At 53.6% G+C, this 115343-nt stretch carries 112 protein-coding genes, 3 tRNA genes and 1 other RNA gene (1 of these 116 running past the window's edge); 88 read left to right on the top strand and 28 right to left on the bottom strand.

The window, feature by feature from the left end:
• The 4 genes from FEF65_RS10290 to FEF65_RS10275 all read left to right on the top strand — a co-directional run.
• On the top strand, positions 1-1976 hold the 3' portion of the coding sequence (locus FEF65_RS10290) for a DASS family sodium-coupled anion symporter (RefSeq protein WP_138239720.1). 664 nt of this gene lie to the left of the window's left edge; the window shows 1976 of its 2640 coding nt (coding positions 665-2640); its start codon lies beyond the left edge, outside the window; its stop codon occupies positions 1974-1976.
• A gap of 58 nt (positions 1977-2034) precedes the next feature.
• Entirely contained in the window at positions 2035-2943 is a 909-nt protein-coding gene (gene cysD, locus FEF65_RS10285; RefSeq protein ID WP_138239719.1) for a sulfate adenylyltransferase subunit CysD, read from the top strand.
• Positions 2943-4226 carry a sulfate adenylyltransferase subunit 1 gene (locus FEF65_RS10280; protein ID WP_138239718.1) on the top strand — a complete coding sequence of 428 codons (1284 nt, stop codon included), beginning with the start codon at positions 2943-2945 and terminating at the stop codon, positions 4224-4226. The genes cysD and FEF65_RS10280 overlap by 1 nt, the downstream gene beginning before the upstream one ends.
• A gap of 185 nt (positions 4227-4411) precedes the next feature.
• Entirely contained in the window at positions 4412-6568 is a 2157-nt protein-coding gene (locus FEF65_RS10275; protein ID WP_138239717.1) for a hypothetical protein, read from the top strand.
• 189 nt (positions 6569-6757) lie between these two features.
• Here the strand turns inward: FEF65_RS10275 and FEF65_RS10270 are convergent, their stop codons facing one another.
• The 6 genes from FEF65_RS10270 to FEF65_RS10245 form a co-directional block, all read right to left on the bottom strand.
• On the bottom strand, positions 6758-7696 hold the full coding sequence (locus FEF65_RS10270; RefSeq protein ID WP_138239716.1) for a bifunctional riboflavin kinase/FAD synthetase: 939 nt from the start codon (positions 7694-7696) through the stop codon (positions 6758-6760).
• A 63-nt stretch (positions 7697-7759) separates the two neighbouring features.
• Positions 7760-8395: an endonuclease III gene (gene nth / locus FEF65_RS10265; protein WP_138239756.1), complete on the bottom strand. Its 636-nt coding sequence runs from the start codon at positions 8393-8395 to the stop codon at positions 7760-7762.
• A gap of 16 nt (positions 8396-8411) precedes the next feature.
• Positions 8412-8900, bottom strand: coding sequence for a pilus assembly protein PilP (locus FEF65_RS10260; protein WP_138239715.1), 489 nt, complete (start codon positions 8898-8900; stop codon positions 8412-8414).
• Positions 8901-8989: 89 nt separating this feature from the next.
• Positions 8990-9442: a dUTP diphosphatase gene (gene dut / locus FEF65_RS10255; protein ID WP_138239714.1), complete on the bottom strand. Its 453-nt coding sequence runs from the start codon at positions 9440-9442 to the stop codon at positions 8990-8992.
• A 4-nt stretch (positions 9443-9446) separates the two neighbouring features.
• Positions 9447-10652: a bifunctional phosphopantothenoylcysteine decarboxylase/phosphopantothenate--cysteine ligase CoaBC gene (gene coaBC / locus FEF65_RS10250; RefSeq protein WP_238701340.1), complete on the bottom strand. Its 1206-nt coding sequence runs from the start codon at positions 10650-10652 to the stop codon at positions 9447-9449.
• A gap of 9 nt (positions 10653-10661) precedes the next feature.
• A complete protein-coding gene (locus FEF65_RS10245; RefSeq protein ID WP_138239713.1) occupies positions 10662-11144 on the bottom strand; it encodes a peroxiredoxin in 483 nt (160 codons plus the stop codon).
• A gap of 166 nt (positions 11145-11310) precedes the next feature.
• On the opposite strand from FEF65_RS10245, the gene ispH reads away from it, so the two are divergent.
• The 14 genes from ispH (at position 11311) to FEF65_RS10175 (ending at position 25250) form a co-directional block, all read left to right on the top strand.
• The gene (gene ispH / locus FEF65_RS10240) at positions 11311-12285 is read left to right on the top strand and encodes a 4-hydroxy-3-methylbut-2-enyl diphosphate reductase (RefSeq protein WP_138239712.1); all 975 of its coding nucleotides are present in this window, start codon (positions 11311-11313) and stop codon (positions 12283-12285) included.
• Positions 12286-12458: 173 nt separating this feature from the next.
• Positions 12459-13610 carry a prephenate dehydratase gene (gene pheA, locus FEF65_RS10235; protein WP_138239711.1) on the top strand — a complete coding sequence of 384 codons (1152 nt, stop codon included), beginning with the start codon at positions 12459-12461 and terminating at the stop codon, positions 13608-13610.
• Positions 13611-13620: 10 nt separating this feature from the next.
• Positions 13621-14733: a histidinol-phosphate transaminase gene (gene hisC / locus FEF65_RS10230; RefSeq protein WP_138239710.1), complete on the top strand. Its 1113-nt coding sequence runs from the start codon at positions 13621-13623 to the stop codon at positions 14731-14733.
• Positions 14733-15605, top strand: coding sequence for a prephenate dehydrogenase (locus FEF65_RS10225; protein ID WP_138239709.1), 873 nt, complete (start codon positions 14733-14735; stop codon positions 15603-15605). Before hisC ends, FEF65_RS10225 begins: the two co-directional genes overlap by 1 nt.
• Positions 15602-16951, top strand: a complete 1350-nt coding sequence (gene aroA, locus FEF65_RS10220; protein ID WP_138239708.1) for a 3-phosphoshikimate 1-carboxyvinyltransferase — start codon at positions 15602-15604, stop codon at positions 16949-16951. Before FEF65_RS10225 ends, aroA begins: the two co-directional genes overlap by 4 nt.
• Positions 16951-17649 (top strand): (d)CMP kinase, encoded by a 699-nt coding sequence (gene cmk / locus FEF65_RS10215; protein WP_138239707.1) that lies wholly within the window; start codon positions 16951-16953, stop codon positions 17647-17649. Before aroA ends, cmk begins: the two co-directional genes overlap by 1 nt.
• A 70-nt stretch (positions 17650-17719) precedes the next feature.
• Entirely contained in the window at positions 17720-19531 is a 1812-nt protein-coding gene (locus FEF65_RS10210; RefSeq protein ID WP_138239706.1) for a 30S ribosomal protein S1, read from the top strand.
• A 112-nt stretch (positions 19532-19643) separates the two neighbouring features.
• On the top strand, positions 19644-19928 hold the full coding sequence (locus tag FEF65_RS10205) for an integration host factor subunit beta (RefSeq protein ID WP_138239705.1): 285 nt from the start codon (positions 19644-19646) through the stop codon (positions 19926-19928).
• A gap of 7 nt (positions 19929-19935) precedes the next feature.
• Positions 19936-20268 (top strand): LapA family protein, encoded by a 333-nt coding sequence (locus FEF65_RS10200; RefSeq protein ID WP_138239704.1) that lies wholly within the window; start codon positions 19936-19938, stop codon positions 20266-20268.
• On the top strand, positions 20265-21404 hold the full coding sequence (locus tag FEF65_RS10195) for a tetratricopeptide repeat protein (RefSeq protein ID WP_138239703.1): 1140 nt from the start codon (positions 20265-20267) through the stop codon (positions 21402-21404). Before FEF65_RS10200 ends, FEF65_RS10195 begins: the two co-directional genes overlap by 4 nt.
• Positions 21404-22081, top strand: coding sequence for an orotidine-5'-phosphate decarboxylase (gene pyrF / locus FEF65_RS10190; protein WP_170304441.1), 678 nt, complete (start codon positions 21404-21406; stop codon positions 22079-22081). The genes FEF65_RS10195 and pyrF overlap by 1 nt, the downstream gene beginning before the upstream one ends.
• Positions 22082-22248: 167 nt before the next feature.
• Positions 22249-23109, top strand: coding sequence for a polyphosphate kinase 2 (gene ppk2, locus FEF65_RS10185; protein WP_138239753.1), 861 nt, complete (start codon positions 22249-22251; stop codon positions 23107-23109).
• A gap of 46 nt (positions 23110-23155) precedes the next feature.
• Positions 23156-24955, top strand: coding sequence for a Na/Pi cotransporter family protein (locus tag FEF65_RS10180; protein ID WP_138239702.1), 1800 nt, complete (start codon positions 23156-23158; stop codon positions 24953-24955).
• Between the two features lie 28 nt (positions 24956-24983).
• Positions 24984-25250 carry a hypothetical protein gene (locus tag FEF65_RS10175; RefSeq protein WP_138239701.1) on the top strand — a complete coding sequence of 89 codons (267 nt, stop codon included), beginning with the start codon at positions 24984-24986 and terminating at the stop codon, positions 25248-25250.
• A 1-nt stretch (position 25251) separates the two neighbouring features.
• Here FEF65_RS10175 and FEF65_RS10170 read toward each other — a convergent pair whose 3' ends face one another.
• The 5 genes from FEF65_RS10170 to FEF65_RS10150 all read right to left on the bottom strand — a co-directional run bounded on the left by FEF65_RS10170 (position 25252) and on the right by FEF65_RS10150 (position 35196).
• Positions 25252-28302, bottom strand: coding sequence for a PAS domain S-box protein (locus FEF65_RS10170; protein ID WP_161595227.1), 3051 nt, complete (start codon positions 28300-28302; stop codon positions 25252-25254).
• 91 nt (positions 28303-28393) lie between these two features.
• On the bottom strand, positions 28394-30808 hold the full coding sequence (locus FEF65_RS10165; protein WP_138239699.1) for a PAS domain-containing hybrid sensor histidine kinase/response regulator: 2415 nt from the start codon (positions 30806-30808) through the stop codon (positions 28394-28396).
• Complete coding sequence (locus FEF65_RS10160; protein ID WP_138239698.1) at positions 30801-31919, bottom strand: FIST signal transduction protein; 1119 nt, start codon at positions 31917-31919, stop codon at positions 30801-30803. The genes FEF65_RS10165 and FEF65_RS10160 overlap by 8 nt, the downstream gene beginning before the upstream one ends.
• Positions 31920-31996: 77 nt before the next feature.
• On the bottom strand, positions 31997-32800 hold the full coding sequence (locus tag FEF65_RS10155; protein ID WP_138239697.1) for a Stp1/IreP family PP2C-type Ser/Thr phosphatase: 804 nt from the start codon (positions 32798-32800) through the stop codon (positions 31997-31999).
• Positions 32797-35196 (bottom strand): CHASE2 domain-containing serine/threonine-protein kinase, encoded by a 2400-nt coding sequence (locus tag FEF65_RS10150; protein ID WP_138239696.1) that lies wholly within the window; start codon positions 35194-35196, stop codon positions 32797-32799. The genes FEF65_RS10155 and FEF65_RS10150 overlap by 4 nt, the downstream gene beginning before the upstream one ends.
• A gap of 327 nt (positions 35197-35523) precedes the next feature.
• Between FEF65_RS10150 and FEF65_RS10145 the strand changes: the two genes are divergently transcribed.
• The 5 genes from FEF65_RS10145 (at position 35524) to FEF65_RS10125 (ending at position 39175) form a co-directional block, all read left to right on the top strand.
• Positions 35524-35599 (top strand) — tRNA-Asn (locus tag FEF65_RS10145).
• Between the two features lie 112 nt (positions 35600-35711).
• Positions 35712-36905 (top strand): elongation factor P maturation arginine rhamnosyltransferase EarP, encoded by a 1194-nt coding sequence (earP, locus tag FEF65_RS10140; protein ID WP_138239695.1) that lies wholly within the window; start codon positions 35712-35714, stop codon positions 36903-36905.
• Positions 36906-36908: 3 nt separating this feature from the next.
• Positions 36909-37463 (top strand): elongation factor P, encoded by a 555-nt coding sequence (gene efp, locus FEF65_RS10135; protein WP_138239694.1) that lies wholly within the window; start codon positions 36909-36911, stop codon positions 37461-37463.
• A 264-nt stretch (positions 37464-37727) separates the two neighbouring features.
• A complete protein-coding gene (gene thiI / locus FEF65_RS10130) occupies positions 37728-38903 on the top strand; it encodes a tRNA uracil 4-sulfurtransferase ThiI (protein WP_138239693.1) in 1176 nt (391 codons plus the stop codon).
• Positions 38904-38914: 11 nt separating this feature from the next.
• Entirely contained in the window at positions 38915-39175 is a 261-nt protein-coding gene (locus FEF65_RS10125; protein ID WP_138239692.1) for a transporter suffix domain-containing protein, read from the top strand.
• A gap of 178 nt (positions 39176-39353) precedes the next feature.
• On the opposite strand, the gene FEF65_RS10115 is transcribed toward FEF65_RS10125, so the two are convergent.
• Both FEF65_RS10115 and FEF65_RS10110 read right to left on the bottom strand, forming a co-directional pair.
• Positions 39354-39578, bottom strand: a complete 225-nt coding sequence (locus FEF65_RS10115) for a hypothetical protein (RefSeq protein ID WP_138239690.1) — start codon at positions 39576-39578, stop codon at positions 39354-39356.
• Positions 39575-40318, bottom strand: a complete 744-nt coding sequence (locus FEF65_RS10110; RefSeq protein ID WP_138239689.1) for a creatininase family protein — start codon at positions 40316-40318, stop codon at positions 39575-39577. The genes FEF65_RS10115 and FEF65_RS10110 overlap by 4 nt, the downstream gene beginning before the upstream one ends.
• Before the next feature lie 86 nt (positions 40319-40404).
• On the opposite strand from FEF65_RS10110, the gene FEF65_RS10105 reads away from it, so the two are divergent.
• From FEF65_RS10105 to FEF65_RS10030, 16 genes are all read left to right on the top strand, one after another.
• Positions 40405-40920: a YehS family protein gene (locus tag FEF65_RS10105; protein ID WP_138239752.1), complete on the top strand. Its 516-nt coding sequence runs from the start codon at positions 40405-40407 to the stop codon at positions 40918-40920.
• Between the two features lie 131 nt (positions 40921-41051).
• Entirely contained in the window at positions 41052-42440 is a 1389-nt protein-coding gene (dbpA, locus tag FEF65_RS10100; RefSeq protein WP_138239751.1) for an ATP-dependent RNA helicase DbpA, read from the top strand.
• Positions 42441-42606: 166 nt separating this feature from the next.
• Positions 42607-42903: a co-chaperone GroES gene (gene groES, locus FEF65_RS10095; RefSeq protein WP_138239688.1), complete on the top strand. Its 297-nt coding sequence runs from the start codon at positions 42607-42609 to the stop codon at positions 42901-42903.
• A 143-nt stretch (positions 42904-43046) separates the two neighbouring features.
• On the top strand, positions 43047-44681 hold the full coding sequence (gene groL, locus FEF65_RS10090) for a chaperonin GroEL (protein ID WP_138239687.1): 1635 nt from the start codon (positions 43047-43049) through the stop codon (positions 44679-44681).
• A gap of 197 nt (positions 44682-44878) precedes the next feature.
• Positions 44879-46117: a tyrosine-type recombinase/integrase gene (locus FEF65_RS10085; protein WP_138239686.1), complete on the top strand. Its 1239-nt coding sequence runs from the start codon at positions 44879-44881 to the stop codon at positions 46115-46117.
• Positions 46114-46953: a hypothetical protein gene (locus FEF65_RS10080; RefSeq protein WP_138239685.1), complete on the top strand. Its 840-nt coding sequence runs from the start codon at positions 46114-46116 to the stop codon at positions 46951-46953. Before FEF65_RS10085 ends, FEF65_RS10080 begins: the two co-directional genes overlap by 4 nt.
• A gap of 93 nt (positions 46954-47046) precedes the next feature.
• Positions 47047-47253 (top strand): helix-turn-helix transcriptional regulator, encoded by a 207-nt coding sequence (locus FEF65_RS10075; protein ID WP_138239684.1) that lies wholly within the window; start codon positions 47047-47049, stop codon positions 47251-47253.
• Positions 47254-47590: 337 nt separating this feature from the next.
• Positions 47591-47716, top strand: coding sequence for a hypothetical protein (locus FEF65_RS13745; RefSeq protein WP_274595451.1), 126 nt, complete (start codon positions 47591-47593; stop codon positions 47714-47716).
• Between the two features lie 709 nt (positions 47717-48425).
• Positions 48426-48980, top strand: coding sequence for a hypothetical protein (locus FEF65_RS10065; RefSeq protein ID WP_138239683.1), 555 nt, complete (start codon positions 48426-48428; stop codon positions 48978-48980).
• Entirely contained in the window at positions 48940-49212 is a 273-nt protein-coding gene (locus FEF65_RS13805) for an HGGxSTG domain-containing protein (RefSeq protein WP_420813980.1), read from the top strand. The genes FEF65_RS10065 and FEF65_RS13805 overlap by 41 nt, the downstream gene beginning before the upstream one ends.
• A 99-nt stretch (positions 49213-49311) precedes the next feature.
• The gene (locus FEF65_RS10055; protein WP_138239682.1) at positions 49312-50766 is read left to right on the top strand and encodes a class I SAM-dependent DNA methyltransferase; all 1455 of its coding nucleotides are present in this window, start codon (positions 49312-49314) and stop codon (positions 50764-50766) included.
• Complete coding sequence (locus FEF65_RS10050; protein ID WP_138239681.1) at positions 50763-51959, top strand: restriction endonuclease subunit S; 1197 nt, start codon at positions 50763-50765, stop codon at positions 51957-51959. The genes FEF65_RS10055 and FEF65_RS10050 overlap by 4 nt, the downstream gene beginning before the upstream one ends.
• 7 nt (positions 51960-51966) lie before the next feature.
• Positions 51967-54357 (top strand): EcoAI/FtnUII family type I restriction enzme subunit R, encoded by a 2391-nt coding sequence (gene hsdR / locus FEF65_RS10045; RefSeq protein ID WP_138239680.1) that lies wholly within the window; start codon positions 51967-51969, stop codon positions 54355-54357.
• Positions 54350-55117, top strand: a complete 768-nt coding sequence (locus FEF65_RS10040) for a hypothetical protein (RefSeq protein ID WP_138239679.1) — start codon at positions 54350-54352, stop codon at positions 55115-55117. Before hsdR ends, FEF65_RS10040 begins: the two co-directional genes overlap by 8 nt.
• Before the next feature lie 192 nt (positions 55118-55309).
• Positions 55310-55939 (top strand): hypothetical protein, encoded by a 630-nt coding sequence (locus FEF65_RS10035; RefSeq protein ID WP_138239678.1) that lies wholly within the window; start codon positions 55310-55312, stop codon positions 55937-55939.
• On the top strand, positions 55929-56474 hold the full coding sequence (locus tag FEF65_RS10030; protein ID WP_138239677.1) for a hypothetical protein: 546 nt from the start codon (positions 55929-55931) through the stop codon (positions 56472-56474). The genes FEF65_RS10035 and FEF65_RS10030 overlap by 11 nt, the downstream gene beginning before the upstream one ends.
• A 155-nt stretch (positions 56475-56629) precedes the next feature.
• On the opposite strand, the gene FEF65_RS10025 is transcribed toward FEF65_RS10030, so the two are convergent.
• From FEF65_RS10025 to FEF65_RS10015, 3 genes are all read right to left on the bottom strand, one after another.
• Positions 56630-57208 carry a hypothetical protein gene (locus FEF65_RS10025; RefSeq protein WP_138239676.1) on the bottom strand — a complete coding sequence of 193 codons (579 nt, stop codon included), beginning with the start codon at positions 57206-57208 and terminating at the stop codon, positions 56630-56632.
• 140 nt (positions 57209-57348) lie between these two features.
• A complete protein-coding gene (locus tag FEF65_RS10020) occupies positions 57349-58221 on the bottom strand; it encodes a type II toxin-antitoxin system death-on-curing family toxin (protein WP_138239675.1) in 873 nt (290 codons plus the stop codon).
• A gap of 250 nt (positions 58222-58471) precedes the next feature.
• Entirely contained in the window at positions 58472-58951 is a 480-nt protein-coding gene (locus FEF65_RS10015; RefSeq protein ID WP_138239674.1) for a hypothetical protein, read from the bottom strand.
• Between the two features lie 386 nt (positions 58952-59337).
• Here FEF65_RS10015 and FEF65_RS10010 point away from each other — a divergent pair, with 386 nt between their 5' ends.
• Genes FEF65_RS10010 through FEF65_RS10000 form a run of 3 tightly spaced genes read left to right on the top strand, consistent with a single transcriptional unit; the run spans position 59338 to position 61832 of the window.
• Positions 59338-61101 carry a tetratricopeptide repeat-containing serine protease family protein gene (locus FEF65_RS10010; protein ID WP_138239673.1) on the top strand — a complete coding sequence of 588 codons (1764 nt, stop codon included), beginning with the start codon at positions 59338-59340 and terminating at the stop codon, positions 61099-61101.
• A 30-nt stretch (positions 61102-61131) separates the two neighbouring features.
• Positions 61132-61458, top strand: coding sequence for a hypothetical protein (locus tag FEF65_RS10005; RefSeq protein ID WP_138239672.1), 327 nt, complete (start codon positions 61132-61134; stop codon positions 61456-61458).
• Positions 61458-61832, top strand: coding sequence for a hypothetical protein (locus FEF65_RS10000; RefSeq protein ID WP_138239671.1), 375 nt, complete (start codon positions 61458-61460; stop codon positions 61830-61832). Before FEF65_RS10005 ends, FEF65_RS10000 begins: the two co-directional genes overlap by 1 nt.
• A gap of 499 nt (positions 61833-62331) precedes the next feature.
• On the opposite strand, the gene FEF65_RS09995 is transcribed toward FEF65_RS10000, so the two are convergent.
• A complete protein-coding gene (locus tag FEF65_RS09995; RefSeq protein WP_138239670.1) occupies positions 62332-62544 on the bottom strand; it encodes a hypothetical protein in 213 nt (70 codons plus the stop codon).
• A gap of 278 nt (positions 62545-62822) precedes the next feature.
• On the opposite strand from FEF65_RS09995, the gene FEF65_RS09990 reads away from it, so the two are divergent.
• Positions 62823-64733: a SurA N-terminal domain-containing protein gene (locus tag FEF65_RS09990; RefSeq protein ID WP_138239669.1), complete on the top strand. Its 1911-nt coding sequence runs from the start codon at positions 62823-62825 to the stop codon at positions 64731-64733.
• 106 nt (positions 64734-64839) lie between these two features.
• Here the strand turns inward: FEF65_RS09990 and FEF65_RS09985 are convergent, their stop codons facing one another.
• The gene (locus FEF65_RS09985) at positions 64840-66045 is read right to left on the bottom strand and encodes a 3-deoxy-D-manno-octulosonic acid transferase (protein ID WP_238701337.1); all 1206 of its coding nucleotides are present in this window, start codon (positions 66043-66045) and stop codon (positions 64840-64842) included.
• 181 nt (positions 66046-66226) lie between these two features.
• Here FEF65_RS09985 and FEF65_RS09980 point away from each other — a divergent pair, with 181 nt between their 5' ends.
• Entirely contained in the window at positions 66227-66697 is a 471-nt protein-coding gene (locus FEF65_RS09980) for a Crp/Fnr family transcriptional regulator (RefSeq protein WP_138239668.1), read from the top strand.
• A gap of 210 nt (positions 66698-66907) precedes the next feature.
• Complete coding sequence (locus tag FEF65_RS09975; RefSeq protein WP_138239667.1) at positions 66908-68296, top strand: cation:proton antiporter domain-containing protein; 1389 nt, start codon at positions 66908-66910, stop codon at positions 68294-68296.
• A gap of 116 nt (positions 68297-68412) precedes the next feature.
• Here the strand turns inward: FEF65_RS09975 and FEF65_RS09970 are convergent, their stop codons facing one another.
• From FEF65_RS09970 to efp (FEF65_RS09955), 4 genes are all read right to left on the bottom strand, one after another.
• Positions 68413-68676: a hypothetical protein gene (locus FEF65_RS09970; RefSeq protein ID WP_138239666.1), complete on the bottom strand. Its 264-nt coding sequence runs from the start codon at positions 68674-68676 to the stop codon at positions 68413-68415.
• Between the two features lie 384 nt (positions 68677-69060).
• Positions 69061-72141 (bottom strand): efflux RND transporter permease subunit, encoded by a 3081-nt coding sequence (locus FEF65_RS09965; protein WP_138239665.1) that lies wholly within the window; start codon positions 72139-72141, stop codon positions 69061-69063.
• A gap of 4 nt (positions 72142-72145) precedes the next feature.
• Complete coding sequence (locus tag FEF65_RS09960) at positions 72146-73612, bottom strand: TolC family protein (RefSeq protein ID WP_138239664.1); 1467 nt, start codon at positions 73610-73612, stop codon at positions 72146-72148.
• Positions 73613-74084: 472 nt separating this feature from the next.
• Positions 74085-74645, bottom strand: coding sequence for an elongation factor P (gene efp / locus FEF65_RS09955; protein ID WP_138239663.1), 561 nt, complete (start codon positions 74643-74645; stop codon positions 74085-74087).
• 799 nt (positions 74646-75444) lie between these two features.
• On the opposite strand from efp (FEF65_RS09955), the gene FEF65_RS09950 reads away from it, so the two are divergent.
• From FEF65_RS09950 to clpB, 11 genes are all read left to right on the top strand, one after another.
• Positions 75445-76269, top strand: coding sequence for a hypothetical protein (locus FEF65_RS09950; RefSeq protein WP_238701336.1), 825 nt, complete (start codon positions 75445-75447; stop codon positions 76267-76269).
• A gap of 231 nt (positions 76270-76500) precedes the next feature.
• On the top strand, positions 76501-79245 hold the full coding sequence (locus FEF65_RS09945; protein ID WP_138239662.1) for a PAS domain-containing sensor histidine kinase: 2745 nt from the start codon (positions 76501-76503) through the stop codon (positions 79243-79245).
• On the top strand, positions 79238-80458 hold the full coding sequence (locus FEF65_RS09940) for a response regulator (protein WP_161595226.1): 1221 nt from the start codon (positions 79238-79240) through the stop codon (positions 80456-80458). Before FEF65_RS09945 ends, FEF65_RS09940 begins: the two co-directional genes overlap by 8 nt.
• Positions 80449-81582 (top strand): HD domain-containing phosphohydrolase, encoded by a 1134-nt coding sequence (locus FEF65_RS09935; RefSeq protein ID WP_138239660.1) that lies wholly within the window; start codon positions 80449-80451, stop codon positions 81580-81582. The genes FEF65_RS09940 and FEF65_RS09935 overlap by 10 nt, the downstream gene beginning before the upstream one ends.
• Positions 81583-81643: 61 nt before the next feature.
• On the top strand, positions 81644-81952 hold the full coding sequence (locus FEF65_RS09930; RefSeq protein WP_138239659.1) for a YajD family HNH nuclease: 309 nt from the start codon (positions 81644-81646) through the stop codon (positions 81950-81952).
• 154 nt (positions 81953-82106) lie between these two features.
• The gene (gene dapA / locus FEF65_RS09925; RefSeq protein ID WP_138239658.1) at positions 82107-83003 is read left to right on the top strand and encodes a 4-hydroxy-tetrahydrodipicolinate synthase; all 897 of its coding nucleotides are present in this window, start codon (positions 82107-82109) and stop codon (positions 83001-83003) included.
• Positions 82993-84357, top strand: coding sequence for a sensor histidine kinase (locus FEF65_RS09920; protein ID WP_238701335.1), 1365 nt, complete (start codon positions 82993-82995; stop codon positions 84355-84357). The genes dapA and FEF65_RS09920 overlap by 11 nt, the downstream gene beginning before the upstream one ends.
• Positions 84354-85772, top strand: coding sequence for a sigma-54-dependent transcriptional regulator (locus tag FEF65_RS09915; protein ID WP_138239657.1), 1419 nt, complete (start codon positions 84354-84356; stop codon positions 85770-85772). Before FEF65_RS09920 ends, FEF65_RS09915 begins: the two co-directional genes overlap by 4 nt.
• Positions 85769-86161, top strand: coding sequence for a hypothetical protein (locus FEF65_RS09910; RefSeq protein ID WP_138239656.1), 393 nt, complete (start codon positions 85769-85771; stop codon positions 86159-86161). The genes FEF65_RS09915 and FEF65_RS09910 overlap by 4 nt, the downstream gene beginning before the upstream one ends.
• Before the next feature lie 110 nt (positions 86162-86271).
• Complete coding sequence (locus tag FEF65_RS09905; protein ID WP_138239655.1) at positions 86272-87894, top strand: hybrid sensor histidine kinase/response regulator; 1623 nt, start codon at positions 86272-86274, stop codon at positions 87892-87894.
• Between the two features lie 157 nt (positions 87895-88051).
• Complete coding sequence (clpB, locus tag FEF65_RS09900; protein ID WP_138239654.1) at positions 88052-90652, top strand: ATP-dependent chaperone ClpB; 2601 nt, start codon at positions 88052-88054, stop codon at positions 90650-90652.
• A gap of 63 nt (positions 90653-90715) precedes the next feature.
• Here clpB and FEF65_RS09895 read toward each other — a convergent pair whose 3' ends face one another.
• Both FEF65_RS09895 and FEF65_RS09890 read right to left on the bottom strand, forming a co-directional pair.
• Complete coding sequence (locus FEF65_RS09895; RefSeq protein WP_238701334.1) at positions 90716-91099, bottom strand: hypothetical protein; 384 nt, start codon at positions 91097-91099, stop codon at positions 90716-90718.
• Positions 91096-91518 carry a hypothetical protein gene (locus tag FEF65_RS09890; protein WP_138239652.1) on the bottom strand — a complete coding sequence of 141 codons (423 nt, stop codon included), beginning with the start codon at positions 91516-91518 and terminating at the stop codon, positions 91096-91098. The genes FEF65_RS09895 and FEF65_RS09890 overlap by 4 nt, the downstream gene beginning before the upstream one ends.
• 126 nt (positions 91519-91644) lie before the next feature.
• On the opposite strand from FEF65_RS09890, the gene FEF65_RS09885 reads away from it, so the two are divergent.
• Genes FEF65_RS09885 through FEF65_RS09870 form a run of 4 tightly spaced genes read left to right on the top strand, consistent with a single transcriptional unit; the run spans position 91645 to position 93719 of the window.
• A complete protein-coding gene (locus FEF65_RS09885; protein ID WP_138239651.1) occupies positions 91645-92247 on the top strand; it encodes a c-type cytochrome in 603 nt (200 codons plus the stop codon).
• The gene (locus tag FEF65_RS09880; RefSeq protein WP_138239650.1) at positions 92244-92756 is read left to right on the top strand and encodes a cbb3-type cytochrome c oxidase subunit I; all 513 of its coding nucleotides are present in this window, start codon (positions 92244-92246) and stop codon (positions 92754-92756) included. Before FEF65_RS09885 ends, FEF65_RS09880 begins: the two co-directional genes overlap by 4 nt.
• The gene (locus FEF65_RS09875; protein WP_238701333.1) at positions 92753-93253 is read left to right on the top strand and encodes a TlpA family protein disulfide reductase; all 501 of its coding nucleotides are present in this window, start codon (positions 92753-92755) and stop codon (positions 93251-93253) included. The genes FEF65_RS09880 and FEF65_RS09875 overlap by 4 nt, the downstream gene beginning before the upstream one ends.
• A gap of 1 nt (position 93254) precedes the next feature.
• Positions 93255-93719 (top strand): hypothetical protein, encoded by a 465-nt coding sequence (locus FEF65_RS09870; RefSeq protein WP_138239649.1) that lies wholly within the window; start codon positions 93255-93257, stop codon positions 93717-93719.
• Between the two features lie 196 nt (positions 93720-93915).
• Here FEF65_RS09870 and FEF65_RS09865 read toward each other — a convergent pair whose 3' ends face one another.
• Entirely contained in the window at positions 93916-94104 is a 189-nt protein-coding gene (locus FEF65_RS09865) for a hypothetical protein (protein ID WP_138239648.1), read from the bottom strand.
• Between the two features lie 166 nt (positions 94105-94270).
• On the opposite strand from FEF65_RS09865, the gene FEF65_RS09860 reads away from it, so the two are divergent.
• The 21 genes from FEF65_RS09860 (at position 94271) to FEF65_RS09765 (ending at position 109168) form a co-directional block, all read left to right on the top strand.
• Positions 94271-95338, top strand: coding sequence for a multicopper oxidase domain-containing protein (locus FEF65_RS09860; protein WP_138239647.1), 1068 nt, complete (start codon positions 94271-94273; stop codon positions 95336-95338).
• Between the two features lie 11 nt (positions 95339-95349).
• A complete protein-coding gene (locus FEF65_RS09855) occupies positions 95350-96084 on the top strand; it encodes a c-type cytochrome (protein ID WP_138239646.1) in 735 nt (244 codons plus the stop codon).
• Positions 96071-96448: a c-type cytochrome gene (locus FEF65_RS09850; protein WP_138239645.1), complete on the top strand. Its 378-nt coding sequence runs from the start codon at positions 96071-96073 to the stop codon at positions 96446-96448. The genes FEF65_RS09855 and FEF65_RS09850 overlap by 14 nt, the downstream gene beginning before the upstream one ends.
• A 202-nt stretch (positions 96449-96650) precedes the next feature.
• A complete protein-coding gene (locus tag FEF65_RS09845; protein ID WP_138239644.1) occupies positions 96651-96911 on the top strand; it encodes a hypothetical protein in 261 nt (86 codons plus the stop codon).
• Between the two features lie 142 nt (positions 96912-97053).
• Positions 97054-98460, top strand: a complete 1407-nt coding sequence (locus FEF65_RS09840) for a cbb3-type cytochrome c oxidase subunit I (RefSeq protein WP_138239643.1) — start codon at positions 97054-97056, stop codon at positions 98458-98460.
• A 67-nt stretch (positions 98461-98527) separates the two neighbouring features.
• Positions 98528-99463: a cbb3-type cytochrome c oxidase subunit II gene (locus FEF65_RS09835; protein ID WP_138239642.1), complete on the top strand. Its 936-nt coding sequence runs from the start codon at positions 98528-98530 to the stop codon at positions 99461-99463.
• A gap of 15 nt (positions 99464-99478) precedes the next feature.
• Positions 99479-100132, top strand: a complete 654-nt coding sequence (locus FEF65_RS09830) for a hypothetical protein (protein WP_138239641.1) — start codon at positions 99479-99481, stop codon at positions 100130-100132.
• A gap of 12 nt (positions 100133-100144) precedes the next feature.
• Positions 100145-100279: a hypothetical protein gene (locus FEF65_RS13740; RefSeq protein WP_274595096.1), complete on the top strand. Its 135-nt coding sequence runs from the start codon at positions 100145-100147 to the stop codon at positions 100277-100279.
• A gap of 117 nt (positions 100280-100396) precedes the next feature.
• Positions 100397-100714 carry a hypothetical protein gene (locus FEF65_RS09825; protein ID WP_238701331.1) on the top strand — a complete coding sequence of 106 codons (318 nt, stop codon included), beginning with the start codon at positions 100397-100399 and terminating at the stop codon, positions 100712-100714.
• A gap of 33 nt (positions 100715-100747) precedes the next feature.
• Positions 100748-101023 (top strand): hypothetical protein, encoded by a 276-nt coding sequence (locus tag FEF65_RS09820; protein ID WP_138239640.1) that lies wholly within the window; start codon positions 100748-100750, stop codon positions 101021-101023.
• Positions 101023-101517 (top strand): c-type cytochrome, encoded by a 495-nt coding sequence (locus FEF65_RS09815; protein WP_138239639.1) that lies wholly within the window; start codon positions 101023-101025, stop codon positions 101515-101517. The genes FEF65_RS09820 and FEF65_RS09815 overlap by 1 nt, the downstream gene beginning before the upstream one ends.
• On the top strand, positions 101517-102074 hold the full coding sequence (locus FEF65_RS09810; protein WP_138239638.1) for a hypothetical protein: 558 nt from the start codon (positions 101517-101519) through the stop codon (positions 102072-102074). Before FEF65_RS09815 ends, FEF65_RS09810 begins: the two co-directional genes overlap by 1 nt.
• A complete protein-coding gene (locus FEF65_RS09805; protein WP_138239637.1) occupies positions 102071-103111 on the top strand; it encodes a formylglycine-generating enzyme family protein in 1041 nt (346 codons plus the stop codon). Before FEF65_RS09810 ends, FEF65_RS09805 begins: the two co-directional genes overlap by 4 nt.
• A gap of 2 nt (positions 103112-103113) precedes the next feature.
• Positions 103114-103344: a hypothetical protein gene (locus tag FEF65_RS09800; RefSeq protein ID WP_138239636.1), complete on the top strand. Its 231-nt coding sequence runs from the start codon at positions 103114-103116 to the stop codon at positions 103342-103344.
• A complete protein-coding gene (locus FEF65_RS09795) occupies positions 103337-103702 on the top strand; it encodes a hypothetical protein (protein WP_202978264.1) in 366 nt (121 codons plus the stop codon). Before FEF65_RS09800 ends, FEF65_RS09795 begins: the two co-directional genes overlap by 8 nt.
• A 51-nt stretch (positions 103703-103753) precedes the next feature.
• The gene (locus FEF65_RS09790; RefSeq protein WP_138239635.1) at positions 103754-106363 is read left to right on the top strand and encodes a fused MFS/spermidine synthase; all 2610 of its coding nucleotides are present in this window, start codon (positions 103754-103756) and stop codon (positions 106361-106363) included.
• A gap of 9 nt (positions 106364-106372) precedes the next feature.
• The gene (locus tag FEF65_RS09785; protein ID WP_138239634.1) at positions 106373-107698 is read left to right on the top strand and encodes a 4Fe-4S binding protein; all 1326 of its coding nucleotides are present in this window, start codon (positions 106373-106375) and stop codon (positions 107696-107698) included.
• Position 107699: 1 nt separating this feature from the next.
• Positions 107700-108128: a hypothetical protein gene (locus FEF65_RS09780; RefSeq protein WP_138239633.1), complete on the top strand. Its 429-nt coding sequence runs from the start codon at positions 107700-107702 to the stop codon at positions 108126-108128.
• A complete protein-coding gene (locus FEF65_RS09775) occupies positions 108125-108424 on the top strand; it encodes a hypothetical protein (RefSeq protein ID WP_238701330.1) in 300 nt (99 codons plus the stop codon). The genes FEF65_RS09780 and FEF65_RS09775 overlap by 4 nt, the downstream gene beginning before the upstream one ends.
• A gap of 28 nt (positions 108425-108452) precedes the next feature.
• Positions 108453-108803 (top strand): hypothetical protein, encoded by a 351-nt coding sequence (locus FEF65_RS09770; RefSeq protein ID WP_238701329.1) that lies wholly within the window; start codon positions 108453-108455, stop codon positions 108801-108803.
• Positions 108803-109168: a c-type cytochrome gene (locus tag FEF65_RS09765; RefSeq protein ID WP_138239631.1), complete on the top strand. Its 366-nt coding sequence runs from the start codon at positions 108803-108805 to the stop codon at positions 109166-109168. The genes FEF65_RS09770 and FEF65_RS09765 overlap by 1 nt, the downstream gene beginning before the upstream one ends.
• Positions 109169-109199: 31 nt before the next feature.
• Here the strand turns inward: FEF65_RS09765 and FEF65_RS09760 are convergent, their stop codons facing one another.
• A complete protein-coding gene (locus FEF65_RS09760) occupies positions 109200-109721 on the bottom strand; it encodes a hydrolase (protein ID WP_138239630.1) in 522 nt (173 codons plus the stop codon).
• 16 nt (positions 109722-109737) lie between these two features.
• A complete protein-coding gene (locus tag FEF65_RS09755; protein WP_238701328.1) occupies positions 109738-110205 on the bottom strand; it encodes a cbb3-type cytochrome c oxidase subunit I in 468 nt (155 codons plus the stop codon).
• A gap of 271 nt (positions 110206-110476) precedes the next feature.
• Between FEF65_RS09755 and FEF65_RS09750 the strand changes: the two genes are divergently transcribed.
• Both FEF65_RS09750 and FEF65_RS09745 read left to right on the top strand, forming a co-directional pair.
• Positions 110477-110767: a hypothetical protein gene (locus FEF65_RS09750; RefSeq protein ID WP_238701327.1), complete on the top strand. Its 291-nt coding sequence runs from the start codon at positions 110477-110479 to the stop codon at positions 110765-110767.
• A gap of 258 nt (positions 110768-111025) precedes the next feature.
• Complete coding sequence (locus FEF65_RS09745) at positions 111026-111802, top strand: c-type cytochrome (RefSeq protein ID WP_138239627.1); 777 nt, start codon at positions 111026-111028, stop codon at positions 111800-111802.
• 269 nt (positions 111803-112071) lie between these two features.
• Here the strand turns inward: FEF65_RS09745 and gloB are convergent, their stop codons facing one another.
• On the bottom strand, positions 112072-112860 hold the full coding sequence (gloB, locus tag FEF65_RS09740) for a hydroxyacylglutathione hydrolase (protein WP_138239626.1): 789 nt from the start codon (positions 112858-112860) through the stop codon (positions 112072-112074).
• Between the two features lie 248 nt (positions 112861-113108).
• Here gloB and FEF65_RS09735 point away from each other — a divergent pair, with 248 nt between their 5' ends.
• The 5 genes from FEF65_RS09735 (at position 113109) to FEF65_RS09715 (ending at position 115326) form a co-directional block, all read left to right on the top strand.
• On the top strand, positions 113109-114080 hold the full coding sequence (locus FEF65_RS09735) for a cation diffusion facilitator family transporter (RefSeq protein ID WP_138239625.1): 972 nt from the start codon (positions 113109-113111) through the stop codon (positions 114078-114080).
• A gap of 66 nt (positions 114081-114146) precedes the next feature.
• The gene (locus FEF65_RS09730) at positions 114147-114794 is read left to right on the top strand and encodes a peroxiredoxin (protein ID WP_138239624.1); all 648 of its coding nucleotides are present in this window, start codon (positions 114147-114149) and stop codon (positions 114792-114794) included.
• Between the two features lie 149 nt (positions 114795-114943).
• Positions 114944-115033 (top strand) — tRNA-Ser (locus FEF65_RS09725).
• Between the two features lie 24 nt (positions 115034-115057).
• A tRNA-Ser gene (locus FEF65_RS09720) sits at positions 115058-115148 on the top strand.
• A 41-nt stretch (positions 115149-115189) separates the two neighbouring features.
• A non-coding RNA gene (locus tag FEF65_RS09715) (RtT sRNA) lies at positions 115190-115326 on the top strand.
• Positions 115327-115343 lie beyond the last annotated feature (17 nt).

Raw genomic sequence — 115343 nt, 5'->3', positions numbered from 1 at the left:
TGATCGATGAGCTCTATGATGCGGGCCTCGATATTTTTGTCTGCAACCTCGAGGTCGCTGATGAGATGCGATTTGCCGAGGTCTGTGCCGGCAAACATACGCATGGCGGGCAGGCACGTATCTGGGAGGCGCTGCACTATGCCCGCTCGGTGTTTCGTGCAGGTGCCGTCGTGAGCCATCTGATCGTCGGTCTTGAGTCGCTGGAGTCGACCCGGGCCGGGATGAAACAGTTGATCGAGGCCGGGGTGGTACCCTTGCTGGTTCCATTTCGTCCGCTGCCAGGTACGCCGCTTGGTGATCAGCCATTGCCCACGCTTGATGATGTCGAACAGGCGCTGTTGATTCAATCGGATCTGGTGATCTCCTCCTCTTTGCCTACCCACCGCTTGCGGGATATGGGACGGGTACTGACGCCGATGGAGAGTCGTGTACTGGATGGTGTCGAGCCGTCGCTGCAGCAACGATTTGTGATCTCGATGGCGGGAAGAAAGCTGGAAGGCTGGTTTGACAGCCTGCGCCGCCATGTATTGCATAACAGTAAAATGCAGGCAGAGGCCGGACGCAAAGAGAGACCCCTGCCTGCCTCTGCATTGCTGTTTCGCCAGACCGTTCCGTTTCTGCTGCTTGCTGTGATTGGGGCAGGGGCATACAGCCTGTTGCAATGGTCGCCTCCGGCCGCGCTTTCCGAGGCTGGCTGGCATGCACTGGTCGTATTCATGTTATGTCTTGTGCTGTGGGTCAGTCAGCTGTTACCGCTTTCGGTGACCTCGTTGCTGGGTATGGCATTGTTGCCTCTGGTCGGGGCACTGCCATCGGCGGATGTGTATGCGCTGTTCGGCAATAAGGCGGTATTTTTTATTCTCGGTGCCTTCATCCTGGCAGCAGGGATTATGAAGTCGGGGCTCTCCGAACATCTTGCCCTGGCGGTGTTTGAGCGTTGTGGGCAAAGCCCGCGAAAGCTGCTGTTAAGCATGTTGCTGTTGCCTGCGCTGATGTCCTGCTTTATGCCCGAGCATGCCGTGGCTGCGGTGCTGTTACCGATTGTCTGGAGTATTGTTCACGGGCTGGGGCTTAAGCCCGGCAACCGCTATGCCATGGCCATCTTTCTTGCCATGGCATGGGGAGCTGTGATTGGTGGCGTCATGACGCTGCTGGGTGGTGCGCGCGGCCCGTTGGCGATGGCCATTGTGGAAGAGATGACGGGGCGTGGATTTTCGTTTACGGACTGGACGGTTGCTGCAGCTCCGATTGTGATCGGTGTATTGCTTGCCGCAGCCATGTTGTTGCTGCGCTTTGCCCCCCATCATGAGGTGGATTTGCAGGGGGCCCTGCTGAGAATCGAGGAGCGGCAGCTCCAGCTTGGTCGCATGGATATGCAGGCGAAGGCGATGGCGGCCCTGATGCTGGCGACAGTCGGTGGCTGGATCTTTATGTCGGAGGGGGTGGGGCTTGCCACCATTGCCCTGATCTCGGTGGTGGCCATGTTTGCACTGCGTATCGTTGGCTGGAAGGAGATTCAGTCCCATATCGACTGGGGTATTGTGCTGATGTACGGCGGTGCGATTGCGATTGCCAAGTCACTGGAGAAAACCGGTGCCGCAGAGTGGGTGGCCACGGCATTCTGGCCTGACGGCCTGACCGGTATCGCCATGCTGGCACTGGTGGGCCTGTTTACCATGCTGTTAACCGAGGCAATCAGTAATTCGGCAGCCGTGGCGATCATGTTGCCGATTTCTCTGCCGCTGGGCGTCATGTCCGGTATGGATCCGACAACGGTTGCCCTGACGGTGGGGATTATGTCCGGCTTTGCCTTTATGCTGCCGATGGGGACACCGGCGAATGCGATGGCCTTTGCAACAGGGTATGTTGACCTGTTGAGAATGATCCGGCTGGGCAGTATGCTGGCTTTGACGGCGCTTACCCTGTTTGTTCTGGGGCTGGGTTTCTGGTGGCCTCTCATCGGACGGGGAGTATAACAAGTTGAATAACGATCAAGACAGATCAAGAAAAGCGATTGATATTGGAGACATAACCATGTCTAAACACAGACTGACACAGCTGAAGGCACTGGAGGCGGAATCAATTCATATTATCCGCGAAGTGGTGGCCGAGTTCCGTAATCCGGTGATGCTTTATTCCGTGGGCAAGGACTCAAGTGTGTTGTTGCACCTGGCACGCAAGGCATTTTATCCGGCACCGCTGCCATTTCCGCTTCTGCACGTGGATACCGGCTTTAAATTCAAGGAGATGTATGAGTTCCGCGACTGGTATGCCAAAGAGGTGGGCGCACGTCTGATTGTTCGCCGCAATGAGGAGGCGATTGCCAAAGGGATGAACCCGAAGGCGTTTGGTGTTGCCCGCTGCTGTGGTGCATTGAAAACCCAGGGGTTGCTCGATGCCCTGGAAGAGGGTGGCTACGATGCAGCTTTTGGTGGCGCACGCCGTGATGAGGAGCGTTCGCGTGCCAAGGAGCGTGTCTTTTCAATGCGTGATGAGTTCGGTCAGTGGGATCCGAAGAATCAGCGGCCGGAGTTGTGGAGTCTCTATAATGGCCGGATTCATGATGGTGAAAGTGTGCGTGTGTTCCCGATCTCCAACTGGACCGAGATGGATGTCTGGCTCTATATCCGTGAAGAGAATATTCCGATTGTACCGCTCTATTTCGCCAGGGAACGTATGATGGTGGAGCGCAAGGAGCTGCTGATTCCTTATTATGAAGAGATGAAGGATCAGCTGCTGGAAGGGGAGGTGCCCGTGCCGGTGATGAGTCGTTTCCGTACGCTTGGCTGTAGCCCCTGCACCGGTGCCGTGCGTTCGGAAGCCACGAATATGGATGAGATTGTGATAGAGGCTGCTGCCGCACGTCGCTCTGAACGTGAAACCCGCATTATCGATCACGGTTCCAACAGTATGGAAGACAAGAAGAAAGAGGGTTATTTCTGATGACTGAAGTGAATTTCAAACTGGCTGAAGAAGTCGAGCTGCTGCGTCTGGTAACGGTCGGCAGTGTGGATGATGGCAAGTCGACCCTGATTGGTCGTCTGCTGGTGGATACCAAGGGCGCTTTTGAAGACCAGCTGCTGGCTGTGCGCAAGCAGAAGGGGCAGGAAGGACAGGTTGCCTCGGCGGCTGAAATCGATCTCGCCATGCTGACCGACGGATTGTCGGCCGAGCGGGAGCAGGGCATTACCATCGATGTGGCTTACCGCTATTTTGCCACGCCGAAGCGCAAGTTTATTATGGCCGACTGTCCGGGGCATGAGCAGTACACCCGTAATATGGTCACCGGTGCATCGACCGCCAGTGCGGCGATTATTCTGATTGATGCCCGTAACGGTGTGATGCCACAGACCAAACGTCATACGCATATTCTTGGTCTGCTCGGTATTCCGCACCTGATTGTCGCTGTGAACAAGATGGACCTGGTCGGTTTTGACCAGGCTGTGTTCGAAAAGATTCGTCAGGATATGCAGGCTTACTGCGAGAAGCAGGGGGTGAAGGATCTGATCTGTATCCCGATGTCGGCGCTCGATGGCGATATGGTCGCCGTTCGTGGCGACCATCTGGGCTGGTATGAGGGCAAAACCCTGCTGGAGACACTGGAGACACTGTCAACGCTGGGTGGAATCGATGCACTGCCCTTCCGTTTGCCTGTACAGCTGGTGAATCGTCCACAGACGGCTGATCTGCCTGACTATCGTGGCTTTATGGGCACGATTGCCTCCGGAACAGTGCGGGTCGGCGACAGGATCGTGGCCGTACCGAGTGGCAACACTTCAACGGTGAAAGAGATTGTTACTTTTGATGGCAATCTGGAGGAGGCGTTTGCCCCCCAGAGTATTACGCTGACACTGAATGACGAGATCGATATTTCGCGTGGTGACATGATCACACATGTCGAACAGAAAGCCCGCGATGCAAAGGAAATTACGGCCAATGTCTGCTGGATCGGCAGTGAGCCACTGAGTGAGCGCAAGAAATACCTGATCAAGCATACAACCAATAGCGTCAAGGCAGTGGTCAACAGCATCGACTTCCGCCGCGATATCCATACGCTCGACAAGGATGCTGCGGATGAGCTGGCGATGAATGAGATTGGTCAGGTGACATTCAAGCTGCAGAAGCCGCTGCATTGTGATGCCTATGCCGACAACCGGGTGACCGGCAGCTTCATTCTGATCGATACGTTTACCAATAATACCGTGGGTGCGGGCATGATCATCTGACGATGTAAGTCGTTGTCAGATGATCATCCGCATGGAAAAGGAGATGCTCCGGGTCAAATCGGGGCATCTTTTTTTTACTGTCGCAATGATGAAAAGGTATGCTGAAAATATCCTTTTATTATTGACGAATGTGCTCCTCTCCTCTATAAAAAGAAAACTTGGGGGAAATCAGGAGGAGGTTCGAGATGAATATTCGGCAAAGGCTTTGGCCTAAACTGGCGCTTCTGGGCGTCGCGATGGTTGCAATCAGTGGATTGTCATCCTGTGGGGGCAGTGCCAGTGCACCTGCGCCCAATGCGGCGATAGCCGGTGCGGTGGTGGATGGCCGTGTAAGTGGTGCAACCCTGACCCTGTACAGCGATCAGGCCATGACGGTGCAGGTAGGCAGCGGTACAACCGATGCGGCGGGTGCATTCAATATTACGCTGACGGTCGCAACAGCTCCGGATCCGGTTTATATCAAGGCTGTGGGTGGAACGGATATTGATACCGGTATGCCGGCTCCGACCATGCTGTTCGTCGGTAATACGACCGGAGCGAATGCTCTTGCTACATTTAACATCACCCCTTTGACCAATGATGTGTTTACGCGAGTAGCCAATGGTTCTGCGCTGACGACGGCTCAGACCAATGCACAGGCTGCTTTCGGTCTGGCGGCCAATACGGGCGCAAATGGGCTGTATGAAGATCCTTCACTGGCCGGAAATGCGGGATTGCCGGCTGCCGTATTCAAGAAACTGACGGCCGGTACAGTGGGCGGGACGGTTGCCGCCGGTACCTACAAGATGTTTGCCATTATCGCATCCGAGTCTGATATCGGTGTGACCGCCATTGCCAATACTGCAGCGCTTACCGGCGGTGCCAACTTTGTCAGTGGCAATATTGTTGTTGCGGCGAACGGAGATATCACAGGCACAGCCGGTGCAAACTTTATTACGGGTAAAGTGGCAGGCTCCAGTGTCGTTCTCAATATCGTGGATAATGTGGGGGCACCGACCACTCTGACCCGGGTGGTTGGCAACCTGGGTTTGAATGGAAGTATGTCCGGTAACTTCTCCGATCTGACAGGTCTGCCGGGTGCACCGGTGATGAAGAAGGGATTGTTTGTGGGGTCTCTGATTCCTGCAGCAGGTATTAATGCGGCAGGACTGGCTACATTTGTATCCAACTTTTATACCCCCGGTGTGGGTACGGGAACGATGAATATTGTTGCCCGTGATATTTTTTCCGGTGCCGCTATTCCGCGTGTGAACTGGGGACAGGCGGATGTGACGGCAGTGAACGTGGGGGCTGGTACGGTCACCATGAGCAATATGACGATGAGGCAGGATGCAGGTAGTGTCGCAGGTGGCGTCAATGCCTTTACCTTTGCTGCGGGTACCTATGTATTCTCCGGAGCAGTTCCGACCAACCTTCTTGTCTTTGAATATACGATTGCCGGTGCCAAGCTGTATATCGCAACCTCGGTCGGCTTGCGGCGTGGCATCTACTTTGTTGTGCCGACCGTGCCTGGCACGATTCAGGCCATCGGCGAGTCCTATATGTCGAAGCAGAACAGTGTGGCGCCGAATCCATTTGCTCTTGGCATTACGGCTGATATCACGGTTGGCAGCATTCACGCCGGTATGCCGGGAGCGACACGGGCAGCTGCATTGACTCAGGGATTGACGCCGCAGGTTGCCGGACCGATGACGTTGCCGGGGGCTCTTACCGGCGGCACGATGGGTAACGGTTATCTGAATGCTCCGACAGAGCTGATGGTGTTTCAGGGTAGCATGCTGGCCATGAAGATGGATGCCAATAACAACTTCGCTGAAAACTCTCTTACGGGTGCGGTCGATGATCACTTGCGTCTGGTTGAGTTTTTTGAGTCCGGTGCCATGCAGGGTGAGGAAATTCAGGGTGGTACGATACCCGGACCGGTGACGCTCAGGGATTTCCCGTCCACCTTTGTCGGTTTTGTTCATGATCAGGCCAGTGCCGTCACACCGAGTTTTTCAGGGACGCTGAACTTCCTGGCAAGAACGGTCTATGCAAGCAACTATGCCAGCTTTGCAACCGCCTATACCACCGGAACGCTGACAATCACCGCACCGGCAGGGGCTGCCGGTACGGCTACCCTTGTGGCTACGCCGGCTGGGGGAGCAGTTGCTACCTCAACACTTACCGTCGATGTGCCGGCAGCCGGTGCGCCGGGTGTGTATCATATGTCCGGTGCACTGACCGGTGGTGGCTATATTGATATTACCTGGCCGATTGGCGGCACCAAGGCGCTGTATATGATCAGTAGCGCTGTGAATGGTGTGGTCAGTGAGGTTGGTGAGGCTTATATGACCCGCTAGCCGGGCATTTCACCGCTGTGATAAAGTTAAGGGCGCCTGTTGCAGGCGCCCTTATTTATGGTTCATCGCGCATTCGCGGGCAATATGGCCGAAGAAAGTTTTTGATTCCCGGTAAGTCTATAAGGGGAGTCAGGCGGCATCTGCAAATCTTTACCGGCACTGATTCCCGCACTTTCACGATGAACCTGTTTATTGTGCCTGTTCAGTTGAAAGAATCTCTCTGGCGGCGGCACAGTCTTTGGCAATTTGCTGGGCCAGATCGGCATGGCCGGTGAATCGCCGGTCTTCGCGGATACGGCGGACAAAGGAGATATTCAGCCACTGTCCGTACAGATCCGGAGCATCATCGAGCAGATGGGTCTCCAGCAGCAGGGTGCGGCCATTGAAGGTCGGGCGATAGCCCAGATAGGCGGCGCCAAGCCAGTTTCTTTCACCATTGCTGGCACGTACGGCATAGATGCCGACTGCCGGGTGTGCCAGGTCGGCCACATCGATATTGGCGGTCGGAAAATTCATCTGTCGCCCGCGTTTGTCTCCGTGCAGGACCTCGCCGGCAATGGCGTAATCGCGTCCGAGCAGTTGTCTGGCCAGGGCAAAGTCAGCGGCTTCCACGGCTGAGCGAATGCGTGATGATGAGACGACGGCGCCAAGCATTTCGAACGCAGCTGCTTCAGATACGGTGAAAGCGAGTTCATCGCCGAGTTTGCGCAGATCATCGACATGGCCCTGACGATCATGACCGAAAGCAAAGTCATAGCCGACATGGATATGGCGAAACCGGAATGTTTCGAACAGCCGGCGTGAGAACTTGTCCGCCGTCCATGCCGCCATTTCACGATCAAATGCCAGCAGTAAAACGGCATCTGCGCCTGCCTGCTCCAGATATTGCAGCCGTTCATGGACATGACAGAGGCGGCGGGGGGCCTCATCGGGAAACAGGACCGCGCGCGGGTGCGGTTCAAACGTGACGACAATCGTCGGTCCGCCCACAGCCAGTGCATGGCCTCGTGTTTCGGCCAGGACCTGTTCATGGCCCATGTGGACGCCATCAAAATTACCTACCGTGACGGCTCCGCCCTGCAGGTCGGCGAAATCGAGGGCTTCTTCCCATGAATGAATAATGCGCATCGGCACAGGCTACTGCTTATGAAACAGTGACGCACACAGAAAAACAGTCTGGCGGAACAGGGGTCAGGGGAGTGGCTTTTCCGGCCAGTGGCACTCGTCGGCCACAGGGCACTGATGGCATTTGGGTTTGCGAGCGGTACAGGTGTAACGGCCGTGCAGAATCAGCCAGTGATGGGCATGCTGCATGAACTCGGACGGAATGCGTTTGAGCAGTCCCAGCTCGACCTCGAGCGGTGTTTTGCCGGGAGCCAGCCCGGTGCGATTGCCGACGCGGAAAATATGGGTGTCGACCGCCATGGTCGGTTCGCCAAAGAGTACATTAAGTACGACATTCGCTGTTTTTCTGCCTACGCCTGGCAGGGCCTCCAGCTCCTTGCGGGTGCGGGGAACCATGCCATCATGTTTTTCGACCAGCATCCGGCATGCGCTGATCAGGTGGCGGGCCTTGCTGTTGTAGAGGCCGAGGGTTGCGATATAGGACTTTAATCGCTCCTCTCCAAGCTCAAGAATGGCCTGTGGCGTGTTGGCAACCGGATAGAGTCTGGCTGTGGCTTTGTTGACGCCGACGTCCGTGGACTGGGCCGAGAGCATGACGGCTGCCAGCAATTCAAAGTCGTTACTGTAGTGCAGCTCGGTTACCGGTTCGGGATCGGCGGCTTGCAGTTGTTCAAAAAAACGGCGGATTTCGGCGCCGGTCATGCGCTTCATGGGGGAGTTACTGATTGACTTCGTTCAGGGTCAGGGTGACCTGCCGGTCGATAATGTCACCGGCAGGGTTGAGTACCTGCTCGACGAGAAAAACCGTGTCATCGGTAATTTTCTCGATTCGGCCATTATGTTTACCGAGGTAATTACCCCTGTGCAGGGTATAGCCCTTGCTGGTGCTGTCCTCGATCATGGCAACCCGCTCGCCACCCATGCTGAAAATGGCAACCAGCCTGAGGCTTTCAAGGTCGAAATTTTCAAGCTCCTCGCGCTCATGATTGGAGAGGCGGAGCTGATTTTCTGCGACAACACTGCGGCCACTGCTGACCACGGTTGGCAGGTAGGAGGCAAAGGGGTCGCGCAGTGCCAGGAAATCAATATCGGGTGCAGTGACCATATGCTGCATGGCATCAGGCAGGGAGGTGTCCGGTTCGGCAGCAAAGACACTGGACGATGGTGTAAGTACCATGCAGAGAATCAATCCAGCCAGTCGTTTCATCGTACCTCCCGACGCCAATGGGCAAGCCACGCACCAGCAAACTACAGCAGAGTGGCCATGAAATGCAAAGCAATTTACAGGCCACAGGCCTACTGTATGCCGGAAGAACCGAAGCCGCCGCTGCCCCGGTTGGTATCGGAGAGGGCGCTGACGGTCTGAAATGCGGCGCGGGAAAAGGGGGCAATGACCATCTGGGCAATGCGATCTCCCCGGCAGACGGTAAAGGCCGCTGTGCCGTGATTGATCAGTATGACGCCAACTTCACCCCGGTAGTCAGCATCGATGGTGCCGGGGCTGTTAAGAACGGTGATGCCGTATTTCAGCGCCAGTCCTGATCGGGGGCGAATCTGTGCTTCATAATTTTCCGGCAAAGCCATGGCAAAGCCGGTCCTGATCAGCCGGTATTGCCCCGGCGCGATCACGATCTCTTCATCAATGGCGGCGCGAAGATCGGCGCCTGCTGCATGGTTGCTGGCGTAGAAAGGCAGCTCAATGCCTTCGCCATGCGCAAGGCGCATGATTTTAACCTCAGGTTGTTCCATCGTTTTATTCCTCAAGCTTCATGATCTGATGAATAATGGCGTCGGCAAAGGCCTGCTTGTTACTGCTGTGCAGTTCGGCCTCATGGTCCGGAGTGAGCCACCAGCCCCCTCCTGCATGACTGCCCATATTGCTGATGTCATTGGCAACAATGGCATCCACCCCCTTGGCAGCAAGCTTTTTGCGGCCATGTTCAATGTGCTTTTCCGCTTCTGCAGCGAAGGCGATCACCCTGCAGGGGCGATCATGCATATGGGCGACGGTGGCAATGATATCGGGGTTGGCAGTGAGCTCCACGACCATCTGCCCGGTGCTGCCACGTTTGATTTTTCCGCTCACTGGCCGGGTGAAACGGAAATCGCTTACGGCGGCGGTGCCGACAAATACCGTTGCACCTGCAGCCGCCTGCAGACAGGCGGCAAGCATGGCATCGGCCGACTCGACAGGAATTCGCTCTACGTCTGTGATGGTGGCAGGTGTCCCGGGTCCGGCTATCAGGGTTACGCGTGCTCCCATGATGGCGGCCTGGCTGGCCAGCAGCGCGCCAAGGGTACCACTGGCCCGGTTGGTCAGAATACGTACACCATCCCACGCTTCAGCGGTTGGGCCGGCATTGATGACCCAGCGTTGCCCGGCAAGTGCCGGCGGAGTCAGCAGCGGTAGCAGGGCGGCGAGTATATCTTCCGGTTCGCTCAGGCGGCCTGCCCCCTCCTCACCGCAGGCCAGGATGCCGGCCGCCGGGCCTGTGATATGCATTCCCCGCTCCCTGAGCAGGGCGGTGTTGTGGCGGGTGGCAGCGTTGCTCCACATCGAATGATTCATGGCCGGTGCAAGCAGTACCGGGGCCTCACTGACCAGCATGATGGTGCTTAGCAGATCATCGGCGATGCCGTGCGCTATTCTGGCCAGTACTCCTGCGGTTGCAGGAGCGATGATGATGGCATCAGCCCAGCGTGCAAGCTCGATATGTCCCATCGAGGCGTTATCGCCGACCAGGTCGAACAGGCGGGTATGCACGCTGTTGCCTGTCAGGGCTTCAAAGGTCAGCGGGGTGACAAACTCGCAGGCCGAACGGGTCATGACACAGCGGACCTCTGCCCCCTGTTTGACCAGCAGGCGGGCGAGCTCGGCCACCCGATAGACGGCAATACCGCCGCCAATGCCGAGCAGAATGCGCTTATTGCAGAGCATCAGCGGAATCGGTGTGGCCATGGTGTCGCCTCAGGACTGCAGCTCTTTGAGCGTGTTGAGTACTGTTTCGACGTGACCTTTGACCTGAACCTTGCGCCATGCTGCGGCAATATCGCCTTCGGGATTGATAATGAAGGTGGAGCGCTCTACGCCGAGATACTCCTTGCCGTAATTCATTTTCATTTGCATGACATCAAACGCCCGGCACAACTGTTCGTCCGGATCGGAGATAAGGGTGAAGTTGAGCGACTGGTTTTCACCGAAGCGGGCATGGGATGCAATCGAGTCGCGGGAGACGCCGACAATCGTGGCGCCTGCACCGCTGAAGTCCGGTCGGGCATCGCGGAATTCGCAGGACTCTGTGGTGCAGCCCGAGGTGCTGTCTTTCGGGTAAAAATAGAGGATGATCCACTGGCCGGCGAGATCGGCCAGCTTCAGGCGGCCTTCAGGCCAGGTGTCGAGTTCGATATCTGCCGGGGCGGCATCGCCCGGGTGAATGGTATAATCTGCCATGTGACCTCCAATGGATAATCAGCGCAGGCTATCACCGCAGCAGGCAAAGGTCAGTGGATGAGGAACCCTTCCTGAATTGGGCGCATCCACCCCTGATTCCCTGATGGGTGATTGTCGTCGCATTTTTGCTAGCCTTGCAGCGGATCGTAACGCAAGGAGTTTTTCAATGCAGCAAGAGTCTGTCGCCGTCACATTTCATCCCTCAGCCGTGTTGCTGGCGCAGCCGCGAGGTTTTTGTGCAGGCGTTGATCGTGCAATCGAAATTGTTGAGCGGGCGCTGGCTGTTTACGGGGCGCCGGTTTATGTCCGGCATGAAATTGTACACAACCGCTATGTGGTTTCGGACCTGAAGCAGAAGGGGGCCATTTTTATCGATGAAGTGGATGACGCCCCGGATGGGGCGCTGCTGATTTTTTCTGCCCATGGTGTCAGCCAGCAGGTGCGCCAGCGAGCGGCTCAGCGCGGCCTGCGTGTTATCGATGCAACCTGTCCGCTGGTGACCAAGGTGCATCTGGAGTTGCTGCGGCATTATCAGCGGGGTGATCAGGTGATTCTGATCGGTCACGCCGGCCATCCCGAGGTTGAAGGGACGATGGGGCAGGCTCCTGCCGGGGCGGTGTTGCTGGTGGCAACCGTGGATGATGTGGCGGCGCTTGAGGTTCGCGATCCTGACAAGCTGGCCTATGTCACCCAAACGACCCTGAGTGTGGATGATACGGCGGATGTGATCGCGGCCTTGCGCGCCCGTTTTCCGAAATTGCAGGGACCCAAGCGTGAGGATATCTGTTATGCCACCAGTAATCGCCAGGAGGCGACCAAGGCACTGGCTGAAGAGAGTGATGTGGTGCTGGTGATCGGCTCGAAAAACTCGTCCAACTCGAATCGTTTGCGCGAGGTGGCCGAACGGGCCGGTTGTGCGGCCTATCTGATCGACGGGGCGGAAGATATTGATGCAAGCTGGTTTGCCGGCGATGCGCGTATCGGTATTACGGCCGGCGCTTCGGCTCCGGAGGTGCTGGTTGCAGAGGTGGTGAAGTGGCTGGCCACGCAGGGATTTGGCGAGGTGCGGACGTTGCTGGTGCGCGAGGAACATGTGACATTCAGTTTGCCTGAAGAGTTGCGGCAGAAGCAGGCAGAGTAAATTTTCGGCAACTCCCATCGTTGTTTCAGCGGCTGTTGCGGCTGTGTAAACGATGATGTTTTCCTGTCCGGCGGCACTGTTTTACGGGCTCGCTGTGCGTGATGCAGACGGCTTGACCGGCGCGATCATTGTTATGGTTTCCATGAGCTTGCTCCTGCTGCTAGCTTGCTGGCATGGCTGAACTTGAGAAGAAACTAGCAATTCTGCGTCAGGCAATTGATGCAGTGGATGACGAACTGCTGGAGCTGATCCGCAAGCGGGCCCGGCTTGCCGGCCAGGTGGGTGAGGCGAAGCAGGGTTCTGTGGATGCCCCCTTTTATGTGCCGAGTCGTGAGGCATCGATTATACGGCGTTTGCTGGCACGTAATGCGACGGCAGCGACCAGTGCGCATGAGAGCAAGATTCCCGATGAAGCGATTCATGGCATATACCGTGAAATCATCGGTGCCTGTCTGGCGCTTGAGCACCCGATGACGATCGCCTATCTGGGGCCGGAGGGTACCTTCAGCCACAGTGCGGCAAGTCGCCAGTTCGGTTCGACGGCCAAATATCTTCCCTGCAGTTCGCTGGCTCAGGTATTTGATGAAGTCGAGGCCGGCCGTGCCACCTATGGTGTTGTGCCGGTGGAGAATGCATTTGAAGGTGCCGTCACGCCGACGCTTGATCAGTTCGCTGATATGGAGCGCGATATTTTCATCTGTGCCGAGGTGCAGCTCTCCATCCATCACCACCTCTTTACCTATGCCGAATCCCTTGCCGATATCGATGTGGTGATGTCGCATCCGCAGCCGCTGGGACAGTGTCGCGGCTGGCTGGCAGAGCATCTGCCCAATGCGCAAATGCTGGAGGCCTCCTCGACGATTCGTGCCGCCCAGATTGTCGATGAAGCCAAAGCCGCTGCCTCGCCGACGCTCGACTGGCAGCGCTGTGCCGTGATTGGTCCGTATTCGATTGTCGATCGCTCGGGATTGCCGCTGATGCAGCGCAATATTGAAGACTTTCACGATAATACCACCCGCTTTTTTGTGATCGGACAACATGATTCGCCGCCGTCGGGAGAGGATAAAACGTCGCTGGTCATGTCCATTCGGGATGAGCCGGGGGCACTGCACAGCCTGATTTCATCCTTTGCCGATCGTCATATCGGCTTAACCCGGATCGAGTCGCGGCCATCCAAGAAAAAGCTCTGGGAATATGTCTTTTTTGCCGATATCCAGGGGCATCGTGATGATGCGGCCGTCGCTGAAGCGATAGCCGAAATCAGCAGCCGTCCCGGCGGCTTTATCAAGGTGCTTGGTTCGTATCCGGTATCTAAACCATTGTAGGTGAGTGAGTATGCGTATTGATTGGTTGGCCAGAGCCGTGCCACAGGCGTCGGCATTGTATCCGTATGTGCCGGGGAAGCCGATAGAGGTGCTGTTGCGTGAAAAGGGGCTCAGCCATGCGGTGAAGCTGGCATCGAATGAGAACCCGTATGGCCCTTCTCCGAAAGCTGTGGAGGCAATCCGGAAGGCAGCCGGCGAAGTGCATCGTTATCCGGATGGTGATGCCGGTGCCCTGAAGGCGGCGATTGCTGCTTTTCATCAGTTGCCGGCAGACCGGATCATTGTCGGTAACGGCTCCAACGAGGTGCTGGAGCTGATCATTCGTACCTTCGCCGGCCCCGGTGATGAGGTGGTGTACAGCTGGCGCGGTTTTATTGTCTATGCGCTGGCGGCTCAGGCTGCCGGTGCCACCGGTGTTGCCGTGCCTGAGGCTGACGGCCTGACGCATGATCTGCAGGCGATGGCACAGGCGGTGAATGAAAAGACCAAAGTGGTGTGTATCGCCAATCCGAATAACCCGACCGGGACGCTGCTGGATCTGACCTCCCTGCAGGGCTTTCTTGATCTGCTGCCCCGTGATGTTGTGGTGATTCTTGATGAGGCCTACTACGAGTTCGTGGCCGATGAGCTTGGTGACTCGCTGACGACGCTGACGCATCCGGGGCTTGTGGTCAGCCGTACCTTTTCCAAAGCTTACGGGCTGGCCGGATGCCGTATCGGTTATGCGGTTGCCGATGCGGCGATTGCAGCGCTGATCAATCGCTTCCGTGAACCGTTCAATGTCAGCCTGCCGGCACAGGCGGCTGCCATTGCGGCACTTGCAGATGGCGAGTGGGTTCGGGCGAGGGTGGCGGATACACTGGTTGAGCGTGACCGCATGGAAGCGGTCCTGCAGCAGTTGCAGGTCTATGGCGGCCACAGTCATGGTAACTTTGTTCTGCTGCGCCATGCCGGCAGTCGTCAGATTGCCGCTTCACTTGAGGATCGCGGCATTATCCCGCGCCCGCTGGCGGGTTACGGGATGGCGGACTACCTGCGTATTTCGGTGGGCACTGCGGCTGAAAACGATGCATTTATTGCCGCCATGCAGGATATCCTGGCGGCGATGGAGTCCCGGTCTTGATGGTCCATACCCATCTGGTGGTAGTTGGAACCGGCCTGATTGGCGGTTCATTTGCGCTGGCGCTGCGCCGGGCCGGCTTTGCCGGACGCATTACCGGTGTCGGGCGCAGCCGTGAAAATCTGCAGCTGGCGGTTGAGCTCGGCGTGATTAATGACTTCTGCCATGATGTGGCCGAGGCAGTCATCGATGCCGATGTGGTGCTGGTCAGTGTGCCGGTTGCCTCCTGTGGTGAAGTGTTTGCCGCCATGGCGAAGTCCTTGCCTGCCCATGCGGTGGTGACAGATGCCGGCAGCAGCAAGCAGTCGGTGATCGCTGATGCCCGTGCTCATCTGCCGGATATGAGCCGGTTTGTACCGGCGCATCCGATCGCCGGTACCGAGCAGTCGGGCGCGGGGGCCGCCTTCGCAACCCTGTTTCAGGATCGCTGGTGTATTTTGACGCCGGATGCGACAACCGACCCGGCGGCGCTGGAGATGGTGCGTTCGTTGTGGGCCGCAACCGGTAGTCAGCTGATCGAGATGGATGCGAGTGAACATGATGAGCACCTGGCCGCGGTGAGTCACCTGCCGCATCTGGCGGCATTTGCACTGGTCAATGCGGTGCGGAAAAGCGGGGGTGATGATCCGTTCCGGTTTGCGGCCGGCGGGTTTCGTGACTTTACCCGTATTGCCTCCTCATCCCCGCAGATGTGGCGGGATATTGCCCTGTGTAACAGGGAGGCGCTTGTGCATAAGCTGGACGCGCTGATCGCCGAGCTGGGTGAATTGCGCGAGGCCGTGACGGCGGCGGATGGCGCCCATCTGCTGGCTGAATTTGCTGCTGCCAAGGCAGCCCGTGACGCATGGTTGCGGAAAAATGGAGATGAATTGTGAATATTGGTGGAACCCTGATTGCCGGCCCTGCAGCCGGGCCGTTGCATGGACGCATCCATGTGCCCGGAGACAAGTCGATGTCGCACAGAGGTGTGATGCTTGCTTCACTGGCTGATGGCGTTACGGAAATCCGCGGCTTTCTTCCCGGCGAAGATAATATCGCGACAGCACAGATGTTTATCGATATGGGTGTGCAGATCGAATGGCTGAATGATGAGAAGACCGCATTGCGTGTGCACGGGGTGGGGCTGCATGGTTTGCAGGCGCCTGAGAATATGCTGGATGCAGGCAACTCCGGTACCTGTGTTCGACTGATGACCGGCGTGCTGGCCGGCCAGAGTTTTTCGACGACGGTGGGTGGCGATGCCAGCCTGAGCAAGCGGCCGATGCAGCGTGTGGCTGATCCGGTGCGTCGTATGGGAGCTACCGTCGACGGGCGCGAAGGCGGCAATCTTCTGCCGCTGACGATCACCGGTGGTCAGCTGCAGGCCATTGATCATGTGTCGGCGGTGGCCAGTGCGCAGATCAAATCATGTGTGTTGCTGGCCGGTCTCTATGCCGATGGTGTCACCACGGTGAAAGAGCCGAAACCGACACGTGATCATACCGAACGTATGCTGCCGCTGTTCGGGCAGCCGGTTGATGTGGCTGAGGACGGAACGATCTCCCTGCGCCCGACCGGTGCTCTGACGGCTCCGTCGAGTGTGGTGGATATTCCAGCGGATCCTTCATCGGCATGTTTTTTTGCTGTAGCTGCGGCGCTGGTACCCGGTTCGGATATCAGCATTGAGGGGATCGGCATTAATCCGCGCCGTGATGGCTGGCGACGGATTCTGCTGGCGATGGGCTCTGATGTAACGCTGGTGGGTGAGGGCAGTGTGGGCGAGGAGCCGGTGGCCGATGTACGCATCCGCGCCGGCGGATTGCATGGTGCACAGGTGAATCCGGATGATGTGCCGGATGCGATTGATGAGTTTCCTGTGCTGTTTGCCGCAGCCAGTCTTGCCGATGGCGAATTTGTACTGACCGATGCCGAAGAGCTGCGCGTGAAAGAGTCTGATCGTATTGCGGCGATGGCGGCAGCCCTGCGTTCGGCCGGAGCGGATGTCGAGGAGAAGCCTGATGGCGCCGTCATTCGCGGACAGTCGATGCTGCGCGGCAACGTCGATGTGGATGCACATGGTGATCACCGTATCGCGATGGCGATGGCTGTCGCTGCCCAGCGGGCGGATGGTGAGGTTCGTATCCATAATGCGGCAGCGATTGCGACCAGTTTTCCCAACTTTGTGGCGCTGGCACAGTCGGTTGGCATGAATGTGCGCTGGGCCGATGAGGACGGACTTTAATGGCGATGTGGAAGCCGGTCGCTGGCCTGAAAATCGCGGTGGATGGCCCTTCCGGCAGCGGTAAGGGGACGGTGGCGAAGCTGCTGGCGGAGGAGGTTGGTCTGCCTGTGCTGGATACGGGGCTGCTATATCGTTTGACCGGTGCTGTGGCACTGCAGCGAGGGGCGGACCTGGCCGATGAAGCGGCGATGGTACAGGTGACTGTCGAGATGCTTGATGGCCTGATCTGGAGCAGTAGCGGGATTGAGTTTCATGGTGAGAAGTGGACCGATCGCCTGCGCGGCGAGGAGGTCGGCGCTGCCGCTTCCATGGTGGCGGCCATGCCGGAGGTTCGCGCCCGCCTGTTAACCCTGCAACAGCAGCTGGCCGGCAGTGGCTGTATTATGGATGGGCGTGATATCGGCACCGTTGTATTGCCGGATGCACCGGCAAAATTTTTCCTTACCGCTTCTGTGCGGGAACGTGCGCGCAGACGCTGGTCCCAGCTCAAACAGATGGGGCGCAGATGCGATTTCGACGAGGTGCTGCTTGATCTGAAAAAGCGTGACCAACGCGATAGAGAGCGTCAGCATGCACCCCTTGCCCAGGCAGTTGATGCCATTGCGATTGATTCCACCACATTGCGGGTGGATGAGGTCGTGGATCGTATGCTGGGTATACTGGAACGGAGAGGGTTGATCGAAGCGATCGACGACTGATCCGTCACGACAACTGATCACAATACTGAATAACAATTCGTCAATGAATTGAGTCATTAGGATGGAACACATGAGTGAAGCCGAGAAGCTGAATAAGGATCTGGAGGCCGCTGCGGCGGCAACCGAAATCGTCGCTGCCAATGAGGGTTCTGCCGGGACCGGGGTGGCTGAAGCCGTCGATACGGCCGTTGCAGAGAGCGCTGTTGCAGCTCCAGCTGTGGAAGAGGAGTCATTCCAGCAGCTTTTCGAAGCCTCATTGAAGGAGCAGTCCGAGATTCGCCGTGGCGAGATGTTCAAGGCCGTGGTTGTGGGTGTGAATGCTGATGTGGTGGTGCTTGATGTGGGCACCAAGGCAGAGGGCGCTGTTCCGCTGAGCGAGTTTGAGCAGGCCGGTTTGCCTGTACCGTCGGTGGGCGATGAGATCGAGGCACTGGTGCAGTCGGTCGGAGGCTCTGCCGGCGTTCGCCTTTCCGTGCTTGCAGCCAGACAGCGCGAAGCATGGAGCGTGCTTGAGGCGGCTCAGGCCAATGAAACGACGGTTGAGGGTGTCGTCACCGCTGAAACCAAGGGTGGATTCCGGGTTAACCTGAATGGTCTGAATGCATTCATGCCGCGCTCGGAAGCCGATACCGATATCCATGTGCAGGCTGCTGCACTGATTGGTCGTCCGTGCATGGTGACGGTGCTTGAAGCCCGCCGTAAACCTGAAAATATTGTTGTATCCCGTCGTCGTCCGCTGATGGCGAAGCAGGAAGGCAAGCGCACTGCATTTTTCGAGCAGCATGCCGTTGGCGACAAGGTGACCGGTGAGATCAAGCGTCTGGCTGATTTCGGTGCGTTTGTGGATCTTGGCGGTGTGGATGCATTGCTGCATGTCTCCGATGTTTCATGGCGCCGGATCAAGCATCCGTCAGAAATGCTCAGTGTCGGTCAGAGTGTGACCGTGGAGATCGTCAAGCTGAATGCGGAAACCGGCAAGGTCTCCGTATCGATGAAGGCACTGCAGTCCGATCCGTGGGATAATGTTGAGGCGACCTATGAGCCGGGTATGGGGCTGACCGGTACCGTACGCCGTCTGCTCGATTTCGGCGCTGTGGTAGAGCTGGAGCCGGGTGTTGAGGGTATGATTCACCGCTCCGAGCTGAGCTGGACCAACCGTGATGTCAATCCGGCGGCAGTGCTGGCCGAGGGCGATGTGGTGGATGTGGCGGTGCTCGATCTTGATGCATCCGCGCGTCGTATCCGTTTGAGCCTGAAGGCTGTGACCGAGAATCCGTGGCAGGTGTGGATGGCTGATCACCCGGTCGGTTCTCATATCTCCGGCAAGATCAAGAATATCACCGATTTCGGTTTCTTCGTGCATGTCGCTGACGGTATGGATGGTCTGGTTCATATGGAGAATCTCTCCTGGGATCAGTCTGCGTCCGAGGCACTGGCCGCATACCAGAAGGGTATGGAGGTTGAGTGCGTGGTACTTGGTGTGGATGCTGATCAGCAGCGTATTTCACTCGGTATCAAGCAGCTCTCTGCTGATCCGTTCGAGCTCTTCCTGTCAGGCGTGAAGCGTGGCAGCAGCGTCAATGGTACGGTTGTCGAGGTGAAGCCATCCGGTGCAGTGGTTGAGCTCGCCGATGGTGTGCAGGCATTCCTTGCCATGCGCGAAGTGCCGCGTGATCACGCCGAGCTTAAGGTTGGCGCCGAGGTGGAGGCCAAGATTGTCGAGGTCAACAGCAAGCGCCGTCAGGTCAGCCTGTCGATTCGTCAGCACCTGATTGAAGAGGAGCGTGAGGCTGTTCGTAACTATTCACGTCAGAGTGCCGGCGATGCAACACCATCGGCACTGGCCCTTGAACTGCAGCGCAAGCTGTTGGGTAAGGTATAACGCGAAATCGTGTGCCCGGTTACAGTCGTCTGCAGGGTCGGCGGCTGTAATCGGGCTTCGTATGTTGGTGTGCCGTGGCTGATGATGTTTGCGGCGATAAGCGGAGGCGTGGATGACAAAATCAGAATTGGTTGAGATGATTGCAGAACAGCAGCAGGGCATCACAAGGCGTGAGGCCGAAGTTGTTGTGAATACTATTTTTTCGGTGATCGGCGACGCACTGGCGGCCGGTGACCATGTTGAGCTGCGTGGATTCGGCAGCTTTACCACCAAGGCGCGTCAGGCCCGGACTGGCAGAAACCCGAAAACAGGTGAAGCGGTAGAGGTGCCGGCCAAGGCCGTTCCGCACTTCAAGCCTGGTAAAGAGTTGCGCGAGCGGGTTGATCAGGCAGGCTGAATCAGCAATGCCCAGATACGCACTTCATTTGCCGGGGTTGCAGTCGGTAAACTGGATCAACGTGCTGGTGGTGTTTGTTCTGACATCATTTGCAACGATGTTTGCGCTGGCCAATCTGACCCCTGTACAGCTGCACTTTCTAGGCGTCAGCAGTGCGGCGATTCCGGTTTATATTCCTGTATTTATTGCATTTATACTGGGTTTCTCAGGCGGCGTGCTGGCGCTGACATTCTCCAGGCGCAAGCATAAGCTGGAGATTGCCTGGCTGCGTCAGGAGCATGAGCGGCTGCAGCGGGAAGTGGATAACCTGCGCAATATCCCGCTTCAGGATGACGTATGAATACCATTCTGCTGGCGATTACCGCCGTCGTACTGGTCGTGTTGCTGGCACTGGTGCTGCGCCCCCTGCAGGAAGAGGTCGAACCTCGTCAGGAAGAGGATGAGCGCATTTCGCCACTGTTGCGCGGTATCAACTATCTGCTGTCGGATGAGCCGGATCTGGCGCTGCAGGAGATGGTTCAGGTGGCCCGTCTGCGTTCAGAGGCTGCCGATGTTTATATGGCGCTTGGTGAGATGTTCCGCTCGCGCGGTGAAATCGGTCGTGCTGTTCGTATTCATCAGAATCTTCTGGCTCGTCCGGATCTGCCCAAATCGCTGCACTTGCAGGCGCATATGGCATTGGCAAAGGATTTTCAGACCGGTGGCCTGCTTGATCGGGCCCTGTTGCAATATGATAAAGCGCTGACATTGCAGTCGGATCATGCCGATGCGCTGGAGGCGAGTCTGCGCATTCGCGAACAGAGCTCCGAGTGGTTACTGGCTGAAGAGCTGTTGTCACGGCTGGAGCAGGTGCGGGGAGCATCCTATGGCTCTCGCCGGGCCTATCTCTTTTCCGAGCTGGCAACGCTCTGTCTGGCTCAGGGGCAGGTGGAAGAGGCTGCAACCTATGCGGCCAGGGCCATCGAGCTCGACAAGAGTTGCGCTCCTGCCCGTATGGTGGCGATCAAGCTGGCGCTGGAGGCGGGCAACACCGATCTGGCTATCGAAGAGGTGCAGTCGCTTCGTCAGCTTTCATCCGAGCATTTTGCACTGATTATTCCTGGGTTGTTGGCCTACCCTGAGTTTTACGATCGGCAGGGGCATGCGCTGCTGATGGATATGTGGCGCCGGAAGCCCGATGCCGAGCTGGCATTGAGCTGGCTGGAAGCGCTGGCCGGTAAGCGCGGGGTGGCGCAGGCTGAATCACTCTATGCCGAGCTGGCTTTTACGCCGGCCACATTGCGGGAGTCCCTGCGACTGCAGGCTGTGCTTGGCAATGAGCATGATGCCCATGCCCGTTTTGCCAGACAGTGGCGCAAGCGGGCAAAAAACTATGTTTGCGAGACATGCGGTATTGAGGTGGTGGATGTACGCTGGCAATGCCCGCAATGTCACAGTTGGGGTACATTGCACCCGAAACATGAGGAGAGAATCTGATGCATGACCGGTTGATGGTGGCTTTGGACGTAGCGGATGCGGATGCAGCACTTGCATTGCGCGATCAGATGGGCGATTCGGTTGGCTGGCTCAAGATCGGTCTGCGTCTGTTTGTGGCCGAGGGACCGCAACTGGTCGCTGCGGTAAGAAAAACCCACAAGGTATTTCTTGATCTCAAATTCCATGATATTCCCAATACCGTTGCCCAGGCAGTGGAGAGTGCCGGTCGTCTTGGTGTGGAGATGGTGAATGTGCATGCCGGTGGCGGTATGGAAATGCTGACCGCTGCGGCACAGTCGGGCGCCCGCTTTCCCGGCATGAAGCTGATTGCCGTGACGGTGCTGACCAGTGATCCGATGCCGGCTGCCGAGGCTGCCGTTGTGGCTCTGGAACGGGCGAAAATGGCCAGGGATGCCGGTCTTGACGGTGTGGTTTGCAGCGTACATGAGGTCGAGGCGATCAAGCACGCCTGTGGTGCCGATTTTATCACGGTCACGCCCGGCATTCGCTGGGGCGGGCAGGATCAGCAGGACCAGAAGCGGGTGGCGGATCCCGCCGGGGCCATTCGTGCCGGTTCCGATTATCTGGTGGTCGGTCGGCCGATTATTCAGGCGGAAGATCCTCATGCTGCCGCCATGCAGGCTCAGGCCATGATGCGGAGTGCTGTGGTACTATAGCGACTGTGAGTGCGTGGCCGCTGTGAACAGATAACGACCGCACTTTCCTGTTTTTATCTTCTTGTGTATGATCTTACGCCGCAGGGCGGTTTAAGTGATACGAGGAGTGAATCATGGAACATGTGACGGAAGCATCGGATCCGGTCCCGGATGATCAGCAGCCGGGTATGCGCTGCTTTGATGAGCTGGCCCGTCAACATGGTCTCAGTGATGAGAAAATCCGCTCGGTGCTGACCCGATACCTGCAGGAGCAGGAGCTTAAGCCGTATCAGGCAGAGCTGATTCAGCTGCAACAGCATCTTGAGCAGACCAACAAGCGCATGATTATCCTCTTTGAGGGGCGCGATGCGGCCGGCAAGGGTGGTACCATTCGCAGCGTGACACGCTATATGAATGAAAAGCACTATCGCGTGATTGCCATGGGTAAGCCCACAGAAGAGCAGCGCAGCCAGTGGTTTTTCCAGAAATATGTTTCCCAGTTTCCCAGTGGTGGCCAGATCGTGATGTTTGATCGCAGCTGGTATAACCGTGCCATGGTTGAGCCGGTGTTCGGCTTTTGCACCGAAAAAGAGTATAACGACTTCATGAAAGGCGTGGTTGGCTTCGAGAAGGATCTGGTCCGGCAGGGAACGATTCTGGTCAAGATCTATTTTAGTGTGACCCGGGAAATTCAGAAGAAGCGCTTCGACCGGCGGGAGCATGATCCCCTGCGCCAATGGAAGCTTTCGGAAGTGGATGTGCAGGCGCAGGAGCGCTGGGAGGATTTTGATCGGGTCAAATTCGAGATGCTGAGAAATACGCATACCGCTGCCGCCCCCTGGACGGTGATCCGTTCAGCGGATAAACACCTGGCGCGTCTGAATGCCATTCGGGTGATTCTCAATGCGGTGGATTATGAGCAGCTCAATCAGCAGATCGATTATGTGCCTGATGATGCGGTGGTTCTATCCGGTGCGCGCGAGATTGAATTGATGCAGAACGCCCGCTTGCGCAAGGGCAAGGGGAAAAAGAAAGCGGAGCCGGTATGAATGATCGAGCGGGAGTGATATCAGGAGGTCTGGATTGCTGAGAAGTATGGCAGGTAAAATCCTGTTGCCGGCGATCTGCCTGGTGCTGGCTTACGGTTTCTGGGTCAGTCCTGATTTCAAGGCGATCTCTGCCGGTGTGGCGATTTTTCTTTTTGGCATGCTTTCGCTTGAAGAGGGCTTTCGGGCCTTTACCGGTGGCGCGCTGGAGAAAACGCTCAGGCGGACGACCGATACGCTGTGGAAGAGCCTGAGTTTCGGTGTGGTGACCACAACCATCATGCAGTCCAGCTCACTGGTCAGTGTCATTACCATCTCCTTTCTCAGTGCCGGCCTGATCGGGCTGACCGAAGGACTGGGGATAATCTTCGGCGCTAACCTGGGCACGACGACCGGTGCCTGGCTGGTGGCCGGTTTCGGTTTGAAGGTGAACATCGCCGCCTATGCCATGCCGATGCTGGTATTTGGCATCATCCTGATCTTTCAATCTTCCAAAAAGCTCAAGGGCTTCGGTTATATTCTGGCCGGTCTCGGCTTCCTGTTTCTTGGTATCCACTATATGAAAGAGGGGTTTGAAGCGTTTCGCGAGACGATTCGTCTCTCCGACTATGCGGTTGCCGGTTATCCGGGGCTTTTCCTGTTTGCGCTGATTGGTGTGGCGGCAACGGTCATTATGCAGTCCAGCCACGCTACCCTGGTGATTATTATTACCGCCCTGGCGGCACAGCAGATTACCTATGAAAATGCCCTGGCCCTGGCCATCGGTGCCAATGTCGGTACGACCATTACCGCCATTCTTGGTTCCCTCAGCTCGAACGAAAAGGGGCGTCAGCTGGCCGGTGGTCATCTGATTTTCAATATGGTGACCGGGGTAGTGGCCATTGCCCTGATTCATCAGTTTATCAGCAGTGTCGACTATATCAGTGCTGCTATCGGTATTGCCGAGGATGACTACACGCTGAAACTGGCGGTGTTTCACACCCTGTTTAACCTGACCGGTATCGTTCTGATGGTGCCATTGATCGGTTATATGGTGCAATGGCTGGAGCGGTTGATTCCGGCTCCTGTATCCCGTTTTGCGGTACCGCAGTATCTGAATGCGGCCGCACTGGAGTTCTACGATACCTCTATCGAGGCACTGCGGAATGAAACGTTGCGGGTCTATGACAATGCCCACGAAATTGTCGCCAGCGGCCTGAGTCTGGGGCGGGAGGAGATGTTTTCCGATCTGCCGATCGATGATGTGATCAGGCGCTACAGCGAGCCGGTCGAGTATGATATTGATGCCGCCTACGAGCGGGATATCAAGAGCCTTTACGGTGCGATTATCACCTTTTGTGGCAAGGTGCCGGTTGAGTCGCAGTCGGCCCAGGAATTCTCCCGCATTCGCAATGCCAACCAGAATATCATCATGGTTCTCAAGGGCATCAAGCATTTGCAGAAAAATATGAACGAATATATCAGTGCCGATAACGCCTATATTCGCGATGAGTACAACCGTATCCGCTCCCGTATTATCCGGGTGATGCGCCGGCTGGAGAAAATTCGAACCGGCAATGATCCGGCTGTCACCGTCTTGTCACTGGATGCGCTGAAACTGACGCTTGAAGAAAACGCGGCCATTCTGAATGAGCGCATTGAACGGTTGATTCGTGCTCATCATATCACGGCGGATATGGGTATCTCACTGATCAATGACAGTACCTACTCGTATGACATTATCCGCAATCTGATTGCGATCAGCAGTAATCTGTTCCATGCAGGGGCAACATCTGAAACCGAGGCGGAGCATCTGATTGCGCTGGAGGATGAAGAGATCAGTTCTCTGCTGGATGGTGGAAGCAAATGATCAGGGCTCGGGATGAGGGGCAAAAGAGATGAAGCTCAGAAAGTTGCTTAAAAAACTGAACGACTACCTTTATGAGGAAGAGTACAAGCGCCACGATCGTGATGAAGGACTTTCCAGGGTACTGAAGAAGCTGAAAAAGAAAGAGCTGAAGCTTCAGGAAGAGATTGCAGGCGAAATGGATGAGGGGGAACGTCGCCTGCTTGAGCAGGAACTTAAAATTGTGCACAGCCAGCGTGAGAAAGGGGTGCGTTTGCTGGCTGAGGCGCGTGGCAAGAGCTGGGAAAAGAGAGAGTAGATTACGCTTGCGGCTCGTCCTGCTGCGGATGCAGGGCCTGATGGATTTCCCTGCTCATCAGTGTAACCGGGCAGGGTTTAGTCAGTATGGTCTCACTGCTCGTATCGGTATGGTTGAGTTTGTCGTAGCCGGATACAAAAATGACCGGCATGTCGGGGCGGATGGCGCGAATCTTTTCAGCTGCGGCATCACCCCCCATAACCGGCATGACAATATCAAGCATACATAGTGCAATCGTGTCTGCATGCAGACAGAAAAGTTCGACAGCCTCCTTGCCATTGCCGGCGGTGAGGACCTGATAGCCCAGAGATTTCAGCACCGCTTTTCCTGTCTGTAGAATCTGGGCCTCATCATCGGCCAGAAGAATGGTTTCGCCATGACCGCAGATCATCTTATCGGCTGTTGGCAGGCCTGTTGTGCCTGTTTCCGGCGTCAGCGCTGGCAGATAGATATCAAAATGGGTGCCTGATTCGCTGTTGCTCGTCACCTCAATAAAGCCACGGTGGGTTTTGATCGCGCCATATACCATGGCCAGTCCCAGGCCGGTTCCCTTGCCGAGCTCTTTTGTTGTGAAGAACGGTTCAAAAATATGCGGGAGATGTTCGGCGGCAATGCCCGCACCGTTATCGGCAATGATCAGGCGGGCATATGATCCCTCCCTGAAATAGCGGTGCTTCTTGATAAAGCTGTGGTCAGGCTGAAACAGCTCCAGTCTCACCGAGATGATCGGGTTCTCAATCTCTTCCAGGGCGTCACGGGCATTATTTATCAGGTTCATCAGTACCTGGTGCAGCTGGGTGCCATCGCCATGAATCATGATATGCTCAAGGCTGATGTACTGATGCAGCTCGATATTTTCGGGTATCACAGTGCGCAGGAATTTCAGGGTTTCCTTGATAAACGGTGCCAGTGGCAACGCCCTCATGCTGACCTTGTCCCTGCGGGCATAGGTCAGCAGTTGGCGGATCATATCCGAGGCCCGAAAGGTCAGCTCCTCTACATTGGCCAGTTTTTCAAGCGCCTGAGGGTGATTCTCCAGCCGGTGCCGGACCAGAAACAGGTTGCCGGTGATGCCGGCCAGCATATTGTTGAAATCATGGGCGATGCCGCCCACCAGTGTACCGATGGCTTCCATCTTCTGTGCCTGATGAAATTGCTGCTCAAGGCTTTCGTAGGCACTTAAATCCTGCTGAATGCCGACATAGCTGGTAATGATGCCCGATTCATTGCGCACGGGAGAGATGGTCAGCATCACCGGTATCGGGTGGCCGTCGCGGGCGTATTCGATGGCCTTGTCACTCCATGTCTCCCCATGCGAGATGGTGTTCCACATCTGCTCGAACAGGGGGCTGTTTTGATCATGGAGCTGCAGCATGGCCAGCGTTTGACCGACGGCTTCATGGCAGCTGTAGCCGGTCAGTTCGGAAAAGGCCGGGTTCACATACTCGATGATGCCGGCAGCGTCGGTCATAAGAATGGATTCACCCGCCTGCTCGATGGCCTGCAACATTTTGCGGGCCAGGTTTTCAGCCTGTTTGCGGGCGGTCAGATCATTCATGATGGTCAGGCAGCTCTCCCCCATAGCCGTGACGATGAACTGGATATCCCTGATGGTGCCATCCTTGCAGGTCACCCGGAATTCCATCGGCGTATGCCCGGCAGTTCGCTGATGGATACTGGCAATGGCGGCCTGCCACGACTGCTCGACCTGCCGGCGATAGGCCGGGTCGGGATAGGCCAGAGGCCACCAGTGCTGCAGCGATGGTATATCATCCTGCGTATAGCCGAAGAGATCGACAAAGGCGCGATTCAGCAGGGTGATGTGCTGATGACAGTCGCTCACTGCCAGTGCAACCGGAGATGCATCGATAATGGTGCGGAACTTCTCTTCACTTCTTTTCAGCAGCAGCTCGGCCTGTTTACGTTCGCTGATATCCCGTCCGGCGGAGAGGAATGCTGCTTCTCCGTTGTATTGAAACAGTGCGGTGGAGACCTCGACTTCAATGGTGTCGCCATCCAGACGGAGATAGCGCTCTACCGTCGGAGGCAGCGGGGCGCCTCCGGGTGTCAGGCTCTGCAACCGCTCGATGGCCCGGGTATAGTCATCCGGGTGCAGGTAGCGCTGAATCGGTGTGCCGATGATTTCTGCAGTGCTACGGGCGCCGATAAGGTGAAGGGCGGCCTTGTTGGCAAACAGGATGATACCGTGACGATGAACAATCAGGGCGTCAAAGCTTGCTTCAACAACCGACTCGAACTCATACTGACGCAGCTTTTGCTCACTGATATCCAGCCATGAACCGATGATTTCAGTCAGTGCTCCGGCCTGATTATGAACGAGGTTTACATCATCCCGGATCCAGACCAGCGATCCCCCCTTCTTCCGGATGCGATACTCATGACTGAATTCGTGCTGACCGGCGAGCATGGCCTCCCCGAACCGTTTAAGCACATGCTCGACATCATCAGGATGCAGGATGGATTGCCACCATGTCCCGTTTTCCATGTAATCAGTGGCCGTGTAGCCGAACAGGGTCTCAATGTTGGCCGAAACATAGTAGGGGATGAAACTGCCCGACTGATAACGGCAGGCGTAATGGACAACCGGAATATGGCTGATGATATGATCAAGCTGATCTTTTTTCTGCATGTATGAGGTCAGCTGTCTCAGCTCCTGCTGTTGTTCGGCCAGGCGAGCTTCTGTGTTGGCCTTGCGCAGCTGACAGAGTGTGGCCTGATCGATCAGGCCGATGGCCATGTTCTGCTGATCCACCACGATATATTGACTGTCTTGCCCGGGCAGGTCAGCGATTTGATGGCAGGGGGTATCAGCCGGGAGTGTGGTGACAGGTGACAGGGGGATATCGGCAATGGTCGTGGTCAGCGGATGATGCCCCTGTGCGACCACAGCACAGATATCGGCCGCAGTGAGCAGACCTGCGGGGAAGCCCCCGGCCGTAATAATGATGCACTTCTGCCGGCTTTTGCTGATCAATACAGCGGCTTCAGCAGCGCTGATGTCTGCCGTTGCCGTGGTGATGTCGCGGCTCATGACTGTGGTGATATCTTCTGCTGGCATGTGGCTCTGTCTCTGCCCGTATAACGCAAGTCGTGTGCCATGATCGAAGGAGGGGCGGGCGTACTTATCCGGAAGTAAAAGGCTTTCGGATATGACGGGCAATCTGCTGGCTGATCAGCTCGATGTTGTAGGGTTTGCTCACCGTCATGTCATCGGCAATATTTTCGTCAGCCATCACATCGTGTTTGTCATAGCCGGTACAGAAAATCACCGGCACATCCGGTTGCATGGCCTGCATCAAACGTCCCGCTTCGACACCGCCCATCCGGGGCATTACCACATCCATCAGTACCAGGGCGAGTTCATGATGGTGGCTGCTAAACAGCTGCATGGCCTGCTCTCCATCCGATGCCTCCAGCACCCGGTAACCAAGCGATAGCAGTACCTCTTTCAGGGTCTCCCTGAGCATCTCTTCATCATCGACGAGGAGGATCAGCTCGCCATGACCGCGGGCTGTTGCCGGTAAGGGGGCGGATTCAAGCGTATGATCCGGCGTGTCGATCAGCGGAAGACAGATCTCCATGCGGGTGCCTTTCCCGGGTTGTGATGTTACATCAACATAGCCCTCATGCATGCCACAGGCGCCATAGACCATGGCAAGTCCGAGTCCGGTTCCTTTGCCCACCTCTTTGGTGGTGTAAAACGGGTCAAAGATATGGGGGAGGTCGGATGGATGAATGCCGTGGCCGTTGTCATCAACACTGATCCGGGCGAAGTGCCTGTCAGCGGTGTCCGGATGTGCCTGTATAAAGGTGGCATCGGGTACAAAGTGCGCCAGTGACAGGGTGATCTCCGGATTGTCCACGCCCTCCACTGCATCGCGGGCATTATTCAACAGGTTGATAATAATCTGCTGAACCTGGCTTGTGTCACCATGAATCACCATGGTATCTGCTTCGAACATGGTATGGACCGTGATGCTTTCAGGAATGGAGAGCCGGTGCAGCCGGAATGTCTCCCTGATAAAAGAGCCAAGATCGAAATCGTGCATCTGCAACGGACTTTTGCGGGCAAATGCGAGCATCTTTTTGACCATGTCGGCCGAGCGGAAGCAGAGCTCTTCGGCAATCTCGACATCATTCAGTGCCGTGGCGGATGCTGTGAGTTTTCGTTTGAGCAGGTAAAGGCGGCCGGTGATGCCGGCCAGGGCATTGTTGAACTCATGGGCAACGCCGCCGACCAGAATACCGAGGGATTCCATTTTCTGCGCATGCAGAAATTTTTCCTCCATCTGTTTGTGTTCGGTAATATCGCGCTGGATGGTGACATGACAGATGACCTCTCCGGCATCATCAAACACCGGGGCGATATTGCGCTCAACGTGGCGCAGCGAGCCATCCCGGCACTGGATAATCATTTCGCCTCGCCAGATATTACCCTGCTGAACCGTATCCAGCATATGCTTATAAAAGGCTTCCGGATGTTTATTGCTGCGCAGAATGCGGGTGAATTGTCCGACCGCATCACTGGCGGCATAGCCGGTCATCTGCTCAAAGGCCGGGTTCACATACTGTATGCGGGCCTCCTGATCCGAGATGATGATGGCGTCCTGGGCATGCTCGACCGAGGCGACCAGGCGGGCAATCTGTTCACGGTCCTTTTTCTGCTCGCTGATATCCCAGAACATGCCGAGTACGCCGGCAATGTTGCCATCCCGGTCCAGCGCCGGTGCCTTGATGGTCTGGATGATACGCTCCTCGCCCCGGACAATTACCCGCTCTTCGATCTCTTCCGGCTTTCCCTGTTGCATTACGCGCTGGTCATCCATCTGAAACTTTTTCGCCAGCTCGGCCGGGAAGAAGTCGAAATCATTTTTACCACTCACTTCATCCGGTTGAATGCCAAGGTCGCTGGCAAGGTTGTGACTGATGGCGACAAAGTTCGAGCTGGTATCCTTGATGAAAAAGCGTTGTGGAAGATTTTCAATCAGCATGCGATATCTGTTTTCACTCTGGCGCAACAGTGCCTCGGTGTGCTGCAGGCGTTCATGCGCCAGTGAACCGGCCAGTGAGGCGGCGAATTTGTCGATCACATTTTTCAGCTGATTCACCGTGCGGGGGGGGATGGTGGCATGACGGGAAGGAAAGTAGAGCTCGAGTACGCCGAATTCAGCCAGTGGAAAAAGTACAAACAGTCCGTCGCCGGCCAGTCGCTCGTCATCCATCTCCGGGCTGCTGATGGTCACGGGTCTGCGTTCATGCATGGTGCGGAGCAGGGGGGGCGTGCGCTCCCTGCCGGCCACAGGCGTGCTGCGCCTCGGATTGGCATAAAGGAGAGAGAGTTGCGGGGAGCCATCTGCGTGGTCTGCATCGGTTAAAATCCATACCGCAACCTGGGTGATGTTTTTTCGCGCCTGCAGGATATTGAGAAATCCTTCGCAGTTTTTTCTCGCGTCCAGCGAACTGCCGATAGCGAGTGAGAGCTCGTACAGCAGCAGTACATCATTGATGATGGCGCTCTGTGCAGAAGACTCAGGCATATAGCAGGCCGACCACAATCGTTTTGTTGAACAGCTCCAGATAGTCCTCACCGTAGGAGGAGATCTCCCCCAGCGTCACTGCGCCTTCAGGGATCGCATGCTGGCCATGGATCTGTAGCTGCCGGCCTGCTGCTGCAAGTTCCCGGCCGAAGGCATCACCGAGGACCAGAGTGCGGGAGAAACAGTCCATGATCAGACAGTGATCAGCCTGTATAGCGGCTGTGCAGCAGTCATCCACAGCCGTAATGGCAGCCTCGATCAGTGAGCCGGTGTTGCCATGCAGCAGATACATGACCGAGTTTTCCGGTACACTGGAAGCAAACTGAATACTTTGATCGGATGTGTTGGCCAGTAACGGGTCGCGTACAACATCCTCCTGGTGTTCACGATACAGCCCGAGCGGGAAGTAGCTGGCCTTGTTGTAGAAGGCATCGGCAGTCACATCCGATTCGCCATGTGTTTTTACAGAGGTATGATAAAAATCATAGGCCGGTTCCCAGTTCATCTCATGCACCACATTTTTGCAGGTGCGCGTAGCGATGATCGGCTCATGGTTGAGGCGCTGCCAGCCATGGCGGGCCGACAGGCTGCTGTTGAGCGATGTCAGGGCAATGACCGCGGCATCTCGGATGATGCCATCGGTGGTAAAGATACAGGGGCGATGCACAAGGTCACTGAAGCCGGAACAGCCTCCGAAAAAGTGGATGCGGTTGCCGACCTGGTTAAAGATGCCGGCAAGCAGCGTATCGGTGTGGGTGGTCATGGCATCTAGCAGAATGATGCCGGTCGGCGAGCCGGTACCGGCTGCGCCGGCTGGCAGCAGTTCGGGAATATGATAATCGTCCCGATTCAGACCGGTGATCAGTATGGGGGCAGCTATGGCGGGAAATACATTGACGATGGCCCCCTCGGTGAAGGTACGGTCGCCGTGAATCAGGGCCGGGAATATGGCCCCGATAAAAGGGATGGCGGATTCGACCAGCTCGTCGATGATGCGGTTGATCTGCCCGGCATGGCTTTCTGCCAGCATGATGACTGCAATGGGCTGCTCATATGAGGTTGCAGCCTGTTGAATGGCCTGTGGCAGCTGCTGTATGGAAGCGATGTACATCAGTTATCTCCCCATCCCTGATAGATGTGACTCTTCAGCCTTTTCCGGCGGATGATCTTTTCCGCAGGAGAATCTCTTTATTTTCCGAGCAGACGCGAGAACAGCCCCCGCTTCTGTTCGGCATCGGCCCGGATCAGAATGACCGATATATTATCCGGGCCACCGGCATCATTGGCCAGCTGGATCAGTTTGCCGGCTCCTTCCGCCAGTTGTTTGCTGTAGCGACTCATGGTTTGCTGAATCAGCTCATCGGCAACGACATCGGTGACGCCATCCGAGCACATCAGATAGATGTCGCCCGGCTGTACCATATCCTCCACGATATCAGGTTCGACACCAGCCTCGATGCCAAGGGCGCGGGTGACGAGATTTTTGATCATCGAATTGCGTGCATCGGCGGCTGTGACCAGTCCTCTGCGCACCTGCTCATGGATCAGCGAGTGATCTTCGGTCACATGGCTTAAAATGCCACCGCGCAGCCGGTACATGCGCGAGTCGCCGACATGGGCTGCCGTAATGCGGTCGGCATAGAAAAGGGCTGCCAGCACTGTTGTGCCCATGCCGGCACATTGCCGGTCACTTTGCGCTTTTTGATAGATGGCATCGTTGGCATCGATAATGGCCTGGCGCAGCAGAATGGATTCGCCGGTAAATCCGGTCGCACGATCAATGGCCGCTTTCGGGATGGACAGCACTTTTTCCCTGACCTGTTCACTGATCAGGTCGACAGCCATGGCACTGGCCACTTCGCCGGCATTATAGCCGCCCATGCCATCGGCCAGAACCGCAATACCATGCGAGGGAGTAATTTTCACGCAGTCCTCATTGTGGTTCCGGCGCATACCGACATCGGTAGCGGCATACATCTCCAGTGATGTCATGATTGACCTCCCGAACTGTTTAGCAAACGCAGGCAGTGACTGATTTCTTCAAGCGCCTCGCTGGCCGAGGCAACCCTTTGTGGTGCCTTTTTTGCCAGCAGCCTGTCGATAAGAGTGACAACGCAGACAGGAATCTCCGGATTATGCTGACGCGGATCGACGTGAGGCTCTTTGGCAATTTTTAACATCAACTTGGCAATGGATTCGGCCCGGAACGGGCGGACACCGGTGGTCAGTTCATAGAGCATCACACCCAGCGAGAACAGGTCGGAGCGTCCATCGAGCTGTTTGCCGGAAAGTTGTTCCGGCGACATGTATGAGGGGGTGCCGAGCACCACACCATCGCGTGTTTTGCTCGATTCGGTAATATGGGCGATGCCGAAGTCGGTCACCTTTACCGTCTTGTTTTTCAGTATCATGATATTGGCCGGCTTGATGTCGCGATGAATGACACCGTGGTTATGGGCGTATTGCAGTGCCTCGGCAACCCTGGCAATGATTTTCAGCGTGGTCTGCAGCGGCAGCAGTTTTCCTTTTTTGGTATACGGAGCCAGGTCCACACCATCAAGGTATTCCATGGCGATATAGGCCAGGTCATGCTCATCACCGGCATCGAAAATGGTGACGATGTTGGGGTGGTTGAGCATGCCGGCGATTTCCGCCTCATGGAAAAAGCGTTTTTTGACCTCTTCAAGTTCCCCCGGCTCGAATTCCTGCGACAGCGCCATGGTCTTGATGGCGACCTTACGATTAATTTTCGGATCCTGGCCGAGATATACGGTGCCCATTGCACCTTTGCCCAGCTCGCTGAGGATTTCGTAGCGCCCGAGGGTCGGCTTTTCATCACCACTGCCAAGCAGGGAGGAGAGACCTGCATTGGCATCGCCATCGGAAACCGCCTCCCTGCTGCTGTTGGCAGCAATGAGACGGTTCTGAATATCCCGGTATCCGGGCTGATAGTGTTCGCTCAGATGTTTATAAATGTCGATCGCCCGCGTGAACTGTCGCTTGCGTTCAAATGACAGTGCAAGTTCATACATCATCGAGGCAATTTCATCATTCAAATTGCAGGCCATGAATTTTTCGTATGCCTGTTCCAGCATGCCCTGATTCTGGAAGGTGATCGCCAGCATTTTATTGGTGTCAGCCATGTTGTGATTTTGATGGCTGACGCTGCGCAGGTAGGTTGAGCCATACAGCTTCAGTGTCAGGGCAAGGTGACCGGTCAGCAGCAGCAGGGCAGCACTCATGCATTGCAGCCAGAGCGCATGGCTATTGAGCACAAAGGCACTGCTGCCGATGATCAGCAGCAATAGCAGCGCCGAGGCTACGGCCGCGATCATGGCCGGCATGCGTGGCAGCAGAAGGATCAGATACAGGCCGATCAGAATCATCAGGCCCGTTTCAACCATGCCTGCCCAGGCAGGGCGGCTGATGAACTCCTCTTTGAGGATGCTCTGCAGCACATGGGCATTGAATTCGACACTGCTCATCTGAGGGGTGAGAGGGGTTGCAAAGGTGTTGCCGCTAACATGGCCGGCCTTGCCGATCAGTACGATTTTTCCATTAAACAGATCGGCAGGGGTCTCGCCCGACCAGACTGAGGCCAGCGAGTAGACCGGATAGGCCGGGCTGTGAAAGGCCGGCCGCATCTGTATCCGCTCATTGACCGGAATGGTGATGGGGCCCAGTTCAATCGTATGGCCGATATTGATGCGGATATCGCTCAGCGGTACGTGCAGGGCGCGGGCGGCAAGATTGAGTGACATGGATGGGAAATACTTGCCGTTATAGATCACTGCCAGCGGCTCCGAACGAACGGCGCCATCGGCATCAGGGAAGATATTCAGGTGGCCAAGACCGGCTGCAGCGCCGGCAAGTTCGGGATAGGGGCTGCGAAGATAACCACCGTTGATTGCCTGGTTGCCTTCCGTGTCGACGATGTGGCTGATCGTGGCATGGTTGAGGTAGTCGGGGAGGTCCGGGTTTAAGCGGTTGCCGCTCTCTCCGGTCAGAAAGTAGATGGGCAGCAGGATATTGCCTGCTTGCGCGAGCGTAGCCGGCAGTATGCCGCTGCCATGGGCAGGGTCGCTGTCCGGCTGGCCGTAAAACAGATCGAGGGCAATCACTGCTGCGCCTGCAGCCGAAAGTTTGCTGATCGTTTCGGCAATCGTGCTTTGCGGGTGATTGCCCATCTGCGCCAGTGAGGCCTTGTCGACATCGACAATGATGATATCCTCATCGACAGCGGCAAGATGGGCTCTGAGATTCAGATCGTAGAAGTGGTTGTCGAGTTCCTGCAGTGGTTGCAGACCACTGCTGTGGGCGCCCAGCAAAAGCAGGGTTATCATAATGCCGAGAAACCAGTCTGTTTTCCAGAACGCGCCAGCTGTCAAAGCTATTCTCCTCCCTCCCTGCATATGATGACACGCCGGATTGCCGTATACCCTGCACCAGGCTCGCAAGCCCTGTGCCAGCTTTACCTGACGGGGTCTTCAATCGGGTGGAAGCTTCCGGTTGCGGGACAGGGCTCATTCCGGCGAATCAGTGGCTGACCGGGCAGGCCCTGTATAAGATATACAACCATGTATATTGGCGATGTTACCGCCTTAGCGCAACAGAAATGCAGGTGGTGTACCGTCCTGAACAGTTGATGCAGAAATGATTCTGCAAAAGGGTGTTGACAGCGTATGAACTCATCCTTACGGTTCGCGCCACGTTGTTCCCCGGTAGCTCAGCAGGTAGAGCAGGTGACTGTTAATCACCCTGTCGCTGGTTCGAATCCGGCCCGGGGAGCCATCTTGAAAAAAAGCCGGCAAACCCTGGGTTTGCCGGCTTTTTTATTGTCCGCGACAGGCTTGAATGCAGACTGGGAACGGGCGCTTCCGCTATCTCGTGCGAGTGTATATCGATGTCATCACAACCGGCCATCATCATCACCTCCCCCCCAAGCTGGGATATCTTTTGTAACGTGATCGACAACTATGGCGATATCGGTGTTTGCTGGCGTCTGGCCCGTCAGCTGGCGGGTGAATACGGCCTCTCCGTTCGTCTGTGGGTGGATGACCTGGCCAGTTTTGTCCGCCTGCATCCATCGGCAGATGCACAGGCAGCGCTGCAGTGGTGCTGCGGGGTGCAGGTGTGTCACTGGTCGCAGTCGTTTGCCGGGGTGCAACCCGCGACGGTGGTGATCGAGGGGTTCGGTTGTCAGCTTCCCGCCAGCTATCTGCAGGCGATGGAAACATCACCTCCTGTCTGGATCAATCTTGAATATCTCAGTGCCGAATCCTGGGTGGAAGGGTGCCACGGTTTGCCGTCGCCGGTGCGTGCGATGATCCGATACTTTTACTTTCCCGGCTTTGTGCCGGCTACGGGCGGTCTGTTGCTGGAGTCCGGTTTGCTGGCTCGCCGCGATGCCTTTTGCCCGGATGTCGGGGCGAAGAGCCGCTTCTGGCACTCTCTGGGCATGCTTGCTCCTGATCCCGATACCATGATCGTGTCACTGTTCTGCTATGAAAATGGCAATGTTCCCGAGCTTTTCGAGGTGTGGGCCGGTGGCACTCAACGCATGCTCTGTCTGGTGCCGGAGGGACGGGTGTTGCCGCAGGTGGCAGCATGGTTTGGTGACGCTGCAGCTGCAGCCGGTTCACGCTATGTGCGCGGAATGCTGGAGGTGCAGGTGCTTCCATTTGTTTCCCAGCAGCAATATGACCAGCTGTTGTGGCTATGCGATCTTAACTTTGTGCGTGGTGAGGATTCGATGGTGCGGGCCCAGTGGGCGGCGAAACCGATGCTCTGGCATATTTATCCGCAGCAGGACATGGCTCACTGGCCCAAGCTGGAGGCGTTTATCGACCGTTATTGTGCGTTGTTATCGCATGACGATGCCATGTTGGTGCGGCATTTGATGGAAGCCTGGAATCGTGGTTGCGGGGCGGGCCCGCTATGGCAGCAGTATATGGGTGCATGGCCTCGTCTGCATGCCCATGCGGGGCAGTGGTGCAGCCATCTCTGTGAGGATGGTGGCGGCAGCCTGGCCGCGAATCTGGTGGATTTTTCCCGACAGATCATGGACAGTGCGGCACCTAACTTGAGAGGTGGTTAAGAAATGAAAACTGCACAGGAAGTTCGCGCAGGCAACGTGATTATGGTCGGTAGTGACCCGATGGTTGTATTGAAGGCGGAGTTCAACAAATCCGGTCGTAATGCATCTGTTGTAAAAATGAAGATGAAAAATCTGCTGACCGAGGCGCCAAGCGAAGCGGTTTACAGGGCTGATGACAAGTTCGAAGTGGTGCTGCTGGAAAACAAGGCAGTCACTTATTCCTACTATGCCGATCCGATGTATGTCTTTATGGACGGTGAGTATAACCAGTATGAAATCGAGAAGGAGAGCATGGGTGATGCGCTCAACTATCTCGAGGACGAGATGGAGTGCGAAGTCGTTTTCTACAACGACCGTGCGATTGCTGTGAATATGCCGCATGTTGTTGTGCGTGAAATTGTGTATACCGAACCTTCCGCGCGTGGTGATACCACCGGTAAGGTGATGAAGATGGCCCGGCTTGCTTCCGGTATGGAAATTTCAGTGGCTGATTTCTGCAATATCGGTGACAAGATCGAAATCGATACCCGCACCGGTGAATATCGCCGTCGCGCCTGAGTTCACTGTCAGCATACGCTTGCCTGTTCAGGTGAGCTGTTTCCACCGCCGGCCATTGTGCCGGCGGTGTTTTTTTATGCGGGTCGTGCATGTTTTTTGGCCCGGTCGTTGCTGGCTGGTCCGGCATGCAGGGCTGTGGCGCAGGCGGGCAGTGAAAGCGGGCTGATCCCGGCTGTGCGGGGCAGTAGCTGGCGGAAAAATACATTTTTCGATCTGTATCATCGCGAATTGCATAAGTCCGGCATCCCCCTAGGATTCCCGGCTATGGCTAAGATACTTTTTCATTTTGGCGAGATGTCTCTCAAGGGCAAGAATCGCAGCAGTTTTGAAAATCGCATGGCGCGCAATATCAGGCGTGTTCTCGGTGACCAGCTCAAACGCAATGGTCTCCATCGTGAACACGGGCGCATGCTGGCGGATGTGCACGAGGTTTCCGATGCGCTGCTTGATCTGGTGGCCCTGACCCCCGGTATTCGCAATTTTTCGCTGGTGCATGAGAGCCCGCTGGAGCTTGAGGCGATGCAGCAGGCGGCGGTGGAGGCGGTGGAAGCTGCGTATGGCAAGGATGTTGCCGGCCGGCCATTCCGTGTCAGCTGCCGGCGCGGCAATAAAGCCTATCCGATGACATCGCCGGAATTGAATTACGAGATTGGCGGTTACCTGAAACACCACCTGAACCTCCGTGTCAGTCTGCATGAGGCTGAAATAGATGTGCGTGTCGAGGTGGGGGCAAAGGCGGCCTATATCTATACCCGTAAACGGGTTGGTATCGGTGGCCTGCCGGTCGGTTCATCCGGACGTGGTGTTGTCCTTTTTTCCGGCGGTATTGATTCACCTGTGGCCGCCTACACCATGATGAAGCGCGGTATGGAAGTGGTGCTTGTGCACCTTTATAACAGCACCATCAATCGTGACTTTGCCAAGATCAGGGATCTGGCGCGCCAGCTATCTCTCTATCAGGGCGCTACAACCCTTTATCTGATCGACCTTGAAGAGTTCCAGCGTCATGCAATTGCCCTTGTTCCGGCCGAATATCGCATGATTATCTATAAACGTCAGATGATTCGCTCGGCGGCCAAAATTGCCCATACGCAGCGGGCTCAGGCGCTGGTGACCGGTGATTCACTGGGTCAGGTTGCCAGTCAGACGCTGGCCAATATCAATGCCATTTATGATGCCTCCGACCTGCCGCTGCTGCCGCCACTGATCGGTATGGACAAGGAGGAGATTATTGCCCTTGCCCGCCGCATCGGCACCTATGAAATATCGATTGAGGATTATTGCGATATCTGCTCTTTCCTGATTGCCAAGCATCCGGAAACGAATGGCAAACGCGATCGTGTGGCTGAGTATGAGTCGATGCTGCCGGTTGAGGGGCTCGACTATGAGACCCGTATTGTACGCTTTGATTCCGGTCGTGAGATCGATCAGGCCGGATAACCGGAGCACTGTTGCAACGCTTTAAACGACTGGCCGGACTGGGGCTGTTCTGTTTCTCGTGGATGCTCTGGGGAGTGATTCCGTTGCTGCCGTTTATAGCGGATGCGGATGGCGCCACGATTGCGGCATGGACGACCGCTGTGCTGGTCGTTTCCGAGCTCTGTTTTTACGTCAGTCTGCTGTTGCTTGGGCGCCCCTTTTACCTGGCTTTCAAGGCCGGAATGAAAGGCCTCTGGTATAAATTGCGGGGCAGGGCGCAGCTTGAGAGTTAGTCCTTTGACTCTTTTTCAGCGGCAGTCTCATTTTTCTGAAGGCGGCGTGAGATATTTTTATCGGCCGAGCTGAAGGTGAAGCGCCCGAATAGTGTGCACCCTTTCATGCCTGGGTCACAGGCCTTGCCGGGGACACGCTGACATGCTCCCTCCTGTTCATGCGGGCAGCCCCAGCCGCTCATACACGTTTGCTGCGGCGGGCGCGAAATAACTTCACTCCGATCAGTATGGTTGGCAGCAGGTGCCAGAGCAGGTCAAAAATATCGATTGGACGGCTCAATACTCCCGTTGCCAGCATGCGCAGTTTTTCGCTCAGGTGCGGTTCCGGCTCGAATGGCAGCAGTGCCATCAGGATCGCCATCGCGATCAGGGCCGGATAGGGAAGTTCATCCAGCCACTTCATTGCGCGCCATGGCTGATAAAGTGCCGGTAATCCTCAGCGAGTGCATCGACGGCCAGCTGGTAAAAACGCTCACCATCTTCGACGGTGGCAAGGGCGGGGTTGGAGCCGATGCGGCCATCGGGGAACTTTTCACGGAAATCAGCGGCATGATAAATCTCGCCGACAGGTGCCACCTCCGGCTGCATGGATACCTGTTTCACAGCTTCCGGATGGGCAAAATAACTCAGGGCCACCTCGCTGACCGTGGCGTGATAGCCTTCGGCATCACCATAAAGCTCACGGGCCAGTGTGGTGATGGCGTCATTGCGCCACCAGTTGGCCAGTCGGCAGCAGAGCGGGTGCGACGGATGCCCCTCAATGGCTGCATAAATCTCCGAGAAGGCGGTCGTCACCGGCGCAATATTGCCGCCATGGCCATTGATGAAGTAAAAATGGGTGAAACCATGGCGGTGCAGCGAGGTTACAATGTCGATCACGACCCGGATCAGTGTCGAAGGGCGCAGGGTGATGGTGCCGGCAAAGGCCATATGATGTTGTGACATGCCGTAACTGATGGTCGGGGCAATCAACAGCGGCTGTTTTTCGGCCATGCCGCTGGCAATGCGTGACGGGCAGATGGCATCGGTGCCGATCAGTCCGTTCGGTCCGTGTTGCTCGGTGGAGCCGATCGGAATCACAATCCCGGTTGAGTGGCCGAGATAAGTCTCGACTTCCTGCCATGTGCTCAGTGCCAGCTGCATCTGTATCTCCATTGGTTTGTGATGGTTCGCATCGTGACATAAACAGTGCTGATGGGCTATGGTGAAAAGCCGTGTTACAGTTGGCAATGACCAATAACGATATATTCCGTCGCATCCGCTTTGCCTTTGATTTTGATGATGAAAAAATGATGGCCCTGTTCGCCCTGGCTGATCAGGCCGTAACGCGCGCCCGGATCAGCGACTGGTTGAAAAAGGACGAGGATCCGGCCTTTCAGTCACTCAGCGACTGTGAGCTGGCCATCTTTCTCAATGGTTTGATCCATGACCGGCGCGGTAAGAAAGAGGGGGCGCAGGCCGTGCCTGAACAGCAATTGAACAACAACATCATTATCCGGAAGCTGAAGATCGCACTCGATCTGAAAGAGGAAGATATGCTGGCATTGCTGGCGCTGGCCGGGATGCGGCTGGGTCGGCATGAGCTCAGTGCATTTTTCCGCCGGCCTGACCACAGGCATTATCGTGAGTGCAAGGATCAGGTGCTGCGCAATTTGCTCACGGGCATGCAGATGAAGTATCGTGCCTCCACGGCTGAAGCCGGCGGCTCGGCATGGGACAAGCTGATGCCTGAGGCGCGCTCGTAGGGCAAGGCTGTTGCGGCGCTGCATATCTATTGTATGCCGATGGCAGTAAAGTCCGGCCGCTCACGCGTTGACGCACCGTTCGGGCTCTGCACAGGCCTCGGGCCCATGTGACATTCGTACAGGATCATTCATTGAATCAATTGCCATTTTCTACTCTCCCTCTGCACCCTGATCTGCTGCATAATCTTGTTTCGATCGGTTATGAAAGCATGACGCCGATACAGGCGGAAAGCCTGCCGCATATGCTTGCCGGCAAGGACCTTATTGCGCAGGGGAAGACTGGCTCGGGAAAAACCGCAGCCTTCGGTCTTGGTCTGTTAAGCAGACTTGATGCAGGGCGTTCGCAAGTGCAGGCCCTGGTTCTCTGTCCGACCCGCGAGCTGGCCGATCAGGTGGCCAATGAGCTGCGCAAACTTGCTCGCAGGCTGGCCAATATCAAGGTGCTGACACTGTGTGGCGGCATGCCGCTCCGGGCACAGATCGCTTCGCTGGAGCATGGGGCGCATATCATTGTCGGTACGCCCGGCCGTATTGAGGATCACCTTGGTCGCGGCACACTGAAGCTTGATCGTTTGTCAGTGCTGGTGCTGGATGAGGCGGATCGCATGCTGGAGATGGGATTTCAGTCAGCGCTGGATGTCATTATTGCGCAGACACCGCGTGCGCGGCAGACACTGCTGTTCAGTGCCACCTTTCCCGCGCAGATTCAATCGATTGCCGGGCGGATTATGCGCGACCCTGTGCAGGTCCGGGTCGAGTCCACTCATGATCACAGCAGTATTCGCCAGCATTTTTACAAGGTGGCTGATGAAACGGAGCGCATGCTTGCCCTGCGTCTGCTGCTGTTGGAGCACAGGCCTGAATCGACGGTGGTTTTTTGCAATACCAGACGTGAGGTTGGTGAGGTGACGGATGAGCTGGTTCGCCACGGTTTTAGTGCCCTGGTCCTGACGGGGGAGCTGGAGCAACGGGATCGCGATCAGACGTTGGTTCGCTTTGCCAATAAGAGTGTCTCTATTCTCGTGGCGACCGATGTGGCAGCCCGTGGTCTGGATATCGATGCGCTCGATGCGGTGATAAATTATCACCTTGCCCAGGACAGTGAGCTGCATGTACACAGGATCGGACGCAGCGGACGGGCGGGCAGTCAGGGTTTTGCCTGCACGCTCTATAGTGAACGTGATGGTTTGCGCATTGTACAGCTGGAGGATTGTCTGGCGCGAACGATTGTCGATGAGGCATTGCCGCCACGGTCTGTACTGCAACGGCCGGTGATGCAGCCGAAAATGGCAACCTTGCAAATCGGTGCCGGAAAAAAACAGAAAATTCGACCGGGAGATATTCTGGGGGCGCTCACCGGTGACGGTGGTATTAGCGGTGTACAGGTGGGCAAGATTTATATGCACGATAACCGGGCCTATGTGGCTGTGGCCAGGGCGGTTGTAGCGGCGGCGCTTGCCAAACTGGATGGCGGCAAACTGAAAGGGAGAACCTGCCGTGCCCGGCTGATCAGCGGGTAACCGGGCTGATGGGCATGGCAGCGGCTGTGTCTGTTTGTCGCAGATGTGAAAAAAATCTGCATCAGGGGGGTTGAAACGTTTTTTCATTGTCCCCACAAGGGGCTGGAATCGGTTTGAACCGTTTCCAAGCTCACAGTTTATGAACAACAAATAAGGAGAAACATCGATGGCAACTACAGTCCGTCCTTTGCATGACCGAGTTATTGTCCGCCGTTTGGACGAGGAAGAGAAGTCCGCGGGCGGTATCATTATCCCGGATTCTGCCAAGGAAAAGCCGCTTGAAGGCGTAGTGATTTCCGCTGGTAAAGGCAAAATTCTGGAGAACGGCGAAGTTCGTCCGCTGGATGTGACCGCTGGTGACAAGGTGATCTTCTCGAAGTACGCAGGTACCGAGATCAAACTTGACGGCGAAGCGTTCCTGATGATGCGTGAAGACGACATCCTGGGTGTGATCGAGTCCTGATCATCGATGGCGGAGGTGATGTGCCTCTGCGAGGAAGCCGCATCAGCGCGGCTTGCTGAAGCTTAACATGGTCCGTCGGCTGCAGGCCTGGCAGACCAGCAATCAAAGAAGTAACAAATAGTGTAAACAGGAGAATAGATAGAATGGCTAAAGACATTCAGTTCGGTGAAGACGCTCGTGCCAAGATGATGGCCGGTGTGAACAAGCTTGCCGACGCAGTAAAAGTAACCCTGGGCCCGAAAGGCCGTAACGTTGTTATTGAAAAATCATGGGGCGCTCCATCCATCACCAAGGATGGCGTGTCTGTTGCCAAGGAAATCGAGCTGGCAGACAAGTTCGAGAACATGGGCGCACAGATGGTAAAGGAAGTTGCTTCCAAGACCGCTGATATCGCCGGTGATGGTACGACCACTGCAACCGTTCTGGCTCAGTGCATTGCCAAAGAGGGCGTGAAGGCAGTTGCTGCCGGCATGAACCCGATGGATCTCAAGCGCGGTATCGACAAGGCTGTGGCTGTGGTTGTTGCCGAGCTGGCTAACATGTCCAACGAAGTGCAGAACCAGGAAGAGATTGCCCAGGTTGGCACCATCTCTGCAAATGGCGATGCTGAAATCGGCCAGATCATTGCTGATGCGATGGCCAAGGTTGGCAAAGAGGGCGTGATTACCGTTGAGGAAGCGAAGGGTCTGGAGACAGAGCTGGACGTGGTTGAGGGCATGCAGTTCGACCGTGGTTACCTCTCTCCTTACTTTGTGACCGATACCGAGCGTATGGAAGCATCTCTGGATCACCCTTACATTCTGCTGTTCGAGAAGAAGATCGGTAACATGCGTGAGCTGCTGCCTGTGCTTGAGCAGGTTGCCCGTTCCGGCAAGCCGCTGCTGATCATTGCTGAAGATATCGAAGGCGAAGCGCTGGCGACTCTCGTTGTGAACAAGGTTCGCGGTGTGGTTAATGTGGCTGCAGTCAAGGCTCCTGGCTTCGGTGATCGTCGTAAGGCGATGCTCGAGGATATGGCAGTACTGACCGGTGCCAATGTGATCTCCGAAGAGCTGGGTCTGAAGCTTGAGAACGTCACCCTGGATGACCTGGGAACTGCTGTTGCTGTGAAGATCAGCAAGGACACCACCACCATCATCGATGGCGCTGGTGACAGTGCAGCGATCGAGGCGCGTGTTGCCCTGATCCGCAAGCAGATCGAGGACTCCACCTCTGATTACGACAAGGAGAAGATGCAGGAGCGTCTGGCCAAGCTGGCTGGCGGTGTTGCAGTGATCAAGGTCGGTGCTGCCACTGAAGTAGCGATGAAAGAGAAGAAAGATCGCGTTGACGATGCCCTGCATGCAACCCGTGCTGCGGTTGAAGAAGGTATCGTGGCTGGCGGTGGCGTTGCACTGATTCGTGCTCGCAAGTCGCTGGACAACGTATCCGGTGTGAATCACGACGAAGATACCGGTGTGAAGATCATTCGCCGTGCGCTCGAAGAGCCGCTGCGTCAGATCGTCTCCAACGGTGGCGGTGAAGCCTCTGTTGTGGTCAATGAAGTCACCAACCACAGCGGCCATTATGGCTATAACGCTCGTACCGAAGAGTATGGCGATATGGTCAAGATGGGCGTGATTGACCCAACCAAGGTAACCCGTTTTGCTCTGCAGCACGCAGCATCCATTGCCGGTCTGCTGATCACCACCGAAGCCATGATTGCTGATATCCCTAAGGCTGAGCCAGCTGGCGCACCTGATATGGGTGGCATGGGCGGTATGGGCGGTATGATGTAATCGTCCATAACCTTTTTCATTAGGTTGCAAGAGACCCCGGAAGCCTTGTGTTTTCGGGGTTTTTTGTTTCATGGTGTTGCGTGAGTCGGCACCGTATTGTATGCTGCTGATGGTAAGATGATGGTATCTTGCGGATGGTACGTGTTTGGATTTGGCCTATTTCCTTATTGCGTACCATCAAAGTGGTGGTGGTACGCATGGCGATTACTGAACTCAAAGCCCGGAAAACCGTTTGCCCTGCTGATAAAAAGCAGATCCGGCTAAGTGATGGTAACAACTTATATCTTACCATCAAAAGTGGTGGTTCGAAGCTATGGCGCTTCCGCTATCGCTATGATGGTCGTCAGCAGGAGCTTTCTTTTGGATTATATCCTGATGTGTCGATTACTGATGCAAGAGACAAGGCCAGGAAATTTCGTGAAATGCTGCTTGAGGGGATCAATCCTTCAGAACAACGGAAGCTCAACAGGCAGGAGTCAGCTTCTGATGAACAACGCACCTTCATCACCATCGCTCTCGAATGGTATGAAACTCAGAAACCTGGGTGGACAGATGACAACTCCAAGAAGGTGAAGCGCTGGATCGATGTGTTCATGAAGCCACTCCATGGGCTGCAGATCGATGCTATTGATGCCGGGCATATCACCGACCTAATGATTGGTATTGAGAAGCAGGGCAAAGCAAAGTCATGTGCGCCGATCCTCTCAGTTATCAACCGGATCTATGGCAGAGCGCTTGCCAAGCGTCTGACGCGAACAAACCCGGCAGCTGGGTTCCCTTTGTCTGATGTGCTATCTCCGTTGCCGCCAGTTCAACACCGAGCAGCCATTACCAACCCGAAACAACTTGGCGAGCTCATACGGGCTATCGACAACAACGACGGCGGCTCATATTGCAGCGCACAGGCTCTGAAACTCATTCCAAGGGTGTTTCTGCGTCCTATCGAGGTGCGCACCCTGAAATGGGAATATATCGATTTTGATGATGCTCTGATCCGTATTCCTGCCGAGGATATGAAGCGCAACAGAGATCACCTAGTACCTATGTCTGATCAGGTGGTTGGCCTGCTGCGTGAGATCCAGTCAGTCACAGTATATTCACCCTATGTGTTCCCCAATGAGAGAAACGGGTTTAAACCGATGAGCAAGAACGTGCTGACCAATCGCCTGAGAGCGTTGGGCTATTCCAGCGGCGTGATGGACTCTCATGGGTTCAGAACTTCTGCTTCAACCCTGCTGCATGAACAGGGCTGGGCGCACGATGTGGTTGAAAGTCAGCTGGCGCATCTGGTTGGAACCACCACCTCCAGATCATACAACCGCGCAAAACACCTGCCTGACCGCAAGAAGATGATGCAGGCGTGGGCCGATTACCTTGATGCTCTGAAAGATGGGGCGGATGTGATACCGATCAATCGCACTGGAGGCGTGTGTTGAAGAGCATTCCTCCGAAATCGTTGCTTGATGACTATAAAGAGTCACCTTCTGACAAGGTTCTTTCTGCTCTCGTTCAGAGGGAAGAGGCAAAGGATGCATGGCGAAGGCTTGCAGAAATTTGCAGTGATGAGCTATACGAAGAGGTGGCATATCATTGTTATTGCTGTGCCTCAGTTTGGGTCGAATTAAACCCGGCCGATTTCTCTGATTCATTATCGAAGAAAGAGGCTCTACAGTTGGCAAAAAGCCTGCGTTTAATATCTGGAAAGCTTTCGGATAAATCGGCTGATGCGAATATGATACATCTCCTGACAGAAACAGAAAAAATGGATGTTCTTTCTAACCGAAAAGATGCTGAAGGCTATGCTTTTCTAAGCGGCATGAATTGGAACTTTGAAGGCTTTCCAACTGATGAGGACTTAGAGGTGTTAAACAAGGATCATGCCTTCACTGAGTGGAAAAAGAAGCAGGCTTTTTCACGTCCTATGCCATGTGAATTGGATATTCCGGATTATTGCCAGAACTTATTACCAGCTAATGTCACTCTCTCCGAATTAATGATTAGGCATGCAGAAGGTCTGGAGTCGTATTCAGAAAGGAAAAAACGTACATATCGACATGAAGATGAGGTTCGCACAACAGTAATCCGAGAATTGCATTCAGCGATGATGGTTTATTTTGATCAACCGCATCATGCAATAGTGTGTGGATTGGCAACAGCAGTCCTAAACGATAAAGACCTTGATGAGGTTACCGTTCGAGGGTGCGTACGCAAAATGTCCTATCCATATTGGTCCGGAATCAAGGTTCGTCGGCACAAATCAGACGAAAAGTAACTGAATTGGTGTTCGTTCTAACTTTCCACTAGCCCAATAATTCGCCCCAGCACAAGGCCGAAACACGCCGAAACCATGTGCTAAGGGGCAACTATGCAGCAGTCCGAAACAGCGCACGACTCCATGCGCATTATCCGATTCCCGGAGCTTCACCGTCGTATTGGTCTGAGCCGAACCCAGATATGGAGGCTCGAAAAAGAAGGTGAATTCCCCAAGAGCATCCCACTGGGCAAGAACTCAAAAGGCTGGATCGAAGCCGATGTGATCGCCTGGCTGCTTGAGCGTCGCAAGGTGGCATGATCATGGCCAGTCAGAAGAAAAGACAAGTGCCGGCGGGAACCGACACTCATGAATCCACACGTCAGCGTAAACTCATTACCAATACTGGCAGGCCAATGTGCAAATTGCACAGAATACTTTTGGCGTTGTCGGTTGGCGAATCAATGAACTTCATTGAAGCTCAGCAACGACATCATGACAGATCACTACATTCGACAGTAAGCGAAATCCAAACGGATTATGGAATTGTTGTTCAACGCAAGTGGGAGACTGTGCCCGGTTATCAGGGGGCACCGACTCGATGTCGGAGATATTGGCTCGAAGCGGACCAGCGCGAATTGGCGCGGGAGCTTCTCCAATGATCGGCCTACAGATATTGCCAAACCGCTTTGGCGGCTGGCTGGTTATCGCAGATGGCCAGTTGATCGCCAGCTTCCTGACGAAAGACAAAGCGATGCACTATGCAAGAGAGGTGGGGCAATGAGCCGGAAGCAGCAGCCTAGGGACTTCATTGTCGGCCACGGAGTGCCAGATCTCATCGAGCCGGGGAACTATATGTGGCAAGTCACCAAGGTAGAGGTAAACAGCAAATTCATGAATGTGCGAAAGGCTTATTTTCATGGCGTTATTGTGCCGCCTTCTACCTCTTGTGGAGTCGAGCTATACATGGCTTGCAGTCTCCCCTCGAAGCCAGGCATTCGATCTAAATTCTTCGAATGTTGGCTGATTGCCAACTGGAATCAGCGACCGGCGAGGAAAGATCGGCTATCTACAAAAGTATTCAGAGGAGCGATCTTCAAAGTGCTGGTTCGGACTGTGTCAGCGAATGAAAAAGGAGAAGAGCGGACAGGTATACTTCATTACTCAGTTGTGGACAGACTACTGGAGCGGGTGGCCTGATATGAATCAAATTCAAGCAAACCTTATCTCTATACCTATTACCGATAACCAATACTACTACCTTTACCAGCACCACCACCAAGTGCCCCATCAGTGCAGCCCTTGTGGCAAAAGGGCTTGCGGAGTTTGCGTGGCAAAAAAGTCGCGCAATATGAGCCGGAAAATTCGGCTCTCATTACCCTTGCAGATACGCAAGGCCGGGGGCTTCGGCCCCCGGAACCCATCTAGTAAAGATTTCCTCAACAGGTTCAGATCACTGGAGCTCTTAAATGAAATAAGGAGGCGGAGTATTCATGGCAAAGAGAAATGATATACGTTCAAAGAAAGCAGAGGGGCTCACAGTAAGATCATCCGCTGAAAATGCAGTTTGTAAGCAGAGCGATGATGCAATGCACGAAGGATATGAAAAAATGACTGGATCACCCTTCAGGGTTGTCTCAGAGGTGATGATTGTTCAAGTGGCAAAGGCATCAGCTCAGTTCGCTGTAAATGGACAAGATCATGATCGGACAGAGATAGCTCAGCGTACATTAATGCAACTTGCCCCGAATGATCAGGTGGAAGGGATGCTGTTTTCGCAGATGATTGCTCTGCACAACATGGCAATGGAATGTGCATGTCGAGTCATGCATTCAGAGCAAACATTCGAAGGGCGCGATATGAATATGAGGCATGCCACGCGTTTGATGAACGCGTACGCAAATGCCGTGGCTACCCTTGATAAGCATAGAAGCAAAGGTAAGCAGAAGATCACGGTTGAACATCAGCATATCCAGGTTGAAAACGGAGGCCAGGCGATCGTCGGAGATGTTCACCATAGGGGTAGGGCAAATGAAGAAAACGAGTAAACCCCATGTTGGTGGAATGAATGGACTAAAGCCATGTGGAGCGCATGCCAGAACTACCGGCAAACCATGCCGGCAGCCGGCAATGGCAAATGGGCGATGTCGTCTACATGGAGGTAAATCAACGGGCCGACCTGTAACAAGCTGGTTATGGACGAAAGAAGCTAAGGAAATACGCGAGGAAGCGCGCCAGCTTATCAAGGAGGTGAAAGAGTTGAACGCTATGCTGAAATGATCTTCATGGGCGACTAAGAGCAAGGAGGTCGAGGCTCATTCTGGCATGATGTCAGAGTTGTGCCATACTTAGTGGATAATTCGAGGGAAAGGGAATCCAGTGTTTATTCAAGCCTTCAAGAACGTAGATGACATACTTCATAAGGACGCGGGCTGCGGCAGTGAGCTTGATTATGTCGAGCAGACATCGTGGATTCTGTTCCTGAAATATCTCGAAGACTTTGAGCGTGACAGGCAGAACGCAGCTCTACTCTCAGGGCAAACATATACACCGATCATCGAAGAGCAGTACAAGTGGCATGTCTGGGCAGTGCCGAAGAGTGCTGACGGCAAAATCGATCATCACACAGCAATGACAGGCGATGATCTGAAAGAGTTTGTCGATAACGAACTGTTCCCATATCTGAAGCGATTCAAGATTGAAGCGGCTAGCCCTGACACGATTGAATACAAGATCGGTGAAATCTTCAGTGAGCTGAAGAACAAGGTGCAGAGTGGCTACAATCTGCGCGAAGTGCTGAACATCATCGATGGGCTTCGCTTCCGCACGAAGAAAGAGAAGCACGAGATGTCGCATCTCTACGAAGACAAGATCAAGAATATGGGCAATGCCGGACGCAATGGCGGTGAATACTACACGCCGCGCCCGTTGATTCGCACAATCGTCAAAGTTCTACAGCCTGAGATCGGGCAGCGTGTCTATGATGGTGCAGCAGGTTCAGCAGGCTTCCTGGTCGAAGCATTCGACTACATGCGTAACAGTCGTGAGCTATCCGTTCAGGATGTCGAGGCGCTTCAGAAGAGAACCTTCTATGGCAAAGAGAAGAAGGGGCTCGCCTACATCATCGGCATCATGAACATGATTCTTCATGGCATTGAAGCGCCGAACATCATTCATACGAATACGCTTGCTGAGAACATCGCCGACATTCAGGAAAAGGATCGCTATGACGTAGTGCTTGCGAATCCACCATTCGGCGGCAAAGAGCGCGCCGAGGTTCAGCAAAACTTCCCGATCAAATCGGGCGAAACTGCGTTTCTCTTCTTGCAGCATTTCATCAAGATTCTAAAGGCTGGCGGCAAGGCAGGCATCGTCATCAAGAACACCTTCCTGTCGAACTCGGACAATGCCTCGGTGAGCTTGCGCAAGCATCTGCTTGAGAGCTGCAATCTGCACACGATTCTCGACATGCCCGGTGGCACGTTCACAGGTGCAGGCGTGAAGACTGTCGTACTGTTCTTCGACAAGGGAACTTCGACGAAGAAGGTCTGGTACTATCAGCTCAATCTGGATCGAAATCTCGGCAAAACGAACCCGTTGAATGAGAATGATCTGGCTGAGTTCGTTGCGCTACAGAAAACGAAAGCGGACTCCGATAACTCATGGTCTGTCGATATTGCTGATGTGGATACGACCACGTTCGATCTCTCTGTGAAGAACCCGAATCGCAACGAAGTGATCGAGCATCGTGAGCCAGCAGAGATTCTGGATGAGATTGCTGAACTGGATGCAGAGAGTGCACAAGTGTTGGCAAGGATTCGGGCGCTGCTATGAAGGCTGGGTGGCAGACACAAAAACTTGCCGATATTATCGAAGTTCAGAATGGTTTTGCGTTCAAGAGTAAGGACTATTCAACGACAGGTCATTTCGTGATGCGCATTGGAAATGTCCAAGACGGTTATATCTCAAAGAGCGACCCCAAATTTATCCAGTTACCTGAAGACGGCTCCCTTAAAAGGTTTGAGCTACATGAAAATGATATTTTAGTATCATTGACTGGGAATGTTGGGCGAATTGGTGTTGTACAAAACGATCACCTTCCAGCAGCTCTTAATCAACGAGTGGCAAGGATTCGCTTAGCTTCTGAGAAGAATGTAACGCAGCAGTTTCTATTGATGTTCCTTCTTTCAGCTAAGTTTCGTGATGATTTGACGGCAAGAGGGCATGGTGCTGCGCAACAAAACGTATCAACAAAAGACATTCTAGACATTGACTTTTCATACCCTCCCCTCGAAGAACAGCGCCGCATCGTGGCGATTCTCGATGAAGCGTTTGAAGGGATTGCGACCGCGACTGCGAATGCCGAGAAGAATCTTGCGAATGCTCGCGAGGTGTTTGAGAGCTATTTGAATTCGATTTTCAAGAAAACTACCCACTATCCTTATCACACATTAAAAGATGTTGCTGTAGATTTTGGTAGAGGGAAATCCAAACACCGCCCAAGAAATGACCCAAAACTCTATGGAGGTGAATACCCCTTCATTCAAACAGGTGACATTAGAAATGCAACGCATCTAATTACCGAGTTTACTCAAACATACAATGAAGTGGGGCTTTCTCAGAGTAAGCTATGGCTTGAAGGAACGCTGTGTATCACGATTGCTGCGAATATAGCTGAGACAGCCATTTTAGGCTTTGATGCATGTTTCCCAGATAGCGTCATTGGATTTGTTCCAGATCACACAAAGGCTGACGTTCACTATGTTCAGTATTTGCTGACTTTTTTCAAAGCTGAACTCCAAGCGCAAGGCAAAGGCAGTGCCCAAGACAACATAAATCTAGGCACTTTTGAGAAACAAAGGTTTCCATTTCCGCCACTCTCAGATCAGAAAAGAATCGTTTCAGAACTAGATGCTTTGATAGAAGAGAGTCAGAAGATTTCAGACGTATACGAGCAAAAGCTCGCTGCCCTCGATGAACTAAAGAAATCCATTCTCAACAAAGCCTTAATCGGCGAATTAAACTGAGATCGATATGAACGAAGCCGAAACCCGAGCAGAACTCATTGATCCCAAGCTGACTGCTGCTGGCTGGGGTGTCGTCGAAGGCTCGCGTGTGCTTCGTGAATACCACATCACAGCAGGCAAGATTCAGTCAGGCTCTCGTCGTGCGAAGCCGATGATCGCTGACTACATCCTCGTCTATCGCAATCGTAAGATCGGTGTCATTGAAGCGAAGAGTGCAGAGAAAGAAGTCGGTGAAGGTGTCGGGCAGGCAAAAGAGTATGCAGAGAAGCTTCGCATCGACTTCACCTACGCCACTAACGGCAAAGAGATTTATGAAATCTCGATGGAGTCAGGCAAAGAGGGCGAAGTCGCTTCGTTTCCGACTCCTGATGAGCTGTGGCATAAAACATTCAGCAAGCAGAATGATTGGAAAGACAAGTTCGATGATGTGCCTTTCGAGACAGTCGGCGGCACGAAAGGCGCTCGTTACTATCAGGAGATCGCAGTCGCCAAAGCACTCGATTCCATTGCAGAGAACAAGCAGCGCATCCTGCTGACACTCGCTACTGGCACAGGCAAAACGTTCATATCATTCCAGATCGCGTGGAAGCTCTTTCAGACACGGTGGAACCTGAAGCGTGACGGCGCTCGTCGCCCCAGGATTCTGTTCCTCGCAGACAGAAACATTCTCGCCAACCAGGCATTCAATGCGTTCAATGCATTTCCTGAAGATGCGCTGGTGCGTATCAGCCCGAAAGCAATCTCGAAGAGTGGCAAAGTGCCGACGAACGGCAGCATCTTCTTCACGATCTTTCAGACGTTCATGTCCGGCAAAGACAATACGCCTTACTTCGGCGAATACCCTGCTGACTATTTCGACCTGATCATCATTGATGAGTGTCATCGCGGCGGTGCCAACGACGAAGGTAACTGGCGCGGCATTCTCGAATACTTCTCGCCAGCAGTTCAGCTTGGTCTGACGGCGACACCGAAGCGCAGGGATAACGTCGATACATACAAGTACTTCGGTGAGCCTGTCTATGTCTATTCGCTCAAAGAGGGCATCAACGATGGCTATCTGACTCCGTTCAAGGTGAAGCGAATTCAGACCACGCTCGATGACTACATCTACACATCGGATGACATGATCATTGAAGGCGAAGTCGAAGAAGGCAAAGTCTACGAAGAGCCGGACTTCAACCGCATCATCGTCATCAAAGAGCGTGAAGCATATCGCGTGAGAACATTCCTCAGCATGATCAATCAGAAGGAAAAGACGATTGTCTTCTGCGCTAATCAGGAACATGCCGCTGCTGTTCGTGAGCTGATCAATCAGCACTGCCAGAGCAGCGACCCCTTCTATTGCGTGCGTGTGACTGCGAACGATGGCGAAATTGGCGAGCAGTATCTGCGCGACTTCCAGGATAACGAGAAGACGATCCCTACGATTCTGACGACCTCACAGAAGCTTTCTACGGGCGTCGATGCGCGGAACGTTCGCAACATCATTCTGATGCGCCCGGTGAACTCGATGATTGAGTTCAAGCAGATCGTCGGACGCGGTACTCGCCTCTATGACGGCAAGGACTACTTCACGATCTACGACTTCGTAGATGCCTATCATCACTTCGCAGACCCTGAGTGGGATGGTGAGCCGGAAGTATGCGCAACATGCGGCAACAACCCATGCACATGTGAAGCAAAGCCAGCTTGCGAGAAGTGTGGGCAGCGCCCATGCGTTTGCGAGTTGTCTGTGTGTGAGGCGTGCGGTGAGTATCGCTGTGTCTGCGAAAAAGAGCCATGTCCTGTCTGCGGTGAAGTGCCATGCAAATGCCAGAAGCAGCGTAAGGTGAAGATCAAACTGCGTGACGGCAAAGAACGCACGATTCAGCACATGGTTTCGACTTCTTTCTGGGGCGCAGATGGCAAGCCGATCTCTGTAGAAGAGTTTATCAACGAGCTTTATGGCGCACTGCCATCATACTTTAATAGTGAAGACGAGCTGCGTGCAATCTGGGCGAACCCGATCACTCGTCGCGGCTTGCTCGATAAGCTGTCTGAAGCCGGATATGGAGAGACTGAGCTGCGAGAGCTTCAGAAAGTCATTGATGCCGAGAGCAGCGATCTGTTCGATGTGCTTGAATACATTGCTTACAACGTCAGTCCAATCACCCGTGAGACACGAGTGTCTCATTCGAGCCACAAGATCCTTGAACCACTGACTCTGGAACAGCGCGTGTTCATCGAGTTCGTACTGTTCAAGTACATCGATTCTGGTGTCTTTGAACTCGATCAGACGAGACTTCCTGAGCTGATCAACCTGAAGTATCAGTCACTTGATGATGGGCTGGATGCTTTAGGTGGCATCGAGAGCGCAAGAGATGTGTTCCTCGGCTTCCAGCAGCATTTGTATGAGTAGTCGATCTGAAGCTTTTGATGCTTTTGTTGAAAGCGAGAAAGGTATTCTGAATATTGTTCGGGCGCTTGATCTGTATGCTGTTCACCTGATTGCCCAAATCAGGGGGCAAGAGGTTCCAAGAGATACTGTCGAAGCGATTATGTCGATGAGAAAGATCTGTGGATTGAACATCTCTAATGCAAGCCTTACTGATGTCGAACTGAGTGAGATAAAGCGAAATGACTATTTCAAAGAAGTTGGTGAGCAGATAGTTATTTCAACCCATTCGGCTCTAGAGCATTATCTGCAATCCAAGTTTGAGGAATATTATCGTTATCATTTGAAAGGGCTTCCGCAGTCAGTAGTTGATGAAAGCACTAAGCAAGTGTGCCGCTTTAGAAGCTTAGACGATGTAAAGAAAGCTTTCACAAGGGTGCTAGGCATTCATCTCCCCAGTTTTGAGATAGATTTCGATTTTAATCCTGAGTCAAACTTCAATCCTGGATCGAGTTGGGATGCAATTCTGCAACTTAATAAAAAACGACACGATGTTGTTCACAATAAACACGATGAAGAATCTTTTCGGATAGAAACATTGATTGATAGCTGGTTTCCGTTTGAGTTTACTCGGATGTGGGTCACTCGGTTCGATCATTTCTTCGACCACCAGTTGTATGATGGGGGCTGGTTCAAAGGTGATAGGTTCACTCAGGAGTATTTCAGGAAAGCCAAAAGTGCCGGTGTCGACTTGATACAACCTCCAAGTATCCAAAAAGGTTAACCTGGAGCATTCTGCGTATGCCGCGCATTATGCAAACCAGCTACGGAAATGACGTAAGCAGGTCACCCATCATGGATCTAAAACAGCCGGTGGTCAGGATAACTATGCGACCGGAAGAAAGCGGCAAAGTGCGACCATTCAAGGACAATCTTTATAATTTACCATGCTATAATCCGGCAAAGGGGAACGCTTATGTCTGCATATAAAGATTATATTCGAGATTATCCAACACGTTGTTTGGCATTGCTAGATGCTCTAGATGCGATTGAAAGTCAAAGAGTGCAACTTCCCAAGGGGCTGGCCAATATCAGGAAGCACAACGTAACCTACATATTGTCGTTAGCATCGACTGGCATAGTGGTTCCATGGGAGCGACTTCAGAAGCGGCATAGATCAGGCGACTCAGTTCAGTTCAGTGAATCTGTTTGCAAACTCGAAAGACTGAAGGGTTCCTGCTTTATTGGAAGTGAAGTATGGCCTGAGCAAGCAACAGGGTCTTGGAAGTTTAGGAAGGGATTAAAAAAGGATTCTGACGTAGATGGATGGGCCTTAAGTGCTGCATCTATGACGAAAGCAAAAACCTCCTCTTGTGTGTTGAGGGTACTAAGAAATGCTCTTGCGCACGGAAACATATCCGTCCTGGGTGACCCGATTGATCAGATTGTATTTTATAGTAAAGAACACGACGCAGATGATGCCGATTATCAGTTGGTCGTCGTTTCCGTGAGCGATTTTGTTAAGTTTCTAAGATACTGGATAGAGTTTATTTCAGTCATTGAAATACCATCTATGACATTTTCGGATCTCGATAATGCAGCATAAGTCAGCGTTTTACCCCTGTTGTGCGAATGATTTCTCAGAGCCATATCAATTGCTAAAAGAGATCGCTGACCACATCACCTTTTGTGACAGCGCCGATTTTTGCGGCTTGAATTGGCTTGAAGCTGAGTGGCGCAAAGCTTGTAGGCATAACCCAGAGATGCTCTCACAAGCTGAATTGGTTATTGAAGATGTTACAATAGCGCTAGAGAAAATTTCTAGAATCGATGTGTTCTTTTATCGAAGAGATGGTGAAGGTGAAGGTGGAAGTGGAACAGGCTTACTTGATCCAAATCGAAAGCTACTAGATGTGCTAAGTAGGTTCCCCAAACATGGAGGAATAATTATTACCGATGGCTCGAACACTGAATGGCAATCGTTTGAGAAAATGAAAAGCACTTCTGGATACGATGTGGCCGAATTTAATATTTCCCCAAATATAGAACAGCCCTATTTTGCCCAATACAATCTCTGGTTATTTAACGTTAAGAAAGTGTATGAAAGGAAACAGAACTCACACCCTCATTGGGGATTTTGAGTATCGCTTTTTGGCCGACTCCTTCCAATCGCCAGGGAGCAATAACGGCCAAAATAGGACATACATAATTAGAACTTATTTGTGCCTATCAGTTCAGGGGTAGTCCACCTGCGAAAGAAATGTAAAGTAAATTACACGGAAATGGAGGCGTTTAGCTAACTAAAAATCACGACCACAGTTAATATCATTAATAGCATAATTTGAACAACTAAAGCCAATGCTTGGTAGCCTATCCGCATTAATACGCTTTGGGTTTCGCCATCGCTCTTTTCATCCTCAGATAACTCTGGCCATTCCAAAAGCTGTCGAGTTCGTTTAGGAATAATTTTATCCATCCGCGCATTCAGCTCATTCATTACTTCATCATGTTTTGTTTCAAACTCCAACTGGTGTTCTTCATGTAGCTGATTAGCAACCAAATCGATATGGCTGTGCATCTCAATACGAAGGTTATTCAACTTAGCGTGTCCAATTGAGACAATTCCAGCAACTGAAGAAAGCAACAAGAATGTAAGCAGCGTAGATGGATTGCCCCCAAAATTTTGGCCAATTGAATGGCTATTCGAGATTACAAGCCCAATAGAAGCAGCAGACCCAACCAAAGCCCATCGAGATAGTGTCTCCATTTCCTTGCTAATCTTCAGGAAGGATTCCCGCATGAGCGAAATAAGTTTAGAAGGCACCTGAAGCAACTCATCTTTGTCTTTTGCCACTTTGCCCGAATCTACGCTCACAATCACCTCCCTAAGGTTATCTATAATGAATCGCCAGCATATTCCTAGATACCTCTGAGCGTCCACTTCTGGCCGTGAGTCTCCTGTCGTGATCGGCAGCAGTCGGCCAACAACGGCCATTCAATCTTCAATGCTTAGCTCTACTTGTCTTTCAATCGCATTAGGGGCTGTTCAAACTCCTCAATCAAGTATGACAATGGCTCTCCGCCTTTGAAAAAAACAGTGCTATCAATTCCTTTGTCTGCGGTAAGCTCAAGGCTCTTAAGAGTTTCCTTTACTGCTTTAAGTCTAATTTGCTTTGTCCATCCGGAAAACCCGATGTGATACACCTTCTTCCATTCAGTAATCGACGGTCTCAGGAACCGTGTTTTAACTACTTGTTTGTAAACCGAAATGAACCCGCCAGAAGGGTCATCTAGCTTACAGTCATAAGTGGACAACCTGGCATTAAATTCTCTGTAGGTCAGGGGGTAGTAATTTTTATCAATTCTCCGAGTATTTCGTTTAACAAAGTCAGAAATAAACTTTACTTCAGGGTCTTCTGTGCGAGAAAAAACTAAATATTGCCTTCCATAACTGGCCAGTTCATTAGCTGCCACCCTAACTGTTAATTGCTCAAGCTCTTTTTTCTTGCAGGTTGGTATTCGACCAGCTTTCCATAAATGGTAAAGCAGTATTAGTAGTGAAACTCGCTTGTTTCCATCATGAAATGCATGGTTTTTCACCATGCCATAGAATAGGGATGCTCCAATATCTAATGAGTCCTTCCATTTTTTCTTGCCTCCAAAAGATACGTTTTGCCGTCCAAGGGCGGAACATAAAAGCCCTCCATCTTTCAAACCAGCAAGCACAGCTTCTCCCTCACCAGTGGCCAAAAAGTAATCAACTATAAGATAGTACGCTTTCAGCACATCAGTGATATTAATGGACTCACCTAGAAACAATGAATCTTCTGGTAGAGATGCTCTTTCCCTTTCGAACTGCTTGAAAAGAACCGGATCAATACTTTCCATTTATTCATTCCTCGCTCCTGTAACATGGGCCTATGAATATAAGCCCTGCTACTCCCTGAGTGAATGATTATAGAGTAGGAATTGAGAATTGCACTTGAACCAACGAAGAGAAAACTTGCGTAATTTGTGCCCTACGCAGAACTCAAGCGAATGACCGTTTTTGGCCGTTTCCTGTCCCTGGCGGCCGGATTAATACAGCCAAAACAAGACATAGAAGAAGGTCGGTGGTGATTCACAAGTTATATTTGCATCACTGTAGTAATGGAGGGAGCGCTTTTTCAATAAACTCGAGGTCTTCTTTCCAATGTTCACGTGCAAGTGCCTGAGTCGGATACCGATTGTTGGCAATAAACCCTATTAGTGTTTTACGCATCTTGTTCATTCTTTCTTTTGATAACTTTTCGCCCCATTCAAGAGTGTATGCTGGTGATCCAACCACAGGCAGATCAGACTTAAAAATTACGACTAGCAACTTTTGCCTTACGGCTGAATCGACGACGCCACTGCTACCTACACAATAGCCGAATGTTTTAAGCATTCCTTCTTCGGGCATTGTGGCTTTATATTTCCCAAGCTTTGCCTGCTCTAATCTTAATTTCCATTCAGACTGAACTGCATCAAGAACACTTTCAGCTCTGGAGTCACCCTGTTCCTTTTTGCGCAAAGCATTGTGAAATAGAACCAATAATTTATTGTCATCCATATCAGGGATTTTCAAAATAATACTCATGTTGAACTGTAGGTTCCTCCAGATTTTACCACCATTATAGACAAATTTCAGTGTCTTGTTTTTCCAAGAGCAGCAATTGGGCCAAAGTGAATGCCTACCGGCTTCTTAGACACATATGAGTGTCCGGTTGTGGCCGCGGTCTCAAGCAACCCTTCAGATTTCTGCTATAATCACAGCCGAGCGCCGGGCTATACAATGGGGGCCTGACGCTCAACTAATCCACTGTGGGGGAGTTAGGTGCCAAGGGCACTAGATAGAAATTCTGATCATTTAAATGTTGTCTGCTATACTTTGATGAGCCTTAAAAACAGGAGGCTGACTCTACGACGATTGAGTTTGTGTGGCGGTTCTTGTGATTCAGCCATCAAAATCCAAAGGAGGGTGGGATGAAACTATGGTGTTGTGGACTGGTGATGTTAGTCGCGTTTCTCTGCCCCTTGTTCGACGTTCTAGCTTTTGAAAAGAGCTCCTCGGACAGAACCAATGATGTGACAGAATGCCAGAAGTTATTTGCTGAAAAAAAATACCAAGAAGCTCATGTTATCTGTAGGGCATTGGCTGACTCAGGCGATGCGGACTCCCAACTTATACTTGGCGTAATGTACAATTTTGGGCAAGGCGTGGAGACAAACTACTCTGAAGCACTCTCGTGGTATCGCAAGTCGGCTCTTCAAGGAAATGCGTGGGCGCAATTGAACCTATCAGGTATTTACTCTATAGAAAAATGGCAGTACAAAAATTCAAAAGAAGCTATCAAATGGGCTAGAATGGCTGCTGAACAAGGTTTGGCCCCAGCCCAATATAATTTGGCTGAGGGCTATGCAAAGGGAAATGGGGTCAAGCAAGACTATTTCGAAGCAACTAAATGGTATCGGAAGGCTGCTGAGCAGAATGATTCTGATGCACAATTTAAGCTTGGGGTGATGTACCTAAAGGGCGAGGGCGTTACCAAGGACTATGCCCAAGCTGTGATATGGCTTCAGAAAGCTGCTGAAAACAATCATGTTGAGGCTCAATACACTCTTGGAAGAGTGTATTTGCAACCTGAAATGCAGTTCAATTTTATTGAGGCTAGGAAATGGCTGACAATGGCATTGAAGGCGGGTTACGAAAAAGCCGAAGAACCTCTTTTATTCATTGCGACACTTGCACCTGAAGATATAAGTGATTGGAATATTGATCACCCAGAAAAATATATAATACACTCGTCTAAAGAAAACTTTAGCTATTTCGACTCAACCAAGGTAAAGAATACATCACGAGGTGTGTTGGCTTGGATTACAGTTCAGGAACGAATTAACCTTAAACAAAAATATGTAATGACAGCGCTTGTAAGGTGCGATGAGTTCTCCTTTGCAATTCTGTCTGGCAGTACATATTCAGAAGATGGTGCAAGCTCGGTAGAGATTGATAAAATCAATTTCGAAACACCTAAGCCTGATTCGGGCTTTTCACGGCTTATTGAAAAAACGTGCAGTTCTAGTGTTGCATCTGCTGAACGGGAAAAGATAGCGAACTCAGTTTCCTTTGGAACTGGCTGGCATGTCAGCGGGTCTTACGTAGTCACGAATAATCATGTGATAGATGGCCATAGCAAAATAACTTTGATTATGAGCGATGGAACTGAGGTGCCTGCAGTTGTTGCCATCAAGGATGGAGTCAATGATTTGGCTATCTTGAAGGTGTCTGATAATTCCAAAATGCACCTGGCACTTTCTCTGGCGCATTTGCCGGCCCGTATTGGAGAAAGGGTATTTACCATAGGCTATCCCCATCCAACTACTATGGGGGCAAAACCAAAGTTAACTGATGGAACGATTAGTGCGTTAAGCGGTTTGAAGGATGATCCTCGGGTTTATCAAATCAGTGTTCCTCTTCAAGCTGGTAATAGTGGAGGCCCGCTAATTAACATGAATGGGGAAGTGGTTGGTATTGTTACTGCAAAGTTAAGTGCGGGGAAGATGTATACGGCCACCGGCGACCTCACTGAAAATGTGAATTATGCGGTAAAGTCACATTACCTGTCGGCACTGCTGTCATCTGTGCCGACAGGAATAAGTAGTTCGACTGTTTCCACAAAGGAATCTGCATCATTGGCAGATATTGCTGACGAGGTAAAAGACTCTGTAATGATCGTGATTGCAGAATAAGCTCCAGATGTTGTTGGTGGGGGGATATCCATGGCACTGCCGGATGATTACAAACGTGTTTCTGATTTGATGCTGCATTCTGGCATTCCACGTGAAGAGGCAGAGTGTGCCGTTGCTGTGGAAAGAGGAAAGATCCCCGGTGATGTGGCCGAAATCGATGCCGCCGAGCCATATCCGCTAATAAATAGATCAACTGTCGATAGTTTGGTGATGACGATCCGTAATCAGGTTGGCCAGCTTGAACAGAGATCAAGGCCGAACACATTGGTTCTGAGAAGTCAGATGGCTTGGCTGCAAATATCTATGCAGCCAAGGGCATCGATTGCGAGATGTTGGAAAGGGCTATCTCACAGCTGATGGATGAGCACTACGATCAGCACATCATCACCAGTGTTATCCCTAAGTTTGGCCTGATGATGGCTAAAAAGGCTTATGTGTTGGCTCTGACACTTTGCGCTATCCCTGCAATGATCTATGGGGGAGAGGAAACCAACTACTGTCTAGATCCTGAAACAAACGCTACGTGGGCCGGAATGCTCGCTAAGAATTCCAATGATGATGTGGTGACAGAGTTGTTTTCACTTCGGATAGGACTCTGCGAACTAGTGAAGCGAAAGGTTCTGACAGTAGATCGTGCTCAAGTCATTTTTGAAAAGCGTTTCGACACGTTGATTGAGAGGCGCAAGCATGAAGAGATGCTGCAGAATAACAAAGAAGGTGGAGGCGCATAATTCTGCCTGCTTATCCGAATAGTGATGGTATAATAAATGGTTCTTATTTATATGTGGTGTTATTTTGTTCATATAAATTATTTATATACATATAATTTGGGCGGTATGATGTAATCTGCCCGGGCAGATTTACATCAGTTGCATGTATACTGGTGTTCGCAAAAGGGCGGTCCGCAAGGGCCGCCCTTTTTTATGCGGCTGATGGATGTATGCAATAAGGGGAGGCAGGGAAAATGCAGTCATGATGCCGGGATTGGCGGGGGAGCGATCGGTTTGGGGGATCACACTACGGTGACGGGCTGCAGGGCTTGGTCGCGTGTGTCTTTGATTGTATCTGCGTTGAAAAGGGTGTTTCAGATCTGATCTTTACGCTGGTTTGTTTGAAGGAATGTGACGGAGTATGGCTCTTTGGATGGTGTCCGGGGGGGCTGGTGCCCCGTTTAGTTGCGTGGCGATGAGTGGCTCGGGAGAGAGCTGCAGTGATTATAAAGTGGATGAATCAGTGATATGCAACAGGGGGAATATCGGCTGCATGATCAAGAATATGCGTCCAGGCAAAGGCATGGCTGCCATGCAGCGGTTTTCCCGCATGTTGATGGTAGCTTTCAACCCTTGTCAGCAGTCTGTCAAAAAAGCCTGACAGGCGAAGCGGGAGGGCGGTGTCCCGATCACAGGCGAGGCGCTTTTTTTCGATAGCCATAAATTCGTTCATGAATATATCGAGATTTTTTTGACTGTTGTATAGCAATTTTATATCCGGGTTTGTCATAAGTGTGAGTCCTCCGTCCTGCATTGGAGGAAATCATAGGTGCCGCTTATTGCATGTCTGTGACATCGGTCATGATTGTGCTGGCCGAATGGGGGGAGGTGGCTGCAATCAGGTCGCCCCCGTTGCTCTGACTGGCTTGCTTGGGTAGCGTGCCGGATTCCGAAAATCAGAGGTTTTGCAAGGCTTAACCGGCACTCCTCGCTTAATTCCCGGGGGCAATCATGCTCGAATCGATGCGTAACCACGCACAATCATGGATGGCTAAACTCATACTCGGCGGTATTGCACTGTCGTTTGTGCTGTGGGGCGTTGGTGATTATTTCCTTGGTGGTAAAATTGAGCCGATTGCAACTGTCGATGGCAAGCCGGTCAGCGCTGCTGAATTCAGTCAGGCCTATGAGCGTCAGCTGAATGCCTACCGGGCGATGCTTGGCAAGCAGTACTCCAGTGAGCTGATGGCCTCTATCGGGGTGAAGAGCTCAACCCTGCAGACACTGATCAATCGTCGTATTATGCTTGATCAGGCTCACAAGCTTGGGCTGGCTGCGCCCGAGGCGGTTGTACTGGCGACCGTACACAGTGATCCGAATTTTCAGTCAGCCAGCGGTTTTGATGTGCAGCGCTATCATATTCTGACCCGCAATATGGGATTCAGCTCGGCTCAGGATTATGAAAATGACCTGCGTCTGAATATTATGGTCGATGCGTTGCAGCGGGCGATTGTCGACTCTGTCCCGGTCAGTGAGGCAGAGATCCGTGAGCGCTTTAATCAGGCTTATGAGCAGCGTGTTCTGGCAGCCATTGTGGTCGATCCGGCCACGCAGCTGGACAAGGTCAGTGTCGATGAAGCGCAGGCGAAGAGCTGGTATGAGGCGCACAAGCAGGATTATCGCTCACCGCTGCGTATCAAGGCGGAAGCTGTGGTGATTGATCCGCGCCGTCTGGCCGAAGATATCAAGGTGGACGATGCCGATTTGCAAAAGGCATTTGAGGAGCGCAAGGCGGATCTGGCCCAGCCGGAAGAGCGCAAGGCGCGTCATATCCTGATCAAGGTCGCCAGCGATGCGACCGATGTCCAGCGTGCGGCTGCACGCAAGAAAATTGAAGCTGCTCAGGCCAGAATCAAGGCGGGTGAGGATTTTTCAGCCGTTGCCAAAGCGGTATCCGAGGACAGTTCCGCCTCTGAAGGTGGTGATCTTGGCTGGTTCAAGGAAGGGGCGATGGTGGCCGCCTTCAACGATGCGGTATTCAGCATGGATAAAGGTACGGTCAGCGATGTGGTTGAAACACCATTCGGCTACCACCTGATTCGTCTGGATGATATTCGCCCTGCGCATGAGGCTGTATTTGATGAGGTGAAGGACTCTCTCAGGCTTGAGCTGCTCAAGTCCCGCTCCAATGAGGAGGCGTACAAGCTGTCTCAGGATCTGGATGAGGCGATTGGTATGGAGGGTTCGCTCAAGTCTGCTGCCAACAGCCTGAACATGAAGCTGGTCACCTCCAAGTCAGTCAGTCAGGAAGAGGCGCAGGATGATCCGTTGCTGGCGGATCCCGAGATTGCAGCCAAGGCATTTTCCACCCTGCCAGGGCAGGCGGTGGAAATTATCGAAACACGTGACGGCCGTTATGTCGCCCTTGATGTGGTTGAGCGGACAGAGCCTGATGTGTTGCCATATGAGAGTGTGGCTCGTCGTGTGATGACCGATGCACGTCTGGATGCCGCTGCCAACCGGGCGCGTGACATTGCCGATGAAATTCGCAAGAGCAGTGGCAAGTCACTGGATGAGCTGGCTCAGGCCTATGGGCAGGCGAAGTATATTTCCAAGCCTCTGCGCAGCAGCGGGCAGGGCGATAGTGCCTCATGGCTGACCCAGTCACTGTTGCAGGCCTCTTTTGCCGTAGGGGCGGATGCGTGGGTAGAGAAAGCGGTCCGCATTCCTCAGGGCTTTGCCGCTGTGCATGTTCAGCAGGTGATTCCTGCTTCCGAAGACGAATATAACAAACAGGCTTTACGTATTCGCGATGAAGTGGCCAAGAGCAAGGGTTCTGCCCGTTTTGCCCGCTGGCTGGCATCCGTACGGGATCACTACGAAATTCATGTGAATGCGCAGGAGCTTGATCGCTTCAAGTAGGAGAGTGCCTCCGCGACCGATAAAAAAACCGCCGTCATGGCGGTTTTTTTATTTCCTGCATGTGCCTGGCGGATGCCGGTGATGGCTGTGCTGTGGGTATGATCTGTCAGCGTTTGGGGGAGGGCAGATAAGGCGCTATTTCACTTAGCATCTGTTCAAGAGGGTGGCCTTTTTCCTGCATGAATACGGTGGCATGGCCATGAAGCCGGCGCAGCTCATCGGGGTGATTGAGCAACTGTGTAATGGCCTGCTCCACCTCATGGTCATTGCTGCAGACAATGGCTCCGTTGGCCTGCTGCATCTCATCCATAATCGCCCGGAAATTCTGGATATAGGGGCCTGTCACCACCCCGCGACCGCAGATGGCCGCTTCAAGCGGATTATGGCCGCCAACGGGTTCGATGCTTCCGGCAATGAAGACGATATCAGCGATGGTGTAGAGACCACCAAGGATCCCCATGGCATCGATCAGGATGATGTGGCTGCCCGGTTTGGCTTCTCCTTCCGACCAGCGCGAGAGGGTCAGTCCGCGTGAGCGGATCAGTTCTGCAACATCATCAAAGCGTTCCGGGTGGCGGGGGACAATCAGGGTCAGCAGTTCAGGGCAGCTGGCATGCCATTGCGGCCACATATCGAGCATGCGCCGGTCCTCACCCTGATGGGTGCTGGCAATCAGCAGAATGGGACGTTTGCCGGTGCTGTCGAGCCTGTTGCGCAGGGCGGCACTGTCGATATCAGGGGCCGTAATGGCATATTTCAGATTACCACAGGCCTTGATGCGTGATGCCGGAACACCCATGGCCGCCAGTCTCTCTGCATCCACTGTGCTTTGGGCCAGAAACAGTGATACGGGGGCAAGCCAGCGCGCCCACAGGCGGCGTGATGCCCTGTAACGGGGAAAGGAGCGGTCGGAGATGCGGGTGTTGATGCCGATCACCGCGATGCTGTTCCGCCGGCAGGCGGCAAGCATGCCCGGCCAGAACTCGGTCTCAGCCAGCAGGAGCAGGGAGGGCTGCAGGGCATCGACAAAACGTCGCATCGTTCCCGGCAGGTCCCAGGGCAGAAAGGAGAGGGAGATGCGTTCTCCAAGCAGGCGCCGGGCATGAGCGAAGCCGGTCGCGGTGACCACGCTCAGGTGAATCGTATGGCCCTGATCAAGCAGTGATCTGATCAGCGGTGCAACTGAGCCGACCTCACCGACCGAGCAGGCATGCACCCATATACATCCGGGGCTGGCTGCTGGCAGCATCAGGGTCAGATGTTGTCGCCACTTGTCACTGCTGCCTGTCATGAACGGGGAATCTGCCTGCATCGCCGTATTGCAGCAGGAACAGAGGGGTTATACCAGTCTGCTGTTGTGCGTTTGTATGTAAATAGATGAAGAATGCACGCGTGGACTTGTGCGAATTCTGCCGATAGGCTGCAAGCTCAATAAATTTAAATCGCATGGAAGTCATTGCCATGCAATCATCGTGTATATGATCGGAGGGCATGTGGATATAGAAGTCGCATGGATCGAACAGAATGTTATTAAAACAGCATTGACCGAAGAGCAGCGCTCGCAACTGCAGGGCGTGGTCACTGTGGCCGCTGTAGCCAAGGGTGAAACCATTGTCAGGGAAGGAGAGAAAGGCGGGGTCCTTTATCTCGTGCGTTCCGGTGCTGTTGATATTTTTCAGCAGATTGACGGGCAGGAGCAGTTGCTGACCGGCCTCGGCGAGGGCGCGATGATCGGAGAGGTCACCTTTTTGTCCGGTGAGCTGGCTACGGCTACGGTGGTGGCATCCAAAGACAGTGTGGTTTACATGATGAATCGCGATGGCTTTGCCCGCCTGATGCAGACAAGCCATGAGCTGGTGTTTGCACTCTTTACCTATATGCTGCTGTATGAGTCCAGTATGATTCGCAAGCTCAAGGCGGATCAGGTCAAGATGATGTCCTTTATGTCGGGTAGCCATAAGTAACATCCGCATGGGCTGACGGCCTGTGTTGAGGAGAGATAATGAGTCTCCGTACGGTGCTGCTATCAGTACCGTACGGGGGCTCTTTTTTTTATCTGTCGCGGTGGTTTACGCGGGTGGTTGGCGTAACATTTGCTTGAAGAAGTGGCCGGCAGCAATCTGTCGGTTTCGGTATGCCGCACGATGCTGCCGTTACCCGGGGGGAGTTATTTGATGATTACGACATTACTGGTTATATCCATCATACTTTATGTGGCCCTGCAGCTGGAGGATAAGTTAAGTATCCCCTCCCCGCTGGGTCTGATCGGATTGTCATTTCTGACGCACTATCTGTTTCAGCAGACCCCGTTATTGACCGGGGATATGGAGCATTTTGCCGAGCTTGTCGTATTTCTGCTGCCGGTGCTGCTGATTGCTGATTCGCTTGAACTGAAGCTGGCGGATCTGAAAGAGCATGCCCTGAGTCTGTTTTATCTGGCTGTGGTGGCTGTGGCTCTGTCAGTGGTTCTGGCCATTTTTACTGCCGACTGGTTTTTCGGCCAGTACCACCTTTCGGTCGCAGCAATTATTGTGTTGTTTGCCATGGTATTGGCAACCGATCCGGTCTCGGTTGTCAGTATCTTTGCGAAATTCGATCTGCCTCACAAACTCAAGATACTGGCCGAGGGTGAGAGTCTGTTTAATGACGCTACGGCGTTGATTGTCTTTGTCTTTGTCGGCCTTTATGCCCTGGATGGTGGTGACATTACGGCTACCTATGTGACTGAAACAAGCCTGATGGTGGTGTTCGGTTCGGCTCTGTTCGGTTTTGTGATCGGTCTGATCGGTCTGGCTGCACTGAAAACAACGGAAAACCGTATTGCTGAAATGATGTTGTTGATTACCACCGGCTATGGTGCATTCGAGTTGTCCGAACATTTTTATACCTTGCTGAACCTGTTCGGAGCTCACAGCCATATGCACCTGTCGGGAATTCTCAGCTGTATTTTTGCAACGATTACGATTCATCATCTGATGACGCGCAGCATTGAGGCGGATGAGGCGCGTCTTGATCGCAATCAGGAGCGTATTCAGCAGGAGGCACAAAGCGTCGATAGCTCCCGTAATGTGATTGCGTATGCGCTTGGTCGTATTCGCATCTCCATGGAGGAGCGTGATCGTCACCTGCGCACCAAAGAGGATGTGAAGCTGCTGGCCCTGGTCGCCAATACGATACTGTTTGTGGCTATGGCAGAAATCATCAATCTTTCAATGCTCTGGCAATACAAGACGGAGATTATTGCCATGTTTGTGGCGACGACGATTATCCGTGCCCTGATGATGGCCAAGTTCGCTATTATCACCAATCAAACCACACATATGACCAATGTAAACTTCCGCTGGTGGGGCGTGCTCACCTTTGCCGGTATCAAGGGCGGCCTGTCTGTCGTCATGCTGATGATGATCCCGGCCAGCTTTGAACATCTGGAGATGTTTAAGGCGGTGGTTGTCGGAGTCATTATGCTTTCCACATTTATCTACTCCGGCATTCTTCTGGTGCTGATTGCGGTCAACAAAGAGTCCTTTGCACGCGAGGTGGCTGAGGAGGGGGCACATCACTGATCCGGTGGGCGCCAGCTTTCGCCCGCTGCTGAAACTGAAAAGGCCCTGCATTGCAGGGCCTTTTGCTTATCCGGTACATCAGGGAGGGGGGGAGATGTGACCGGATAGAGGGGGTATTATTCCGCAGGGCGGGTGAGGCGGGTCTCTGCCTGTGCAGGGGCGACCAGTTGCACGGCTTTCGGCAGAGCAATCAACAGCAGCAGTGAAGAGGCAATCGAAAGTCCCGGGGTCATCACCGGTGATTCCAGGGCTGTCAGCAACAGTCCGATCGCGGCCCATGGGCTGAGCAGCAGTGCCAGCAGTGAGACGCCCATCAGATCCTGCAATAAAGGGATGTCATCAGTGCCCATGGATTCTTCCAGTTTCAGATATGCGGCCATGTCATCCTCCTTGCAGTACATGCTGTATAAAAAATAACAGCAACTTATATGCCATCTATCGCTGTTTATCGCGGGCAATTGAATTTTCAATTGCTGTACTGTAAGTCGTGATGCTGGTGGAGCCGGTGTGATGAAACAGTGCGCCTGATCACAAGAGCGGTGGCATCCGGGTAGTGAAAGGGCGGTGTGCGGCAGAAAATGGTTCCGCAGAAAAAACAAAGGCCTCGCATTGCGAGGCCTTTGTCAGGAAGACTGCCCGATGCCCATTGGGGAGGAGGGAGGGAGGAGAAGGAGGGGCACCAGACAGGCGCAACGTTAGGCTGATTCAGTGATGAGCTTATGAACGGCACATGAAAAAAAATTCAGGATCCCGTACCGCGCGGATTATCGTTTCATCAGCCGTAATACGGTATATTTACAGTCCATTGCCACGCCGAGTGCCGCAGGCACAGAGTAAAGTGTGATCACGGTGGAAAACATTAAACCCCATGACAGTGCCAGTGCCATCGGGGCCACAAACGGGTCGTGTCCGCCCCAGCCGTAGGCTGTCGGTAACAAACCGACTACGGTGGTGATGGCTGTCAAAAGTACGGCGCGAAGACGGCGTTTGCCACTTTCAAGGATTGCCTGCCGCCATGCTACGCCATCGGCAATTAAACGCTGGATAAAGACGGCCATCACCAGCGATGCATTCACAACCACACCGGTCAGCGCGACAAAGCCCATCATGGCCATAAATGAGAGCGGGGCACCGTGCAGATAGAAGCCGGCAACGATACCAATCACCCCGAACGGAATCGCCAGCATCACCAGAATCGGATAGCCGATGCGGTTAAACTGGATGGCGAGAATGACAAAGATGCCCAGCAGGGCAAAGCCGAAGCTGAAGATCAGTCCGCGTACCGACTCCTGACTGCGCTCCTCTTCACCGCCAAGGTGGACATGGACCCGATCCTTGTCTTCGCCGAGCCACTCGGCCTGTCTTGCGGTGACAAGTGCATTAAGCTCTTTTGATGTCAGCAGTTTGTGATCGACCTCGGCCGAGACATTGACGACACGGTTGCCATCCTTGTGGCGAATGCTGGTTGTTCCCGGGCTGCGCTCGATATGGGCAATGCGATAAAGGGGAATCAGTCCGCCGCGCAGGTTGGGTATTTCCAGGTGCATCAGCGTCTCTTCATCACGCTGTGCTTTTTCCGGATAGCGGATGGTGACATCCACCTCCTCCTTACCCCGCTTGAGGGTAGAGATGCGCAGCCCGTCAAATGCTGCCCGGATATGGGTTGCTGCTGTCGCCAGGTCCACACCGGCATAAGCCGCCAGTTTGCGGTCAAGTACGATATGCATCTCGGGGTCACCCGGTTCAAGGTCGCTCTCAATGGCATAGGCTCCTTTGACGGTGGTCAGCATATGCGTCAATCGTCCGGCAATACGGGTAATGGCGGCCTCATCCGTTCCGGTCAGCTCCACCTGCAGGGCACGTCCGACCGGCGGACCGCCCTTTTCCATGGCAAAACTGATGTTGAGGTCGGGGAACAGCGGCGGAATGGCCTTTTCTATCTGATCCATGACGGTAAATGCCGATACATCGCGTTCGGTAAACGGAACCAGAATGACGCGCACGAAGCCAAAACGGTCTCCCATCTGTTTGAGCGATTCACGCTGGTCGGCACTGTTCTCGCCGGCCACCATGGTAGTCGTTTCAAGGATGGCCGGGTCAATACGTTTGCGGACTTCCCGATCCAGTGCCTTCAACTGCGCCTGGGTCTGCTCCAGCGTGGTGCCGGTCGGCATGGTGACACGCAGATAAAATGTGGCTTCTGCACCGGGTGGAAACAGCTGGAACTTCATATGTGAGGCAAGGACAAAGCTGCCCAGTAGCCCGGCAAGCGTCAGCAGTACGGTCAGGTAACGTAGTTTGACGGCCTTCTCCAGCGTCCAGCCGTAGATATTGGTCAGCCAGATGAACAGGCGCCGCTCTTTGGGAGCCTTGCCGGCACGGGCCACATCGCGGATGTGATTGGGCAGTACAAAGATGGCCTCAAACCATGAGAACATCAGCAATGTGACCACCACAACAGGAATGGAGAAAACAAATTTTCCGATAATGCCATCCATATTCATTAACGGCAGGAAGGCGATCACTGTCGTCAGTACGGTGGCCGTGACGGGGCCGAGCAACTCGGTTGTTCCCTTGATGGCGGCCTCTTCCGGGTTCATGCCCTGTTCCATGTAATAGGTGGCATTTTCACCGATAATGATGGCATCATCGACCATCAGTCCCAGCACCATAATGAAGCCGAACATGGCCAGCAGGTTGAGGGTGACGCCGGCAAGATAAAGCAGCAGCAGCCCTGAAAAGAAGATAATGGGGAGTCCCCAGGCGGTGGTGAAGGCGACTGCGGGGCGAAGAAACAGCAGCAGGGTCAACAGCACCAGGGCCAGGCCGATGGCACCGTTGCTGGTCAGTACGCCCAGGCGCAGGCGTGTGATGGTCGAGAAGTCATTATAGACACGAACGTTGACCTTTTCCCCGTAGGTGGCCGGGACCGTGGCCAGATACGCGCGAACCCGGTCGACGAGGGTGATGATATCGGCATCCCCCTTTTTAAGGATGATCATGTTAATGGCCGGATCGCCCTGGGCACCGACATAGCGGGTCGGGCGTTCGAGTGTTTCGCTGATGTCTGCGACATCCTTGAGAAAAAGGGCCTGCCCCTGCTCATTGGAGCGGAGCACCAGATTACCTGCATCCTCGGCTGAGGTGAACTCACCGGTGATGCGGATAATACTCTGTCCATCGGCCGACTTCAGGCGCCCGCCGGGCGCATTGATATTCCAGCCGCGTACCAGCTTGATAATATCGTTGATCGATACACGGTGGCGTTGCATCTTCACCGGATCGGGGACGATGCGTATCTCCTCTTTACGATCCCCCTGTACCAGCACATTGGCCACACCCTTGATGCCGCGCACATCATCCTCAATGGCATCACTCAGGTGTTTGAGCTCAAGCGGGCTGAAATCGCCGAAAATGGAGAAGGTCAGAATCGGAGCCTGTTCGGATTTGACTTCGGTGATGATCGGATCGGCAGGCAGGTCTGCGGGCAAATCGGCGCGGTTGATCGCCTGCTGGATATCGGAAACCAGGCGGGAGCGATCACTGAAGTTGGGATCCACCTCAATAGTCAGTTGCATGCTGCCGGCATAGGCGGTGGAGCGGATGACATTGATGCCGTCGATTCCCTTGAGCTCCCGCTCGATCGGAGTGACCAGCAGTTTTTCAACCTCACGCGGGGCTGCTCCCGGATAGCCTGCAGCAACAGCAATGACATCAAAATTGACGCTGGGGAAGGCTTCCCTCTGAATATGGAGGCCGGCATAGATGCCGCCGCCGAGCAGCATCAGGGAGACAAGATTAACCAGTACGCCACGGCGGACGAAAAAAGCGATGATTTTTTCCATGCTGCTACTCCGGGGTGGCTGTGGTGGACTGTTTAGGGAAATCGCCTCTGGCCCATGCCAGCTGCATGGCCGCCAGTTGCAGGGTCAGCTGCTGCAGTTGTGCGCGCAACTCCGCTGTGCTCAGGTCCCCCTCAAACTGAACCAGGGTTGAGGTGTCGGAGCGCCCCTCACGATAACGCTTCATTTCAGCATTAAATTTTCGGGCTTCGGCCTCGGCCTGCCGCTGTGCCATATGCAGTGCCGGTGTGCCGTTGACCAGTGTGGTTGCGGCGGCAGCCAGCTGATCGCTGATCAGTTCGATGGTTTGCGTTTGCTGGGCGACAATGCGTTCTCTTGCCAGCTCCGCCTTTAACAGGGCGGCGCGAACACTGTTGCGGCCGGGGGTGTCACTGTACTCAACCGAAATCGAGGCAAAATGGTCATGGATGGAAAGACCGCGGGCAGCTGCTGTCACCGGTGTGCCGGCGAGCGATCGGGTACCCAGTTGTGCGATGAGATCAAGCTGGGCCTGATCGCCATCACTGGCGATGAGCAGTTGTGCATCGGCCGCCTTGAGCTGGGCCTGCAGCGCCTTCAGTTCAGGCCGCTTCTTTTTCGCTGATTCCAGCATCGATTCCATGCCATCAGGGGGAGACAGTGCAGAGGCCGGTAGCTCAACAGTCAGCGGGGAGTCATCCGGTCTGTGCATCATCCGGTTAAGCAGTCCGAGATCGGATGCCCGTCTTGCTTTGGCCTGTTGCAGATCGGTCTGCCGTGCTGCCAGCAGCGCTTCAGCCTGCAGCCGGTCGGCCTGTTCGATCAGGCCGAACTGCTCCCGTGAGCGCTGATAGCCGAGCAGCCGGCGTGCGCGTTCAACCGCCTGGGCCGCGATGTGAATGTCGATATCATCAGAGGCCAGTTTGTAGGAGGCGTTGATTGCCTGCAGTGCCAGCGCATGCTCGGCTGTTTGCTGCTGTATGCGGGTGGCCTCACTGCTGGCGTCGCTGACGGTGATACCCTGCAGGTAGGCCGGATTGTCGGCTCCGCGCCAGAGTGGATGGCGCAGGCTGATATTGATCTGGTTGCGATAGGCCGGTTTGAACTTGGCCAGCTGTGCGGCCAGCGGGGATATAAAATCCTGGCTGGAACGGTTGAAATTGATATTGGCAGAGACTGTATCGCCGCTGGCCAGTGGTTTGGCGACAGAACCGGCAAGAACGGCGGTACGGGTTTCGATCGGCTGAAAATCACTGGCGACAGGGGTCTGTTCCTGACTGGCAGTCATACTGGCGGTTACAACCGGATCAAGAAGGCCTTCAATACGCTGCCGATCCGCTGCCGCAATCGCACGATCCAGTCTGTTGATGGCGAGTCCCGGATCATGTTGAATCACAGCGGTGATTACGTCATCCAGCGAGATGGTGTTTGCACATGCAGTCGTTGCCGGCAGCGCCAGTGAAATCCATGCAATGAGGCGTAGCAGCCGCGTCATGATACTCCCCTTGTGGTTGGTATGGCAGGCAGACTAATGGCCGGAAAATTAAAAGTCAGTGATGGCGGGTGAAAATAAAAAAGGTTCTTCGCGGAAGTCCGGGAACCAGTGCTGGGAAGGATCAGCTGATGCCGGTTGATTCTCCCCCCTTATAACGATTTGCCGAATAGAGTGACTCACTACAGAAACGAGCTGCGGATGCAGCGGCTGTAGTGAATCGCTCGTATGCGGGAATCCGCAGGACAAAGGTATCGGGGCCGGCTTTCTTTACCGATAAAGAAAGGGGAATGCTCTGCTTTAGCAGAGTAGTCGTGTGGCTTTGAAAGCATTGTATCGCTGACAGGGAATCAAAAACTTTCTTCAGCCATGTTTCCAGCTCATGCGCGCTGAACCAAAAAAAAGCGGCCCGGTGATCGGGCCGCTTGCTTGCATCTATCCCGAGTGCATGCACTCGGGTGTGTTGTTCGTCGAATCAGGCGCGTTCCATGAACTCGCCGGTTTCAGTATTGACCCTGATTTTTGTACCTGACTCAAGGTATGGCGGCACCATGATGGAGGCTCCGGTTTCCAGTGTGCCCGGCTTGTATGAGCCTGTGGCGGTTTGCCCCTTCATCGCCGCAGCGCATTCAACAACCTCAAGGACCACTGTCTGTGGCAGTCTGACATTGAGCGGGCGCTCATTATGGGATTCGACAAATACCTGCATTTCCGGCAGCAGATATGGAAGCACATTCTCCAGCATATCGCTGCTCAGGGTGATCTGGTCGTAGGTGTTCAGATCCATGAAGTGGTAGTTGTCGCCATCGGCATAGAGATACTGCATTTCGCGCTGGCTGAGGGTGACGCGCTCGGTACGCTCGGATGAATTAAAACGCTTGTTGGTTTTGTTGCCTGTTTCAATGTTGCGCATTTCAACCTGCATACAGGCCACGCCCTTGCCCGGGGTGACATGCTGAATTTTCATGACGCGCCAGAGGGCGCCGTCAACCTCAAGAATATTACCGGCGCGGATGGCGGTGACGTTGATTTGCATGATAAGCCTCGCTTGCAAAATTGAGAGTAACTGCGGAACATAGCTATTTGATCCAAATCGGGCAAGAATCGCCCTCCTTGTGACGGAAGGGTTGTGATATTCGGCACTTCCCCTGCCGGCTTCTGCATGCACTGCCGGATGCGATGGCGCAAGCTGTCGTTTTACATGAGGAAATACTGACTCATCGGTGTTCTGCCAATGATCAGCCCGCAAAGGCAAAAGCGTGACAAAGAGGCAGGAAGCCGATTGGACGGCCAAAGGCCGCCCGCAGGGCGAGGGCATGATGCCTGAGTCATGTTGTCTCTGCTTACAAATCAGGCACTTACGCGTCTGATTTGGCGAGCCGTCCATGGCTCGCCCGGAATCGCTGAATGCATCAGCGATTCTAATTATATGGAGATGCTGATTTCTTGCCCTCCTGGCAAAAATCAGTCCGCAAAGGCAAAAGCGTGGTTTCGCCTTTGCTTACAAATCAGGCACTTACGCGTCTGATTTGGCGTGCCATCCATGGCCCGCCCGGAATCGCTGAATGCATCAGCGATTCTAATTATATGGAGATGCTGATTTCTTGCCCTCCTGGCAAAAATCAGTCCGCAAAGGCAAAAGCGTGGTTTCGCCTTTGCTTACAAATCAGGCACTTACGCGTCTGATTTGGCGAGCCGTCCATGGCCCGCCCGGAATCGCTGAATGCATCAGCGATTCCATAAGGAAGGGAAAATCATGCGTTTTTCTTTTCGACCTGATGTGCTGGCAGTAAAGCAGTGCGCCAGTATTTTTCCGGGCAACTCTGGAGGTTCATGTGCCAGCTTCAATTTCTGCGATGATGTCGACTACAACCGTGCAGTCAGCGATGGATGCATATATCCGCCACACCGATATGGAAGGTCATGGTATGCCGGTCGAGCAGTGTTTTGAAATGCTGAGCCAGTATCTGATTCATTATTCCGATCTGTTTAATGATGCCGATGGTGATGAGGATGTTGGCGACTACCCCGATTGGGAGGAGGGGCTGGACGAGCATATGAGCGCGCTTCTGGAGGGAGATCTGGAACCGGTGGGGGACCTTGGCAACCTGCTTCTGGAGGAGCTTGATCCCGAACATATCCGTGATTTTCTTGGCTGGTTCGTATTGCGCGAAACAAACGATGAGGAGCTTTTGCAGAGCTATGCCGCTGTTTTGCATGGCTGGGTCGAATTTGTGCACCGGCACGGGGGCTGGCCGGATGGAGAATATCCTGCTTTTGTCAGTGCACTCGATCAGGTGATTCCTGCATCCATACGTGTGTCCAGGCTATCAAGAGTTCTGTTTCATCTTGTCCGATCCGGTGGTGGCGTGCCGCCGCGTTTGCGCGGACACCGTTTCTCCCGTTTTGTTGAAGGGCATGCCCAAGCATCCGAAATTACCGAGTCTGGATTATATTTCAGCTTTCATAATCAGGGCGAGGTGATCGGTCCTGTATCACTGCCCGCACCTATATTGAGTATGATCGAAGTGGGTGATGTCTTTGATCTGGAGCTTGGACTCAGAGGCGATACGTGGGTGATGGTGGATGTCGGTCCTGTCTATCCATCGTGTGTATATGTCGAGGTTGAGGAGTATCAGGGGCTGGAAAAACTCTCCTGATTCTTTTTTTGCGGAGCGGACTTGCTATAGGCCAATGGTCAGCCCGTCGATGGGCATACGCTGTGATGGCCGGGCTTTCCTGCGATGACTGCAGACTGAAAACATCATCGCTCTATTCTCAATAAAAACGCTGTTTCGTTGATATGGTGTAGCTGGTATCTGTTTTGCTTGTCAGCTCCTCATGCAGTAGCCAGGCGCGCTGCATAGATGAAATCCAAGAGATGGCGTTGAATGGAAAAACTGACGGGTCACAGAATTATATTGTTGATGCTGATCATGGCTGCCATTGTGGCCATTGTGCTCGGCATTTCGATGCGGCAGCTGTTTGTGACCGCAGTCGAGCAGCAGCGGCTGCGTTTGGTTGAAACGGTAAAAAGCCAGTCGGAGCTGATGCAGTCCATTGCCCGTTTTGATTTGCAGTATAACAGTAACTATCAGCCGGGCGGTCCGAGAGAGGCAACACTTGGACAGATTCTGGCGGCATTTCAACATCTGCCCAGAATCAGCAAAACATTTGAGCTTGTGCTGGCTCGCAAAGATGGCGATAAAATCACCTTTCTGGCAACCCGTACCTCCCGTGGATTGATGCCGGATTTTACGATTCCGGTCGCATCGCGGTTTGCCGAGGCCATGCAGCGGGCGCTGGCCGGTGGTTCTGGCTCACTGATCGGGCTCGATTATCAGGGTAGAAGGGTGCTGGCAGCCTATGAATATGTGCCGGCCTTGCAGCTGGGAATTGTTGCCAAAATTGATTTGAGTGAGATTCAGCAGCCGTTTTTTGAGTCGATTGGCGAATCTGTCATCGTTGCCTTTGTCTTTATTATTCTGGGAGCATGGCTGTTTTATTACGTCGGTTTTCCTCTGGTGCGTAAGCTGATCGAGAGCAAAACAAGCTATCGCGAGCTCTCTGAAGCTTTGCAACAAGCCAATTTAAAGCTTGAGGAAAAAGTACTCGAGCGAACGATGGATCTTGAGCTTGGTCAGAAAAGAATGCAGGAAACCCTGACCTGGAACGAGGCGCTGATGGATGCTGCGGCTGATTGCATCGTCACGGTCAATGAGCACGGGGTCATCGAGTCATTTAATCAGTCCGGTGAGGCGATGTTCGGTTATCGCTCTGCTGATGTTGTCGGTCAGAGAATCAATATGCTGATGCCACCTGCGGTTGCGGCGGATCACGACGGCTATATGCGCCATTATATGGAGAGGGGAGTGAGCCGCCTGCTGGGCCATAGCCGGGAAATGTCTGCCATGCGCAAGAACGGTGATATTTTTCCTGTCGAGCTGAATGTCCGGGAGGTGCGGGTCGGTCAGAGTCGTCGTTATATCGGCATTATCCGTGATATTACCGTTCTTAAACAGTCCAAGCAGGCGCTGGTGGATGCCGAAGCCCATTCGCGGTTGCTGCTGGAGTCGGTGGTTGAAGGCATCTATGGGCTTGATTGCGATGGGCGGACGACATTTGTGAACTCTGCTGCAGCAAGAATGCTTGGCTATGAACCGGCTGAACTGATTGGTCTCTCCATGCATGAAATGGTTCACCACAGCTATGCAGACGGGAGCGCCTACCAGTGGCAGGCATGCCCGATGTATACACTGATCACTGATGGCCGCACGCACCATGTGCGCGATGAAGTGTTATGGCGCAAGGATGGCAGCTGTTTCCCGGTGCAATACTCAGGGACGCCGATGTATAAGGACGGGCAGGTTGTCGGTGCGGTGATTACATTCAGGGATATCTCCAGTGAGAAGGCGGCGAAAGACGCCCTGGATAAGGAGTATCGTTTCAGTCAGCGACTGGTGAAAACGATTCCGTCGATTCTGATCAGTACAGATGCAGAGCGTCGTGTGACCTTGTGGAATCAGGCCGCCGAAAGCGTGTTTGCTATTCCGGCAGAACATGCGATTGGCCGGCATGTGATGGCATGCGGCGTGAAATGCGACTGGAGGGCGATTGCAAAAGCGGTGGCCCGCTGTCGGAAAAAAGGCAATGCCCGCCTGGATAATTTCAAATTCAGCCGCATGGATGGCAGTGAGGGTTTTCTGGGGTTGAGCTTCAGTCCCATCATCGAAAACGGCCATATTAGCGGATACATGTTGTTGGGCTCGGATATCACCGACCGTATCATGCTGCAGAATCGCCTGCAGCTGTCGCAAAAAATGGAAGCCATCGGTGAGCTGGCAGCCGGCATCGCCCATGAGATTAATACCCCTCTGCAGTATGTAGGCGATAATGTCCGTTTTCTCAGGGACTCATTTGCCGACATGGTGGGTGTATGTAAACAGTATGGACAATTAAAGCATGAGTGTGCGCTGCAGGGGTGTGCTCAGGAGGTGATAGCTGCGCTTGAGCAGTGTGAAGAGGAAGCCGACATCACATTCCTTATGGACGAAATTCCCGCTGCTCTGGATCAAAGTCTCGATGGGATTGAAAAGGCTGCCAATATTGTCCGGGCAATGAAGGAGTTTTCGCATCCGGGGCAGAAGGATACGGCATTGTCCGATATTAACCGCATGCTTGAAAACACGCTGACCGTGGCCAGAAACGAGTGGAAGTATGTGGCAGAGGTCCATACGGATTTCGACGAAAATCTTCCCCTGCTGATGTGTTTGCCCGAATTGAATCAGGTGTTTCTTAACCTGATTGTTAATGCCGCCCATGCGATTGCGGCAAAAATCGGACCTCAGCACGCTGAGAAAGGGGATATTACGGTCAGAACATCCTGTGATGAGCGGGTGGTACGTATTGAGATTTCAGATACAGGTACAGGCGTGCCCGAACATTTGAAACACAAAATATTCGAGCCGTTTTTTACCACCAAGGAGGTAGGCAAGGGAACCGGACAGGGGTTGGCGATTGTACATAATATCGTCGTGGACAAGCATAAAGGGGCGGTGGATCTGACGAGTGTTGAGGGCAGAGGCACGACATTTATTGTCTCTCTGCCGATTAATGAGGAGATGCCGATTGGGTAAAATACATATTCTTTTTGTTGATGACCACCCGGAGGTTCTCAATGGTCTGAAGCGCATGTGTCGGAGTATGCGTGGGCAGTGGGAACCTTCATTTGCCAATGGCGGAGAGCAGGCGATCAGTATGATGCAGGCGGACCGGTTTGATGTGCTGGTGACGGATATGCGCATGCCGGGCGTGGGAGGGCTGGAGGTGCTCAGAAGTGCACTGTCGTTGCAGCCTGAGATGGTTCGTATCGTGCTTTCCGGTCAATACGACACGGATGATTTTATTCGCTCCGGCTGGCCTGCGCACAGGTTTCTGGCCAAGCCATGTGATGCCGATACGCTCAAGGGGGCGATCAATCAGGTGCTGGTGATGAGAAGCCTGCTTGATAATCAGCAGCTCAAGGGGCTGATTGCCGGTGCCGAACGATTGCCGAGTCTTCCCGGTATCTATTTTGACATTGAGCAGGAGCTGAATCGCGAGCATGCCTCCATGCAGCGGGTCGGCGAGATTATTTCCCGCGATGTGGGTATTACGGCGAAGGTGTTGCAGATGGCCAACTCTCCTATCTTCGGTTGCCGGCGCTGGATTGACAATCCTGAACAGGCGGTAGTCATGCTTGGCGCTGATGTGATCAAGGCATTGACCCTGTATATCCAGGCCTGTTCTGCGATGCCTGTGCCCGAGGGGATCTCCTTGCAGCGCATCTTTGCTCATAGTTTGATCGTTGCCCGTCTGGCGCGCGAGATTGCAGCAGAGCAGGGGCAGCCTAAAAGCGTCTGCTCGGAGGCTTTTCTTGCCGGTATGTTGCAGAATATAGGCAGCCTTGTCCTCCTGAGCTCATTCCCAGACACCTATCTGGAGATTGTCGCCCGGGCAGAGCAGCAGGGGCGGCCGGTTTGGGAGCTGGAGCGCGAGATACTTGGCGGCAACCATGCCGAGATCGGCGGCTATCTGATCAGTTTGTGGGGCTTGTCGATGCCGGTTGTTGCCGCAGTGGCTTATCATATTCACCCCTCCCAGTGTCCGTATGTCGAGAAGCCATTTGCCCTGACGGCTGTACATGTCGCCAATGCGATTGAAAAGGAGCCGGGTATCAACGGGGCGGTCATTAATAATGAGTTTGATTTTGAGTATCTGGAACAAAACGGGCTGCTGACGTCACTGGCCTCGTGGCAGCAGTTGCACCAGAAGATTATCTCAGCGAATGAGGAACGGTTATGCAGGTGAAAAACAGGGTGCTCTGTATTGATGATGATGAAAATATTCTGCAGGGGTATAAGCGGACACTCCGTAAAGGTTATGATCTTCATCTGGCTGTCGGGCCGGAAGAGGGACTGAAGGCTGTTCAGGAGCATGGTCCGTTCGCTGCTGTGGTATCTGATTATGCAATGCCTGTGATGAACGGGGTTGAGGTGCTCAGAAGGATCAAGCAGATATCACCTGCAACCGTACGCATTATGCTCACCGGTTATGCGAATATGGAAAATGCGATTGCGGCGATTAACGAAGGGAGCATTTTTCGTTTTCTGACCAAACCGTGCTCTACCGAAAGTCTGTCCAGAACCCTGGATGATGCACTGGAGCACTACCGGCTGGTGATGGCAGAAAAGGAGCTGCTGGAGCAGACCCTGTTCGGCAGTATCCGTGTCATGAGCCAGATCCTGAGTCTGGTCAATCCGGCAGCATTCAGCAGTACCTCCCGGCTGAAGTTTTATATGAAACACCTGGCGGTTGAACTCGGCCTTGAGGGGCACTGGCGCTTTGAGCTGGCTGCCATGTTGTGTCAGCTTGGCTGTGTCACGATTCCGCAGGAAACGCTGGCCAAGGTGGTGGCCGGTCAGCAGTTAGGGGCGGTTGAACAGGAGGTTTTTTTCAAGCACCCTGCTGTAGGCTCTGATTTGATTATGAATATTCCTCGCTTGCAGGCGATCGCCCGGATGATTGCAGGGCAGAATGAGGATTGGGACAGTGCCTCAAGGGCATTGCCGGAGGATATCGCTGTGCTGGGAGCGCAGATGTTACATGTGGCGCTGGACTTTGATCTGATGAGCCAGTCTCACCCGATTGGTACCTCTATCCGGTTGATGCGGGAAAAGGGGCAGGCCTATCATCCTGCGGTGCTGGATGCGATGTCGAAAATTGAGCACCTTGAACGGCGGATGGTGATTCAGTCGCTTGGCGTTTCGGATGTCCGTATCTCTATGGTGTCGGATGAAGAGGTGAGGACACGATCGGGGCTGTTGTTGATGGCTGTCGGGCAGGAAGTGACCAAGCCGATTCTTGAACGCCTGATCAGTTTCTCGCGCACCGTTGGAGTCATTGAGCCGATTCGTATGCGTGTGGTGCAGTAGTGATGTTTGTGGCCGATGGTGTCACAGTGATACAGATTGACTGGCAGGAGGGGGACCGGAGATGGCAGCTAAGGATGTGAACTATCGGGAGCAGGCACTTAAAATGTTTCCGTGGGTTTGTGCACGCTGCGCGCGCGAGTTTTCAGGCAAGCAGCTGCGTATGTTGACGGTACATCATAAGGATCATAATCATGATCATAATCCGGCGGATGGCAGCAACTGGGAACTGTTATGTGTGTACTGCCATGACAATGAGCATCAGCGCTATCTGGAGGCGGATGCCCGGCAGGATGTGTCGCGGGACGAGCATGTGCTGGCCACCAGTCATCCGTTTGCCGGTCTGGCAGCGCTGCTGAAAGAGCGCGAGTAACCCGCTTCCGGTGCTCGTCCTGCCTGAGATGGCCATCATTTTTTCTCTTCTGCATGGCTGAAACAGAAGGGGGGCGACCGGATGCGGCACATCGCCTCTTTCTCGATCTCTTTCAGCGGCTATAGTTCTGCCGCGCACGATTACGGAGGCTTGCATGTTTCACGGCACGATGACCGCTCTGGTCACACCATTTTCCAACGGCAAAATAGATGAGGAAGCGTTTCGTGCCCATCTCGAACGGCAGATTGAGGCCGGGGTTGATGGTGTAGTCCCTGCCGGTACGACGGGTGAAGCGGCAACCTTATCATTTGATGAGCACAAGCAGGCGATCGCGATTGCTGTGGATCAGGTCGCCGGGCGCGTGCCGGTGATTGCAGGAACAGGCAGCAACAACACAGCCGAATCGATCGAGCTGACCCGGGCTGCCAAGGAGCTCGGCGCCGATGCCGCTCTGCTGATCTCGCCATATTATAACAAGCCAACGCAGGACGGGATTTATTACCACTACAAGGCCGTTGCTGACGCGGTGCATTTGCCGCAGCTGATTTATAATGTGCCGGGTCGGACCAACTCGAACCTGTTGCCGGAAACGGTCGGGCGCCTTTCACATGTGGCCAATATTGTCGGTATCAAGGATGCCACAGCCGATATGGAGCAGCTGGCTCATACCATGGCTGCCTGCGATGGCCGTATTGAATTCTATTCCGGTGATGATGCGACTGTGCTGCCATTTATGGCCCTGGGTGGCCATGGCGTGATTTCAGTGGTCTCGAATATTGCTCCGAAAACCATGAAGGTGTTGACCGATGCAATGCGTGCCGGTCACCTGCATGAGGCGAGAGATGCACAGTTCTGCATGCGTGAGCTGAATGAGGTGATGTTCATGCAGTCCAACCCGATTCCGGTCAAGGCTGCATGCTGTCTGCTGGGCTGGATGAAAGGTGAGATGCGTTTGCCACTGATGCCGCTGCACGGAGCGCCATTGCAGCTGCTGCGCGATGTGATGGCTGGCTTCAGAGGTGCAGAGAAGCTGGAGCCACTTGATAGCTGATAAGCTGCTCTCCTCCCTGCGTCTGATGTTCAGCTTCAGACGCTGGGTTCACTCGTTTGCCTATTTAGCCGCGACGCTTGTCGCTATCGCCGTCTTTATTCTGGTGCTGATGCTGGCCGAATCGCTGGTCTATATGCTCACCGGTGAGCCTGTTTCAGCCTGGTCGATGGCGATTGCCGCGATTGCTGCCGCATTCGGTTATGCGCCTCTGGTTCAGGGCATGCAGCGCGTACTCGATCAGATGTTTTTCCGCCATCAGCTGGATATGCTCGCTGCAATCCGGCAGCTGGGAGCGGGTGATCTGGCCCAGTTGCCGGAGCAGGATGTGGAGCGGGCACTGCTGGAGCGCATCTGCAGGGTCAGTTATCGTCACTATGCGGCACTGGATGAACGGGGCGTGCCGGATGGGGGCTGGTTCTCCTTTCCTGCCAATGCACCGACAGCCGCCCGCGATGCCGCGCTTAAAGGCCATGATGCTGCCTATGAGTTATGCCTGAAGATTCCAGCCGCTTCGGGGACTGCATGGCTTTGGCTCGGGCCCAGGCTCGATGGCTCGCTGATGGATCATGAAGAGCGTGAAAGTCTGGAGTCGCTGGCCCGATTTTCCGCGATGAGTCTGGAGCATGCGCGTCTGACCCATCAACAGGCGGAAGCCGCCCGTCTCGACTCCTTCTCCAGGGTGACTCGCCAGCTCCACTCGCATGATTTAAAGAACCGCTTGCATGACCTTTCATTTCTGGCCCACCACCTGGGCTCGGGCAAGCTTGAGGAAGAAGATATACAGCGCATGCTGGTGGCGATTCGCAAGGTGACCGGACGCATGCAGATGTTGATGCAGCGTATGGCTGACCCCAATGCGCCTGTGAATCCGACCATTATTCCACTGGATATCGTCAGCCTGCTTAAGTCCACCATCCGTGACCGCCTGTGGCCGGAGTCGATTCATGTGCACCAGTGCTTCGAGGTAGTGCCTGCTGTCGCCGGCGATGCCGACCTGTTGCAGGGCGTATTTGAAAATCTTTACGATAATGCGGTGCAGTCGATGCAGGGGCAGGGTGATATCACGGTGCGGGTATTGCCGGTGCGTGATCCACAAGGGACGCCGATGGTGCAGGTCGAAGTGACGGATCAGGGGAGTGGAATGACGGATGCTTTCATTCGCCACAAGCTCTTTCATCTTTTTGCAACCAGCAAAAGTAACGGGTTGGGGATTGGTCTTTATTTAAGTCGCAGAATTGTGCGGGCGCATGGTGGAACCATTGCGGCAAGCAGTGAGGGGGAGGGGAAAGGTTCCACCTTCAGTGTCTGTTTGCCATTATGGCAAGATCGCTCCGCACAGGAGGAGGCGCTATGAAACACACCATACTGGTTGTCGATGATAATGATATTAATCGCCTGAATCTCAGGCTATTGCTTAAGGACAACTATCGGGTGCTGGAGGCCGGTGATCTTGAGGCCGCTGATGAGGCGCTATCTGCCAATCGAGTGGATCTGGTAGTGCTGGACCTGGCCCTGCCGCCGGAGCCGGATAATCCCGAAATCGGGATGGGCTATTTGCAGCGTCTGCGCAGCGAGAGTCCGGATACACCTGTGGTGGTGATTACCGGCCATGATGAGCGATCATATGCGATCCGGGCCCAGGAGCTGGGGGCGCAGGACTTTTTCGGCAAGCCGTTTGATCCCGATGAGGTCAAAAGTACCATTGACCGTAGTCTGGAGGCCCATTTCCAGGCCGTGCGCGAGCAGGAGATGCAGCGCGCGCTGGCCACCCAGGTGAATAGCGAAATCCTCGGTGGTTCCGACTCCATGCGGGCGCTGAGAGCCTTGATTGAGCAGGTTGCCGCGACCCCTTCTACCGTTCTGGTTCGCGGTGAGACGGGGGCAGGGAAGGAGCTGGTGGCGCGCAAGTTGCATGAAGTCAGTCCGCGGGCAGGACGCCCGTTTATTGCCATTAACTGTGCGGCGATGAGTGAGCAGCTGCTGGAGTCCGAGCTGTTCGGGTATGAGAAGGGAGCATTTGGCGGTAGCGGTAGCAGCCGGCGCAAGCTTGGCTGGTTTGAGCGCGCAGCCGGTGGCACGCTGTTTCTTGATGAGGTGGCCGGCTTGCCGCTGACGGTGCAGGCCAAGTTGCTCAGGGTACTCGAATATGGCGAGTTTTCCCGACTGGGTGGCGAGGCGATTCTTCGCTCGGATGTCAGGCTGGTGTGTTCCACCCATGAAGATCTTGAGAGCCGTGTGGCTGCCGGCACCTTCCGGGATGATCTTTACTATCGTATTCATGTGGTGGTGATGGATATCCCTGCCTTGCGCGATCATATCGAGGATCTGCCCGAGCTGGCGGATGCGATTCTGCTGCGCAAGGCAGCGATGTGCGGCAAGCGCATGCGCCCGCTTTCGGAGGAGGTGCTGGAGCAGCTGGCGCGCTATAGCTGGCCGGGAAATGTGCGGGAGCTTGAAAACGTCATTGAGCGTTCGGTGGTGTTGGCGACCGGCAGTGAAGTGGAATCTATCCCGTCGTTGTCCGGCCCCTTGCCGGTCAGCGGCGATGTCGATCCTTTGAAGCTCTGGTTTCAACGGCTGCCTGATACCGGTATTCGTGCCGAGAAGGCGATTGCCGAGTTTGAGCGACAGTTGGTGGAGGAGGCTCTGGAGCGCAATCAACATATCAAGGCGCGTGCCGGCCGCTGGCTTGGCTTTGGCGACAGGGCCAAGGACAAGATGCGCTATCTCTGCGATAAATATGGCATTGATCTGATGGATAACCCGTGAGAAAGCTCCTTGTTCCGTTACTGGTGGCGCTGCTCGCGATGCCCCTGCAGCTGCAGGCAGCTGATAAAAACTATCTCTATTATCGGGATGCCAATGTGCCGCAGTTTCAGAAGTCACGCGAGTTTTTTGATATGCCGAACAGAGCCGGTATTTATGAGGTGACGCTGGTATCGGAAAGTGTCGGGCCACTGACCTTCCGGATTGCCCGTGTGCAGGATGAAAAAGAGACCACTCTGGCTCAGGCGCGCAGTTACAAGGTGGGTAATCACGACTTTCATGCCCGTTTTGATAACCTTGATGGTACGGATGATCTGATCGTTGAAATTGCCAACTCCAACCCCGTATCGGCCGCTCAGGTTGCTGTGATTGTAGTGGAGCTGCCGCGATAAAAGGCTGGTCGCATGGGAGCAGCGGTCTGCAGGCAGAGTATCGGGTTGCCCGTACAAGTCTTCGTCATCGCCTGTTTCTGACCGGCTCCGCCGCCGGTTCCCTGATTGCATTGATTTGTGCATGGCTTGACTGGCGCAATGGCCTGATTGCTTCGCTGCCCCAGGATATTCTTCTCGGTATTGTCCTTGTGCCACTGTTTGTCTGGGCCTGGCGGACGCCTTACTCACTGATGCCGGCACGCATCAGTATGCTTTTTCTTTGCCTGTCGTTTATTCCGTCGATTCCTCAGGAGTTTATGGAAATGCCGGTGTTTTTGATCTGGATGCCGGTTGTTTCACTGTTGTCATTCTATTTTTTCGGTTTTCGTGAAGGCATGATCTGGGCGATTGCCTTTCTGGCGCTGGTTGTCGGTGAATGCGTGTGGATACAGCTGCACGGTGAGCCGTCACCCTATAGCGGGATGTTGATTGTGGCCGTGATCATCTATCTGTTTTTGTCGATGGTTGCAGCGGCATTTCAATACATGATGGAGACCTATGAGAGGCGCATGCTGCAGGACTTCGAGGCGCGACAGGCTGTGCATGCACGCATGGCGGAGATGCAGCGGCTTGAGATTTCCGGCGTGCTGGCGGCGGGCGTCGCGCATGATTTTAACAACCTGCTTGTCGGGGTGATGGGAAATGCCGAGCTCGCCCTGCTGGATGATGCCGAGCACAAGCCTGTCGCCCCGTTTCTTGAGGATATTCTCCTTTCCTCCAGGCGCGGGGCTGAGCTTGTGCGGCAGCTGCTGGCTTTTTCCGGGCAGGGGGGCTGGCGCAAGCAGCAGGTCGATCTTAACGGGCTGATCGGGGAGGTCAGGAGTCTGGTTGGAGCTTCTGTCTGCCGTCGTGCAGATGTTAAATTCACTCTGGCAGCCGGGCTGCCGGCTGTTGAAGTGGATCCGACCCAGTTGCAGCAGGTGGTGATCAACCTGCTGGTCAATGGTGCCGATGCCATCCCCTCCGGGCGCAGTGGCAGGATTGAGGTGCAAACATCGCATGCTGACTACCCATGGTCATTTTTTGCGCATTTCCCGATTCAGCATATCGAGGCAGGCGGGCATTTTGTCGTGGTTGAGGTGCGGGATAACGGTACGGGTATTCCGGACGGGCTGATGAACAGGATATTCGAACCGTTTTTCAGTTCCAAGGAGCATGGCTCCGGATTGGGGTTGGCGGCGGTTGCCGGTGTGATGCGTACCGCCGGCGGAGCTGTGGAGGTGATCAGCCAGCAGGGTGAAGGGACCTGTTTTCGACTCTATTTTCCTGCCCTGATGCAGGCTACCCGGATTGAAACAGGCATTGGCGGGGGCGACACCGGTTCCATGCGGGGGCTCATTCTGCTTGTCGATGATGAGCCTGTGGTGCGCCAGGTTGCCAGGCGAATGCTTGAGAGGGCCGGGCTTTCTGTGCTGGAGGCGGTGGATGGTCAGCAGGCGCTGCAGATGCTGGCGCAACAGGAGCAGAGGATTTCGCTGGTATTGCTCGATTTTTCCATGCCGGGCATGAACGGTTATCAGGTATTTCGTTTGATCCGGCGAGATTATCCGGCGCTGCCGGTTGTGGTCAGCAGTGGTTATGGTGAAATTGATGAGATTATGCAATTGCGCCAACAGGGGGCGCTTTTCGCGCAAAAACCTTATGGTGCCAGCGATTTGCTGGCGGTTGTTGCTACGGGTTTGAAAACAGGCTGAATATACGGCCCTGGTCGCTCTGACCGCGACCATTGCAGACCCCTTGGAATTGACAACGTTGATCCCCACACAGTCACAGGATGCGCGAGGGTTTATCTTCGATGCGTATCCGGACGGCAATGGCCGTGAAGGACTTTTTTCATTCAGGGGTGCAGCAATGGATATGAATCGCTTGACGCAAAAGGCAAATGAGGCGCTGATGGCCAGTCAGTCGCTTGCTGTTCGTTTGTCACATCAGGAAGTGGATGGCGAACATCTGCTGGTTGAGCTTCTGGCTCAGCAGGATGGCCTGGCTCCCCGCCTGATTGAGCAGAGTGGTGCATCCCTGGCGGTATTGCAGGCGCAACTGCAGCAGGCATTGGCAAAGCGTCCGCGTGTCCGCAGCAGTGGCGGTATTGAGCAGGATAAAGTTTATATTACCCAGCGCCTGCAGCAGCTGCTGGTGAAGGCCGGTGATGAGGCCAGCCGCCTGAAAGATGAATATATTTCGGTGGAGCATCTGCTGCTGGCGTTTATTGAAGAGGGGACGACGACCGATGCCGGGCGAATTTGCCGGGAGCAGGGGGTTACGCGTGAGCGTTTTCTTAAGGCTCTCGATGCGGTGCGCGGCCATCAGCGGGTCACCAGCGATAACCCTGAAGGTCAATATGATGCCCTGAAAAAATATGGCAGCGATCTGGTTGAGATGGCGCGCCTGGGCAAGCTGGATCCGGTGATCGGTCGTGACAGCGAGATCCGCTCGGTGATCCGCATTCTTTCGCGTAAAACAAAAAATAACCCGGTGCTGATCGGTGAGCCGGGTGTGGGTAAAACAGCGATTGCCGAGGGGTTGGCGCAGCGCATTGTCTCCGGTGATGTGCCGGAAGGTTTGAAAAATCGAACCGTATTTGCCCTGGATATGATGGCTCTGATGGCCGGTGCCAAATATCGCGGTGAATTTGAGGAGCGGCTGAAGGCTGTGCTCAAGGAGATCAAGGAGGCTGAAGGGAAGATCATTCTCTTTATTGATGAGCTGCACACCATTGTCGGAGCCGGAAAAACCGAAGGCTCGGCCGATGCCGGTAATATGCTCAAGCCGATGCTGGCGCGAGGTGAACTGCACTGTATCGGTGCGACGACGCTGGATGAGTATCGCCGCTATATCGAAAAGGATGCAGCACTTGAGCGCCGCTTTCAGCCGGTGACCGTTGATGCACCGGATGTTGAGGATACGATTTCCATTCTTAGAGGCTTGCGTGAGCGCTTCGAGCTTCATCACGGCGTAAGAATTGCCGATGCGGCGCTGGTGGCTGCAGCGACCCTGTCGGATCGATATATCTCTGATCGTTTCCTTCCGGATAAGGCGATTGATCTGGTCGATGAGGCCTGTGCCTCGATTCGAACCGAAATGGATTCGATGCCGGCAGAGCTTGATGAATCGACACGCAAGGTGATGCGGCTGGAGATTGAGGAGACGGCGCTGAAGAAAGAGAAAGATGCGGCCAGTCTCGAGCGTTTGAAGGGCTTGCGGCGTGAACTCGCCGATCAGAAAGAGCGGCGGGATGCCATGCGTGCCCAGTGGGATAAGGAGAAGGGGGCACTGGGTGAGGTCCAGTCCGTGCGCGAGCAGATTGAGAAGGTGCGGCTCGCAATAGAACAGGCTGAGCGTAACTATCAGCTGGAAAAGGTGGCTGAGCTGCGCTACGGACGCTTGCCTGAGCTTGAAAAGAAACTGGCTGAAAGCGAGGCCCATGCGGCAGAAAAGGTGCTGTTGCGTGAGGAGGTAGGTGATGAAGAGATTGCCGGTGTGGTCGCCCGCTGGACCGGTATTCCTGTCACCCGTCTGATGGAGGGGGAGCGGGAGAAGTTGTTGCGTCTTGATACCGTACTGCATGAGCGGGTGGTCGGGCAGGATGAGGCTGTGCAGGTAGTGGCAGATGCTGTGCTGCGCGCCCGTGCAGGTATTCAGGATCCGAAACGCCCGATTGGATCATTTCTGTTTATGGGGCCTACCGGCGTTGGTAAAACAGAGCTGGCCCGCACGCTGGCAAGGACACTGTTTGACAGCGAAGAGAACATGGTGCGCATCGATATGTCCGAGTATATGGAGAAGCATGCTGTCTCCCGTTTGCTGGGAGCGCCTCCCGGGTATGTGGGCTTTGAAGAGGGCGGGCAGCTGACCGAGGCGGTGCGTCGCAAACCCTACTGTGTGCTGCTGTTTGATGAGATAGAGAAGGCCCATGCGGATGTGTTTAATGTGCTGTTACAGGTGCTGGATGACGGTCGAATTACCGACAGTCACGGACGGACGGTGAGTTTTCTGAATACGATTGTGATCATGACCAGTAATATCGGTAGTGATTATCTGCTCTCGGGAATCGATGCGCATGGCAACATATCGGAGTATGCCCGCAATCAGGTGCGGACTGCACTGCATGCGCACTTCCGGCCGGAATTTCTCAACCGGCTTGATGATACGGTGCTCTTCAAGCCGCTGAGCGAGCAGGATGTGGTGGAGATCTCTTCACTGTTTCTTGTCGCCCTGAAAAAACGACTGGCCAGTCAGCAGGTCACGCTTGAGCTCAGTGATGAGGCTGCCCGCTGGCTTGCCCGCGAGGGCTATGACCCGGTGTTTGGTGCCCGTCCGCTGAAGCGATTTATTCAGCAGCAGGTGGAGACACCGCTGGCACGACTGCTGATCGCTGGTGAGGCTCATCCGGGCTCTGTGGTGCGGGTGAATGAGGTCGACGGGCACCTTGCCTTTAACTGTGAGTCATAATGGTTGAAGCTTGAGCACCCGCCAGCGGCAGTGACAGCTGGCGGGTGCTTATCTCCGGATCTGTTACCGGGGCTCTTTATGAAAATCGAGTGTGCGATCAGGCTCGCCCGGGATGATCAGTTGCAGAGACTGGCCATCCCTGGCCAGCACCACATGAATGGGGCCGTGCCAGCGATCATTCACGCCAAATCCGATTTTGTCATCCTTGATGGTTTCAAGCACTGAAAGCAGGCGGACGGGCGGTTGCTCATCCGGCATATTCAGTTTTACCGTTTCGTCGGCATAAAATTGAACCCGCGCTGTGCCGTTATTCTGCTGCCATGCTCCCTCGAGCTGTGAGATGGTGTCCAGTGGTACAGGGTTGTCTGCGCCCATGCAGGCAGTAAGGGAAAAGGTCAGTGCGGCGACCACGCACAGTCGTTTGAAGGAGGTCATGGCCCGGATCACGATGCCTGCCTCTTTACGCGCAGCTCATGGCCCGAGATGGTCATCTTTTCTGCATTAACCGCTTTATAGATGGTGATGGTCTCGGAAATACTTCCCTTCTCAAACTGCAGGATAAAACCGTAGAGGTAAAAATCGCCGCCGAACCGGGGGTCATGCTGCTCGAATGTCGGTTTGACATTGACGAGCTTTCCCATCGGCTTTGTCAGCGATATCAACTGTTGTTGCCATTTCTCTGTCGGGTGGGTGTTGGTAAACTGTTCGTCATACAGTGGTGTCAGTCGATCCCAGTCGCCATCCTGAAAACTCTGATGCACAGCCGTCACCAGTGTATTGGCTTCAGCGCCCTGGTCGGCTTGCGTGAGGCAGCCGGAGAGAAAGGGGAGCAGGCAGGCAAATAGCAGGGTCAGTAATCGTTTCATCAGGCCTCCGTGGCGGTGAGAATGGAGTGGTTATGCGTAAAAAGCCGATGCTAGGAGTGTGAGCCGGCTTGGCAAGCAGGGCTGTACCGCTTGCAATGTCAGTAGCATGGGGAATAATGCCGCTCCATGTCACAAAACTCACAACCACTCAAACCAGGCGAAAAGATTCTGTTTACAGTCGCAGGCGCATTTGTCGTGTTTGCGGTCATCGCATTCATCATTATGCAGTTCATGATCGCCAAGTCCGACAAGCCTCTTTTCGAAACAAGAACGCATGCGGACCTCACTGCCGAAGGGCAGAAGGGTTCGGAGCTGTTCCGGGTCAAGGGCTGTACGACCTGCCATCGAGCACTGCGCAACGGTACCAATATGGGGCAGACCGCTGATCTGGACGGTATCGGTTCCCGTCGCACAGCCGAGTGGATGTACGCATTCCTGACCGAGCCGGAAAAGAATTATGGCAGTGAAACGATGGATCATCGTGCCGGTCAGCGTTCGGCCGCCTATGTGGCGTTGATGCCGAAAGAAGAGTTGCATGCCATCGCCGTATTCCTTTCCGAGCTGAAATCTGATCAGGGTTCAGCTTCCGCTCCTGTGCCACCAAAGGGTGACTCTCCGTTTATCGACAGTATGGTGAAGACATGGGCTCCACAGAGCTGGAAAGAGAAATATCCTGATGTGCGCGATGCAGGTAACAAACCACAGGGTGAAGGAGACAAGGCGCAATGAGACAGCCATGGGAAGAAGAAGAGTATATTAAATATACGCTCTGGTTCATATTTGCCTGTGTGATTTACAGTATCATCGGATTTTCGTGGGGCGCACTGATGGGCGGTATTCATGATTTCCGCCACTTTGTCGATCACCGCATGTTCGGCAAGCTCATTGTGCGTGCGCATACCCATATTAACCTGCTTGGCTGGGTGGAGATGGCGATTTTTGCGGCTGTTTATTACGTTGTTCCCCGTCTCGTCAAACGTCCTATCTACAGTCTGAAGCTGGTCAAGGTTCATTTCTGGACGCATAACTTTGGTCTGCTTGGCATGGTGGTGTTCTTCAGTACCGCTGGTGTGATTGGTGGTATTGCAAGTCAGACCATGACGCCGGCAGATGTCGAGATTCTGGTGCGGCCATGGCTTGCAGTGATGGGGATTTTCGGTTCGATCGTTCTGTTGGCGAACTGTATCTGGGCATATAACATCTTTAAGACCTGTGCCGGCTGGAGAAAGAACTGGTGAAGCGCTTTCTGCTTCTTTTGCTGCTGGCTGCGGGTTTGCAATCCTGTGACCTGGATGTTGGCGGTGGTGGCGCGTTTCTTGAGGGCAAGATGGCTCCTGCTGTAAAGACAAAGACGCTGGCCGATGTCGGTGGCGATATGTCCAAAATCACCAGTTACCGTTATCCCGATCCGCGTATGTATCAAATCTCTTTTGATGATGCGCTCAAGGAGCATAAGCCGATTGTGATGGAGTTTGCTACGCCGGGTCACTGCACCCAGTGTGACAAGCAGTTGCAGCTGATGAAAGAGATGATGAACAAATATGAGCATCAGGTTCTTTTTCTGCATATGGATCAGTATTACAACCCGGAAGCCTATGATGCGTTCCAGGTTCGTGGCGAGCCGTGGACCTTTGTGATTGATGCGGAGGGTCGGGTGAAAGTGGTTTATCCCGGGCGCATGTTGTACCAGGAGATTGACCCTGTACTGGCTGATTTAACCGGAGGAGCGAAGTAAGATGGCCCGACGCTGGGATGAAGTGCAGTGCGATTTGCATCCGGACCGTGCCGGAGTGTGGTGGGATCTGTTGCTGTATGTGCCGACAGTAGGTTTTCTGTTGTTGTGGGGGCTGAAGTTCTGGTACGGCGGCGGTGATGATGCGTGGATGGGCTATGGCCTGATGTTTCTGGGGTTCTTCTTTCTGATGGTGGGTGGCGGCCGTGTGTTGCGTCGCCTGCTGTTGCACCCGAAGGCTCCTGTTTCCATGGATATTGATCGCGAGCGCATTCGTTTGGTGATGAAAAATGGTGACGCCATGGCGCTGGTCAAGGATATCCGTTTTTTCACCGATCATGCAGGCAAATCATTCGGGCTGACCGGCATGGATAACAAGGGTGCAAAGTGCCAGTATGTATTTCATCGCCAGCAGTTTAATGACGATGACTATAAGGCGATCGAGAAGGCGCTGGAGCGTTATAAATAGTCACTGATTTCCCTCCGGTAACGGGGGGATTTTTTTGGGCGAAGTTCTTTTGCCCGTTTTTCTGTTTGAATATCAGTTTTGGATGTGCGGTATTGCCTGCGGGTGACTGCGACAAAGTATTTCAATATTGCCGCTCTGTCGGTGATGCTCTTGTGATATAAGTTGTGTAGGTGCGGCAGATTGTCGCAGTCTGCCTTTAACGACTGCGGCGTATGGCATCCCATATAAAATAACCCATGGTGATGGCGCTGATGATGACGACGGCGGCGATCAGCATGGTCTCGGTCTCTTCACTTACCATGCCACCGACAAATATGTGTACGCAGTAGCCGAATATAAACAGTGAGGCTGCGCCGCTGATGCCATAGACAAGAAGTTCCTTCATGTGCGCATGATGGAGAGCGGGGTGATTGATGGCAAGTATGGCAAAGTGTCACTACACGATAGATTCAATCGTATATTTTCTTTACATCTTTTGAAACATTAATTATGATTTGCAATTAAATTAATATTCCCTAATATGTTGGGGAATTAAACGGAGGTGCTGTGATATGATAAACAGGTGTTCCAGGCTGATATCGTTGTCAATGCTGGCGGTTGGCTGGTTGGTGACGGCGGCGGTGGCTCACGCTGAGGTGCGTGAGATGAATATGACGATTGATGAGGTGTCACTGGCAGTCGCGCCGGATCTCAATTACAAGGTGTTTGCCTTTAATGGACAGGTGCCGGGGCCGCTGATTCATGCTAAAGAGGGTGATGATCTTGTGATTCATGTGACCAATAACACCTCGCTTGCACATACGATTCACTGGCATGGCGCTCATCAGACCAATTCGTGGCGTATGGATGGTGTGCCTGGTATTACCCAGGAGCCGATTAAACCCGGTGAAACATTTACCTACAAGATGAAGGCGGATCGTCCCGGCTCGCTCTGGTATCACTGTCATGTCAATGTGAATGAGCATGTGGGCGTACGCGGTATGTGGGGCCCTATGATTATTGACCCGGCCAATCCGACGCCACTTGAAAAGACGGTGACCAAAGAAGTGTTGATGATGATGTCGACATGGGAATCTGCCAATGCAGATAAATATGGTACCGGTTCCACTCCCTATGACGTAGAGGACTACTTCTCCGTCAATGGTCGCTCGTTTCCATATACCCAGCCCATTCGTCTGAAGACCGGTGATGTTGTGCGTGTGCGTTTCTATGGTGCCGGTGGTGCCATTCACTCCATGCATATCCATGGTCATGACTGGACTGTCACGCATAAAGACGGTCTGCCGCTGGCTGCGCCATATAAATCAGAGACCATTCTGTTTGGCCCGGGTGAGCGTTATGATGCCATCTATACGGCTGATCATAAGGAAGGTCGTTTTATTTTCCATGATCATGTGGACAAGCATGTGACTGCACGTGGCAAGTTCCCGGGTGGGCCGATTACCGTACAGGAATATGCCGGTACACCGATGGATGACTGGTATGTCTGGAAAGACAAGGATTATGATCCGGACTTCTTTTTCACTGAATCAATGAAGAAGGGTTATGGGTTGTTTGAGCAGCCGAAGCTCCGTGGTGTGAAGGTCGAGGCGCAGTCGCGCGGCCATCGTCACAACTAGGGAGTGGAGAGATGAAGCGATTTCTCCTGTCAATGGTGGCTGCAGTTGTTATCTCACCTGTGCTTGCGAGTGCAGGTGAGGATGGGCCGACCATCCTCGATACGCGTTGTGCCTACTGTCATAATCTAAAAGGGCCTGCGCCACAGACGATTCATGATCTGTGGAAGCGTGATGCGCCGGACCTGTTCTATGCCGGCAACAAGTTCCGTCGTGAATGGCTGGTAAGCTGGCTGCAGAAGCCGGTGCGTATCCGCCCTGCCGGTGTGAACTATCTGCGTACTATTAATTCCACGCCGCACCAGGAAGGCAAGGATGGCAAGAAGTATGATGTGCTCTGGGGTGCGGTGCTTAAGCCGCTTGTTCACGAGACTCTGACTGCGCCAGAAGCTGAGCTGGTTGCGGATAGCCTGATGAAGCTGCGCGCCGGTGATGAGCTGGTGTCCGGTATGATGGTGGATAAGTCAAAAACGGTGACGCTGGATCAGGGTGAGGTGTTGATTGATAAGGTGTATGGTTGTCAGTCATGTCATCAGATTGAACCCGGCTATGGTGGTTATACCGGTCCGGAGCTTTATACGGCCGGGCGCAGGCTGCAGCCGGAGTTCATGCTCTCTTATATCAAGCGTCCCAAGAACTGGGATCCGAAAATCTGGATGCCTAATGGCAATGTAAAACCGGAAGATCTGCAGAAGATTGTGAACTACCTGATTCTGCTGTCAAAGGAGAACTTCGATGAAGCCAGGTAAATTAATTTTGGCGTCAGCGTTGCTGGCGATGGCGTCAGTGCCTGCTGTGCAGGCGGAAGAGGCGTATCTCAACTACAAAAGCTACTGCATGCAGTGCCATGGCATGCATGGAAAGGGTGATGGTGTGAATGTGCCGGCAATGAATGTGCAGCCGCGTGATCACAGTGATAATAAATACATGATGACAAGGACCAATACGGATATATACAAGGCAATCAAGTTCGGTGGTCCGGCGGTGAATAAATCGGTCAAGATGCCTGCCTGGGGGGATACATTTACCGAGGAGGAGTTGCAGGAGATGGTCGGGCATATTCGAACACTCTGCTGCGAGAAAGAGTTGATTCGCGGTGTGAATTTTAAATAAACAGCGCGATCAATACTGTCAGTCCGGGGTCGCATGTAGCTTGAATGATACATGCGGCCCTTGTCGTTAAAGGCTGGTGGTCGGGCTGTCTGCTGTATTTTTATTCATCGGGAATGAATATTCTTGACATGGGTACAAGTGCAGATAGGTTGCCTTTGATTAAAGGGAATTCATGTTGAATTCATAAAGAGAGGAGGGCTGAATGAAAAGTATCTGGTTGACTATCGTAGCCGGCTTTACCACAGGCATGGGTAATGGCTCGGTGTTTACCGCCGCATTTCTGCTTGCCGTGGGCCGTGGTCCGTTTGGTGAAGCGGGCTTGTGGTTTATGGATCCATATGATCCGCGTACCTATCAGGGGACTGCAGACTGGATTATGTTTATCTTTGGAATTGCCTTCGTGTTGATTCTGGGTTATGCCCTGAAGCAGCATGCAATTATCGAAGGGTTACAGGAGGAGTAAGGATGAGTACGATTGCTTCAATTCTTGGTGTTGCACTCGCGTTTTCAAGTATGTGGTTTGCCTGGTATCTGCTGATGCCGGGTCAGCATGATGAAGATGCACACGATTAATTCTGTACATAATAATAGGGGGTCTGTAAAAGATGCTTAAGTATTTGTTTGCAAAAGAAAATGATATACCCCAGGGAACAGCTGCGCTGTTCTTCGGTATATCATCCATTGCCTGGTTCATCATCGGCACTGGTATTGGTTCGTTTAACGCGGCCAAGCTGGCGTTTCCTGATTGGTACCATGGTTTGTATGCACTTCAGTTCGGTCACATGCGTCAGGTGCACGTTCATGCAGTGATTTTCGGTTGGATTGGTATGGCGTTCGCTGCCTCCATGATGTATATCACCCCTGCGCTCGGTAACACCAAGCTGTGGAGTGAGAAGCTCGGCGTCTGGAACTGCATGCTTTATAACGTAGGCCTCTGCCTGGCTCTGGCTCTGCTGTGGTCCGGCGTTACCTCCGGTCGTGAGTATTCTGACCACATCTGGCCAATCGACCTGTACATCGCATTCGTCATGGTTGTGCCTTGGTCTCTGAACGTCTGGATGACCATCATCAACCGTCGTACCCAGGGTATCTACACCACCAACTGGTTCTTCGCCGGCTGCATGTTCATGACCATCATCGTGTTCCTGGTTGGTAACCTGCCTGAGTGGTTCCACCTGACCGGTCTGAATGAAGCATACATGACCTGGTGGTTCGCGCATAACATCCTGGGTCTGCTGATTACTCCGGTTGCTGCTGCAATTACCTACTACATCGTTCCGAAGATTACCGGTAACCCGCTCTATTCTCACCGCGTGGGTCACCTGCACTTCTGGTCCATCGTAGTGTTCTACTCAACCCCTGCTGCCCATCACCTGATGAGCTCTCCGCTGCCAGAGTGGCTGAAGTCATTCGCATCCGTGGAAGGCGTGTTGATTCTGGTTCCTGCAGTTGCTTACGTATGTAACATTCTGCTGACCATGCAGGGCAAGTGGTCCCTGTTTGTTTCCAACATCGAGATCAAGTTCACCATCACCGGCGTATTGCTTGCAATTCCGCTGAACATGCAGGGCGGCTTCCAGCAGACCCGTGCGATCAACTGGTATATTCATGGTACCGGCTGGATCGTGGCGCATGCTCATCTGGCACTGCTTGGCTTCTCGACCTTCGCTGAGGCTGCTTCCGTGTACTACGGCATGCAGGTTCTGCTGCGTCGTAAGCTCTACTCTGCCTCACTGGCGAACTTCCACTTCTGGATGCTGCTGATCGGCTTCTCCCTCTACTGGACCTCTATGACCATCTCCGGTCTGATCCAGGGCGCTGCCAAGATCTACGAAGTACCATACGTTGACGTGGTCATCGCTGAGCATCCATACATGATCGTTCGTTGGCTCGGCGGTACGATGGTGTTCTTCGGTAACATCATCTGGCTGTACAACATGGTAATGACTGCACGTGCAGGTGTTGCAATTCCTGCAGGTCGTCAGCCGGTTGAAGTGGCTTACACTCGCTAAAAAAATATTCAGGGCCGGTTCCGGCCGGCCCTGATACATTTTGAACAAAAAAAAGGGAGGAATATCCGTGGCTTTTAGAGAATATAAAATCGGCTGCTTTATGTTTGGTTTTGCATTGAGCTTCTCGATGTTTGTAACCATATTTTTGCCAGGTCTCGACATCTCTGGCATGTCATCAACCAAGCTGGCGCTTGAGAAGCAGCTGACCTACGGCTGGGAGACCGGGTTCAACTACTATGACCCGTTTCTGCAGGGTAAGGACAAGCCGATCAAGGTTGTGCTGAGCAAGGACCCAAGAACAGGTGCAGCAATCGACAAGACTGATGCATATGTGTTCCCTGCAGGTACCCACTTTCCTGACGGTCTGACCCACGACAATATCCTGGGTGAGAAGGTTCAGGCAGTTTCCAGCAGCAAGGGTCGTATCGGTGAAGCGACTGAGGAAGCTGGTGGTGTGTTCCTGGTTCGCGTTGATGCAGACGACACTCCATACATCGAGTTCGCAACTGCAACACGTGGCTGGACTGCTGATGCTGTGCTGAAGGCTGCTGATGAGCAGTTCCTGGCTGGCTCCGGCAAGACCATGTTCGTACGTGAGGGATGCTGGTGGTGCCACACCCTGCTGCCTGAGGAGACCCAGGATTGGCAGACCTTCGGCCGTCCGCCGCTGGTTGGTGACTTCAATGGTGAATCCCCAACGACTTTCGGTTCTGACCGTAAGGCTCCGGATCTGCTGCATGTTGGCGCACGTAACTCTTCACGCGAGTGGATGACGATGCACTTCTTCAACCCGCGTCTTGTACAGCCGCACTCCATTATGCCTCGTTATGACTACCTGTGGGGCAGCAAGGATGCAGAGGGCAACAACATTGACCTCGCTGCATGGGATAAAGAGTACATGGCATATGCAGATGGTTCCGAGGTTTATCCACCAGAGGTTCCTACACCTGCATCCGACAGTGAAGCACGCATGCTTATCGACTTCGTGCTGAATCTGAAATAAGGGAGGATAATTAATATGGCATGGACATTTTCACGCCCGCTGCATTCGCTATCAACAGCTGATCAGAACAAGGATGCTCAGCACGTATGGGAGCACGAGAGCCTCGGTGGTATCGCGGAGAACAACAATCCGCTGCCGCGCCCGGTAATCGGTCTTCTGCTGCTGACCTACTTCACTGCGATGGCAATTACCTTCCCGCTGTATGGTCAGCGTCCAAGCGCTGCGATTTATGCGGACTATGTTGCACTGATGAACTCCACCATGGTGCAGGAAGTGATGAACGACAAGTCCATTACCCACGATGAAGCAAATCATCGTGCAATGGCCATGATCGAAGATTCTCTTGCTCACTTTGATTCTCCATACACCTTCCAGCGTGCACAGCACCCGATCGATCTCGATCAGCTGCGCGTAGTCGCTCCACAGATTGTTGAACTGCAGCATGCAGGCGTCGATCTGGAAGAGTACACCGTGATTGGTGCTGAAGTGGTCAAGGCTAACTTCTTCAACATTCAGCCAGATGGCACGATCGTTGCGAAGCAGCCTTGGTGGGACAAGGGTTACACCATTGCAGTTTGGTGGTTCATCATCTTCTGTATCGCTGTAATCATCACTGTTAAACGTCTGCCGCACTTCTCATGGCGCCCAGACCACACCATCGCGCATTAAGGAGATTAGAGTATGATTAATATGGATAATCCGCAGTTCGCAGGTGCACTTGTTATTGCGATTGCATTGCTGGTGCCGGTGATTTACGGTCTGTTTGTTGATAAGCATAAGAAGGGTACACCTGATCCACGTAAGAACACGTTCTGAGTGGTTCAATTGCAGTAAAGAAACGCCGTCCGCAAGGGCGGCGTTTTTCTTTTTGGCAAAGTGTGGTGTTGTTGTGCGTATGCTGTAACATGCGCCAAGCTTATTGATGGAGTAACTATGCAAAAAATGGCCCGGACATTTCTGCTTGCATATACCCTGCTGTTGTCATCACCAGTGTTTGCTGAAGATGGAACAGGGCAATCTTTTGATCTTGGTATCGAAAGCATGCGTAGTCAGGGGTACAGTGTCGGTATCTTTATCTTCATGATGGTCGCGATTGCTGTTTTTCTTGGCATTATCGTTGCCTATGCCCGTACAACCAAAGGGGCGGGTCTCAAAACCGGAGAAAAGGTGCTGCTGGGCATGATTGTGCTTGGGGTGATTGCTGCGATCGCCTTTGCAGCATTGCAATTGCTTGACGGATTTTTGTTCTGAATGAACAATCCGCTATCCATCTGGAGGTATTAAATGTTTGGAATTGAACTACAGGATGGCTGGACCATCTATATCTGGCTGATCAGTGGCGCTGCCATTCTGGTGGGTGTTGTTTTCGGTATTCGCTGGGCAGCTAATAACGAACAGTTTGATGAAGATATCAAATACCTCGTATTTGATGAGAATGATAAAGATAAAATGAGTGCGGAAGAGTTCGCCAAATATCAGGATGTAAACACCAGGCAGGAAGCCCGTCGTAAAGAGCTTCAGGATGCACGTGAGGCTGCAGCCAGGGATCAGAACTTCTAATGTTGAAAAAAATTCCGTGGATGGCTGTAGTCAATACGGCCATTCTGTTACTTGCCGGTGTATTTATCGTTGCAGTGGTGCAGTCCATGATTCATCCGGGTAAACCGGATGAGAGCGAGAAAGGGCTGCCGTATTATACCACGGCTGATGCCGCACTCGTCCGTTCCGGTACGGAGCTATACAAGCAGTTGCAGTGCAGAAGCTGTCACAAGATATGGGCTGTGAAAAATATGTATGACACAGTGCCTGCTCCCAGTCTTGATGGCATTGGTTCACTGCGCACCGAAGAGTGGCTCTACAACTATTTCTCCAGTGAAAATCCCCAGTCGATTTTGCCAAGTCGACTTAAAGAGAAGTACCGCATGCCATCCTACGCAAAACTGTCAGAGGATGATCGCCGCTTGCTGGCGGCCTACTTCGCCAGCCTGAAAGTCCGTGGCTGGTATCTTGATCAGACGCGTGAGGCTGAGCAGAAAAAACTGATGGGTAACTGATGAAGCAGCCAGATGAGAAGGTAGATGTAAACAATCCGGAAGCAGCGATGGACGTGATGCGCCCGCAGTGGGGCTCCCCTCTGTTGAGAGGGGTCACAGGCTTCGCCATCGGTGGTGCGATGATGCAGACCGGTCTTGATCTGCTCGATGTCCATCTGGACTGGTTTTCGGGTATTGCCACCTTTAATGCCAGCTGGATTCTGGCGATGACCCTGCTTCCTGTCACAACAGGGATTGTGATCGGTATGGTGTATGGTTATGGCGGTAAATATCTTGCCCATTTCCCGCCGGCCGCTGTGCTGTTGATCAGTTATTACCAGAGTCTTCACACACAGTTGCCTGAAGGTACTCACTTGCTTCCAATCGGCTTGTGGGTGGTCTTTATCATCTTGCAGATGGAGTTTTGTGCTGTGGGCGGATTTCTGGGTGAAATTTTCGTGCGCAGAAGGACCGGCTGGTTTCATCGATACGGGCCTGCGCCGGATGCCGTACCGTTGCCTGATGATCAGGCTGATTCGCAGCAAAGTGCTGCCGCTTCTGATCGAACCAGTGTATGAAACGCTCGCCCATTACTCCGGCTCAGCGTCGCCGACGTAAGAGCATGCTGATGGCGACCCTGATCACCTGCATTGCTGCAGCCATGATCGGAGGTTCGCTGCATGTGATGGAGCTTGGCTCCATGCGTCTGAACGAGATGCAGGCCAAGGCCAGTTATGATGCCGCCGACATGCAGCAGCACATCAGAGCTGCCGGTGAGGAGTTGCATCGTCAGGATTCACACGAGAAGAGAGGCGGTAATACCTCCGGTTACTCGGTCGAGGAAGCACAGGCACTGTTGTCCGATGAGCAATGGCGTGATCTTGCCTGGATGATCACGGTTCCTGCCGGTGTATTTACCATGGGTAGTGATGATCCGCGTACGAACGATGAGAACAGGCCTGCACATCAGGTGCGCATGCCGGCCTACAAGATCGACAAGTATCTGGTGACACAGGCTGAGTACGCCCGATTTGTTGCGGCCAAGAAATATCGTCCGCCACTGGAATGGACTGACGGCCATATTGCCGCCGGCATGGCGATGCATCCAGTGACCATGATTTCATGGTATAACGCCCGTGACTATTGCGCCTGGGTAGGAAAGCGGTTGCCGACCGAGGCTGAATGGGAAAAGGCCGCCCGTGGCACTGACGGGCGTCGCTGGCCATGGGGCAATGAGATGAATCCTGATAATCTCAATACCTATTACAAGGTGCGCCATACCACGCCGGTTAACCAGTATCCTCAGGGTGCCAGTGTATATGGTGTAATGGATATGGCCGGCAATGTGCAGCAGTGGGTGGCCGATCAGTTTGCCCCGTATCCGGGTACCGGAGCCAGGCAGGAAGTGTTTGAGCCGAAGGCGCTCGATCCGAACTATCAGCGCGGCAGTGATGAGCAGGAAGAGCTTATTTATCGCGTGATGCGCGGTGGTTCATGGAAGAGCGACCCGATCTCTACAACCAGTTACCACAGAAACTATGCACTTCCCAACTATGCATCGGACTTTTTCGGTTTCCGGTGCGCAATGGATGTTGAACCGGCTAAGGAGAAATAAACATGTATCTGATTTGGCGTAGTATGCTGGCTATTGTGGCGGTCTTTGCGCCGGCCAGTGCATGGGCTGTGGACAGTTATCGATTCCTGCATGTCACGATTGATACGCCATGGTTCATTTTTATATTTCTTTTCTTTCTGGTTTTTGCCCCGATGATCCTGTCTGCCATTTTGCACTGGCGTCAGGCATTGCGCGGTGATGAGAAAGATGAAGAGGGCAAGGACCATGTCTAAACTGATGCAGGCGCTGTTTGTATGTTTTGCCATGATGCTGCTGCCGTCGGTGTCATGCGCAGCCACTGCAGGTACTCAGGCGCAGACTGAAACCACGGCTGAAGCCGTGATGCAGCAGTTTAATGACGATGATGAAGTCAGCCCGCAGCGGAAAATTGATACACAGCGCAAGCATCAGATTCTCTTTATGATGGGTATTGCCTTGCTGGTGCTGTTGCTGACCACTGGTATTCTCGGTATTTCAATGGTGTTTTTTGACAAGGATGTCTTTCTCGCCCATATGATTTTTGCCGGACTCAGTCTGACGCTTGCAGCCGCGCATGCGGCTACATCCATCGCCTGGTTCTGGCCATACTGACCTCACTCGCGACAGCACTCCGTTTGTTAATCGCGTAGACCTGTTGCGGCCATGAACATGCGTGTCCCTGCCCTGTTGTTGCTGATGCTTTACGGTGCAACAGGTATCACAGCACTTGCTTATGAAGTGTTGTGGACCCGCATGCTGTCGCTGATGTTCGGCATCAGTATTTTCGGTGTCGTCTTTACCGTGGCGGCATTTATGGCCGGACTCGGCATAGGCAGCTTTCTTCTTACTGCACACACACTCCGCTTGCAACCGGCTCGTGCGCTGGTTTTTCTGGCCATGCTTGAGGGGGCGGTTGCGATTTATGCCTTGCTGTTGCCGTGGGTGATGCCAGCGGTGGATGCCGGGCTGCTGCAGCTTGGCCATGGACTGGCGCTCTCGGGCTGGCAGGGACTGCAGGGGGGCGGGGTGATGCTGCTGCTGTTTCCGCCTGCCATTGCCATGGGGCTGGCATTTCCTCTCGCCCTGAGGGCGGCATCGGCTCTGAATATCTCGCTTGCCTCCATGTATGGTGTGAACGCCCTGGGTGGGGCTATCGGCGCCATCTTACCGCTTGCGCTGTTGCCTGTTTTTGGCTGGCAGATATCCCTGTGGGTCGTTGCATCGATCGGTGTGGCTGTTGCCGCTGGTGGCTGGCTACTCTCCCGCAGACTTATCAATCGGGCCGAGCCGGATGTGGTCGCGGAGTCGTCGGTGACTCGCCCTGCATGGGTTGATCTGCTGGCCTATGCGGGTATCGGGGCCGCAGCACTGATGCTCGAGGTGCTCTGGACCCGTGAATATGGCATGGTGCTGTTGCGTACGGAATATATTCTGGCTGTGTTGCTACTGGTTTATCTTGCCGGAATTGGTATCGGGAGTTTATTGGCTCGCAGGGCGGATGTCCGGCGTTGGCTTAATGTCATGCCCGTGGCTGCGGCTGCAGCTGCAGTGGTGGCGCAATATGCACTGCCACACGTGAGTCAGTGGGCGGCCGACCATGCATTTGGTTCATTGGCAGGGGCAATGGTTGCCCAGGGCGGGGTGGTCGCGCTGCTCACCCTGCCGGTCACCCTGATGCTCGGGGCATGGCTGCCTCTGTTGGCCAGTCATTTCGCAGACCGGCAGATGAATGCCGGCGGCTGGTGGTATGGTGCCAACAGCGTGGGGGCGGCAGCAGGAGCACTGCTGGCCGGTTTTGTGCTGTTGCCGTGGCTTGGTACAGCGATGTCCATCTGTGCTGCCGCGCTGTTGCTGATGCTTTGTGGTATGCGCTGGGCGTCAGGTCGCCGCATCTGGCTGGCGCTGCCACTGCTGCTTGTGCTCTGCTGGCCTGTGCGTCAGTTGCCGGCAGTCGCGGCCTTGCTGCCGGCATTGTCCGGCTCGACTGATCTCTCTGTTTATGAGGACGCTGTATCTCTGACCCATGTGGTTGAGCAGGCAAACGGGCAACGGGTGCTGTTATCAGATCTGCAGCGTATGGATGCCTCCAGCGACCCGACAGCTGTGACGGTGCAGAAAAATCAGGCCCGACTGCCGCTGCTGCTGCATCCTGATCCGCGCTCAGTGCTGTTTCTCGGTTTGGGTACAGGGGTGACGGCGTCCGGATCTCTTCCCTTTGCCGGATTGCAGCGTACGGCCGTCGAGCTTTCTGCCGGCGCGATTTTGGCCGCAGATCACTGGTTTGAGCCTGTGAATGGCGGGGTCGCCACTGAAATGCGGATCGTTCATGATGATGCCCGTCGATTTTTACGTACCGATAATCATCAGTATGATGTGATTGTCGGTGATCTGTTTCATCCGGATATGGTCGGGCGTGCCAACCTGCTTTCGATACAGGAGTTTCAGCGGGCGAGGCAGCGGCTGAATGATGGCGGGGTGTTTGTTCAGTGGCTGGCACTCAATCAATTCGATATCGATTCACTCAAGGTGGTGATGCATACATTTGCAGCGGTGTTTGAGCATGCCTCACTGTTTGTCGATGGTTATCGTATTGCGCTGGTTGGCTTTAACGGTCCATTCCCGGCCGTCCCTGCATTGCTGGCTCGATATCAGCAACTGGATGTTGCACAACAGTCTGAGCAGACAGGGCATGAGGGGTTGTGGAGCTGGCTTGGTCGTTATTGGGGTGAGATTCCCTCGATTTCAGGCCGGGTGCAGGATGAATGGGTGCCGGTCATCGAGTTCAGTTTGCCAAAGGTTCGTTACGGTCAGGGTATCGATATGGTGGCCATGTGGCGCTGGCTGTTGTCGTGGCGGGCCGAAGATCGTCAGGCATTTGATCGCCTTGGCGTGCCGGCTGCAGAGGGTGAGCTGCTGAAGCGGGCGCGTGTCGCAACCGCACTTGATGTCCGCTTGTGGATGGCCGAGCTTGAGGGGGATGAGCGACGGGTGGTTGAAATGGCCCGGCTTGCCCATCGGGCGAATGCGGATGATCGCTGGCCAGCCTTTGCACTGGCTGATCGCATGTATGACAGTCTGGAGCGGGCGACCTCTTCAGGCATGAGTCGGCGCCAGGCACTTGAACGCATACTTGCCATGCGCCCTGATCATGAACAGGCCATGCGTGCCATGATGCTGCTTGATGAGCAGCAGGGTGATGCGGTTGCCGCAGAGGTGTGGCATCGTCGCTTGCAGGCGATAAGTCCGCTGGCTAAATATATCAGTAAACGATAATATTGGCCGATGTCTGCAAATGATGCTCTGAAAAAAATACCTGTCCGACAGGAGCATGTGCCGGGCGCAACGGTTCTGCACCCGGCGAGAAGGGCGGTTCAGTACCTGACGCTGTTGATACTGGTGGCGATTCCGCTGAGCGGTCTGTTCCGGATTGATCCTCAGGCCGGTGGTGTGATTCTGCTGGACCGCCAGGTCTGGTTTTCCGATATTTTTATTATCATGGGCTTCTGGGTCTTTGTTGCCAGCCTGCTGATCATGATGTACTCGCTGGTCGGCTCGGTATTTTGTGGCTGGATGTGTCCGCAGAATACCGTATCCGAGTATGCCAATATGCTGACGGAGAAATTGCTCGGTCGTCGTGCCCAGATGATGGATCTGAGCGGCAAGCGCATGCAGGTGGCCAGTCGGAAAAAGTCCTGGTGGAATTATGTGGTGCTGGCAATCGGGCTGTTGATTCCGGCCATGTTCTTTGCCCTGATCCCGTTGCTCTATTTCTATGAGCCATCGGCAATCTGGTCGTTGATTACCTTTTCGGAAGATGAGCGGCTGGCCGGCTCGCTGCACTGGATTTACTTTGTCTGTGTCGCTGTGTTCATGCTCGATATTGCGGTGATTCGTCACCTGATGTGCAAGTACATGTGCATTTATCGAGTGTGGCAACACTCATTTAAAACCAAAGAAACACTGCATATCAAGTATGATGAAACGCGCAGTGATCATTGCGCCACCTGTCATTACTGTGTCGACTCATGTTTTCTGGAGATTGATCCGCGGCAGACCGAGGTGTTCGACTCCTGCGTGAATTGTGGTGAGTGTGTGACCGCCTGTGATGAGCTGCATGCAAAGAGCAAGAAACTGGCCGGTCCCGGTTTGTTGAGTTTTGCGATTGGTGAACGGGATAAAGTGAAAGGACGCAGCTCGGGGAAGATGGGCTCTGTTGCCTCATTTTTTGCCCGTGCCCGTGTCTCTTCCCTGGCGACAGTTGCCGGAGCCGTGTTCTTTGTCATCGGCATTGTCGGTTATCAGAGCGATGAGTTCTCTGTATATCGCAGCGAGGCCTGGCAGGGAGCGAAAGTGCTCGATTATCGTATCAATATTGCGCACAAGCTGTACCATCCGACAGATATCACCTTGCGTATAGAAGGTCTTGAACCCGCCCATTATCAGTTGCAGGCTTCGACCATTCATTTTGATACTGCCGGCCGCAAGGATGTTGAGCTCCATATTGATGAGGCGCTGCCAAAAGGGCTTTATCGTTTCCGTGTGTATGCCAGCGGGGATCATGGCTGGTCAGCCGTATTTGATGTGACGCATTTTGCACCGGGGGCTTGAGATGACGAAGATAATCGATGAACAGTCACCAATGGAAGAGACTAAAGTTGAGTGGGGGGAGACACCTGCTGATCATTACGGTTACGCTTCCGATGAGGAGCGCCTGAACAAGCGGGGGATGGATGACTGGGAGATGGTGGAGCATATTCCCGAGTCCCAGCGACGGGTCCCGAAATGGTTCTATGCCGTGATTGCCGGCGTGCTGATGGTTGCATTCGGCTTGTCGCTGCCATTCTGGGGTGATCGCCCGGATCATGCCCGCCCCTGGTTTACCATCGGACATCTGTATGCGGTGTTATACTTTATCGTCGCCTTTGCATTTATCTTTTTTATGGTCAACCTGTATGGTTCGGACCGGGGAGGGCGCCTGGATTCCGACCCTGAACATGATGATATCGATATGCCAGGTCATGGTGGAGGAGAGAAGTGAAGCTATTCCTGTTGACGCTGTTTTCTGCAGCGGTGCTTCTCTCTGCCTGTGATGTGCCGTCCCAGCTGATTAACTATCCGGAAATGGGATCAGCCCGTTTTAAAAATTATTATGCCCAGTGCTCTGCCTGTCATGCACCGCCTCGTCCTACCGCACATAAGGCATCGGAGTGGCCGAGTGTGATTGCCCGTATGCAGGAGCACCGGATTGAAAATCGGATGCTGCCTATGGCCGCGCCGGAGATGATCGCGGTACGTGACTATCTGATGCAGCATGCTGCCAAGCCGGGTAATTAAGGTGTATCGTGCTCTTCTGGCAGGATTGGTGCTGTTGCTGGTTTCCTGCTCTGCAGATGAAACAGCCTGGTCTCCGCAGCCACAGCCCTGGGAGGATCTCACCATCCGGGTGGAGACGCGTCCTGTTCAGCCACGCCTGGGTATGAATGAATTTTTGTTGATTGCCAATCATCAGCAGAGGGGATTTATTAATAATTTGCTGGTCGAGGTTCGCACTACAGAATCGGATTGGAAGCAAGCCATGCCTGATGGCGCCCTTGGTGTCTTTCGTCGTGCGCTCCCCGTCGCAGATTTGCAGCACGATCAGCTCTTTGTGCGGCTGACACGTGATGGACGGCATGGGGAAATGACGTTCCCGTTATCAGTTTCCGGTCAATAATGTTTCGCGCACTGCTGCTTGTGTTATTGCTGTTGCCATCGATGGCATTTGCCGGCGATGCGGCGCGTGGCAAGGTGGTGGCTTCTGTGCGCTGCCTTCCCTGTCATCATATCGATACATTATCCCGCAGTATCGGCCCCGGTTTGTTGGGGGTGTATGGCCGGGCCCCCTCGATTAGCGGTGTGCCCTTTGATGTCTGGGATGCGGCGGCCCTGGATGCCTGGATCGCCAGTCCCCGTTCGGTGAAGCCCAATACCCGCATGGCGCTGCCGCCAATTGCGGACCGTGACCGTGCAGATATTATTGCTTACTTCAAGTCGCAGACGGACGCTGTCGGGCCTGTTAAAGGGGTGGTGGATAAGTAGTTGCGGGTTTGCGACCGCAGTGTGATTCGGCTCAGTCTTTCCTCTGTTTTGCCAGTCGCTGTGCCAGTTTCGGGCTGTTGACCCAGTGTCTGAGCAGCATGATCTGGGTGCCTCCGCGATGTTCCTGACAGCGAGGGCAGGTCAGGTAGCTTAAGAAAAGGTCTTTGGGCATTTTCCCTTCATCAAATAGTGCTGACTGCATTTCACGGATGGCGGTTTTTATTTCGCTGATGTTTCCCTTGAACAGACGGGTGCGTACCATAAACGGATTTTTCAGGCGGTAGGTTTTTCGGGCAGGCGAGTTGTCTTCGCTTAACAGTGCGAGAATCCTGCCTTTAAACATGGCGGATTGGGTGAGTACAAAGCCCGGCCACTGTTCATTCAGTTCAAGTTTCTCGATATCGTGGTGCTGCCGGTCGAGACAGGCTTCAAAACCGATCGGCATATGGAAGAACATCGGGGCTGACTGTTCATGTACAAGTGTGGCACCAAGATCGATGTCCTGATTATTCCACTTGGGAAATTCCGACGGGCAACCGCATTCGAGGCGCATAATCGTAAGCCTCTGATCAGCTCTTTTTATAAATGTCTTTCAGGGTCATCATGACATTGGCCAGATAAACCCAGAAACCGACAGCCAGTACAGAGGCTGCAATGGAGATGACCGGACCATAGAAACGGTGCACGGCAGGTACCTGTGCCGGGTCAGTGAGCCAGAGGTTGCCCTCAATAAAGCCGAAGATCAGCAGAGAGATATAAAAGGAGCTGACTCCGATGCTGGTCCACCAGAAAGAGTGCTCGGCAAGCTTGTGTGAATGAATCGGTTTGCCGGTGATTTTAGGCAACATATAATATGTTACTGCCATGCCGAGAATGGTGACGCCGCCGACAAGGTTGATATGGGCGTGGGCCAGCGGGTCGATCATATGGCCCGGTCCGCCATACGGGCTGCCGATAGAATCCAGCCATGCGCGTACGGAAGGGATCACCTGAAGCAGGCCGTGTACCGTACCGATGAAGAAGGATACCACGGACATGATCAGGAATTTAACGAGATAAAGGTGTTCATTAGCAGTTGAATTTGACATGGAAGCGGAGACTAGCGGCGCATGGTTGGGTTGCAAGAAGGCAGCAGGAGATCTTCGGGAGCAGGGAAGTTGTCATTTGCCGGTGGTAGTGCTTTCCCTTCGATCTGTTAGCTCATAGTCTGTTGCCATGACAATGTCCGTATTACTTGTACTCATCAGCTTTGCAGTCATGGCTACGGCCCTTGTTTTGCGCAGAAACAGATCATTGCATATTCCATTGATGGGATCAGTGATGATATTTGATCTGCTGTTTCCCATCTGGTTATACCTTACCCATGACTGGATTAAGCGACTGATTGATCATGGTGAGTTACTCTCATTTCTAATCTGGGCGCATCTGTTTCTGGTGCTGACGCTGTATGCACTGTATGTATTGCAGATGCAGGCCGGCCGTCAGTTGCTGGCTGGTGACTCGGAGGCCCGCCCCGGTCATGCGGTTCAGAGTCGTGGAATCGTCATTGTGCGCCTGTTTGTTTTTATGACCGGAGCGCTGTTGATAGCGCCTGATTAAACGCCGTGTTAAAAAAGTTTAACTTTGATGCTTGCCTTTTTTTTTTCGGCATGCAGGATGCCATTTTTATTGAATCTTAGGGAGGTCTGAGAATGCTCGCACACTTTATTGAAGCGTCGGTAAATTTCCAGAATAGTGATGTTTATATGATGTATGGCATCATATTCGTTTCGCTGGCTGCACTTTGTCTGGTTACCTATATTTCCGATTGCAATAAATACGAAGACAAATAAAAGTCATCACACAGGAGGGATTTGCATGAAACGTATGATAAGCACCATGGGCGCGTTTGCCCTGCTGGCGTGGTTCGCGGCACCAACCGCGGCCTCTGCAGAAGAGACAATCGGCAATGTGGATAACGGACGCCTGATTTTCCAGAATGGTAAAGGCGACAATGTCCCTGCATGCCAGGGTTGCCATGGTATCGATGGTAACGGTAACGATGAGGTAGGTTCACCGCGTCTTTCCTACCAGGTTGATACCTATATCCTCAAGCAGCTGACCGACTTCTCGGAAGGCAAGCGCACCGACTTCACCATGTATCAGATGAATGATATCGCCAAGGCTCTGACCGAGCAGGAGCGTAAGGATGTGGCTGCCTATGTTCACACACTTAAGTCTCCATATATCGGTTCAAATCTCGACCAGCTGCGTCGTGATGGTGCAACCGTTGGTAATCCGCATGATGGCAAGATGATTGCCGAGTATGGTGCTCCTGATCATGGTATCCCTGCGTGCAAGAGCTGCCATGGCTACCATGGCCGTTCAGCCGGTCGTATGTATCCGGCGATCGGTGGTCAGAACTATGTATACCTGAAGAGCCAGCTTGAGGCATTCCGCAACGGCGCCAACACCTCTGAGGCTGATATCGCTGCAGGTAACCGTGAAGACAACGCTCGCGTAAATGACTACATGGCTCAGATGCGCAATGTTGCCAAGAACATGAGTGATGAAGATATTGCCAATGTGGCTGCCTTCCTGACTCTGGCCAAGCCAAACTCACCAGGTAACCCACGTACTCCAAGTCATCAGTAATTACTGTATGACTGCTTGGACGGGAGGCTTCGGCCTCCCGTTTTTTTTTGCCCGGTTAAAGCTGAGGAAGCGCTGATTCATTCGGCGCTTCCGCGGGCGAGCCATGGACGGACGCCACAATCCGGCAGGATAGCCGGATTGGACTGTTTTGCCGCCGCCAGGTGAGCTGCAGGATGCAGCGAATCAAATCAGGCGCGTAAGTGTTTGCTTTGTAAGTAAATGAAGAGCTGCGCTATTGCCATTGTGAACTGATTTTTGCCAGGTGGGGCTTACCAGTGGTCCTTGTGCAGGCGAAGGTCTGCGAAAACGGTCATGGCCTCAGCTGCAATGTTCCTCGCAGCGGCGTAGCTGGCTGTAAACTGTTCATCAAGTGGTCGCAGGAAAGGGTTGGTCGCCTTCTCTTCTGCGAGCATTGACGGAATCGTCGGTTGTGAGTGGGTCCGTTTGATTTGATCCTGCTCTTTGCGTCGCCGCAGGGCCGGATTGTCCGGATCAACCGCAAGCGCAAATTCCAGATTGGCCAGTGTGTATTCATGGGCACAATAGATTCGTGTGCGATCATCCAGCATTGCGATTTTGTTCAGGCTATGCCACATCTCTGCAGGTGTGCCCTCGAACAGGCGCCCGCAACCGGCACCGAAAAGTGTATCGCCACAAAAGAGTGCATCATCAAGCAGAAGAGCGATATGCCCTCGGGTGTGACCGCGTACATCCATAACGCGGGCAATTAATCCGGGCAGTTGTGGCGGTTCATGCTCGCCGGTCAGAATGTCAATGTCAGGGATGCGTGCTGCATCATGGCTTGCCCCGATAATTACGCAGCCGAAATGCTGCTTCAGTGCATGGTTCCCGTCGGTATGATCCCAGTGGTGGTGGGTGTTGAAAATGTGGGTGAGCGGCTTGCCGAGGTGATTGCAGGCCTGTTTGACGCAGCTTGCATCGGCAGGGTCAATCGCAATGAGAAGGTCGGACGATTTTGCTTCAACCAGGTAGATGTAGTTGTCTTTCAGGGCAGGCAACTGGTGGACGATGAAATTACTGTGACTGTATGAGAACATGTGGGTAGTTTAGGGAGATGCTGATTTATTGTCATGCTGGCAAAAATCAGTTCGTAAATGCAAAGGAGTGTGGTTTGGCTCTTGCTTGCAGGCAGAGCGCCGGGTGCTCTGCTTGACGGGGTCTCCATGGCCCGCAGGAGGGCTGAATTGATGAGTATCTCATCATGAGTAGCTGATTTCCGGCTGCTGGAAGGTTGCGCTTGATCATGCTGCAATGCTGTGGCTGATGCTTTGCTTTGGAGGGGTGTATGTCTCATGGTTCAACAAAGGCTGTATTAACGGCACTGGGCGGGAATGTCCTGGTGACAGCAGCCAAATTTTTCGGATTTTTTGTTTCTGGCTCGAGCGCGTTGCTGGCTGAGGCGGTTCATTCGCTGGCGGATACTGCAAATCAGGGGTTGCTATATCTGGGATTGCGCCGTTCTGTGCGTAAAGCGGATGAGGAACATCATTTTGGCTACGGGCAGGAGCGTTATTTCTGGAATCTTGTTTCAGCAGTCACCATATTTTTTCTCGGCTGTGTATATACCGTGATGCACGCTGTTCATGAGATGAGTATGGACAGTCAGCCCGAGTTATCATGGATTCCGTTCATGATTATCGGAGTGGCTTTTCTTGCCGAGGGCTACTCGTTTCAGGTGGCTATGAGTGAGTTCCGCTTGCAGGCAGCCGAGGCGGAAAAATCATTGCGTACCTATTTTACTGAAACACGTGATCCGACGACACTGGCTGTATTGATTGAGGATTCGGTGGCTGTGCTGGGTCTGTTTGTGGCATTGATCGGTATGGGGTTGTCGGCATGGACGGGTTCGGCTCTGTTTGACGGTATTGCGGCCATCTGTATCGGTTTGTTGATGGGGGGGCTTGCGGTATTTCTGGCATCGATGAACCGGAAGTACCTGCTTAATCGATCAGACGATGAGGTGAATGCCATCGCTCTGGATGCATGGGGCAGGGATAGCCGGGTTCAGGAGGTGCAGCGTATCAACAGTATTGTGCTTTCACCGGATGATACGTTGCTGATGGCGGAAGTGGAATTAAGGGAGGAGGCGATTTTTGCTGATATGAGCGATGCTGAAGTGGCACAGGCCATACGCTTTATGCATAAGCTTGGTGTGATCCGTCGTTCGCTTGAGGATGAGGTGAGCCGGGCGGCTCCCGAAGCCAGACATATTTTTATCGAATTTGCCACGCCGCAGGATAAACCGGACAAAGCTTAGGGTAGCACTTGCCGGCGCTTTCTTCTAAGCTTGCATTTCCAATTTATAAATTCAAAGGAGAGTTACATGAGTGTACTGGTTGGTAAGCAGGCCCCTGATTTTACAGCAGCAGCCGTAATGGCGGATGGTTCTATCAATGAATCATTTTCGCTGTCTGATTATGAAGGCAAGTATGTTGTGCTGTTTTTCTATCCGCTGGATTTTACCTTTGTATGCCCGTCCGAGCTGATTGCTTTTGACCATCGTATCAAGGAATTCGAAGCCCGTGGCGTGCAGGTGATCGGATGCTCTGTAGACTCACAGTTCAGTCACGTTGCATGGCGCAATACGCCTGTGAATGCAGGTGGTATTGGTGCTGTTGCCTATCCGCTGGTTGCCGACCTTTCCAAGACGATTGCAGCTGATTATGACGTGCTGATTAACAACGCAACGATTGAGGATGAAGATGGTGATGAATACCACCTGTTGGGCGGTACTGTGGCACTGCGCGGTTCCTTCCTGATCGACAAGGAGGGTGTGGTTCAGCATCAGGTGGTAAACAACCTGCCTTTGGGACGCAATATTGATGAGATGCTGCGTACCATCGATGCGCTGCAGTTTGCTGAAGAGCATGGTGAAGTATGTCCTGCCGGCTGGAACAAGGGTGACAAGGGCATGGTTCCAAGTGCTGAAGGTGTGGCTTCCTACCTGGCTGAAGAGGCCGATAAGCTTTAATTTTCGCAAGTTTTTGCGGTTAGTGGAAAGCGGTCCGAAAGGGCCGCTTTTTATTTGTTCGAAATTGCCATTGCCATCTGGCTTTTGCATGTTTATCTTACGCCACCCGAGACGGGCCCTTGCTCAGGGGCGGCGGGTTAAAGTAGTACGGAAGGGTGGCAGAGCGGTTGAATGCACCGGTCTTGAAAACCGGCGATGGGTAATTCCATCCGTGGGTTCAAATCCCACCCCTTCCGCCATTTTTAAATAGCGATAGCGAAACTGGAGAGATGGCTGAGTGGCCGAAAGCGCGCCCCTGCTAAGGGTGTATAGGCTTAAAACCTATCGAGGGTTCGAATCCCTCTCTCTCCGCCACTTCGTTTGCTGACAATCGGTTTAAATCATCTGCCTATTTAATAATCTGGAAAGAGAGAGGGTGAGAATCCTCGACTCGGGTTCGGCACCATTGCAGGAGCAATGGTGAACATCACGGATGTGATGGCCCCGCAGGGGTGGAGGGCAGGAGCCCGACATAATCCCTCTCTCTCCGCCACTTCGTTTGCTGACAAT

The sequence above is a fragment of the Mariprofundus erugo genome (assembly GCF_005818865.1).
GTDB lineage: Bacteria > Pseudomonadota > Zetaproteobacteria > Mariprofundales > Mariprofundaceae > Mariprofundus > Mariprofundus erugo.
Note: the sequence above shows the minus strand (reverse complement) of the source record. Positions and strands in the feature narration are given on the sequence as shown.

Bases quoted from the DNA above. Each gene is read 5' to 3' on its own strand.
- cysD (WP_138239719.1), top strand. From the start codon at position 2,035: ATGTCTAAACACAGACTGACACAGCTGAAGGCACTGGAGGCGGAATCA.
- FEF65_RS10280 (WP_138239718.1), top strand. From the start codon at position 2,943: ATGACTGAAGTGAATTTCAAACTGGCTGAAGAAGTCGAGCTGCTGCGT.
- FEF65_RS10275 (WP_138239717.1), top strand. From the start codon at position 4,412: ATGAATATTCGGCAAAGGCTTTGGCCTAAACTGGCGCTTCTGGGCGTC.
- FEF65_RS10270 (WP_138239716.1), bottom strand. From the start codon at position 7,696: ATGCGCATTATTCATTCATGGGAAGAAGCCCTCGATTTCGCCGACCTG.
- nth (WP_138239756.1), bottom strand. From the start codon at position 8,395: ATGACCGGCGCCGAAATCCGCCGTTTTTTTGAACAACTGCAAGCCGCC.
- FEF65_RS10260 (WP_138239715.1), bottom strand. From the start codon at position 8,900: ATGAAACGACTGGCTGGATTGATTCTCTGCATGGTACTTACACCATCG.
- dut (WP_138239714.1), bottom strand. From the start codon at position 9,442: ATGGAACAACCTGAGGTTAAAATCATGCGCCTTGCGCATGGCGAAGGC.
- coaBC (WP_238701340.1), bottom strand. From the start codon at position 10,652: ATGGCCACACCGATTCCGCTGATGCTCTGCAATAAGCGCATTCTGCTC.
- FEF65_RS10245 (WP_138239713.1), bottom strand. From the start codon at position 11,144: ATGGCAGATTATACCATTCACCCGGGCGATGCCGCCCCGGCAGATATC.
- ispH (WP_138239712.1), top strand. From the start codon at position 11,311: ATGCAGCAAGAGTCTGTCGCCGTCACATTTCATCCCTCAGCCGTGTTG.
- pheA (WP_138239711.1), top strand. From the start codon at position 12,459: ATGGCTGAACTTGAGAAGAAACTAGCAATTCTGCGTCAGGCAATTGAT.
- hisC (WP_138239710.1), top strand. From the start codon at position 13,621: ATGCGTATTGATTGGTTGGCCAGAGCCGTGCCACAGGCGTCGGCATTG.
- FEF65_RS10225 (WP_138239709.1), top strand. From the start codon at position 14,733: ATGGTCCATACCCATCTGGTGGTAGTTGGAACCGGCCTGATTGGCGGT.
- cmk (WP_138239707.1), top strand. From the start codon at position 16,951: ATGGCGATGTGGAAGCCGGTCGCTGGCCTGAAAATCGCGGTGGATGGC.
- FEF65_RS10210 (WP_138239706.1), top strand. From the start codon at position 17,720: ATGAGTGAAGCCGAGAAGCTGAATAAGGATCTGGAGGCCGCTGCGGCG.
- FEF65_RS10205 (WP_138239705.1), top strand. From the start codon at position 19,644: ATGACAAAATCAGAATTGGTTGAGATGATTGCAGAACAGCAGCAGGGC.
- FEF65_RS10200 (WP_138239704.1), top strand. From the start codon at position 19,936: ATGCCCAGATACGCACTTCATTTGCCGGGGTTGCAGTCGGTAAACTGG.
- FEF65_RS10195 (WP_138239703.1), top strand. From the start codon at position 20,265: ATGAATACCATTCTGCTGGCGATTACCGCCGTCGTACTGGTCGTGTTG.
- pyrF (WP_170304441.1), top strand. From the start codon at position 21,404: ATGCATGACCGGTTGATGGTGGCTTTGGACGTAGCGGATGCGGATGCA.
- ppk2 (WP_138239753.1), top strand. From the start codon at position 22,249: ATGCGCTGCTTTGATGAGCTGGCCCGTCAACATGGTCTCAGTGATGAG.
- FEF65_RS10180 (WP_138239702.1), top strand. From the start codon at position 23,156: ATGGCAGGTAAAATCCTGTTGCCGGCGATCTGCCTGGTGCTGGCTTAC.
- FEF65_RS10175 (WP_138239701.1), top strand. From the start codon at position 24,984: ATGAAGCTCAGAAAGTTGCTTAAAAAACTGAACGACTACCTTTATGAG.
- FEF65_RS10170 (WP_161595227.1), bottom strand. From the start codon at position 28,302: ATGAGCCGCGACATCACCACGGCAACGGCAGACATCAGCGCTGCTGAA.
- FEF65_RS10165 (WP_138239699.1), bottom strand. From the start codon at position 30,808: ATGCCTGAGTCTTCTGCACAGAGCGCCATCATCAATGATGTACTGCTG.
- FEF65_RS10160 (WP_138239698.1), bottom strand. From the start codon at position 31,919: ATGTACATCGCTTCCATACAGCAGCTGCCACAGGCCATTCAACAGGCT.
- FEF65_RS10155 (WP_138239697.1), bottom strand. From the start codon at position 32,800: ATGACATCACTGGAGATGTATGCCGCTACCGATGTCGGTATGCGCCGG.
- earP (WP_138239695.1), top strand. From the start codon at position 35,712: ATGTCATCACAACCGGCCATCATCATCACCTCCCCCCCAAGCTGGGAT.
- efp (WP_138239694.1), top strand. From the start codon at position 36,909: ATGAAAACTGCACAGGAAGTTCGCGCAGGCAACGTGATTATGGTCGGT.
- thiI (WP_138239693.1), top strand. From the start codon at position 37,728: ATGGCTAAGATACTTTTTCATTTTGGCGAGATGTCTCTCAAGGGCAAG.
- FEF65_RS10115 (WP_138239690.1), bottom strand. From the start codon at position 39,578: ATGAAGTGGCTGGATGAACTTCCCTATCCGGCCCTGATCGCGATGGCG.
- FEF65_RS10110 (WP_138239689.1), bottom strand. From the start codon at position 40,318: ATGCAGCTGGCACTGAGCACATGGCAGGAAGTCGAGACTTATCTCGGC.
- FEF65_RS10105 (WP_138239752.1), top strand. From the start codon at position 40,405: ATGACCAATAACGATATATTCCGTCGCATCCGCTTTGCCTTTGATTTT.
- groES (WP_138239688.1), top strand. From the start codon at position 42,607: ATGGCAACTACAGTCCGTCCTTTGCATGACCGAGTTATTGTCCGCCGT.
- groL (WP_138239687.1), top strand. From the start codon at position 43,047: ATGGCTAAAGACATTCAGTTCGGTGAAGACGCTCGTGCCAAGATGATG.
- FEF65_RS10085 (WP_138239686.1), top strand. From the start codon at position 44,879: ATGGCGATTACTGAACTCAAAGCCCGGAAAACCGTTTGCCCTGCTGAT.
- FEF65_RS10075 (WP_138239684.1), top strand. From the start codon at position 47,047: ATGCAGCAGTCCGAAACAGCGCACGACTCCATGCGCATTATCCGATTC.
- FEF65_RS13745 (WP_274595451.1), top strand. From the start codon at position 47,591: ATGATCGGCCTACAGATATTGCCAAACCGCTTTGGCGGCTGGCTGGTT.
- FEF65_RS10065 (WP_138239683.1), top strand. From the start codon at position 48,426: ATGGCAAAGAGAAATGATATACGTTCAAAGAAAGCAGAGGGGCTCACA.
- FEF65_RS13805 (WP_420813980.1), top strand. From the start codon at position 48,940: ATGTTCACCATAGGGGTAGGGCAAATGAAGAAAACGAGTAAACCCCAT.
- FEF65_RS10050 (WP_138239681.1), top strand. From the start codon at position 50,763: ATGAAGGCTGGGTGGCAGACACAAAAACTTGCCGATATTATCGAAGTT.
- hsdR (WP_138239680.1), top strand. From the start codon at position 51,967: ATGAACGAAGCCGAAACCCGAGCAGAACTCATTGATCCCAAGCTGACT.
- FEF65_RS10040 (WP_138239679.1), top strand. From the start codon at position 54,350: ATGAGTAGTCGATCTGAAGCTTTTGATGCTTTTGTTGAAAGCGAGAAA.
- FEF65_RS10035 (WP_138239678.1), top strand. From the start codon at position 55,310: ATGTCTGCATATAAAGATTATATTCGAGATTATCCAACACGTTGTTTG.
- FEF65_RS10030 (WP_138239677.1), top strand. From the start codon at position 55,929: ATGCAGCATAAGTCAGCGTTTTACCCCTGTTGTGCGAATGATTTCTCA.
- FEF65_RS10020 (WP_138239675.1), bottom strand. From the start codon at position 58,221: ATGGAAAGTATTGATCCGGTTCTTTTCAAGCAGTTCGAAAGGGAAAGA.
- FEF65_RS10015 (WP_138239674.1), bottom strand. From the start codon at position 58,951: ATGAGTATTATTTTGAAAATCCCTGATATGGATGACAATAAATTATTG.
- FEF65_RS10010 (WP_138239673.1), top strand. From the start codon at position 59,338: ATGAAACTATGGTGTTGTGGACTGGTGATGTTAGTCGCGTTTCTCTGC.
- FEF65_RS10005 (WP_138239672.1), top strand. From the start codon at position 61,132: ATGGCACTGCCGGATGATTACAAACGTGTTTCTGATTTGATGCTGCAT.
- FEF65_RS10000 (WP_138239671.1), top strand. From the start codon at position 61,458: ATGGATGAGCACTACGATCAGCACATCATCACCAGTGTTATCCCTAAG.
- FEF65_RS09995 (WP_138239670.1), bottom strand. From the start codon at position 62,544: ATGAACGAATTTATGGCTATCGAAAAAAAGCGCCTCGCCTGTGATCGG.
- FEF65_RS09990 (WP_138239669.1), top strand. From the start codon at position 62,823: ATGCTCGAATCGATGCGTAACCACGCACAATCATGGATGGCTAAACTC.
- FEF65_RS09985 (WP_238701337.1), bottom strand. From the start codon at position 66,045: ATGCAGGCAGATTCCCCGTTCATGACAGGCAGCAGTGACAAGTGGCGA.
- FEF65_RS09975 (WP_138239667.1), top strand. From the start codon at position 66,908: ATGATTACGACATTACTGGTTATATCCATCATACTTTATGTGGCCCTG.
- FEF65_RS09970 (WP_138239666.1), bottom strand. From the start codon at position 68,676: ATGGCCGCATATCTGAAACTGGAAGAATCCATGGGCACTGATGACATC.
- FEF65_RS09965 (WP_138239665.1), bottom strand. From the start codon at position 72,141: ATGGAAAAAATCATCGCTTTTTTCGTCCGCCGTGGCGTACTGGTTAAT.
- FEF65_RS09960 (WP_138239664.1), bottom strand. From the start codon at position 73,612: ATGACGCGGCTGCTACGCCTCATTGCATGGATTTCACTGGCGCTGCCG.
- efp (WP_138239663.1), bottom strand. From the start codon at position 74,645: ATGCAAATCAACGTCACCGCCATCCGCGCCGGTAATATTCTTGAGGTT.
- FEF65_RS09945 (WP_138239662.1), top strand. From the start codon at position 76,501: ATGGAAAAACTGACGGGTCACAGAATTATATTGTTGATGCTGATCATG.
- FEF65_RS09935 (WP_138239660.1), top strand. From the start codon at position 80,449: ATGCAGGTGAAAAACAGGGTGCTCTGTATTGATGATGATGAAAATATT.
- FEF65_RS09930 (WP_138239659.1), top strand. From the start codon at position 81,644: ATGGCAGCTAAGGATGTGAACTATCGGGAGCAGGCACTTAAAATGTTT.
- dapA (WP_138239658.1), top strand. From the start codon at position 82,107: ATGTTTCACGGCACGATGACCGCTCTGGTCACACCATTTTCCAACGGC.
- FEF65_RS09915 (WP_138239657.1), top strand. From the start codon at position 84,354: ATGAAACACACCATACTGGTTGTCGATGATAATGATATTAATCGCCTG.
- clpB (WP_138239654.1), top strand. From the start codon at position 88,052: ATGGATATGAATCGCTTGACGCAAAAGGCAAATGAGGCGCTGATGGCC.
- FEF65_RS09890 (WP_138239652.1), bottom strand. From the start codon at position 91,518: ATGAAACGATTACTGACCCTGCTATTTGCCTGCCTGCTCCCCTTTCTC.
- FEF65_RS09885 (WP_138239651.1), top strand. From the start codon at position 91,645: ATGTCACAAAACTCACAACCACTCAAACCAGGCGAAAAGATTCTGTTT.
- FEF65_RS09880 (WP_138239650.1), top strand. From the start codon at position 92,244: ATGAGACAGCCATGGGAAGAAGAAGAGTATATTAAATATACGCTCTGG.
- FEF65_RS09870 (WP_138239649.1), top strand. From the start codon at position 93,255: ATGGCCCGACGCTGGGATGAAGTGCAGTGCGATTTGCATCCGGACCGT.
- FEF65_RS09865 (WP_138239648.1), bottom strand. From the start codon at position 94,104: ATGAAGGAACTTCTTGTCTATGGCATCAGCGGCGCAGCCTCACTGTTT.
- FEF65_RS09860 (WP_138239647.1), top strand. From the start codon at position 94,271: ATGATAAACAGGTGTTCCAGGCTGATATCGTTGTCAATGCTGGCGGTT.
- FEF65_RS09855 (WP_138239646.1), top strand. From the start codon at position 95,350: ATGAAGCGATTTCTCCTGTCAATGGTGGCTGCAGTTGTTATCTCACCT.
- FEF65_RS09850 (WP_138239645.1), top strand. From the start codon at position 96,071: ATGAAGCCAGGTAAATTAATTTTGGCGTCAGCGTTGCTGGCGATGGCG.
- FEF65_RS09845 (WP_138239644.1), top strand. From the start codon at position 96,651: ATGAAAAGTATCTGGTTGACTATCGTAGCCGGCTTTACCACAGGCATG.
- FEF65_RS09840 (WP_138239643.1), top strand. From the start codon at position 97,054: ATGCTTAAGTATTTGTTTGCAAAAGAAAATGATATACCCCAGGGAACA.
- FEF65_RS09830 (WP_138239641.1), top strand. From the start codon at position 99,479: ATGGCATGGACATTTTCACGCCCGCTGCATTCGCTATCAACAGCTGAT.
- FEF65_RS13740 (WP_274595096.1), top strand. From the start codon at position 100,145: ATGATTAATATGGATAATCCGCAGTTCGCAGGTGCACTTGTTATTGCG.
- FEF65_RS09825 (WP_238701331.1), top strand. From the start codon at position 100,397: ATGCAAAAAATGGCCCGGACATTTCTGCTTGCATATACCCTGCTGTTG.
- FEF65_RS09820 (WP_138239640.1), top strand. From the start codon at position 100,748: ATGTTTGGAATTGAACTACAGGATGGCTGGACCATCTATATCTGGCTG.
- FEF65_RS09815 (WP_138239639.1), top strand. From the start codon at position 101,023: ATGTTGAAAAAAATTCCGTGGATGGCTGTAGTCAATACGGCCATTCTG.
- FEF65_RS09810 (WP_138239638.1), top strand. From the start codon at position 101,517: ATGAAGCAGCCAGATGAGAAGGTAGATGTAAACAATCCGGAAGCAGCG.
- FEF65_RS09805 (WP_138239637.1), top strand. From the start codon at position 102,071: ATGAAACGCTCGCCCATTACTCCGGCTCAGCGTCGCCGACGTAAGAGC.
- FEF65_RS09800 (WP_138239636.1), top strand. From the start codon at position 103,114: ATGTATCTGATTTGGCGTAGTATGCTGGCTATTGTGGCGGTCTTTGCG.
- FEF65_RS09795 (WP_202978264.1), top strand. From the start codon at position 103,337: ATGTCTAAACTGATGCAGGCGCTGTTTGTATGTTTTGCCATGATGCTG.
- FEF65_RS09790 (WP_138239635.1), top strand. From the start codon at position 103,754: ATGAACATGCGTGTCCCTGCCCTGTTGTTGCTGATGCTTTACGGTGCA.
- FEF65_RS09785 (WP_138239634.1), top strand. From the start codon at position 106,373: ATGTCTGCAAATGATGCTCTGAAAAAAATACCTGTCCGACAGGAGCAT.
- FEF65_RS09780 (WP_138239633.1), top strand. From the start codon at position 107,700: ATGACGAAGATAATCGATGAACAGTCACCAATGGAAGAGACTAAAGTT.
- FEF65_RS09765 (WP_138239631.1), top strand. From the start codon at position 108,803: ATGTTTCGCGCACTGCTGCTTGTGTTATTGCTGTTGCCATCGATGGCA.
- FEF65_RS09760 (WP_138239630.1), bottom strand. From the start codon at position 109,721: ATGCGCCTCGAATGCGGTTGCCCGTCGGAATTTCCCAAGTGGAATAAT.
- FEF65_RS09755 (WP_238701328.1), bottom strand. From the start codon at position 110,205: ATGTCCGTGGTATCCTTCTTCATCGGTACGGTACACGGCCTGCTTCAG.
- FEF65_RS09750 (WP_238701327.1), top strand. From the start codon at position 110,477: ATGGGATCAGTGATGATATTTGATCTGCTGTTTCCCATCTGGTTATAC.
- FEF65_RS09745 (WP_138239627.1), top strand. From the start codon at position 111,026: ATGAAACGTATGATAAGCACCATGGGCGCGTTTGCCCTGCTGGCGTGG.
- gloB (WP_138239626.1), bottom strand. From the start codon at position 112,860: ATGTTCTCATACAGTCACAGTAATTTCATCGTCCACCAGTTGCCTGCC.
- FEF65_RS09735 (WP_138239625.1), top strand. From the start codon at position 113,109: ATGTCTCATGGTTCAACAAAGGCTGTATTAACGGCACTGGGCGGGAAT.
- FEF65_RS09730 (WP_138239624.1), top strand. From the start codon at position 114,147: ATGAGTGTACTGGTTGGTAAGCAGGCCCCTGATTTTACAGCAGCAGCC.